The organism is Winogradskyella sp. (assembly GCF_013213835.1).
Taxonomy (GTDB): domain Bacteria; phylum Bacteroidota; class Bacteroidia; order Flavobacteriales; family Flavobacteriaceae; genus Winogradskyella.
On the sequence record NZ_JABSSU010000005.1, the window covers coordinates 1 to 115,343 of the forward strand.

Genomic DNA, 115,343 nt, shown 5'->3' on the forward strand with positions numbered 1-115,343 from the left:
ATGCCTTGATTGACACACATCTCAAATACATAAGTGAATACCTTTTCAAAGACTTCTTCTGGAAATAACTGTCTGGTTCTACTTATGGTGCTATGCCATGGTAGTTCTTCATCAATATCGTAATCTAAAAAATATAGGATATCTAATCGCATACTACAATGCGCTATCAGCTTACGATCACTGATGATGTTTTCTAAATAACCTACTAAACATAGTTTAAAAAAAACTAATGGATCTATACTCTTCTGACCGCTGTCACCATAATACAACTTTGTCTCTTTATATAAAAAATCTAAGTGTAGTACGTCCTTTAACCTTCGATAAAAATTAGTCTCTGGTACGCGGTTACTTAATTGGAAATTGCTGAATAGCTTCTCTTGATAAGTCTTCTTTCCTTGCATAACATAAGATACGTATTTTCCGTATCTTTAACAAGTAGTTGTGCAACAGGCACAATGTATAACCACAATTAAACACAAAAACCAGCTAGTTTTAGAGTGTCTTCGCGAAGCGATTTTTCTGATTTTTAATGAAAGATTTTCAAAACTATAAGTAATTTTTTTTCAACGCTAATTTTAGTTTGTTTTTATTACTCATAGTAATTTTTTCACTCTACATAAATACAATTTCTTTGGTCAACATATCAAAATATGGGTATTTACCCATAACATCTGGCGTACCGTTTTTAATTCTGTGATATCGTAATTGTAGTGTTTCAATCAACATATTTAAATCCTTAACTGTCGCTGGTTTATTTTCATTTTTAGTGAAATATGACTTTAATGTGTCAGCTATCAAACTTCCAGCGGTCGCATTTCCTATCCCAGCCAACGTCATTTTATCTTTTACATTCGTTGCATTACTCGTGGCTAGTTTATCTGTTTGAGTACTTAGTTCTGTACCGAGACTTTTGCGTGCATGATGTGCTTTAGAACGGCAAGTATTACTGCAATATTTTTGAACACGTCTTCTTTTAGGTTCAAACTCTTTATAGCAGTAAGCACAAGTATATAATTTGTTATCTTCCATTTTAGCGTCAAATAAACGTTTGTTTGACGCTAAATTACATTATTTTTCGTTGCTTTTACCTTTTAAGTCCATTTGATTAATGTTAAAAACCATTTGTAATAGGTGTAAATCTGCCTCCTCATTTGTTAGCAACACTTTTTTCTTTGGTTTCGGTTTCTCAACCTTTGAGATACCATTTTGATCTTTTTTAAGGGTATTGACTTTTAGTTTTAAGTTGCGCTCTGAGAAAACACGTTGCAGTTCAACACGCTGTTGCCAATTTCCAAAATGGTGGTAGAGTTCATTTCGATGTGCTTCGAGTACATGATGTTGTAAATCTAAGGTGCTTTGAATGGCTGGTGTATAATTTAATGTTTCTTCCTTAGCCTTATCCTTTACCATTTCGGTAATTCTTATATAGGTGTCCAATTCTGCAAAATAACTCTCTAATAGGTAGCTCATAGCTTTTTGTTGGACTGTATCTTGAATACGCATCAATTCAAATACATTCGTCTTTAATGCCTTCTCTTTATGAAGTAATTTAAATCCTTCTACAGCTCTTGTAATAAGATCTACTTCGCCGTTCTCTTTAACTAGGATAAGATGGCTTGTCATGCCGACTTTATCGAAAGCACTGAGATCCTGCCCAGATACTTCTTCCATAATACCTCTTGGTAAATAGAAAATAACTTTTCGATTGATTTTTTGTAATAGACCTTCTAAGACATTCTGCATTGCTAATCCGTCGTTAATAAATTTGAATAATCCTCTGGTAGCTCGGCATCAATATCTCTAAGATACTTTTCAAGTGTGGACATATTAGTATGACCTGTAATTTCCATTAATCTACTCTTAGCTTCATTAACAGAATGCACCGCTCTTAATTTACGATAGAGTTTGGTGATAAAAGTATGTCTAAAGCTGTATAGTGAATAGTTTTGATCAAAACCAAAATGGTCTTTAATGACCTTTTTAAATCGTTTAGAAAAATAATCTCTTCGGTTGATATCTGTTGTATCCCATTTACCGCCTATGCCATCTCTAGTAAAAAGAAAGTCATCCGGGTTCTTTGTACTTAAAGGTGGCAGTTCCTTAATAAGTATATCAGGTATTATTTTAGTCTTTAAGTTCTTAGTCTTTGATTGGAAACTTAATTTTTTCTCGGTTAGATTAATATCTTTTATTCTCAAACGACATACTTCAATTGGTCTAAGCATATTGTAAGAGATAAATTGAATATATAACAACAGTAGATGATCTTGTTTCTGTAAATACTCAAAGATGGCTTCTTCTTCAGAGCTCGAATAGGTCTTATGTCGTTTTGGTGTAGATCTAAGGGGTTTAATTGAACTCACAATATTGGTTGAAATGATTTCATTATCCTCTAAGACTTGAAAGATAGCTCGAAGTGCTGTTCTATAATTATTTCTGGTTCTTGACGAACTTGTTATCTGAATATGGTTTAAAAACTCTAAGACAATCTTTTTTGAAATGTCATTAATGTCCTGTATATCTTGGTGATGTTCTTGCAACCACTTTTTAAACTTATTGAGTTTACTTTGGTAATCTTTTATTGTAACGGTTTTAGCGACATTGGTTTTTAAAAGTAAGGCTTTATCAAACGCGGTTGCATAAAATACCACGGCTTTTGTCGCATTATCATCATAAGCATGAGTATCAGTATTCTTAGCTTCTTGGGCTGGTTGGGGTACTGGTTGCTCAGTTGGTTGAGGTGTTGGTTGCTCCTTTGCAACCTTTTGTGATGTTTGTTTGCGCCTATATAGCTCAGTGTTATCCTCAAAAGGATTATAGCCTTCTTCTAGTAATTTTAAAAGACGTCGTTTATAAATATTAAGAATAGCATAGCGTTCAGATTTGGTTTTAAAACGGTTGGTTTTTCCATAGATATTCTTAATGCGTTTCATTCTTCCCGTCTTCGGATTGCGATAGGAAAAATAGACATACCAACGCTTGGTTAAATCACCATCACCATCAAATATTTTAGGCTCAGAATAAAGGGGCTTGTGTTCCAAATCGTGTTCCAATTCGTGTTCATTTTCAAAACCGAAGGTAACTAATTTGTTAATAGATTGCATAAAAAAACGGTTTAGAGTGAACTAAACCGTTGATTTTGGTGCGACTTACGCCTTGTAGCGGGAACTGGACTCGAACCAGTGACCTTCGGGTTATGAGCCCGACGAGCTACCTACTGCTCTATCCCGCGATATTGGATGGCAAATATACAACGCTTTTTGATATTCGCAAGAATTATTACAAAAAAAAAGCGCTCTAAAAAGAACGCCTTTACAATTTGTATTGTTTTATTTAAAAAATTAATCGTCACTTTCATCATCATCGTCATCTTCCTCTTCATCTAGAGTTGCCAATTCACCTTCCATGTTATCTTTATCTAAATCAAAATCAACAAGATTTGGAAACTGCTCTTTTAAATAAGCGTAATTACCCTTAAAACTATTGTTACCAAGTAATAATGTTTTTAAGTTAGATAATTCTGCTAACTCACCAGGAATACTTCCATAGAAAGCATTATTAGATAACACCAACTCCTCTAATTCTGTAAGTTCACCTATTGCACGTGGTATTGTACCTAAGAAACTATTATCAAATAAACTTAACACTTTTAAAGACTTAAGATTAGAAATCGTTGAAGGCAATCTTCCCATCAATTGGTTACTACTTAATATTAGACTTTCTAACTTCGTTAAGTTACCAATAGATTCTGGCACTTCACCAAAGAAATCATTATTGTATAATTCAAGATGTTTTAAATTTTTAAGATTACCAATGTCTTTAGGTATTGCACCACTAAAACCATTGGAGAATAATTTTAAAACTTCAAGATTTTCTAATGAAGTAATAGACTTTGGCAGTTGTCCATTTAATTTATTAAATGACAGATTTAATTCTTTTAAAGCTGTTAATTGAGAAATTTCACTTGGAAGTGATCCTTTAAGATTATTAAAACTTAAGTTTATGGCTATTACTTTATCATTTTCTAAAGTAATACCATACCATTCTGAAACAGATTTATCTAAATCCCACGTGTTATTCCACTCTTTACCATTAGCTGTATTGTACAGGGCAATCAGTGCGTCTTTTTCGGTTTTGGATACGTCTGCAAAGGTAAAGGCAGAAAGCAAGCAACATAATAAGGTTAATTTTAGAGTTTTCATTACAATAGATTTGGGTTGTATGGTACTTCTTTACGAATTTACCACATATCGGTCAAAATACCAATTTTTTTCGATGAAATGCATAATACGTTATGAATTTCATCCTATTGTAATGCTCTATATACACTATTGCTCTATACTTATAGCCTCAAAAGTTGAAATTAGTTGATCTGCAACACAAATATTAATTTGAATAGGATTACAGCATACCTCGCAATCTTCTATATAACTTTGAGATGATTGAGACATATCTACTAGCATCGAAATCTCTTCCCAACAATATGGGCATTGAAAAAAATGTTCTTCCATTAGCTTAACTTATCAATGGTATCTTGAATGTCCTCCCAATCTAACATGAGTTGTTCTAATTGGTTCTTTTTTGCCTGATAAATATCGAAGAACTTCGGATCTGATACCGTTTCATCATAATTAGTTTCTAAGGCAATATCATCATTTTTTATGTCTTTTTCTAACTGATTAATCTTAGATTCAATATTACTCAACTTATTATTTAATGATTTAAGCTTCTTTTGTTCTTCATAGCTTTTTTTATTATTCTCTTTTGGCGTTACCTCGACAACAGTCCGCTTTTCTGCTTCTCTAAGGTTTTCGATATTTCGCTGTTCTAAATAAAAGTCAATATCACCGAAATACTCCTTTATTTTTTGATCCTTAAACTCATAAACAACATCTGTTAAACCTTGAAGAAAGTCTCTATCATGAGATACTAAAACCAAGGTACCTTCAAATTTTTTCAATGCTTCTTTAAGGACATTTTTAGACTTAATATCTAAATGGTTTGTAGGTTCATCCATAATTAAGACATTAAGCGGTTGTAATAAGAGTTTTGCTAGCGCCAATCTATTACGTTCACCACCAGAGAGCACTTTTACGTATTTTTCTACTTCTTCGCCTCTAAATAAAAATGACCCTAAAATATCTCTTACTTTGCTTCTATTGGTTTCATTAGCTGCATCTATCATTGTATCTAAAACGGTTTTATTACCATCTAAATACTCAGCTTGATTTTGAGCGAAATAACCAATCTGAACATTATGACCTATCTTTAATTGGCCTTCATGCTCTAATTCACCAACCATAATTTTTGCTAAAGTAGATTTTCCTTGTCCATTTTGACCAACAAAAGCTGTTTTAGTATCTCTAGGAATAGTGAGATCAACAGCATTGAGCACTTTTAAATTACCATAATTTTTTGATACATTGTCTAACTCCACAACTACTTTACCAGGAACAATTGAAACCGGAAAATTTAACGTCATCACACTATTATCATCTTCATCTACTTCAATGCGATCCATGCGGTCTAACTTCTTAATAAGTGATTGTGCCATAGTTGCCTTAGAAGCTTTTGCTCTAAACTTTTCAATTAACTTTTCAGTTTGTTGAATCTGCTTTTCTTGATTTTTTTGTGCTGCTAATTGCTGTGTTTTGATTTCCTTTCTTAGTTCTAAAAACTTAGAATATGGTTTGTTATAATCGTATATACGACCAAGTGAAATCTCAATAGTACGATTGGTTACATTATCTAAAAACATTTTATCATGAGATACAATAACTACAGCTCCATTATAGTTTTTTAAAAAGTTCTCTAACCATATAATAGACTCTATATCTAAATGGTTTGTAGGTTCATCTAGAAGTAATAAATCATTATTTTGAAGTAGAAGTTTAGCAAGCTCTATACGCATGCGCCAACCACCAGAAAAAGTATCTGTCAGTTTATTAAAATCTTCTCGTTTAAAACCTAAACCTTGTAATATCTTTTCAGTATCTCCTTGGTAATTGTAACCGCCTAATATTTCATATTGATGCTGAATCTCATTTAAATCTATCATTAACTGATTATAGGAATCACTCTCATAATCTGTGCGCTCAGCTAATTGCGCATTTATTTGTTCTAGCTTTGCTTCACAGTCCTTTATGTCTTTGAAAGCTTCGTAAGATTCTTCTAGCACTGTTTTACCAAAATCAAAGTCAATATCTTGTTTTAAAAATCCTATTTTCAGATTTTTATCTGCCGCCATTTGCCCTGTATCTGCTTCTTGTTCTTTAGAAAGAATTCTTAGCATAGTTGATTTACCTGCACCATTTTTACCGATAAGTCCAATGCGATCACCAACACCTAATTTGAAAGTTATGTCTTCAAAAAGATATTCTCCCTGAAATGAAATCGATAAATTATGAATATTAAGCATCAGTACTGTTAAATAATTTGTTGCAAATGTTACTTTGGTTACATTTATAGAGTCAGAAAGAATTAACTTTGTAAACCTCTAAAAAACGCAAAAGTAAAGGTTTTTAACTATGATTAGAAAAGGAATGAAACTTTATAGTATTCTTTTTGGTGCATGCCCAAAATGCCATCAGGAATCCATGTATGTTGAGAAGAATCCTTATAAACTTTCAAGTACTATAAAAATTAATGATAACTGCTCACATTGTGGCACTAAATACAGGATGGAACCGTCATTCTTTTATGGATCAATGTATGTAAGTTATGGGCTTGGTGTTGCTTTTGCGGTAACTACTTTTGTTATTTGCTATGACATATTCGAGCTATCACCAATGAGCTCATTTATTGCTATTATAATTACATTAATTGTCCTTTTTCCTGTAATGATGCGATTATCAAGAAATATCTGGATTAATCTATTTATGAAATATGATAAATCCTTAGCTCAAAAGTCTAAAGCAAAATAAAACAACCTTATTTTAATAATTGAATCGATTGACATCAATTTCTTTGTCAAGAGCTATGTTTTCTTCAATAAACTGAAATAACCTTTCAGCAACATATGGTGCAATCATAACACCACGAGTGCCTAATCCGTTTAATACAAACAGATTTTTAAATTTTGAATGAGCACCAACTAATGGTCTTCTATCCTTAACTGTAGGTCTTATTCCAGCTACATGGTCTACAACCTCATAATTACATTTTAGAAATGTGTTCAGTTTATTAAGTAGTTCTTCTCTACCAGAATTGGTAGGTGTATTGGTTTTGTCCTCCCAATTATAAGTAGCACCTACTTTATACAAGTCATTACCTATTGGTATTATAAATACAGACGATTTTACAGCATAATCTACTTTTAAAGCTGGCGCTTTAATGGTAAGCACCTCACCTTTTGTACCATTTAATGGAATATCTCTAAAGAAAGGATTCTGCTTGACACCAAAACCTTCAGCAAATACAATATAACTCGAATCAATATCTTTATAGGTTACACTATCATTTTGAGTTACTAAATCATCATATACAAAGTGTTCTTCTCTCAAAGATTCAGTAGTCTTAAGAAATTTTTTATATTCTGAAATAAGTGTTTTAGTATCCAAACGACCTGCATGCAACACTTCACCAAAACCTAACGGTGCGTCAATAAAGGTATTATCATTCTTAATGAGCTTGGTAGAAAGAAAGGGTTCTAGATTTGGTTTATCTGAAGCGCTAAACCACAAGTTTTGTTCTTCTACAGAAGTGAATCTTCGTAATAATTGAAACTTATAATCCACTTTTATATTAAGTTCTTGCTCAATAGATTGATAAAGAGGAATAGCAATATCTAATTGTTCTTTAGCTTTCCATACTTCTGAAAACCGCTTAAGTATTACAGGATTATACATGCCTCCAGCAACCAAAGACGATTGTTGAGACCTATCATCAAATACAATGAATGACTTTTTATGTTGTCGCAGTTGCTCGCAAAAGGCAATACTAGCTAATCCACAACCAACAATTATATAGTCCACTTTTTTCATGAAACGAATTTAAAAAAAGATTCTTCCTTTAGAATGGGTAATAAAAAAAACGCCCACAAAAAGTGAGCGTTTTCATTATTATACGTTAGATTGTTAGTAACTCCACATATCTTGTTCGAAGTTTCTAATCTTATCTTTTACACGATCAGATTCTAAGAGTTGCATTAAGGCATTGTCTGCTACGTACTCTTTGATCTCTCTATCACCATATACATTCTCTTCTTTATAAATTAATCCGTGAAAACGACGGCTATTTAATAAATGATCAAATGAAATTGGCGAAGAACTATTTCTGTTATTGAAAGCCTTAGCCTCGTGTAATATATCTCTTACTTCAGGATAAAAAATCCAAAACATTGGTATTGGTTCATTGTATTCAGAATTTTCATCATCAATGAAGTTCACATCTGGTGCAGCTGGTGCTATACCTAGTATACGATACTTTAATTCACCTTGACGCTTGTCAAAATACCAAAGTCCCTTGATTAAATAAGAATTAATATCAGCTGGTTCGATATCCCTTTTGATAACATACTCTTCTGGTAATTCTTCTTCACCTACAAAATTCTCATTCATGTAGTCCTTACCAGCATCAGTGATTCTAGTCATAGACAAAGATGCTTTAAGATCCTCTAGTGTACGCTCTTCAGTAAAATACGAATCAGCATAAACTGTTGGAATCATTCCGCTTTCCATGTTCTCCATTAAAACCTGATACAATGATTTTCTATCATCACCTAAGTTATTTTCAACAGGAAAATATAGAGGAAAATTAGCACGTTCATCCAAGATTACTTTTTCCCATGTCATTTTAGAAAATAAGATGTCTCTATCACCAACATAACCGTATTCTAGAGGCTTATCGTTATCTAAAAGCAATTCTGCTTCCGTTTTCATACCAATTTCTTCTGGTATTTTAGCATTTAGAATGTTAGACTGAGCAAACATACTATTCGCAGCAATTAACACTAAACCTGTATATAAAACATTTTTTAAATTCATCTTATTTTCTTTTTGTAATTCGGGGTATGAATTGATTAATTACTTGTTACTTCAATAATAACTGGTGGAACATTCTTCAAATTATATTTTGAATTGCCTTGAATCTTAGCCTTTATATCGAAGATTGTAACATTTTCGCCTCTTCTTGCTTTCTTGATAGCAGACTTAGCTTGAGCATTCATTTTTGTACCAGTTACATTAACCGTTGGTTGACCAGGCACTTTAATTTTAAATGATGTTACAACTATAGGTAAATCAAAAACAAAGTCTTGTAATTTAGCACCTACTGTACCAATTTCAATATTACGCTTTGGTAGTTTGATAATTTTATTCCCTAAGTTACCAGATATCTCTCCTGTCGGCGCAGGAATATCTTTAATTCTAAATGTTTTCTGATCAGTGACTTTTTGTCCATCATCTAATGTACCAGTAACATTAATAGTTACTTCTTTACCTTTACCAGGATTCATTATGTATTTACCACCACCTTGAGGTGCAAGTCCATTACCTGATGCTTGTACTTTATTATCAGGCACTCCAGCAAATGAAATTGTCATCGGATTAGCTACACCACGATATACAACATTCATTTTATCAGCAGATATAGTCGCTTGCTTTGGTCTAGGTACCACAACATAATTAGCAACTATAGGTATAGGTAATTCTTTACCGTTTTCAATAAATGTAAATTCACCGCTTATTTCATGCTCACCCACATTACCCACATTGAAATCAAGTGACGCCGCTCCCGAAGAATCAATTGCCTTAGATAAATCAACTTCTTGTCCTTGAACAACTAACTTTGTTGGTGGCACATTTGCATACTTTCCGATCACCACTCTCCCTTGGAATTTCTCACCAGCAAAAAATGCAGACTTATCCGCTAAAACGATTGCTTGATAATTATTAAGTGTAGTAGCCTCAGAAACGATATTACCTAAAAATAAACTTAACATATCAGATTCAGTTACCTTAACATCGTTCTGCATTGCTGTTAACTTAGTGTAAGACGCTATCGCAGGGAAACCTTGAAAATGATAATTTAACCAATCAATCTTTTTACCATCTTTATTTGAAACCTTTTCAGTGTTAAAAAGTGCATTAAAACTCTCTGATTGCCCACGGTAACTCTCATCAGTTGATAAGATGTCATTTATAGCCTTTTTATACTCATCAATTTTACTCATAACCTCTTGACCTTTCTTTGTCAAACGGTCACCAGTAAACCAGGCTTCATCCAAAATATCCGTCTTATCCATCGATTCAAACGGAAGCTTTCCTGTTTTAGGGTCAATTTTGTACTTACCTTCTCTAATTACATCAGCCTTTAAAGTTTCTAAGTAATCATAAAACTTATCTGTTGCAATCTTCACCTGCTGAGCTCTTGCAGCTGGTACTTTAAATTCAGCCGGATTTTCAGCACCTTTAGTTACTAATTCAGCTAGTAATTTTTCATTTCTATCTGTAGTAGATGCGTTAGAAGTGCCAAACTTCTCCTCCATTAATCCGAATGCGGATAATACTTCTTTTGACATATTCATCGCCATCATCGCAATGAAAACGAGATACATCAAGTTAATCATTTTCTGTCTTGCAGATACATTTCCTCCTGCCATGTTTAATTAGTTTTTAATTGTTAATAATATAATCTATAATAAAACTAATTAGCTTTTATTCATTGCAGAAAGCATTCCACCATATACACCATTTAATGATGATAAGTTAGATGCTAATGATTGCATTTGCTCTTTTAATTTAGTTGCATTTTCTACAGCCTCTTCGTTGATAGCAGCTTGACGATTTGCACTTTCCATCTGAACCTTGTAAAGGCTATTTAATGATTCCATTTGAGCAGCAGCTAAAGATAACTCTTCGCTGTATTTCTTTTGAGCAGACATTGAATCTACCGTTGGACTAATGTTTTTAGCAGCACCTTCAAAATTCTTAATGCTATCTCCTAAACTTGCCATTAATTCTCCGTCAATTTTTGCTTCTTTTAATAAATTGTCTAATTTTTTAGATAATAACCCTTCAGCATCTTTTGGCTCTTCTTTTTTCTTCTTACCTAAAGATTGCCCACCAGCTAATTCTGGATAAACTAAAGACCAATCTAAATCTGCTTGTTGTCTTTCGAATGCAGAATATGTAAATACTAATGCCTCCACTATCATACCTAAAGTTAGGATTTCAGAACCATAAGGCCAGTGCTGGATTTTGAATAATGCTCCAACAATTACAATTGCTGCTCCAAGTCCATAGACCATATTAGTGATAGTGATTTTTCCTTTTTGTGCCATAATTTTGTTTAGTTTTTAGTTTAAGTTAAAATGGATTATAACTTAAGTAGGTTGTTTGTTTATTGATTTGTTTTTTGTTATTAGATTTTAATTTGTTGCAGCGTTTTGAGTCACTTCAGTCCCCATGTAATCTTGTACAGTTCTGAAACCAATGTAACTTCTTGCAGAGTCAGCATATTCATAATCTCTTGAACTCACTTGTAAGAAATACGCAACATCTTTCCAAGATCCACCTCTTACTACTTTACGAGCATTGTCAGGATCGTTTACATTAGGGTTAATTGTTGATGCAAATTCGTAAGATGCTGCATCATAAGATCCGTTAACCCATTCAGACACATTACCTGCCATGTTATATAGGTTAAAGTCATTTGGATCATAAGCATTCGCCTCTACTGTATATAAAGCTTGGTCAGCGGCATAATCACCACGAAGTGGCTTAAAGTTTGCCATAAAACAACCTCTGTCATTTTTAGTATATGGCCCACCCCAAGGATAAGAAGCTCCTTGAAGACCGCCACGAGCAGCATATTCCCATTCTGCTTCTGACGGTAATCTATATGCATTTACTGGTTGCTTTCCTTTACTTTTTTGATATGAATTATGATGTATTGTTCTCCACTGACAAAAAGCTCTAGCTTGTTTCCATGACACTCCTACAACCGGATAATCACCGTAAGCATCATGCCAGAAATAATCATTATGCATTGGCTCATTGTATGAATATGCAAAATCTCTAATCCAAGCTGTGGTATCAGGATAAACCTCAACTTCTTCTTGTTCTATAACTTGAGAACGCTTTAAACTTCTGTCTCTAGCAGCCTTTGCGATGTCCATGTGTGTATACTGAAACTTGAATTGCTTCACATCCCAAGTTCTCTGACCATTATACGACTCCTCTAAAGGTAGATACATGCCGTCCATAACTTCAGCGTATAACTCATCTGGATATTCATCAGTATCAAAAATTAATTCTACGTCACGATTAATTTTTCTTTGTTCGTTACCATATGTATTTAACATGTAACTTTCGTAGGCATTTAATTCTTCTGGGTTCGCATCTAAATATGCAAATTCACCAATGTCACCATTTCCAGGAGTCACACCTTCTAAATCTGCCATTTCAGCTAATTTATATCGAAGTATAGAGTCTCTTACCCAGTATACGAATTGACGATACTCACTATTTGTGATTTCAGTTTCATCCATGTAGAATGCACGAACTGTCGCCGTTTTTGTTGGAGCATCTTGCACACCAGCTATATCATCATCTGATTTACCCATAATGAAAGCTCCACCAGGAACTAAAGTCATCCCATAAGGCTTCTCTGGGTGCCATTTTTTACCACTAACACCTACCAATTGTCCGCGGTCTCCAGAACTACAACTGGCCACCATAACTAATACTGTTGATAGTAAAATAAATTTCTTAATATTCATAGTAACTCTAGGTTAAATTAATCGTCGTAAAATTTAAGGTCGTAAACATATTTATATTTTTTCTAACAAACAACTTTTTTTCGATTTTTTTTGCATTTAATCTGTTAAAAATGCATTTCGTCGATGTTTTTAACAGTCATTGTCCGACAAAGTGTTCATTTTAAAAGCTGTTCTTCCTAAAGGCCTTATACCACCTTTCAGGTATATTGCCTTTTGTAGCATCAACATAATCTGCATGCATGCATGGTAATAACGTGTGCTTTTTTAATTTATTATTAACATCTGGTAAAAAAGGAATTTCTATCCACCATCGTCCTGTTTTTAAACTTTTGTAGAAAATAAGCTCATCTTCTTCTATTAATACATTGAATTTTTGGTAGTTATTTTCATTGGCAAAACTATCATCCTTAACCCTACAATTAACGCCTTCCACAAAATACCAAATCATTTGCGCCATGAGCATTGAAGTGGCCTGATCATTTTTTGATTTATGATATTCGTAAATACCAAAAGACGACACCTTATTGCTTATACCGGCATAGCGCGTAATTGCACATATTTCTTTTCCTGAAAAACCATTGGGTGAAAATTTCTGGTTATCACTTACTTCAGAAGATCTTACCGATCTCATATCTACTGACACAATATGAGCATCTCGCATCAATGGCTCTACCATATTAATATTACTCGAAACTTCACCTAATCTATAAGCTTCGAAATATAGTTTCTCCATAAGATCAATCTCCTCTTGCGAATTGAAATAAGTTTGATAACCAATAGTGGAATAATTAAACAAATTATAAGGTTCTTCTACTATTATCTTACCAACATAACTATTATTCTTAATAGGAAGATTTGCATCACCAAGGTCAAAGTTAGTGTCTAAACTAACTATATTCACCATTGGCATAAGGTTATCATATGCTCTATAATTAGAGTATGTTAAATCCTGACTACCACCAAGTATGATAGGTATAATGTTTTTCTCAACTAAAACGTTGATTGCAGTCCGTATAGCAAAGTATGTATCTTCTACTGTTTCACCAGGCTTTATATCACCAAGATCGGCTATGGTTGTGTTCCAATTTCCAGGAAATAAATTATACAGTGCCGTTCTTACATTATCGAAATTGAGTTCTGCCCCAATATAATTGATATCATTTCTATTTTCTAAAACCCCAATGATAGCAATTTTAACATCGTCTAACTCAGGAATACCATGTTGGTTAGAGTGGACTTTTATTTTTCTTCCAATAGCCTGTTGAGAAAGTAATTCTTTATGAGCTAGGACAGCATCCGAAACAGGCGTTAGGAAACCAAAATTCATATATTATTTCTTTTTTGTAGTGGTCTTCTTTCTGGTTTTCTTTTTTGGAGCATTCTTTTCTAATATAGCAATTGCCTCTTCTAGCGTCATATCTGAAACATCTACAGTTTTTGCCAATTCGACTTTCTGTTTTCCTTTAATTACATTATGTCTTCCCCAACGTGCTTTTTCAACCCTAACTCCTTCTGCTTCCCACACGTGAATAAGCTTATCTTTTTCCTTTTGAATTTTATCTTCTATTAAGGTAACAATGTCTTCTTCAGATAAATTGTCCCAATCATACTTCTTATTTACATTAATAAACAAGTTGTTCCATTTTATAAAAGGTCCAAATCTACCTTTACCTTTTGTAACCTCTAATCCTTGATACATATAAATTGGTGCATCAGCTTTCTCTTTTTCCTTGATGTAAATGATGGCCTCATCTAGCTCCACACTTAGAGGATCTACACCTTTAGGAAGTGAGACAAACTTCTTACCATATCGTACATAAGGTCCAAATCTACCGTTGTTGACCTCAACTTCATCATCCTTGTAATGCCCTAAAGCCTTAGGTAACTTAAACAAGTCCATCGCCTCTTCAAAGGTTATTGAACTAAGCTGTTGATCTGGTGATAAACTAGCAAACATTGGTTTTTCCTCTTCGTCTACCGTACCAATTTGAACCATAGGCCCAAACTTACCTAAACGCACACTCACCTGTCTACCAGTTTTTGGATCTTTACCCAAAATACGTTCTCCAGATTCTCGCTCTGCATTTTCTTGTACGTCTTCTACCTGTGGATGAAAACCTTTATAAAAATCTTTCATCATTGCTCTCCAGTCTTCTTTACCTTCAGCAATATCATCAAAACTCTCTTCTACTCTCGCTGTGAAATTGTAATCTAAAATGGTCTCGAAATGATTGACTAAGAAGTCAGTTACAATCATTCCAATATCTGTTGGTACTAATTTTCCTTTGTCTGAACCTACGCGTTCAGTTAAATCTTTCTCTGAAATGGTATTACCTTCTAATACTAACTGCGCATAGCTTCTTTCCGTGCCATCAACTGTTCCCTTTTCCACATAGTTTCTATTCTGAATTGTAGAAATTGTAGGAGCATATGTTGATGGTCTACCGATACCTAGCTCCTCAAGTTTTTTGACTAACGAAGCCTCTGTAAATCTTGCTGGAGGTCTTGTAAAACGTTGTGTCGCTGTAATGTAATTATTTGATAATGCATCGGACACTTTCAAATCTGGCAACAAACCTGATTGTTCCGCTTCCTCATCATCTGTACCTTCTAGATAGACCTTTAAAAATCCATCGAATGTAATAATTTCTCCATTAGCAACAAATTGTTCTTTAACTGCCTCTGAGGAGTTTACTTTTACTTTAACATTGGTACGTTCTAATTTTGCCTCACTCATTTGGGATGCAATAGCACGCTTCCAAATTAAATCGTAAAGTCTAGCCTGATCCCTTTCAACATTTACCGATGGATTAGCAAAATTTGTTGGTCTTATTGCTTCATGAGCTTCTTGAGCTCCTGTAGATTTTCCCTTATAATTTCTTGGTTGACTATATTCTGAACCATACGACGTGATAATGGCATCTTCAGCACCTTGCTTTGCTTCATCAGATAGATTAACACTATCTGTTCTCATGTATGTAATCAATCCTGCTTCATACAAACGTTGGGCGTTGCTCATTGTTCTTGCAACTGAAAAGCCTAATTTTCTTGAAGCCTCTTGTTGTAACGTTGATGTTGTAAATGGTGGAGCTGGTGATTTCTTTACTGGCTTCTTCTCTAAATCTGCAACATTATATGTTGCATTTAGATTTTTATTTAAAAACTCCTGTGCATCTTCCTTCGATTCAAAATTCTTAGGAAGTTTTGCTTTAAATACAGATCCATCTTTGGTGGTAAATTCAGCATCTACTCTGTAAGATGCAACAGGTTTAAAATCTTGTATTTGTCTTTCGCGCTCCACAATTAATCTAACTGAAACTGATTGTACTCTACCAGCAGACAATCCACCTTTTACCTTTCGCCAAAGTACTGGTGAAAGTTCATATCCAACTATTCTATCTAAAACACGTCTAGCCTGTTGTGCATCAACAAGATTATAATCTATACTTCTTGGATTCTCAATGGCTTTATTAATTGCCTTTTTTGTTATCTCAGAAAATACAATTCGTCTTGTTTTTTCTTTGTCTAACCCTAAAGTCTCAGCCAAGTGCCATGCAATAGCTTCTCCTTCACGATCCTCATCACTCGCCAACCATACAAGCTCCGCTTTCTTGGCTAAATCCTTAAGTTTTTTAACAACATCTTTCTTATCTTTTGAAACCCTATACTTAGGTTTAAAATCACCTTCAACATCTACACCTAACTCTTTAGAAGGTAAGTCTGCAATATGCCCGAAACTAGATTCAACTTTATAATCTTTTCCTAAAAATTTCTCAATAGTTTTAGCCTTTGCTGGTGACTCTACAATAACAAGATTCTTCGACATTATTAATTTTTTTGAGGATACAAATGTATATGAAATTTAAGATACAAACCTAATTTGGTCGCAATTACAATACATTTTAACGTACTTTTCACAAGTGAATTCTATAAAAAAACCTTACTAATTATAAGGTCTTTCAACATGTTATTTATTTGATTTAATAAGTATAATTTATTGCTTGATTAAAACCATCAAGATTTAATATAATTTCATCTTCGTTCTCAATTTGAAGGGTAGAAACATCAAAAAAAGCGGTCCTTGTAACTTGAGTTAAACAAGCTTCAATATTTACAAGGAAAATCTTTATATCTCTCTGAGGCGGATTAGATTCGTCCACCTCCGCAGAATCGACCAATTGAATATCCCACGATAGACCATCACAACCAACTGCTGTTATTACAACTGCTAAGCAGTCTTCTGTCAAATCAGCACTTATTATTGTATAAGGATTTGTGGCCGCATTTTCATAAGTAAAAGCATCAATTGAAGTTAATAAACCACAATCAGCTTGCTGTGGTGTGTCAGTCGTATCATCTGGTAAACACTGAAAATAAAGGACTGACGCAACAATTAGGGTAAAACTCTTTAAAGACTTTGACTTCATAATTTTTTATTTTAAAAATAAACAACTTAGATATTTTATAAACTAAAATCTAACTTCTTCACCAATTTTTACGATATCATCTTCCTCATCAAAGCCAACCACATCTTTATAAATAAAATATGAAGGCAACCTACCAAAGGACTGTGTCACATAGATTCCTATACCACACATCATTAAGCCAACTATTCCTGAAAGAAAACCTGATACTAATATTAATCCGAAAGTAATAAACCACTTTTTATTTCCTAGACTAAAGCTAAGATTAATGATTTCTGAAATAGGCTTGTCAGGATTAAAGGCGTAAAAAAGATACACATAGGTCAATGGAATCATTACATAAAACACTGGTAAAAAACATAACATTGTAGCTAACATAGCAATACCAACACAAACTAATCCAAGCTTTACCGTTTTTCCTAAATATTGCTTTTTGAAAAAGAAGAAATAATCATCTTTACCTAATAACTCTAAATCTCTTAATTTACATATTCTGTAAAATCCAGCCTGAAGACCAAAAGCCACAATACTTAAAGCCGCGATAGCAAATAAATATAACAGGAAAGATACCAACACTAATAATGGACTAAAATCTTGTTGATAACCTGAATCATAATAATTATAGTCCGTTGTATACATATCAAAAAAGCCCAGAAATATTAATGGAATATAAACAACCATTATTAGAGGAATGGCCAATACCAAATTTAGTAAAACTGTAACTAGACCTTGAACCCAAACTTTTTTAAACAGCTCTATTGATTGATTAAATATAGTTCCAAAGTCTATTTGCTTAGCATATTTTATACGTTGTTGAATGTCTGTAATATTCATGGTTTGTTTTGAGTTAGTACGTTCAAAGGACGTCTATTTTAAACAAAAAATCAAATAATTATTAATACTGCCACTTTGTCATAATCTCTAAAATAATTTTATCTTTGCATGCTTATTGAACATGAGAAAACATTGATTTTCAGTAAAAACTGAGATTACAGAAGATGGAGAAAATAATAGACGAAAACAAACAAGGCGAATCATTACTTCTTGAACAGAAAGAAGGCAACCAAAAGAAACTTTTTATTGAAAGTTATGGTTGCCAAATGAACTTTAGTGATAGTGAAATTGTAGCCTCAATATTATCAGAACAAGGCTATAATACCACACAAAATCTTGAAGATGCAGATTTGGTTTTAGTGAACACCTGCTCAATTAGAGATAAGGCAGAGCAGACAGTGAGAAAACGTTTAAAATATTATGACCGCATAAAGGAGAAAAATCCAACAATGAAAGTTGGGGTTCTTGGTTGTATGGCTGAGCGTTTAAAAAAGCAATTTTTAGAAGAAGAAAAAATCGTAGACCTTGTTGTGGGTCCAGATGCCTATAAAGACATTCCAAACCTTTTAGAAGAAGTTAATGAAGGCCGAGAGGCTATTAATGTTATTCTATCTAAGGAAGAAACTTATGGCGATATTTCCCCTGTACGCCTAAACTCTAATGGTGTTACGGCATTTGTTTCAATCACACGTGGGTGTGACAATATGTGTACATTTTGTGTTGTCCCATTTACGCGCGGTAGAGAGCGCAGTAGAGAACCTCAAAGTATTATTGAAGAAGTTAACGATCTTTGGAATAAAGGCTACAGAGAAGTCACGTTATTAGGACAGAATGTAGATAGTTATTTATGGTATGGTGGTGGCTTAAAAAAGGACTTTGAAAAAGCTTCTGAATTGCAGAAAGCAACCGCTGTTAATTTCGCAAAACTATTAGACATGTGCGCTAAGGCCCAGCCTAAAATGCGCTTCCGTTTTTCCACATCAAATCCACAAGACATGACACTTGATGTTATCGAAACAATGGCGAGTCATCAAAATATTTGCAATTACATTCACCTACCTGTGCAAAGCGGAAGTAATCGTATTCTTAAAGAAATGAATCGTTTACATACTAGAGAAGAGTATTTTGAATTAATTGACAACATTCGTAGAATTATTCCAGATGTAGCTATAAGCCAAGATATGATTGCTGGTTTCCCAACAGAAACTGAACAAGATCATCAAGACACTTTAACCTTAATGGATTATGTAAAATATGACTATGGTTTCATGTTTGCCTATTCAGAGAGACCAGGAACTCTTGCTGGACGTAAAATGGAAGATGATATACCTGCAGATGTTAAACAACGTCGCCTCAACGAAATACAAGCATTACAAAGAAGACACAGTTTATACAGAACACAACAACATGTTGGCAAAGTCGAAGAAATCTTAATTGAAAAATCTTCTAAAAAATCAGACCAACACTGGGCCGGAAGAAACAGTCAAAATATGGTGGCTGTTTTTCCAAAAGAAAATTATAAACCTGGTGACTTCGTAAACGTAAAAATTACAGATTGTACAAGCGCTACTCTTATAGGTGAAGCGATTGGATATTCTGAAAACAACTAATCTACAATCTATGAAAAAACTTATAGTATTACTGCTAACGTTTGGTCTAGTGACAACATCCTGTGAAAACGAACCATTAGATCCAATTCTCACAGGAGATGACGGAAGTAACAATGGCGGTGGAAACAATGATGGAGGCGGTAATAATGGAGGCGGAAACAACAATAATGATATTCTGACTTTAGCATCTTATTCATTTGACACAAATACCAATGTGCCATTTTTTGGAGAATTTATTGTTAATATTGACTATACTTTTAATTCAGACAACCTTATTGGAGGTATTATAACAAACTCACCAGTATTTGGTCAAGACATTGTTACAAACACAGAGATTACACGTAATAGTAACAACAAAATCACTGAGACAAACACCTTTTACTTAGGGCAGTTAAGTGATGTAACAACTATTACTTACAATGGATCTGGTCAAATCACTCAAATTACTTACAATGACATAGAGTCTAATGACGAAGATTATGAGTATAATTTCTCCTACAGCGGAAATGTTGTTACTAAAACTGAAGTTGGATCTGAAATTATTACTGAATACACCTATAATAATAGTGATAGACTTATCAAAAAAGAGTCGTTCATAAACGGTAATTCTATTCAACTCGAGGTCTTAGAATACGATAACAACGGTAATGTAATATCTTCAATAATGACGGGTGATATTAATACCATGTCAACCTATAATTATGATTCTTTCGAAAATCCCTTAGTCGAACCATTTCAGGCGCGTGACTATCTGAGTTCGTTAGGCGATGAATACGATGATCAAGCAGGTAATGACATAGCACAATTTGGTGGTGCTAATAACTGGATCGGTATTACAACAGATAATGAAACGTTTAATTTTAATGTTACTTACGATAATTCAAATCGAATTTTATCGAGAAATGGAAATTTTGGTGACAGTGATGTTACAATTACTCAAGAAGAAGTCTTTAACTATGTTAACTAATTAATGGAGTCAGTACAAGCCATAAAACAACGGTTCGGCATTATTGGTAATGATCCAAGACTTAACCGAGCCATAGAAAAAGCGACGCAAGTAGCGCCAACAGATATTTCTGTTTTGGTGACTGGAGAAAGTGGTGTTGGTAAAGAGAGTATTCCAAAAATTATACACCAACTTTCGCATAGAAAACACGGTAAATATATTGCCGTAAACTGTGGCGCAATACCTGAGGGTACTATTGACAGTGAGTTATTTGGACATGAAAAAGGTGCCTTTACAGGGGCTACGTCAACACGATCTGGATATTTTGAAGTTGCAGATGGTGGCACTATCTTTTTAGATGAAGTAGGTGAATTACCGCTTACAACGCAAGTACGCTTACTGCGTGTATTAGAAAATGGCGAATTCATTAAAGTAGGTTCCAGTAAGGTACAAAAGACAAATGTTAGAATTGTTGCTGCTACAAACGTTAATATGTTTGAGGCTATTAAAAAAGAGAAGTTTAGAGAAGACCTTTATTATCGTTTGAGTACTGTAGAAATTAATCTTCCTGCGCTTAGAGAACGTAAAAATGATATTCATTTATTATTTAGAAAGTTCGCAAGCGATTTTGCTATAAAATACAAAATGCCTACCGTAAAATTAACTGATGATGCAGTGGCATTACTTTTAAAATACCGATGGAATGGTAATATACGTCAACTCAGAAATGTGGCCGAGCAAGTATCTGTTTTAGAACACAATCGTACCATAAATGCGTTGTCATTACAGCATTACCTACCTAATACTGGAAGTAATTTACCAGTTGTTGTCAACAATTCTAAATCCGAAAGTGATTTTAGTAGTGAACGAGAAATACTTTACAAGGTTTTATTTGATATGAAAAGTGATCTTAATGATCTTAAGAAACTTACTATGGAACTCATGAAAAAAGGAAACGTTTCTGAGGTACAAAAAGATCATGAACACCTTATTCAAAAAATATACGGAGATAAAGAAAACGACTTTGAGGGAACAGATAATGCAGAAAATGTAGAACTACTTGCTATTCCTGAGCATTCAGAAGTTTCGGAAATAACACTCGAAGCTGAAGACAAATATCATTTCGCTGAAGAGATTCAAGAGGAAGAAACCTTATCTTTACAAGATAAAGAACTAGAACTTATAAAGAAGTCTTTAGAAAGACACAATGGAAAGCGTAAACTAGCGGCTGCAGAATTAGGTATTAGTGAACGCACGTTATACAGAAAGATTAAACAATATGACCTTTAGGAAAAGTTTATGAAACCATTTAGACGAACTCTGATGTTTTTGAGTTTTACTAAAAAATTGATTTCATAAAACAAACCACTAAAAATGAAATATATTAGATTTTTATTAATTACCGTATTAACAGTCACAATTACAAATTGCGGTATTTATTCCTTTACGGGTGCTGATACTGGTAATGCAAAAACATTTCAAGTCAACTTCTTTCCAAATAACGCTGATTTAGTAGAACCAGGATTAGATATTGATTTTACAAACGCTTTGCAAGATTTAATTCAGAATCAAACAAATCTAAACCTTGTTAATACTGGAGGTGATTTAATATTTGAAGGTGAAATTACAGATTACAGAATTGCACCTATGACAGCTACAGCTCAAAATACAGCTGCTCAAAACCGTTTAACTATTGGGGTCAACGTGAGATACATTAATACACTAGATGATGAGAAAGATTTTGAACAACGCTTTTCATTTTTCTATGATTTTGATGCAAACGCACAATTAGCTGGTAGCATTAAGGATGAGGCATTTGAAATTATTTTTGAGCGTTTAACCCAAGACATATTCAATACCTCATTGGCCAATTGGTAAAAATGGAACGACAAGAATTCACATATCTTTTACAACATCCAGAAGCAGTATCCGTTTCACAGACTGATAAACTTGCATACCTTGTAAAAGAATATCCTTATTTTCAACCAGCAAGAGCACTATTATTAAAAGGTTTAAAATTAAAAGAAAGTTATAAGTATAACAACGCCTTAAAAACTACTGCCGCGCACACTACTGATCGCAGTGTATTGTTTGATTACATCACCACAACTGATTTTAATCAGAATGAAATTTCTCTTCAAATAAAGCAGAATTTTGAGAATATTAAAAATATTGAAGTACACAATATAGATGACATTTCGGTTGATAAAAGTGTTATGATTGATGATGCTTTAAAACAGCACATTAAGGAAACAGAAGGTGTTTTAGACCCTAACCTTTTCGAAGTTAAAGCAGACGAATCAAGCAACACAACAATCGCTGAGGAAACTATTATTGATATTGACGTAGAAAATATTACTCCTGAGGAAAAGCTAAATATTGGCAAACCTCTAGAGTTTGATAAAACCGAAAGTCACTCATTTTCGGAATGGTTAAAAATTACAAGTTTCCAACCAATTAAAAGAGATGTTCTTTTAGAGGAAGAAGAAGATACCTCTGAAGAAAAAACTGCAAGTCCACTAGAAAGCAAACTTGCAATAATTGATAAGTTTATTGATGAAAATCCAAAGATTAAGCCAGTAAAAAAAGATGCACCAAAATTAAAACTCGTTAACAACGATGATGACGTGTCTGAGAGCTTAATGACCGAAACTTTAGCACGTATTTATTTAGAACAAAAAAACTATGATAAAGCAATTCAATCTTACAAAATTTTAAGTTTGAAATATCCAGAAAAAAATAGTTTCTTTGCAGACCAAATAAAATTGGTACAAGATTTAAAAGAAAATAATACAATATAAAATGTTTACAATATTTTTAGTCCTAATCGTAGTAGTCGCCTTTTTACTGGTGGTAGTAATAATGGTTCAAAACCCAAAAGGTGGAGGTTTATCATCTTCATTTGGCGGAGGTGGAACTCAGCAATTAGGTGGTGTTAAGAAAACAGGTGACTTCTTAGATAAAAGCACATGGTTTTTAGCAACTGCTCTTATTGCGCTTATTTTGTTATCAAATCTAACAATTGATTCAGGAAATGATTTAGAATCTAAAGCATTAGACACTAACGAGAATACTGAAATGCCAGCACCAGTTGCAACTGACGAAACACCAACAGAAAATACTGAAGGAGAATAAAACAACGGTTTTTAAATTAATATTAAAGGTCAACTTTATCAAGTTGACCTTTTTTTGTTCACATCATTCAGATTTCTGCAAGTTTGTCAGTCCTTAGCTCTTGGCATAATTTTCGAATAACGCTAAAGCGTTAATTAATATTAAAAACTAATAAACATATAAAGATGGCTTTAAACATTAAACCTTTAGCAGATAGAGTTCTTGTAGAACCTTCGGCAGCAGAAACTACAACGGCTGCAGGTATTATTATTCCTGATAATGCCAAAGAAAAACCACAAAAAGGAACTGTAGTTGCTGTTGGCAACGGAAAAAAAGACGAACCTTTAACTGTAAAAGTTGGTGATACTGTATTATATGGAAAATACGGTGGTACAGAATTAAAATTAGAAGGTAAAGATTACTTAATGATGCGCGAAAGTGACATTTTAGCAATCGTATAAAATAAATTCTAAAAAACTAATTGCTGAAAGCTAATAGGCTAACAGCTAAAATCTAAATAAAATGGCAAAAGATATAAAATTTGATATTGAAGCACGCGACGGATTAAAACGTGGTGTTGATGCTTTAGCAAACGCAGTAAAAGTAACTCTAGGACCAAAAGGTCGTAATGTAATTATTGGAAAATCTTTCGGTGGACCAGCTGTAACAAAAGACGGTGTTTCTGTTGCAAAAGAAATTGAGTTAGAAGATGAGTTAGAAAACATGGGAGCTCAAATGGTAAAAGAAGTAGCTTCTAAGACAAACGACCTTGCTGGTGATGGTACAACCACAGCAACTGTTTTAGCACAAGCAATTGTAAAAGAAGGCTTAAAGAATGTTGCTGCTGGTGCAAATCCTATGGATTTAAAACGCGGTATCGATAAAGCGGTTGAGGCAATTACTGCTGACTTAGAAAAACAAGCTAAAAAAGTAGGCAACTCTTCTGACAAAATTCAACAAGTAGCTTCTATTTCTGCGAATAACGACAACACTATCGGAGAATTAATAGCCGAAGCTTTTGGAAAAGTTGGTAAAGAAGGTGTTATCACTGTTGAAGAAGCAAAAGGTACTGATACCTATGTAGACGTTGTGGAAGGTATGCAATTTGACAGAGGTTATTTATCTCCTTACTTCGTAACTGACTCTGATAAAATGATTGCTGATTTAGAGAATCCTTACATCTTGTTATTCGACAAGAAGATTTCTAACTTACAAGAGATACTTCCAATCTTGGAGCCAGTTGCTCAATCTGGACGTCCACTTTTAATTATTGCTGAAGACGTTGAAGGTCAAGCACTAGCTACTTTAGTAGTCAATAAATTACGTGGTGGACTTAAAATTGCTGCTGTTAAAGCACCTGGTTTTGGTGACAGACGTAAAGCAATGCTAGAAGACATTGCTATTTTAACTGGCGGAACTGTAATTTCTGAAGAAAGAGGATTCACTCTAGAAAATGCTGATTTATCTATGTTAGGTACTGCCGAAACTGTAACTATCGACAAAGACAATACTACTATTGTTAATGGTTCTGGTAAAGCTTCAGATATCAAAGCTAGAGTAAATCAAATAAAAGCTCAGATCGAAACAACGACTTCAGATTACGATAAAGAAAAACTTCAAGAGCGTTTAGCTAAGCTTGCTGGTGGTGTTGCTGTATTATATGTTGGTGCAGCTTCTGAAGTTGAAATGAAAGAAAAGAAAGATCGCGTTGATGATGCTTTACATGCAACACGTGCTGCAGTAGAGGAAGGTATTGTTGCCGGTGGTGGAGTTGCCTTAGTTAGAGCAAAGAAAACACTTGAAAAACTAGAAACTGAAAATTTAGACGAAACTACTGGTGTACAAATCGTTAATAAAGCCATTGAAGCGCCATTAAGAACGATTGTTGAAAATGCCGGAGGTGAAGGTTCTGTTGTTATCAATAAAGTATTAGAAGGCAAAAAAGATTTTGGTTACGATGCTAAATCTGAAGCTTATGTTGACATGCTTAAAGTTGGTATTATTGACCCTAAGAAAGTGACACGTATTGCATTAGAAAATGCGGCTTCTGTTGCTGGTATGATTTTAACTACAGAGTGTGCTTTAGTAGATATAAAAGAAGACGCTCCTGCAATGCCTCCAATGGGCGGCGGCGGAATGCCAGGCATGATGTAGTAGCAAATTAAAATAAATAAAACATTAACTCAGTTTAGTGTGTATAAAAAACCCTTGAAATTATCAAGGGTTTTTTTATATCCATAATTTGACGTATTTCTTTTATTTAATGGAAGTTATTATCTTTATTGGGCTTTTCATTGACAACTGCATCAAAACACAGTAAAAAAACGTTAAGATTAACTTACGCTTCTAGCTTTTTTTATGAAGGAAGAGTTATTAAAACCTTAGTACCCTTTCCTATTTCAGAATCAATTTCTAACTTACCCTTATGCTCTTTAATAATCGCCATTGAAATTGATAAACCAAGACCTGTACCTTTCCCAGGTGGTTTAGTTGTGAAAAATGGTTCAAATAATTTATTTAGAACTTCCTTTTCAATGCCTTCACCATTATCCTTGATACTCACCGAAATACCGTTTTTATTACTATCAGTTATTATGATCAACTCACCGTGACCTGGTATGGCATCAATAGCGTTATCAAGAATATTTAAAAAGACCTGATGTAACTTTCCTGAATTTCCTTTTATTATTACCGATTGATCTGTAAAAGTAGTTTTAATATCTACTTTAAATTTTGTGACATTATTTAAAATGGTCAGGCAATTATTGATTATTTCATGTATATCACAAGTCTCATCATAATTTTCATTATTTCTACTAAATTGATTCAGGCCTTTAACAATTTTCGAAATTCTTTCAACCCCAATTTTGATTGGATGGACTAGATCATCTACTTGTTTGATTGCTTCATTAGAATCATCTTCAAAAAAATCTACCAAACTCGTATAAGCACCAGAAATATAGTTAAGTGGATTATTAATTTCATGAGCAACACCAGAAGTCAAGATCCCTAAAGTAGCCATTTTTTCAGCCTGTATGAGTTGTGTTTGCGTATTTTGAAGGGATTGTAACGCTTCTTCAAGTCTCTTATTTGAAACCATTAAATCAACATTTTTTTTAACAAGTTCTTTCGTTCTTTCTCTAACCTTATCTTCTAATTCCTCCTTACTTTTTTCTATAGCCTTGTTTAATTTAATATGCTCTAGTTCAGCACCCGCTCTGGACGCAAAAATCATTAATATAGATTCCTTAAGTTCCGTCTCATCAATTTCATCTTTAAACATAGATACAAGTATGCCTGTTGGATTTTTTTTGGAGTCATATAAAGTCACACCAACATAAGCTTCAATACCCATATCAACTAGTATCTTATCGTCTGGAAATAAAACACTCACACCTTTAGAATATGAACAGGGCTTATTTCCGAGTACAACCTCACAAGGGGTTCCTTTTAGAGTATATATAAAGTTATCTAAATATCCATTTTTGTCAACCAGACTAATTGTTTCTACATCTAATTGATTATCCGAAAGCTGACCAATAAAGGTGAAATCGGCATCTAATACCTCATTAAGTTTTATTACAATCTTATTAAAAAACTCTCCACCTAAGTTGTATATCTCACTAGTTACGACCTCATCAATCAGTTCCAATCTTCTTTTTATTTTTTTCAACTCAATACTCATAACCTATTTAATTTTCCGAATATAAGAATTTTTCAATAAAGAGGTTAAAAAATATCAATAACAAAAAAGTCAGGACAAGTATTCGAGCTTTTTAATTAATAGTTCTTAGTGTCATCTGTAAGAGTCTTCATAAAACTGATCAAATCCTTTTGTTCTTTATCAGTTAGATGCAATGAATCAGTAGGTAATGTCTGATTCTCTAGTCTAATGCCAATACCATGTCCACCACCAACATTATAAAATCTCACAACTTCTTCTAAAGTTTTGTAAACTCCATTATGCATGTACGGCGCTGTTTTTTCAATATTTCTAATGGTAGGTGTTTTAAAGGCATGCTTTCTTTCTTCTGTATTGAAATAGTAATATCGTCCTAAATCGCTATCAACTTTTGCATCATACCATTCTACTGATTTAGGCACTCCTAAAACTTCCAATTCGGTATCTTTATAGTTAGGTGGTACAGTACCGTTGAATACTGGTGCAAAATGGCAAGTGGCACAGGCAGCCTTACCCATAAAAATATTAAATCCATTTTTTTCACCTTCTGTTAATGTATGTTCTTGCCCGCGAATATTTCTATCAAATTTTGAGTTAAATGGATTTAAACTTCCGACATAGTAAGCTAAGGCTATTTTTATATGACGCTTAGAGACACTATCCTTAAAGGCCTCCTGAAAAAGTTGAATATATTCTGGATGATCTTTTACGCGTTCTAAAAATAAATTAATATCAATCCCAAACTCTTTTGGGTTGTTAATAACTTCATTTATTTGTCCTTCCAATCCACCAATTCTACTATCATGAAAAAAGCCTCTTTGTAAAGATGCATAAAACAATGTTGGTGAATTTCTTAAAAGTTCATTGCCTTCATTGTCTAAAGATTTTGGCAACCCATCAGTAAAATATAGCTCTGATTTATGGCAACTTGCACAACTTAGACTCCCTTTTTGCCCAAGTTGATTATCATTAAACAAACGCTTACCCAAACTTGTTATAGCTTCAACTTTATCTGAATCCTTAATTTTTCGTTCTATAAAACTTAATCGGTTAAAAGTATTTGCACTAAATAGGTTGACAGCATCATTATTTAAGGGTAAATAATCCGAAATATTAGCATTCCAATCTTCAACGGTTTTTACCCATAATTCCATTTGTGCATGGGTGTGATTTTTTATAAAAGCGTAACGATCAAATGCTTCAAAAGTATGTCCCTTTAAATCTTCAATAGATTTATCAAACTCCAAATGCCAAGAATTGAAAAGTCCTTCATCTTTAAAATGACCTTTAAAATAGTCTAAATATTGTTTTAAAGCTTTATAAACAGTTTCACTTTCTTCAATAGAAAATTGCGCTGGAGAATCAAAACCACCTATACCTGTTGTGCCAGTCCTTACGATTTGATTTCTTAGAATTTTTAAAAAACTTCCCTTTTTTAGAAATATAAATGACGTATTCTGCTTGATGAATTGAAAACGATTACTTAAAAACTTTGCATTCTTTTTAATTACATCGATATCTATATCATCTACAAACAAATGTTCTTCAATAACTTGAAAATTCTTAGGCTCAGTAATACGTATGTTTGTATAGTCTTCCTCTTCAATCATAGGTAGATTAGGACCACTTATAACTTTATAATTATTAACATCAATATAGGCTAATGCTGGTTCTATATGCTTAAAATGAAATCTTGCTTTTTTGTATTGCGCAATTATAGCTTGCTTATCAGTTAATACTGCCAAACTATCTAATGATTTATAGCAACCTTCTAAATGGCTCAAATACAAAGCTTCAAGCTTAGAAAATGGTTGAGCATCTTTATTATCTTCAGTTTTATCTGTTTTACAACTGACACAAGTCATTAAAAAAACTAAAACAATGTAGATATAATAACGGTTCATGGTATTAAAATTTAGAAAAGGACTAGGTCTAGCTTGTATAAACTAGACCTAGTGAACATTTAAAATATTGCAAACGCTGTTGTTATCTGTCTAATCCTCTAACGATATACATGTGAGATCCTTCGTCATCTGTTTGATCTGGTGTACCTGCATTTGGATCTAAGAATCCTGGATGCGTATCGTCTTCACCCCAACCATGATTTTGAGTAATTAAAATAAAAGTATTGTCTTCTCCGATAATATCAGAAATATCAATCATCCCTGTAAGCTCCCAAGTATCACCATTACTATAAGGAAAACCTTGTAAGTCGTTAGTAGCAGCTGCTAAATCTTGATTACACTCTAATACTGTTTTCATCTCACCAGTATTTAAATTATACTGATATAATTGCGCGTAATGTCCTTTTTCATCAGCACCAAAGTTTGGATCTTCTTGAATATAAGCATAGTTCTCTGTCACTGTTATATTATCTGGGCTTAACATTGGTGAGTTAGGATCATCACCGTCAACAGCAATAGAAAGTGTACCAGCCAATGGATTATTTGCATCCAAAACTAATTTGTAAACTCTACCATACTTTGTTCCTATACCTTCCGCAGAACCTCTACCTGTAGCTACAAAATAAACTTCTCTTGGGTTTCCTCTTCTCCAATCGATATCTTCAACTCTTTGGAATCCCATGATTCCTTTCTCAATAGATTCTGCTTGTAAGGCATCCTTAGTTTTATCACCTTCATATTCCACAAATTCTACTTGATAGTTTGTACCAACAGTCATATCTGCCTCAAAAGATGTCTGATTATCAATACCGTTTACTTTTAAGCCATATAATTTACCACTTGTCAAATCTCCAAAGTCACCAACATACATTGCTAATTGACCTTCCATTGGAGCTTGATTTGCAGAATCATCATCACCAATTAAAACTACAGTTTTGTTAGGATAAGCTTCCTTACCTAAGGCCACTGCATTTTCAGTTGTCCACTGACCCATTGCCGGAATAAGTGTTGCAAAACCAGCTTGATTAGCATCTTTATATGGATCAGTAATAAATACACCTGGGCTACTACCAGCCCATTCACCACCTGAAAGGTACCAAGGTCCAAATCCGTGCTCTTCTGGAGTTATTAAAGAACCAGAACACTGAGCAGTTTCAGTTGTTGCATCTGCATTTAAAATATACTCGCCTAAAACTGGCTTAAATGATCTATCAAACGTAATTCTAGCAATAGATCTATCAGCCTCTATGTTGTTTATTAGAGTATAAGTACCATCCATATTTTTTAAGAGACCTGCACCATCAGCCATTGACCCATAGACAAAATTTTGTAAATACGTATCTTCTGATGACAGCACACTATATATTTCCACATTAGAAAAACCGCTTTTAAGGCTTAAAAAGTTTGGTGTTATAGAGTGATTTTTAAATTCTACTTGAACAGCAGAACCATTGTTACCATTATTATTATCATCGTCATTACAAGACATAAGACTAAATAATGTTAGGCACGCTAATGCCAAAGAATGAAATTTTTTCATGATTTTAAAGTTTCTTAGTTTTTAGTATTACAAAAGAATACTACAGACATTACCATAGATTAATGTCAGTTTTAAGAAACTTTCAACAAAATGTAACCAACTTTAAGAAATTATAAATACTTAGAATAAAAATAAATTAAAGTATTTCAGAGTAATTTTCAATTATTAAGTTATTTAATCTTGATCATCAACAACTTCTTCGTCACGATACTTACAACAATGATGTATAGCGTCATAAGCTTCTTGTGGCGCCTTTATGTCTTTAGTGTCATGACCAGCATTAGCAATACTTTTGGATATTGTCATTAAATCTGTTTTGCGCTCATCGTATATTAATTTTAACTCGTGAGTTTCAATACTCCATACTGCAGACTTTACGCCTTTTGTGCGAATTGCAGCCTTTTCTATACGTTCTTTGCACATGCCGCAAACACCATCAACTTCAATAGTGGCTTTTTCATTTTTATTTTGTGCGAATGTTATTGTTGTAATTAATAATGTGATTATTAAGGTTAGTTTTTTCATTGTATTAATCTTTTTTAAAAACACTTCGACGAGCTCAGTGTGACATTAATTTTATTTTTTAAGTTGCTGAAATGAATTCAGCGTGATAAGTTTTATTTTTTTTGTCATTCCTTCAAAGGCAGGAATTGTTTTTACTTTATTTTATATCTAATACCACCGTAAAAGAGACTTCCAAAAATTGGTCCGTAAACAAAGTTACTATCAAAATTTGCACCAAAGGGATTATCTGGACTAATAATTGGATTTGATTGCCTTACATTAGTGACATTCTCACCACCTAAATATACTTCAAATTGTGGTGAAAACACTTTTGTAACTTGAAGATTTAGCGTCCCAACCGTAGGTGAATACTCGTCTAATTGAAATTCTAGCGTACTTAACGATGTATTCGGAAAACGCTGAGAATCTAACCAATTGTAGGTAGCGTCAAATTTCCATTGCTTACCATCATCGCTTAAATGAGTTTCATAAGCAACATTTGCAAACAAACGATGCTTTGGTATTAATGGTTTTTCAAGCTTACCAGACGTATAATCTGTTTTGATATCATAATACTTGTAAGCCGTTCTTAAATCAAAATGTTCAAAAACATTATAATTAAATTCAAACTGAAAGCTATTGGCGTAACTTTCACCTTCAAGATTATAAAAATTAACTTCAAACGGATTTTCCCAATCGACAACTACCTGATTTTGAAAATCGGTTCTATAAAAATCTAAAGTTACATCTGCTTTCCTACCAAAGAGATTGAATCCTTGCAAATAACTCACACCGTAATTCCATGCAATTTCTGGGTCTAAACCATAAATCTTTCCATCAGAATTTAGAATATTAATCTGTCTAGAACTTGCAAACATATTCTGGTTTTCAGCAAAAATATTAGCACTTCTTATACCTCTTCCAAAAGAAGCTCTAAGTGCAGATTTTTCCCATGGTGTATAACGCAGATGAAATCTTGGAGTAATGAAAAAACCAAATCTGTTATGTTGATCCATACGCACACCAGCAGTCATATTCAGCTTATCTAGATTATCAAAATTATATTCAAAAAAACCACCTATAGAGTTTTCGGTACGTTCGTAAGTTTCAGTATTTACCAATTCATCATAATGGTCGTAAGTAAAACTTAAACCTGTTTTTATTTTATGCCGCGAATCTGATATAATGCTATTATACACCAAATTTGAGTAGAAACTATTATGCTGAATATCATAGACATTCAACCCAAAATATGAATCTTGTTTGTGGTGACTAAATGCTGTTTGCACACCTAAGCTTTGATATGGTATTTCAGGATTTACATAACCTAATTTAGCTGTAACATCTATACGTTCAGTATCAATTTCGCTACCCCAAAAGTTAGTCGTGCCTTTATCTCTATCTGGATTGAAATCTATCTGACCAGCTTGTTTCTCGTCATTAAGATATCTCAGATTTATAAAACTCACTAACCCTTTCTCTGGGTTTGTATATTGCCAACGGTTCATCACATTTATTTGATTAAACAATGGCATATCTAAAAATCCGTCATCATTAACATCGTGGTTTTGTTGATGCGTATTGCCATGAATATAGATGCCAGTACTCCATTTATCCGTTACTTTTGTATTGAAATGTGTATTAAGTTCGATCCTTTCGCTAGTAGCACCATAAAGGTTTAAAAAGAACTTATCATCGGTTGTTGGCTTTACAAGTTCTGTATTAATCTGCCCAGCAATACTCTCAAAACCATTAACAACACTACCTGCACCTTTGGTGATTTGAATACTTTCTACCCAAGTGCCGGGTATAAAACTTAATCCATAAGCTTGAGAAGCGCCACGGATTGCAGGTATATTTTCGGTCGAGATTAAGATATAAGGCGACTTTAAACCTAGCATTTTTATCTGCTTTGTCCCAGAAACAGCATCTGCAAAATTAACATCTATTGATGGATTAGTTTCAAAGCTTTCAGACAGGTTACAACATGCTGCTTTTAGCAATTCATCGCTACTTACAGTAATAATATTGGCTGCTTTTAAAAATGATTTTGAAGTTGACTGTTTTCTGGAAATCACAGTGACCTCATCTAACTCATCAGAAGCTTGCAATACATGCTTAATGTATCTGTCTTCATTTACAGTTAATGTATCTGTTTTAAATCCAACATAACTAATAACAAGTTTGTTGAACGAAAATTTATAAGGCAAAGAAAATGTACCATCTTCGGCTGAGATCGTCCCAATAGAAGAACCTAACCAATGTATGTTAGCGCCTTGCAATGGCAATGCTTTAGCAGTGCTAGACTCTAAAACAATGCCTTGTAATTGTTCTTGTCCTGTTAACTGATAAGACAAGATTATAAATATGATTATAAAATATGATTTCATGTTTTTGATTATAGGTATAACAAATTAGACGCTATCGCATCTTTTTCTAAAGGTTATCCTAGAAATCAAATAAGGTAAGTTTCGTCGAGTATATGAATATCGTAAACCAGTAATGGTGGAGAATAATCTCTGTGAAGAATAATCTCCTTCGGAAGACTTTCAAATAGATTAACATAAGAAACTGTAAATGCTACAAGAACTTGTTTCTGAATTTCATCAAAATCATCAAAGGAATTCGTAGTGAGTTTATCATTGCCTTTAACAACCTCTATTTCGTCATTACAACACGGTTTCTTTTCTTTATCCTCTTGTTGTGTTTTGTGAGCACAGCATGTTTTTGCCTCAGAAAAAATAGCCACATCTACCAATCGATCACCACAGAAATGTTTTTCGACTGTTAGCGATAAGGTCGACATCAACACCAAAAGTGACAATGCAGTAGCTAATACTTTATATGAAATAGAATGATTCACACTGCAAAATTAAGAATAATTTAAAATCAAAAAATATAATTACAAAATCCTTAACGATTGAGTTTGTAATAGTAAAAAGCAGGTAATAACAAAATGACTAAAATTGGTTGGATTAAAAATCGTCTTACATTAAAAAACAAGTAATAATCCTCTTGCCTTGGGTTAATTACAAAGTATAAAAAAGGGATGAGCAATAACACGAATGCAACAGAGTAGATAATTGCAGAAAACTTGACAATGTTTCTATCTCTAAACGCAACATATATAATTCCTAATGATATTATTGTATTTAAAAAAAAACGTAAGGTCGTATTTAAAACCAACTTTGCTAACTCACGTCTTGGACTATCTATATATAAATAATCATTTTCAAAAAATGTGAGATATGGGTCATAGAATAAGACATTCTCAAATCCTCTAATAAGCATTAATAATATCACCAATACTCCTATTAAAATATACCTCATTATTTTATCCATTAGAGTAATTGATTTTAGAATAACGATTTACCCAAATCATCCAAAGTATAAAAACGATTCCGTATATAATCGCTGGGAAAATTACCGTATGAAAGACCTCTTTCTGATTTGGATAATGAAATAACCCGATAGCCAGAATAACAATTCTGATAAGATTAAACACATAAATAATAATGCTACCTGTTAAACAATACAAAAATGTTGGTTTAAGTTTACCTGCAAATGCAATAACAAAAGCTAAGAACAAAATAATAACGCTCAGCCCATTACAACCCTCAATAACACGCCCAACGTATTCATTATGTATAATTACCTTTATTGAAGGCTCGTTCGGGTGATTTAAAATATTTGAAGAATATCCTATTCCTTCAAGTAAGGTGTGAGATTGTCTCGCGACTAGGTTGGTTATATAATCGGGATAATATTCAGAACCATTAGAATACTTGAGATATAAAGTATAACCAATTGTTAATACACCATAGACTAACAAGAATGTTACTATAAATCGTACTACAAGCTTATATTTTTTAAATAGAGATTTCACAAGTACTAACTTAGCTGTTAAATTTATGAAAACCCTATTCTAAAATTTAAGGTTTTAAATATTTTTGCCAAAAAGTTTATTACATATGTCATTCACAGAACTTAAGTCCACAGTAAAAACAATAGTAAAAAACAATAATCTAAACGTTGATGAACGTTTATTACATATTTGTGAACTTCTTGAAGCTAATGTGGCACATTACAATTGGGTTGGTTTCTATTTTAAAAATGGTGATAAACTAGAACTAAAACTTGGACCTTACGTTGGTGAACCTACAGATCATACCATTATACCTTTCGGAAAAGGGATTTGTGGACAAGTTGCTGTGAGTAACCAAAACTTTGTGGTACCAGACGTTTCAGCACAAGACAACTATATAGCTTGTAGCATTACGGTTAAGTCTGAAATTGTAATTCCGATTTTTGTAAATGGTGAAAATATTGGTCAGATAGACATAGACTCTAACACACCAGATCCATTCACAGAAGCTGATGAACGTTTTCTAGAATTTGTCTGTAAAGAAGTCGCGACGATTTTATCCTAAATCTTAAAACACCAAATTTCAAGGACTAGATTCCAATAAATACAATTTGGGATTTAGAATTTGATTTTCGAAAAATTTAAAGAATTACATACCTGTTCTAATCGCTTCAACCGGATCTAGTCGTGAAGCTGATATTGCTGGAATCACTCCTGAGATTAAACCAATAAATGTAGATAGAGCAAAACCTAGGAACATATTTCCGAAGGAAAGCACAAACTCAAAATCGTCACCTACCACACCATTCATAATCATGGCTGTAATCCAAACTAGAGCCAAACCAACTAATCCACCTACAATAGCTAAAATGATGGCTTCAAATAAAAATTGAAACAGTATAAATTTGTTTTTTGCTCCTAAAGATTTCTGAATACCAATAAGGTTAGTACGTTCTTTCACACTAACAAACATAATATTAGCAATACCAAAGCCTCCAACTAAAAGTGAAAAGCCACTGATTACCCAACCAACACCATTTAACATCGAAATTATGGCATCAACAAACGACACTAAACCTGAGAGCTTATTAATAAAAAAGTTATCATCTTCATCAGCTTTAAGCCCACGATAATTTCTATATTTCTGTTTTAAGACATTCTCAAAAGCACCAATATCTACACCAGACTTTGGTTTTATTACAACAGCACCTGGTAAGCCATTAACACCGCCATTTCTAAAGCGTCTAACAAAATTAGCAGGCACAAACCCTTTACCATCTGGTGAATCACCAAGTGCATCACCATATTCTTTGAGCACACCGATAACGGTTAGCTTTCTTCCATAAACTCTAACGACTTTACCTATGGGATTAATATCACCCAAAAGGTTTTCTGCTAGCTCGGAACCTAATACAATTACAGGCGCACCAGTATCAGATTCTAATTCAGAATAAAATCTTCCATCTGCAATTTTAAGGTCATCAATCACGTAAATACCATGAGAAACAGGTGTAATATTTACGTTATTAATAGTTTCTGCTTGGTAACGTATGGTTTCGCTTCCGCCGAAAATAACATATGCAGAAGCCTCTACATCTGGAACGCTTCTATTTATAAACTCGTAATCATCATGCTCTACCTGTGGAAAATTGTCGCGCTTCCATCTTGGCACATCCGTTGGACCAAAAGAATACTTTGTTAGGTACATTGTATTCTTATCCAATCCGGATAAGCTATCTTTAATATTTCTATCTAAAGAGTCTACCGCAGCTAAAACTGCGATAATTGAGAAGATACCTACGGTAACCCCTAATAGGGATAAAAATGTACGTAGTTTATTATTGCGGAGAGCATTTATCGCAAAAGAAAAGCTCTCTTTAAAGACCCTTAAATAGACTAGCATGAATTGGCTGTTTTAAAACATTTTAAAGATAGGACGTTTTCAACAATTTATTGTTACAAAAAACTTAAAGAAACTAGAATTAACCGCTCAAAAATGTAACTGAAAATTCTATTTTTGCAGCATTAAAATCACAACACAACATTATGAGCAATAAAACCATTTCATCTGCTTTAATTTCTGTATTTAGTAAAGATGGATTAGAACCTATCGTAAAAAAACTAAATGACCTTAACGTAACTATTTATTCTACTGGCGGTACCGAAAAATTCATCAAAGATTTAGGTATTAATGTCATACCTGTTGAAGAGGTTACCTCTTACCCATCAATTCTTGGCGGCAGAGTAAAAACATTACACCCAAAAGTATTTGGTGGTATCCTTAATCGTCAAAATAATGAAAGTGATGTTGCCGAACTAGCAGAATTTGAAATTCCACAGATAGATTTGGTGATTGTTGACTTATATCCGTTTGAAAAAACGGTTGCTTCTGGTGCTAGTAACCAAGATATCATTGAAAAAATTGATATAGGTGGTATTTCCTTAATTAGAGCTGCTGCTAAAAATTATGCAGATGTTACCTGCGTGTCTTCAGTTGATGATTATGCTGAATTTTTAGAATTATTAGAAGCTAAAAATGGTGAAACTTCTGAAGAGGACAGAAAACGTTTTGCTGCTAAAGCTTTTAATGTGTCGTCACACTACGATACTGCTATCTTCAATTATTTTAACAAAGACCATGAAGAAGCAGTTCTTAAAATCAGTGAGACTAAAGGTAAAGTGTTACGTTATGGTGAAAACCCACATCAAAAAGGATTTTTCTTCGGTAATTTTGATGCCATGTTTACTAAACTTCATGGAAAAGAACTAAGCTACAACAACTTGCTCGATGTTGATGCTGCTGTGAATTTAATTTTAGAATTTAAAGGCGAAGACCCAACTTTCGCAATCTTAAAACATAACAACGCTTGCGGTTTTGCGCAACGTTCTACCATTCATCAAGCTTATGTAGATGCTTTGGCTGGTGATCCTGTTTCTGCGTTTGGTGGTATTTTAATTTCAAACACTGAAATTGACAAAGCTACTGCTGAAGAAATACATAAGTTATTCTGCGAAGTGGTTATCGCTCCTTCTTTTAGTGATGACGCTTTAGAAATCTTAAAAGGAAAGAAAAACAGAATTCTTTTAATTCTTAATGATGTTGAATTACCAAAAACATCAGTAAGAACATGTCTTAACGGTGCTTTAGTACAAGAACGTGACTCTAAAACAGATAGTCTTGAAGACTTAAAAACTGTTACTAACACAACACCTAAACAAGAAGAATTAGAAGATTTAATCTTCGCTTCAAAAATTTGTAAGCATACAAAATCTAATACTATTGTTTTAGCTAAAAACAAACAACTTTGTGCAAGTGGTACAGGGCAAACTAGTCGTGTTGATGCGCTTAACCAAGCCATCCATAAAGCAAAGTCCTTTGATTTTGATTTAAATGGTGCAGTAATGGCGAGTGATGCTTTCTTTCCATTTCCGGATTGTGTAGAAATTGCGGATAATGCTGGTATAACTGCTGTAATTCAACCTGGTGGATCAATAAAAGACGAGTTAAGCATCAACTATTGTAACGATAATAACGTGGCTATGGTCTTCACTGGCACGCGTCATTTTAAACACTAAAAATCTTGTAAATCTGGGTTCTACTTGTCAGCATTTTTTTAGTTTGAAAAAACTTAAAAAAAAAACCTTGAAGAAAACGTCTACGAATGTATTAATAACGTATATTTCATTACATTTACGACTAACACATCAAACCACAAGAGTAACCCTTTTATAATACAGTAATAGCGCATGGGATTTTTTGATTTCTTGACAGAAGAAATAGCAATAGATTTAGGAACAGCAAACACTTTAATTATTCATAATGACAAAGTTGTAGTTGACAGTCCTTCTATTGTAGCAAGAGACCGAATTAGCGGAAAAATAATTGCAGTTGGTAAAGAAGCCAATATGATGCAAGGAAAAACTCACGAAAACATCAAAACTATTAGACCATTGAAAGATGGTGTAATAGCAGATTTTGATGCTTCTGAGCAAATGATTAATCTCTTCATAAAAAATATTCCAGCTCTCAAAAAGAAATTCTTCAATCCCGCTTTAAGAATGGTAGTTTGTATTCCATCTGGCATTACCGAAGTAGAGATGAGAGCAGTTAAGGAATCTTGTGAGCGTGTTAATGGTAAAGAAGTATATCTTATTCACGAGCCAATGGCCGCTGCAATTGGTATTGGTGTTGATATCATGCAGCCAAAAGGAAACATGATTGTTGATATTGGTGGTGGAACCACCGAAATTGCGGTCATTGCACTTGGTGGTATCGTTTGTGATAAATCTGTAAAAGTAGCAGGTGATGTATTTACAAATGACATTATTTACTACATGCGCACACAACACAACTTATATGTTGGTGATAGAACCGCTGAAAAAATTAAAATTCAAATAGGTGCAGCTACCGAAGATTTAGAATTACCACCTGAAGATATGAGTGTTCAAGGTAGAGACTTATTAACTGGTAAGCCTAAACAAGTTCAAATATCATATAGAGAAATTGCAAAAGCTTTAGATAAATCTATTTTACGTATTGAGGATTCTGTAATGGAAACGTTATCTCAGACACCTCCAGAATTGGCCGCAGACATATATAACACTGGTATTTATCTCGCTGGTGGAGGATCAATGCTAAGAGGATTAGACAAACGTTTATCTCAAAAAACAGATTTACCAGTTTACATTGCTGAAGATCCATTAAGAGCTGTGGTTAGAGGTACAGGTATCGTACTTAAAAACTTACCAAAATACAAAAGCGTATTGATTAAATAAGGAGGTAAATAATGCAACAAATATTCAATTTTGTTATAAAGAACAAAACATTTCTGTTGTTTTTATTTCTTTTTGGTATCTCTTTAGCCTTCACAATCCAATCGCATTCTTACCACCGAAGTAAATTTATAAGTTCAGCCAATGGGATTACTGGCGGCGTTTATGGTATGGTAAATTCCGTAGACAAGTACTTCGGACTTGAAATAGAAAATTCAAAATTAGCAGAAGAAAATAAGCGTTTGAGACAGCTCTTACTCAATCTTCAAATAAATGCAGACAGCTCATTTTTACAAAATAAGGAAAATAATAATCTAAATTATGTAGTCAGAACTGCAGAGGTATTCAAAAATAGTTATGCTTCACCTAATAACTATCTTACCATAAATAAAGGAGAAAAAGACAGCATTTACGAGGATTTTGGGGTTATTACACCTAAAGGTATCGTCGGAATTATTGATAACACTTCTAACAATTATTCGAGGGTAATTTCAATACTGAATAAAAAAAGTAGAATTAATGCTAAGCTAAAAAACTCGAATCATATTGGCTCTCTTGAATGGAATGGTAAATCTCCAGAATTCTCACAACTTACAGATGTTTCAAAATTTGCAGACGTCAAAATTGGAGACACAATAGAAACAGGTGGTGAATCTGCAATTTTTCCAAAAGGTATAGGTATTGGTACAATTGAAAGTTTTCAGGTAGATATTACGGGTGACACCTACAATATTGAAATAAGGCTTTTTAATGACATGACAAACGTAGGAACTGTCTATGTCATTGAAAACAAAGACAGAAAAGAAATCTTAGAACTAGAAAATAGCGATGAATAACCCTTTTCTAATACATAGCCTTAGATTTATTTCATTATTGTTGCTTCAAGTGGTCATTTGTAATAGTATCAACTTCTTGGGATATATTAACCCATATCCATATATTATTTTTATCCTACTATTTCCCATCAGAGATAATCGATTAACCCTTCTAACCATAAGCTTTATACTTGGAATGTTGATTGATATTTTTTCAGATTCTGGTGGAGTGCACGCAGCAGCAGCAGTAAGTTTAGCCTACTCAAGACCTGTATTACTCAAAACATCTTTCGGAATGCTTTATGAACACCAAAGTATTAAGTTTAATCTAACAGAAATTGGTAGTTTAATTACCTATATCACTTTAGGAGCGTTGATACATCATCTTGTGTTATTTTCTCTGGAAGTTTTCAGTATTTCTGAGATACTATTAATCCTAAAAAAGACGTTATTCTCCTGTATCTTTACTATTGTACTTAGTATTTTAATTATAGTATTATTTAGTCGAAATCAACGATGAGGAAATTATTGCTTCTTTCTGCTGTTATTTTGGTTGGGTTGGCATTCATCTCGCGCTTATTTTACCTGCAAATTTATGAGGGTAGAAGTCAAGATATATTTGAAGACACAGCTATTAAAAAAGAATTCAACTATCCGAAACGCGGATATGTCTATGACAGAAATGGTAAACTCTTAGTTGCAAACCAACCGTCTTATGACGTAATGGTCATTCCAAGAGAAATTGAAGATATGGATTCTACTAAAATTGAAGAGTTCTGTAAGTTTCTCAAAATTTCGAAAGAAGAATATGATAAAAAGCTCAAAAGAGCAAAGAGCTATTCCTACAGATTAGCATCACCATTCGTGCAGCAACTGTCTAAAGCTGATTACGCAGTACTTCAAGAAAAGATGCGAAAGTATCAAGGCTTTTATATTCAAAGAAGATCGTTACGTTCATATCAAACGTCCATTGGTGCGAACGTACTGGGCAATATTGGTGAGGTCAATCGAAAAATAATCAAAAAGCAACCTTATTACAAGTTGGGAGATCTGATAGGTATGCAAGGCGTAGAAAAAACATATGAACAAACACTTCGCGGTACAAAAGGCATTAAGTTTATTCAAAAGGACAGATTTAATAAAAATATTGGGTCTTACAAAGACGGGAAGTTTGATACGCTGCCAAAACCTGGTAAAGACATTAAAATAACCATAGACGCTAAGTTGCAAGCTTATGGTGAATTACTCATGACGAATAAACGTGGAGGTATTGTTGCTATTGAGCCAAGTTCTGGTGAAATACTTGCTATGATATCTGGTCCATCTTATAATCCAAACTTATTAGTGGGTAGAGACCGATCTAAAAACTTCACAAAACTTTATAGAGATAGTTTAGCTCAACCACTATTTGATCGTGGACTGCAAGCCATGTATCCACCAGGATCACCTTTTAAAACACTTAATGCCCTTATTGCATTGCAAGAAGGTGTAGTGACTACAAATGACAGATTTGCATGCGCAATGGGTTATAGATATGGTAATCGAAAAATGGGATGTCATGCCCATCACAGCCCGGCAAACATGAATATTGGAATCTATGAATCTTGTAATTCTTACTTTGCTAATGTTTACAGAAGAATAATGGATAAGTATGATTCACCAGCTAAAGGAATGGATGTTTGGAGTAAACATATTAAGAGTTTTGGTTTAGGTAATTACCTGAATAATGATTTATCCGTAGGTCAACCAGGTAAAGTACCTACCTCAACTACCTACGATCGTGGTTACGGAAAAAACAGATGGTATACTACTTTTACCCTATCAAATGCTATTGGTCAAGGAGAAGTATTAGCGACACCAATACAATTAGCTAATATGGCTGCCGCTATTGGTAATCGTGGGTATTATTATACACCTCATATCATTAAGGAGATTGAAGAGGAAACTATTCCTACTCGTTTTACAACACCCAATTACACTACTATAGACAAACAACATTTTGAGCCTGTTATTGAAGGCATGTTTGACGTTTATAATAAAGGAACAGCAAAAAATTTGAAAGTAGAAGGCATTGAAATATGTGGAAAAACTGGTACAGCAGAAAATTTTGCCATTATCGATGAAAAGAAAACACAACTTACAGATCATTCAATTTTTGTAGCCTTTGCCCCAAAAGATAATCCTAAAATAGCTATTGCAGTGTTTGTTGAAAATGGGTACTTCGGAAGTAGATTTGCTGGAAGAATGGCAAGTCTTATGATAGAGTTTTATTTACGGGGTGAAATTTCCAGAACAGATCTAGAAGATTTTGTATTGCGTTATTCTTTAGAACACGAGTACGCTAAACCATATTCAGGAGAAGCATTTGGTATAAATAGACAAACCACTCTTGAAGCTATTGATGAAGAAGAATTGAAAACATTGAACGCACTAAAACTAGATATCATTAAGTCCTAATTATGCTGAGAGAAAACCAAAGACGATTTAAATTCGACTGGCTTATTATTATAATATTTCTGTTGTTAGTTGGCTTTGGTTATCTAAACATATTATCGGCTTCTCATGAAGGTGAAATTACGAGCTATTTCAATATGTCAACACTTTATGGCAAGCAATCTGTGTTTATAGGTCTTTCGTTAGTGCTAATCATTTTAATCCTCTCGCTCGAAGCTAAATTTTATGAAAGGTTTGCCAGCATCATTTATCTCGTCGCCTTGCTATCTCTTGTAGGTTTATTCATATTTGGAAAAGATGTTAATGGCGCACGTTCTTGGTATGGCATCGGCAGTATGACCATTCAACCTAGTGAATTTGCGAAGTTTGCCACATCTTTGGCTGTCGCTAAATATATTAGCGACCTTCAAACTAATATGAAAACTCTAAAAGATCAAATTAGGGTAGCAGCTATCATTTTTATACCAGCACTGTTAATCTTACTTCAAAATGATGCCGGAAGTACCATAGTGTACGCCTCTTTTTTCTTTGTATTTTACAGAGAAGGATTGCAACAAATATATCTCATCGTAGCACTTTCAGTAATTGTTCTTGCTGTTTTAGCGCTTAAATTCGGTATTGTTATTAGTGGTGTAATTTGTCTAATTGTTTTAGGTATTCGTTATTTCTTTCGGAAACGAAAAAGAGGTTCACTACTTCAATATATTGCTGTTTTTTTATTGGCAATTGGTTTTTCTTATGGTGTTAAATTGTTCTATCAGCATGGATTAAAACCACATCAACAAAATAGAATTTCTATTTTTCTTAGGCTCGAAAAAGACCCAGTGAAACTAGAGCAAATGCGAAAAAGGGAGGCCTATAACCTTATACAATCAGAAGAGGCTATCGGATCTGGAGGTTTATCTGGTAAAGGTTTTCTTCAAGGTACCAGAACTACGGGAAAATTTGTTCCTGAACAAGAAACAGATTATATTTTCAGCACCGTTGGGGAAGAATGGGGTTTTCTTGGTAGCAGTTTTGTGGTGATATTGTTCGTGCTTCTTATAGTTAGAATTTTGTATTTAGCCGAAGCACAAAAGTCACAATTTAGTAGAGTCTACGGTTATGGTGTAGCCTCTATCCTATTCATACATTTTACTATTAATATCGGAATGGTTATGGGCTTAATTCCTACCGTTGGAATTCCATTACCATTCTTTAGTTACGGAGGTTCCGGATTATGGGGTTTTACTATCTTACTATTCATTTTTGTAAAATTAGATAGTAACAAAATAAATGAGTGGTAATTTATTCAGTTTCAATAACATTAATCTTAAACGTTATTGAAATCAGATAAAAAAAGACACCAAGCACAGGTAAACACAGTAACAATACTAACCATGTTAATTTTCCTCTAAAATTCATCTGTGATCTAAGCACAACAACACACAGAATGATAACAATTAGTATATAACAACCTATGAAAAAATTTACCAAATCTGAATTTACGAGTGTCATGGTGTCATTTTATTTTAACTTACATTCCAAGTCTAACTAACAATCTAACTATTAACTAACTCTCACATAAATTTAACATTCACTTGGAATGTAAGTTTTGAAATAATCTATTGTCCTTGGCCTAGAGAATAACCTCTTACACCATCGAACGTATATAAGTTTTCAGTCTTTATGGCATCTATACCATGATCCAAAGCTGCTTGTAAGACTTCTATAATTTTTCTTTTTGACAATTCTTTCCCATCTTTTGCTGAATATCTACATCGCCAGTGATCCGTACAAAACGTTTCTTCAAAACCATTAGGCCATACTTTTATCCCACGGTTTGTTATCATAGACAACTCTAACTCATCATTATCAAGTTTTTGAAGTTTTGTTGCTAACTCATTAGCATCATAGCCATGCCAATCCACAAATAAATCAACTCCAACCACTTTTTTATCTCTAGATGGTCTTCTTTGATATCTAGGTAACACTAACGGAGTTCTATCGTCAAAGCTCACCTCTGGCAATTGTTTTGGTTTATTGCCAAGATTTGCAATTACTGCTTCTGCAAACTCTTTTGTTCCAACACGTTTAGTACTCATAACAGGATCATAAATATCATTGGTATGCACTCCATCTTCGATGGTTCTTAACCATGCATTCTGAATTTTTTCTGCGACTTCGCTTTGGCCAATATGATTCAACATCATAACAGCACCATTGATTAAACCAGAAGGGTTTGCAATATTTTTTCCTGCAATATCTGGTGCCGAACCGTGAATTGCTTCAAACATTGCACATTCTTGACCAATATTGGCAGATCCTGCAAGTCCTACTGATCCTGTGATTTGAGCTGCAATATCAGAAACCACATCTCCATAAAGGTTTGGCATTACAATAACATCAAAATCCTCTGGCGAATCAGCTAATAAAGCAGAACCAATATCTACGATCCAATGCTCATTCTCAATTTCTGGATAACGCTCTGCGACTTCATCAAAGACTTTATGAAACAAACCATCAGTTTGCTTCATGATATTATCTTTAGTAAAGCAAGTCACCTTTTTGCGTCCATATTTACGTGCGTATTCAAAGGCATAAGTCACAATTTTTTCACAACCCGGACGACTTATTAGTTTTAAACACTGAACAACCTCATCGGTTTGTTGATGCTCAATACCAGCATATAAGTCTTCTTCATTTTCTCTAATGATTACCACATCCATGTCTGGATGTTTCGTTGTTACAAATGGATGTAAGCTTCTACAAGGTCTTACATTTGAATATAAACCTAAAGTTTTACGCATGGTTACATTCAAACTTTTATAACCGCCACCTTGTGGTGTCGTAATTGGAGCTTTTAAAAGAACTTTATTTCTTCTTATTGTTTCCCAAGCTTCGCCAGAAATTCCTGTTGAATTACCAGATAAGTACACTTTTTCACCTACTTCGATCTCCTCAAAAGTTAAATCGGCTCCTGCAGCACTTAAGATATTAAGAGTTGCGTCCATAATTTCAGGACCTATGCCATCTCCTTTTGCTAATGAAACTTTAATCATGTTGTTTGTTATTAGTTTGTTTACGCTGCAAATATGGAAATAATTAATCATATACTTTTATATATGTTTATTATGTATTACATAAATATAAATTATATAAAAGCCGGTAAAACCAATAAAATCAACAAGAATTAATATTAATACCACTTTAGCTTAATAATAATTTTAAGAGTTTTTAACATTTTATAATTTCATGATAACGAATTTTTAGGATTGCATCTTTGGTTTTCTAAGAGATTAATTGGCGAATTAAACTACTGAATGTATCTACATTAAACATCGGAGAATGTATATTAGCAAACTCTCATAAAGAATGAATTTAGATGCCTCACACGTTACAAAACGATTTTTTAAAACTAAATATTGATGAACCTCTAGAAGGTTATAACTTTTCGCGTTTTGATTGGACTGGTAAAATTACCGAGGTTCATTATAAAGGTGTTCCTGTTTCAACTATTGAAAATACCTTTTCAAAAAATCAAAAAACAATAGGAAAAGGTTTTTACAACGAGTTTAGCACTACAACACCTATTGGGTTTAAAGAGACAAGAATTGGTGATTGGTTTCATAAAATAGGAATCGGTTTACTTAAAAAAGAAAAACACAGTTATCATTTTCTTGAAGATTATAAAATAAAACCTGCCCAATTCACATTCGACATTAAAAACAATAAAGCTATTATTATTTGTACATCTGAACTTGTAAATGGTTATGCCTATGTTTTAAAAAAAGAAATTACTCTAGACAGCAACAGCTTTTCAATTCATTATCATCTTGAAAACACAGGACAGAAAGACATCATCACAAACGAATACAACCATAACTTTTTAGCGATTAACAATGACCTAATTGGAACTGATTACACCTTAAACTTTCCTTTTGAAATCAATCCGCATCGCTTTCATAAAACTGTAAACCTCGAAAATAAGGTTGATATCAACACTAATTCAATAGGTTTCAACGACACACCAAATGACGATTTCTTCTTCAGTAATCTTTCTGGAAAAAGTAATATTGAAAACAAATGGGAATTATTGAATGCCAAAAACAAAATAGGTATAACTTCAACGGGTGATTTTAAAGTCAATAAAGTGAATCTTTGGGGTTGGAAACACGTGATTTGCCCTGAGATGTTTTTCAAAATTCACCTTAAAGCTGGTGAATCCACGCAATGGACTCGGACTTATAAATTCTTTGATATTATATAAGAATTTTATTTACAATTAAACTTATTAGCTCGAATTAACACATATGTCATAAAGATGTCATAAGCTTGGCGCAAGTGTCAGTGAGGTTTGTATTTAGTTTTGTCCAATCAATATCAAATACAAACATATGAACATTTTCTTTATCAGATTCGCCTTTCTATTTATTACATTTTTCAGCTTTAGTCAGAGTTATGAGACAAAAATAGACTCCATAGTTTCTTTACAATATAGTGCTAATGAACCTGGTATTACAATCTTAGTAGCTAAAAACGGTAAAGCTATTTATCAAAAAGCTATAGGAAAATCAAATTTAGAATTAAGTATACCTATAGAATTTAATAGCGTATTTCAGATTGGTTCAATCACAAAACAATTTACTGCAGTTTCAATTTTAATGCTTGCAGAGCAAGACAAGCTTAATATTGAAGATAAAATTGAAAAATACATTCCAGAATATACTGAGGTAGGCAATGATATTACTATTCATCATTTATTAAATCATACTTCGGGTATTAAAAACAAAACGCTTTTAAGTGAAAACCATAATACCTCAAGAATATATAGGTCACCTAAAGAACTCATCACCTACTTCAAAGACGAACCATTGGAATTTATACCAGGTGAAAAATTTAAATACAGTAATGCAGGTTATATTTTACTAGGACAAATTATTGAAAAGGTTTCTATGCAATCATATGGTGAGTTTATTCAAGAAAATATTTTCGATAAAATAGGAATGACATCATCATATTTAGGTGATAACAGACATAGTATTCCAAACCGCACTAAAGGCTATATAATTGAACGAAATGAATTTATAAATGCAGATTATATGAACTTATCATTAGCATATTCAGCAGGAGCGATATTATCTACTACAGAGGATCTTTTAAAATGGCAAAACGCATTACTTTCAAATACGCTTTTAAAAGAAGCTAGTATCAAGCAAGCTATGACACCAACCCTATTAAACAGTGGTAAAAGAATACCATATGGATATGGCTTTAGGTTGTCAAAATTGGGTAATTCTCCTGTAATTGCACACACAGGAAGTACAAAAGGCTTTACAAGTATCGCTTTGTTTTTACCTCAAGAAAATATGTATATAACTGCATTAACCAATTGTAATTGTAAAAATGTAAATAATATTGTTAAACAAGTTGCAGAATTATTTGTTCCTAAACCTGACTCAAATAAAGTAACAGCAGTCACTAAAACCAGTGTAAAAGAAAAAAAGGCAATTGCTGTTCCCGTAGAAATATTAAACAGATATACAGGAACTTATGAGGTTAAACCAAACGTAAATCTCACAATCGGTTTAGATAATGCGAATCAGTTATACTTATTAGCTCCGGGTCAAACCAAAAGGGTTGAACTATTTGCTGAAACTCAAAACCTTTTTTTTATAAAAATCGTGAATGCAGAAATTACGTTTAATATAAATGAAATGAATAAGGTTATTAGCTTAACGATGAATCAATCTGGTCGTAAAATTATAGCTAAAAAGAATTAGTATGAAAAACAGCAAAAAAACTATAATAAAACAAGCCACTCATTATGCTAAAGCCCCCATAATAATTGCGCTAATTCTGACACCTGTTAGATATTGCTTAGAACTATTGGGATTGCCTGAAAATGCTATTTTTATTATTGGACTACTTTGGCTTACTTTAGGATTTGCGATATATCTAGGCATAAAAATGGCTTTGCATAAACAAGCATTTAAAATTCTTTTATTAAGTCTACTTTTTTACTCACCTATTTCAAGGATTCCTGTTGCCATACTTTGGTGGGTAGATACAAAATGGGAAATAGGGACACATTATGGATTATATTTTGATAATTTTGGACAAGCGCTATTAAATCATGTTATATATGGTTCGTTAGTTCAATTGATTCCTGGGTTTTTATTAGGAATATTAACCATAGCCATAATGAGGCACAGAAAAACTTTAACTAAAAACAAACCCGCAGAAAATGGACAATAGCTATTTGGCTTTAAGAGTAAAAGAATTAAGAAATCAGAAAGGAATGTCACAAGAATTTCTAGCAGAAGAATCTGGTTTAAGTTTACGAACAATACAGCGTATTGAAAAAGGGACCTCAAACCCTACAGGTGAATCATTGAAGCGATTAGCAAATGCCTTGAACGTTACCCCAGATGATTTGATAGATTGGTCAGTAAAAGAAGATAGAAAATATTTAACGTATCTCAATCTATCTGCACTAACTTTTCTGTTTTTCCCTTTACTAGGGATTTTAATTCCATTTATACTTTGGACTTCGAAAAAAGGCAAGATTAAAGACAGTAATAAATTGGGTAAAGATCTAATCAATTTCGAAATTACTTGGACAATAGTACTATTTTTTATTCCTGTAATATTGTTTATTATATCAAAAATTGGACTCTCAGACAAAATAACTTTAAGTACATTTTTTATGGTTATTGGTTTTTTGTATTTCATCAATTTGATATCAATATTGCTAAATACATTCCGAATTAGTAATGAAAAGGATGTAATATATATTCCTAAAATTAAATTTTTAAAATAATAGGTCAGTCCATACCAATGTTAAAACTCACACTTAAATCAAAATAATTTATGCCACATTTTGTAATTGAATGTTCTGAAAATATCATAAATATAAAATCTCCAAAAGAAGTTATTCAAAAAGTATATGACACGGCAGAATCAACCGACCTTTTTGACAAAGGAGATATCAAAGTTAGAATCAACCCTTATAAATATTATAATGTTGGAAATAGTGAAAGTGATTTTATTCACATTTTTGCGAATATTATGGAAGGACGAACTGTATCTCAAAAAAAGAACCTCTCGGAAAGAGTTATTATGGAATTGAAATTAATGTTCCCCAATATCCCAGTTATTTCAATAAATATCAGGGATTTTGAAAAGGCAACTTACTGTAATAAATCAATGATCTAAAATTGAACAAGCTATAAATTGAATAGAAAGGTTGGGTAACAACTTATATGTTCCTTTTCTATTGAAGTTTAAGATCATAATTATCCTATACTGTTAGAACAATAAAGCACCTTAAAAAAAGACTGCTGTTTTAAGCAGTTTTTAAATGTTTTATCATTACGAGGAAATGAAATGACGAAGTAATCTCAGAACCAAGGATAAGATTGCTTCACCGCGTTCGCAATGATTCTTACTGTAAACTCGCCAAACTCGTTTTTAATGTTTCAATCTTAGCAAGTGCGTCAGCTTCCTTTTTCTTTTCACCAGCAACTACTTGCTCTGGTGCATTGTTTACAAAACGTTCATTAGACAACTTCTTTTGAACTGATTTTAAGAATCCTTCAGTATAGTTTAATTCTTCAGTTAATTTCTTGATTTCTGCTTCTACATCAATTGCGCCAGACATTGGAATAAAATACTCGTTAGATTTTACTCTGTACGTTAATGCACCTTCAATAGCCTCAGACACATAATTTACACCTTCAAGATTACCTAACTTCACAATTACCTCATCAAAAGTATTGGCTACATTTTCATTATTAATTACAGAAAACTCTATGGCTTCTTTAAAAGCAATATTCTTTTCTTTTCTAATGGTTCTAATTCCAGAAACTACATCTGAAGCAAAATCAAATTCAGTAATTAATCCTTCATTAACCGATTTTGTTTCTGGCCATTTTGAAATAATTAATGCTTCTTCTGATGTTCTTTCAGCAATTAATTGCCAGATTTCTTCAGTAATAAATGGCATAAATGGATGTAAGATTTTCAAGTTGTCTTCTAACAAAGTGATGACTTGATTATATGTTGTCGCATCAATTGGTTGACCATAAGCTGGTTTTACAATCTCTAACAACCATCCACAAAAATCATGATAAATCAGTTTATAAATTGCCATAATAGCATCGCTTAAACGATACTTACTAAAATGGTCTTCAATCTCTGCTAATACTTTTTGGAACTTCGCTTCAAACCACTCTAATGCAATCTTACTAGATTGTGGTTGCTCAATGTCTTTAGACACTTCCCAAAGTGTCGTTAAATAAAACGCACTCCATATTTTGTTTCCAAGTCCTTTGCCTTGTTGACAAAGTGCTTCATCAAACAACAAATCGTTTCCTGCAGCCGAACTTAATAATAAACCTACACGAACTCCACCAGCACCATAATCTTCTATCAGCTTTAATGCATCTGGCGAGTTCCCTAAAGATTTACTCATCTTACGACGTTGCTTATCGCGCACCAATCCTGTAAGATATACATTCTGAAATGGTCGTTCATCTTTATACTCGTAACCAGCAATAATCATACGTGCTACCCAAAAGAACAGAATGTCTGGACCTGTTACCAAATCGTTAGTAGGGTAATAGTATTTGATGTCTTTGTTTTCTGGGTTTCTAATGCCGTCAAAAACACTCATTGGCCATAACCATGACGAGAACCAAGTATCTAGAGCGTCAGTTTCTTGCTTTAAGTCTGAAACTTGAAGTTCCAAGTTTGAAGTTTTTTCTTGAGCTAGCTTAAGTGCATCTTCGATGTTTTCAGCAACAACAAAATCTTCTTTTCCGTCTCCATAGTAATAGGCAGGTATTTGTTGTCCCCAAAGTAACTGACGAGAAATGTTCCAATCGCGAATGTTTTCCATCCAGTGGCGATACGTATTTTCAAACTTTCTTGGGAATAACTTCACCTCTCTATCTTCACCTAAAACCGCTTCAATAGCAGGTTTTACCAATTCTTCCATCTTTAAAAACCATTGGTCTGATAATCTAGGTTCGATAATCGCCTTGGTACGTTCTGAAATTCCAACACGATTGTTGTGGTCTTCAATTTTTGAAATTAAACCAAGCTCTTCCAATTCTTCTACGATGGATTTTCTAACATCAAAACGATCTTTACCTTCGTAATGTAATCCATAGCTATTTAAAGTTGCATCTTCGTTGAATATATCAATTACTTCAAGATTATGCTTGTCACCAAGAACTTTATCATTTTCATCGTGCGCTGGTGTTACTTTTAAACATCCAGTACCAAATTCAACATCTACATACTCGTCTTCAATAATCGGAATCACACGATTACAAATAGGTACAATCGCCTTCTTTCCTTTTAGGTTAAAATGACGCTCATCATTAGGATTGATACAGATAGCAGAGTCTCCTAAAATAGTTTCAGGACGCGTTGTAGCAATAGTTAGCACCTCATCAGAACCTTCAATCTGATAATTGATGTGGTATAATTTCCCTTGCTTATCAATGTATTCTACTTCTTCATCAGATAGTGTAGTTTTTGCTTCTGGGTCCCAATTTACCATTCGGTAACCACGATAAATTAAGCCTTTGTTATACAAATCAACAAACACTTTAATTACAGCTTCAGACATATCGTCATCCATTGTAAATTTGGTTCTATCCCAATCGCAAGAACAACCTAGTTTTTTCAATTGCTCAAGAATAACTCCACCATATTCGTGCGTCCAATCCCAAGCGTGCTTTAAAAATTCATCGCGTGTTAAATCGTTTTTATCAATGCCTTGTTCCTTAAGCCTAGCAACAACCTTAGCTTCTGTAGCAATAGATGCGTGGTCTGTACCAGGAACCCAACACGCATTTTTACCTTGCAAACGCGCACGACGAATTAACACATCTTGAATGGTATTATTTAACATATGTCCCATATGTAATATTCCTGTCACATTAGGTGGTGGAATTACAATAGTGTATGGTTCTCTTTCGTCTGGTTCTGAATGAAAATAATTGTGTTTCATCCAGTAGTCATACCACTTACCTTCTACCTTACTAGCATCATATTTTGATGGAACTTGCATACTTTGGAACAGTTTTTGTCAATTGATGTGCAAAAGTACTTATATTTCTTTTTTTGAGAAATTAAAGTGTTTATAATCTTAAAAAACAATTAACTGAAACGATGTTAATATTGGTGTAATACGTCTAATATATTTTGCAATATGCCAAAAAGTAACTAGCTTTGATTTTATCAATTTAAAATTAAAATGATGAAAAATTTAATAGCATTATTATTTGTAGGTTTAATAAGTCTTGGTTCTTTCGCTCAAGAAGACAAGAAAATAGCCAAAATAGAATTTAAAACTACCGTAATTGACTACGGCACAATAGAAAAAGGTGCTGATGGTGTAAGGGTTTTTGAATTTACAAATACAGGTGATGCGCCTTTAGAGATAACTAGAGTAAAGTCTAGTTGTGGTTGTACAGTTCCTAAAAAACCAAAAGGCCCAATTATGCCTGGTGAAACTGGTGAGATTGAAGTAAAGTATGACACAAATAGAGTTAACCCTATTAGAAAAACAATTACAGTGTTTTCTAATGCTGAAACACCAACAGTGGCTTTAAAGATTAAAGGTTTGGTTGTAGACCCAAACAGAACAAGCGTACTTGAAAAGAAAGAAAAAAGTATGATTGAACAATAAATTCAATCACCACATAATAAGACTAAGCCTTCAATTTTTTGAAGGCTTAGTTATTTTAAATACGTCGTCTAACTTAAATTTAATGGTCATTGTTTTACCATAGCGTTCAATCTTAAGTCGAACCACTTTACCAGGATTACCATGAAAAAAGCTGTTTACTTCAGGTAATTTATATTCATAAACTTCATGTCCGTTTACAGCAATAATGATGTCACCAATTCTCAAACCAGATGCATATGCATTAGATGTTTCTCTTAGCTCTACAACTTCATAAATAGGTTTTAGAACCACACGGTAATCTATGGACATATTAATTCTTACAGCATTCATATCGCTCTGTGAAAAGTTATCTTTAGACGGAACTTTTACTTTTTCTCTAATGAACTGAGACCCATTACGCTCTAAAACTATGCCACTATTATTGTAGGTAAAGGATAACTTATAGTTACTATTCTTTTTTAGATAGAGCATTTCATTCTTATAGTCAAAAAACAAATTAAAACGTTTTAAAATCTCACCACCTAAACTCCCGTTACGATCCTTATATATGCGATTTTTATCAATTGAGACAGAATCTGGAAATGCGACGTTCACATTATTAAGCTCAAAATCACTCAATTTAAAAGTATTAATCTTTGACCTTTTTCCATAGACAGATCCACTAAGCCCTTTACCTAAATAATCAACAAAATTTTTATTTAGGTTAGGATAAAGTCCTTTATTTTTATTTTCGAACAACCATAGCGCATCACTACTACCTGTATCTATTAAAAGTTTAATCGGTTTTTCATCCTCACCTATTGTTGCAAATGAATTGACATAAGGTTTATTCCGATACACATCCAAAGGAATCCTTCTCCATTTTTTGGATGCTTTATTTTTAAATGATTCGTGTTTATGAAGTCTGATATACTTACCGCTGTAATTGATTTCAACAATAAAATCTTTAAATAAATCATAACCTATAATACCATGAATCCAAATGCCAAGTCGAGGAGTAAAATCTATTGATTGGTCGAAAACAACAAACAAATCTTGATTAGTCCCTAAAGCATTACCAAATTTTATGCGATTGTATTTTGATCTGATGGCTTCAATTTCACCATCGGCACCTAAACCATGAAGGCTAAATTTTTGAATACTTTGAAGATTTAGTGAGTCGTCTTCGGTAAGATTAAACAAAATAGGCTTACTAACACCTGTATCAAGCACAAAGGACAAAGGCACATCATTAACCTCTATTGGTATAATGATTAAATTACTCACCAACTCAAACTTTATTTTATCTGAAGAATTCCCTTTGAGGAAAAAATTGCCTTGAGCGCCTAAAATGCCGCAATGAAAACAAAGTAATATCAGGAAAATATGGATTGATTTAAGTTTCAAGATTGATTGATTTATAATCAATTTACAAATCTTTATTCAAGCTGACATTTTAAGCACATTTTTTTACATAAACTTTAAGAATTTTTAGAACTTTGTGTTTTAAAGATGTAACATGCCAAAGATTTCAACTAAGGGCATTCAGATGCCTGAATCACCAATTAGAAAATTGGTTCCGTTTGCTGAAAATGCAGAAAAAAAAGGTAAAAATGTATATTACCTCAATATTGGTCAACCAGATATTAAAACACCTCAAGTAGCACTAGATGCTATCAAAGGCATAACACTTGAAACCTTGGCATATTCGAGATCTGAAGGTTCTGAGAGCTACAGAACCAAGATTGCTGAGTATTACGGTCGTAATGACATCAGCGTAAATCATGATGATATTATCGTCACGACTGGTGGTAGTGAAGCCTTACTTTTTGCGTTTGGAAGTATTATGGATAAAGATGATGAAATCATTATTCCTGAGCCATTTTATGCAAATTACAACGGGTTTTCGACATCTTCAGGTGTAAAAGTTGTGCCAGTAATTTCTAAAATAGAAGATAACTTCGCACTACCTGCAATTGAAGAATTCGAAAAGTTAATAACATCTAAAACAAAAGCGATCTTAATTTGTAATCCTGGAAATCCGACAGGTTACTTATACTCAAAAGAAGAAATTCAAAAACTTGCTGAAATTGTAAAAAAGCACGATCTCTTTTTAATTGCTGATGAAGTGTACAGAGAGTTCGTTTATGATGGTATTTCTCATTTCTCAATCTTAGAAGAACCAAGTTTGTCAGAACACGCCATCGTAATAGATTCTGTATCTAAACGCTATAGTATGTGTGGTGCAAGAATTGGATATCTTGTTTCAAAAAATAGGGAAGTTATAAGCACAGCTTTAAAGTTTGCTCAAGCAAGATTAAGTCCACCAACCTTAGCACAAATTGCTAGTGAAGCAGCATTAGATACACCTCAAACATATTTTGATGAAGTGATAGACGAATATGTGTCTCGAAGAAATCTACTCATCGAAGAATTACAAAAAATTCCTGGTGTAAAAGTGGCGAAACCAAATGGAGCTTTTTATTGTATTGCCGAGTTACCAGTAAAGAATTCTGATGATTTTGCACGCTGGTTGTTAGAAGAATTTGATTTTGAAAATAACACTGTAATGGTGGCACCAGCTGCAGGTTTTTATTCTACAGAAGGTGTTGGAAAGAACCAAATTAGAATTGCTTACGTACTTAAAGAAGAAAGTTTAAGAACCGCTGTAAAGGTATTAGCTGAAGCACTCAAGGTCTATAAAGACTAATGAAAATCGAACAGAACATATCCCTAAAACCATATAACACATTTGGTATTGATACTAAAGCTAAAGCCTATTGTAGTGTCACTTCGGTTCAGAAATTAAGAGATGTACTGCAAAACAACACAAAGGATTTTTTCATTCTTGGTGGTGGAAGCAACATGCTTCTTACTCAAGATATAGAGGCCTTAGTACTTCACATTAATCTTAAGGGTTTCGAGGTTATTGAGGACAATAAAGATTCAGTTATTGTCAAAGTAATGGCTGGCGAAAACTGGCATGAATTTGTGATATGGTGTTTACATAATGATTTTGGTGGCGTGGAAAACTTATCATTAATTCCAGGTAATGTTGGTACAGCGCCTATTCAAAACATTGGTGCCTATGGTGTTGAGTTAAAGGATGTTTTTCATTCTTGTGAAGCTATGAGTATCGCTAATCAAGACTTAAAAACGTTCTCTAAGGAAGATTGTCAATTCGGCTATAGAGAATCCGTCTTTAAGCAACATCTAAAAGGTCAATACATTATAACAAGTGTTAGTTTTAAGCTCTCAAAAGGTATTCACAAGTTGCATATGAATTATGGTGCTATAACGCAACAGTTAGACGACATGAATATTTCTGAACCTACAATTCAAGATATTTCAAAAGCTGTAATTGCTATAAGACAGAGTAAACTGCCAGACCCAAAAGATATAGGCAATAGTGGTAGTTTCTTTAAAAATCCTGTAATCTCAATAGAGCATTTTAATAGTCTTAAGACTAATTTTCCAGAAATACCATCTTATAAAATATCGGAAACCGAAATTAAAGTTCCTGCGGGTTGGCTTATAGAAAAAGCTGGATTTAAAGGTAAAAGATTTGGGGATTATGGTGTACACAATAAACAAGCCCTAGTACTAGTTAATTATAGAGACGCCAAAGGAAGTGATATTTACAAATTGGCCTTACTCATTCAAAAAACAGTAAAACGTCTTTTTAATATTACCATTGAAACTGAAGTTAACGTTATTTAAAAAAATTGTAATTCTTTAGTCAGCAACTAAACAGATGAATAGCAATTAGTTAATATATTGTATTTGGTTATATTTACGACATCCCAATTAAATCATTCAAAATAAGAGAATCAGGTTTTGAGCATTACACCAATTGAGCAGCAAATAATTAAGTATTTAAAAACAGGTGATCAGCGTGCAATTAATTTGTTATGCGAAAATTATTCTAATAGTCTTTATGGTGTTATTTTAAAAATTACTATTAACGAAGAAATCGCTCAAGACGCACTCCAAGAAACTTTTGTTAAGGTTTGGAAAAACGCTTCTAAATATGACGCTAAAAAGGCGAAGTTATTTACTTGGTTATTCAGAATTGCTAGAAATACAGCGATTGATAAACTGCGTAGTTTTAATAATCGTTATCAGAAAGAAGTCCAAATTGACACTTCTAACGTATATATCCTACCAACAAGTAATCTCAACCAAGATGTTTTAGACATTAGAGAACATGTTGAAAAACTGGAAGAAAAGTATCAAATTGTTTTAAATGCCTTATTCTTTGAAGGTATGACGCAACAGGAGGCAAGCGATGAGCTTAATATCCCATTAGGTACGATAAAATCTAGATTAAAAATAGGATTAAGAGAACTTAAAAAGGTTTATAATCCATAAAACCTTAAACTATGGAAACAAAATTACACAGTTTTTTAAATTCTAACCTTCTAAACAAATACTTAGTAGGTGAGACAACTTTACAGGAGACTCAAGAAGTTGAACATTATATAAAATCTTATCCTGAAGCAGCCGAAGCTTATGAAAAGCTTCAGAATAATTTAGAAATTATTGCTAAAGCTGGTGCAGTAGACGTACCTAAGCATGTTTTAAATAACATCCTTGAAGAATTAGACAATTCTAATGACGCTAAAGTCATTCAACTTGTTCAGCATAGAAAAACACCTTGGTATAGTATTGCTGCAAGTGCAGCGGCAGTTTTATTTGCAGCATCAACCTTATTCTTATATCAAAAAAATCTGAAACTTAATGATGAAAATAACGTCGTTGTTGATGAGATTTTTGATTTAAGAAGTGATATTGAAAACAATAATGCAAAACTAGATCAATTGGCTGCTGAATTGAGCAAGCTCAATCATCCTGATGCCAGAAAATATCTTATAAACGGTAATGACAGAGCTAAAGACTTAAAAACTGTTGCTTACATTAATCCTGTTGAAAAAACATCCATGATCGATGTTATTAAATTGCCTGAATTACCAGCAGATCAACAATATGAAATTTGGGCAGAATTACAAGACAGAATGGTGCATCTTGGCATACTAGACGAATCACAACGCACCTTAAAACAAATTCCATATCTTGAAGATGCATTAGCTCTAAGTATTAAGATCGGAACCGAAGGTGACCCAGACAATAGCACTGAAGTCGCTGAGATTTCGTTAAAAGATGAATAAAGGAACCGTGGTCAATTATTAATGTTTAATACCTAATTTTTATATCAATAAACTTATAAAAGCATTATCTTTGCCTCAAATAAGTATTCAAAATGAAATTGTTACTTCTTACCTTAGGTTTATTATTATTAGCAATTGCTGGTATAGCAATAAAGTTGTGGGCAAAAAAAGATGGTGAATTTGCAGGAACTTGTGCAAGTCAAAACCCAATGCTTAATAGAGAAGGTGAAGCCTGCGGATTTTGTGGTAAAACACCAGATCAATTTAAAGACTGTAACGAAACTCATCACGCATAATCCTTAATGACTTTTTTAACAATACTGTTTATTGCTTTTACAGTAATAGTTGGTATACAGGTTGTATTCTACACAACATTCCTATTTGCTTTTTCAACAAAAAAAGACAAACTTGGTTTAGATAGGCCTATCCCAATATCAGTTATTATTTGTGCTAAAAATGAAGCAGAAAATTTAAAACAAAATCTTCCACTAATAATTAATCAAAACTATGACAATTTTGAAATTGTTTTGGTTAATGACTGTTCCTATGACAATACACTAGAAGTCATGGAACAATTTAAGGCCAAACACAACAATATTAAAATTGTAGATGTTAAGGATACGGAAGTATTTTGGGGAAATAAAAAATATGCTCTAACATTAGGTATTAAAGCTTCTTCTTTTGAAACTTTAGTATTTACCGATGCGGATTGCCATCCTAATTCAGACCAATGGCTAAAACATATGAGCAGTAAATTTTCAAAAGAAAAACATATTGTTTTAGGTTATGGTGCCTATGCTAAAAAGAAGTTTTCATTACTTAACAGTCTTTTACGTTTTGAAACCGTACTTACAGCACTTCAGTATTTCTCATATTCTAATATTGGCATGCCTTACATGGCTGTTGGAAGAAATATGGCGTATAGAAAAGAGCTCTTTTTTAATAATTCTGGTTTCAACAATCATATGTTTGTAAGGTCGGGTGATGATGATTTATTTGTAAACGAAGTAGCCGATTCAAAAAACACAGCTATTTGCTATACTAATGAGAGTTTTACCATTTCAAATCCAAAAACATCTTTTAAAGACTGGTTTACTCAAAAAAGACGACATATAAGTACATCAAAATTCTACAAACCTTTGCATAAATTTGTTTTAGGGACATTTTACAGTTCGCAATTATTATTTTGGATTTTTGCTATTGTATTACTCATCTTTCAGGTTCAATGGCAATGGGTTTTAGCATTAATTGTTATAAGGTTTATAGTACAATTGTTATCGTTTGGGTTAACGGCAAAAAAACTAAATGAAGGAAACCTCATCTACCTTTCACCACTATTAGAATTATTTTTAATTACCTTTCAATTAATTATATTTATTGCTAATAAAATTTCTACACCAAAGCATTGGAAGTAAACGAAGCCATTATTAAAGCAAAAGAAAAAGATCAAATAGCGTTCAATTTTCTTTTGGATACCTTTTGGAATGATGTCTATGCGTTTCAATTAAAGCGCACAAAAAACGAAAACGATGCTGAGGATATCACCATACAAACATTTTCTAAAGCTTTTGACAAAATAGGAACTTATGATGAGGCCTATAATTTCAAAACTTGGCTGTTTACTATTTCTAAGAATATTCATATTGATCTTATAAGGCGCCAAAAAAAAGTCATTCAAAATACCTCTAAAGATAATGATGATCATTATTTAGAAATTATTGATGACTCTCCTACACCAGAAGACCGCATTATCACAGAACAAAACTTAGCCAAGTTACTTCGAGATATCAAGAAATTGAAACCACATTACCAAGAGATTATAAATTTGAGATACTTTCAAGAATTGAGTTATAAAGAAATCTCAGAAGAACTTAATGAATCAATGAATAATGTGAAAATAAAACTCTTAAGAGCCAAAAAACTCTTAGCTGAGATTATTACCAAGTCTTAATGAAAGATATTTTCAAAAAATTAGGTCCAGGATTATTATTTGCTGGTGCTGCTATAGGTGTATCTCACTTAGTACAATCTACTAGAGCAGGTGCTGATTTTGGACTTGGGCTACTATGGGCGCTTTTATTAGTTAATCTTTTTAAATATCCATTTTTTCAGTTTGGACCTAGATATGCAACGGCAACAGGTGAGAGTTTGCTTGATGGCTATTATAAGCTTGGCAAAGGTGTTGTATTGGCCTATTTTGTGCTGAACATTGCAACCATGTTTACAATTCAAACCGCAGTAACCATAGTTACAGCAGGTTTAGCTCATTCGTTAATTGGTGATATCTCTTTTCTCAATTTTGGTTTTAGTAGTGTTAGTAGCGTTCAAATTTGGTCAATAATTATTTTAATAATCTGCCTTGTTATACTATTCTTAGGAAAGTATAAAACTTTAGATAGACTTATTAAAATCATAATTATTACCTTAACAGTGAGCACATTATTTGCGGTTGTATTTGCGCTTAAGGGATTTGATCAAACGCTATCTTTCAAACAAGTATTGCCAGAAAACACAGAACAAATTGCATTCCTAATCGCCTTTATGGGTTGGATGCCAGCGCCTCTAGATATCTCTGTTTGGCATTCAATCTGGGCCATAGAAAAAAAGAAAAGTGCTAATGGATTTTCACCAAAAACGGCCTTACTAGATTTTAATGTAGGTTACATCGGTGCAATAGTTTTAGGTATTGCATTTTTATGTTTGGGTTATTTTGTAATGTTTAATTCAGGTGAATCATTTAGCGGTAAAGCCGGTGAGTTTTCTAATCAACTCATAGACCTTTATACAAAAAGTCTTGGCAATTGGGCCTATATCATCATCGGTATTGCAGCCTTTACAACAATGTTTAGTACTACAATTACTACATTAGATGCCTCCCCAAGAGTAATGGCTAAAAGTTTAGACATCTTAACAAATAAAAACAGAAAAAACGGTTACACACACTGGATTATCGCTTTAATAATAGGTACACTTTTTATATTTTTTACGTTGGCTTCAGAAATGGGATTATTGATTAAAGTTGCGACTATCTTATCTTTTGTTACAGCACCTTTTTACGCCATCATCAATTATAAATTGATATCTAGTAAGCATACACCAAAAACATGGCAACCAAATCTTGCACTTCATATTTTATCATGGTTAGGGATAATTTTCTTACTTGGATTTAGCATTTGGTATCTTAGCATTCTTTAGGATTAAATTATAATTTACTTCGTATCTTTGTTTCTTGAAATTGAAAAATGCATGGAAACAAAAGTTGCTTCTAATATTTTACCTGAACGTAAACCAAAATGGCTTAGAGTTAAGCTACCAACAGGTAAAAAATATACTGAATTAAGAAGTCTCGTAGACAAATACAAACTAAACACTATTTGCACATCAGGAAGTTGCCCTAATATGGGAGAATGTTGGGGTGAAGGAACCGCTACATTCATGATTCTAGGCAATGTGTGTACGCGTTCTTGTGGATTCTGTGGTGTAAAAACCGGAAGACCAGAAACTGTGGATTGGGATGAACCTGAAAAAGTAGCACGCTCTATTAAAATTATGAAAATAAAGCATGCAGTACTTACCAGTGTAGATAGAGATGACTTAAAGGATATGGGAAGCATCATGTGGGCTGAAACAGTTAAAGCTGTCCGCAGAATGAATCCTGAAACAACTTTAGAAACATTGATTCCAGACTTTCAAGGTATCGAAAGACATATTGACCGTATCATAGAAGTTGCGCCAGAGGTTGTATCTCACAACATTGAAACCGTTAGACGACTAACTCGTGAGGTTCGTATTCAAGCTAAATATGATCGTAGTATGGGTGTTTTAAAATACTTAAAGCAACAAGGTCAACGAAGAACTAAATCTGGCATCATGTTAGGTTTAGGGGAAACACGAGAAGAAGTGATTCAAACATTACATGACTTACGTGAAAATGATGTTGATGTTGTAACCATTGGACAATATCTTCAACCTAGCAAAAAACACTTACCTGTGCAACGTTTTATCAATCCGGATGAATTCAAAGAGTATGAAGAAATCGGATTAGATTTAGGTTTCAGACACGTAGAGAGTAGTGCTTTAGTTCGTTCTTCTTACAAGGCACAAAAACACATTAATTAATGATAAGAGTCGCTATCAATGGTTTTGGTAGAATTGGACGTCGTGTTTTCAGACTTGCACTAGAAAATCCGAACATAGAGATTGTTGCCATAAATGATTTAGCGGACTCAAAAACACTTAGCCATTTATTAAAATACGACAGTATTCATGGACTACTTAAGGAAGAAATCTCATGTGATGATACCAATATCATAGTTAGTGGTATTAAAATTCCGCTTTACAATGAAGCTCATCCCAAAAGTCTTGATTGGTTAAAAGTTCAGCCAGATTTTGTTATTGAATCAACAGGAAAGTTTAAAACGAAAACTGAATTAAAACACCACATAACAAATGGGGCTAAACAAGTAATATTATCCGTTCCACCTTTAGAAGACGATATTAAAACTATAGTCTTAGGTATTAACGATCATCATTTAGATGGTGACGAGTGTATTATTTCTAATGCGTCATGTACGACAAATAATGCTGCACCAATGATTGCCTTAATAAAGGAGCATTTTGGGATTAAACAGGCATATATTACAACGGTACACTCTTATACAACAGACCAAAGTTTACATGATCAACCACATAGAGATTTACGACGCTCTAGAGCTGCTGGTCAGTCAATAGTACCTACAACTACTGGTGCCGCCAAAGCATTAACAAAAATATTTCCAGACCTATCTGATGTTATAGGTGGATGTGGGATACGTGTTCCTGTCGCAAACGGTTCGTTAACAGACATGACTATAAATGTCAATAAGCATACTTCAATAAAAGAAGTGAATGCAATATTTAAAAATGCCTCGGAAGATCAATTAAAGGGCATCTTAGAATACACAGCAGATCCGATAGTATCCATAGATATTGTTGGTAATAAACATTCGTGTATATTCGACTCACAGATGACTTCCGTAATTGGTGATATGGTTAAAATTGTCGGTTGGTATGACAATGAAACAGGCTACAGCTCTAGAATCCTAGACTTAATTTGCAATTTATCGGCAAAAAATATACTTTTATCGGATAAATAATTATATTTGTTTCTATATAAGACTATAACAATGTCCCATATCAAATATTATATAGTAGTATTTTTAATTTGTCTTTGTAGTCCGAACTTCGCCCAACAAGAAGGTGCTAATGACTCGGATAAATTAGAATTGACCCTACAAAATCTAATACAAAGGGCAAAACTTGAAAATGATAGAGGTGATTATCTTAATGCAAAAGACGATCTCGAAGAAGCCTTGTCAATAGCAGAATTACTTGATGATAAAATTAATCAAGGAATTATACACACTAAAATTGCAAGAGTCCAATACCTAGTCGGCGAAACAAATAGAGCCAATGTTTCACTCAATACAGCTGCTTCCATTCAACGTGGAATTAACGATTACCCAAACTTAGCAATTACATATAATATTAAAGGTGTTATTCATCACACAAATCAAGAGTATGAGGATGCATTGGGCTATTATAAATCTGCTAAAAACCTATTTGAGCAAGAAGAACTTGAAGAGTATGTTTCTGAAGTTACGCTTAACCAAGCTAAAACTTACATAGCAGTCAAAAACTTTGAAACTGCCAAAACTATTTTAGAAAGCACCATAATCATTGCAAAAAAATACGAGCAAAATAAAAGACTAAGTAGCGCTTTAATAGAAATGGGTAAAGTTTCTAATGCCTTAGGTAATAGTGAACTCGCTTTAAGCCAAATCAATGAAGGATTATCTATAGCTAAACAAGGTAATATTATTGAAAATATTAATGAAGCCTTCTTAACACTTAGTGAGGTTTATGAAAAAATTGGTGACTACAAAAACGCTCTAATTAACACCAATAGTCACATAAAATTATCTGACTCTATTCTTAATGTAAAACGTCAAAATTTAGCTTCTGGTGTTGCTTCAATACATGTAAGTAAATATAAAGACGAAAAAAACAAACAACTGCAAGAACAGTTTGACGAAGTTAGTAAGGAAAGTAATTTTACTAGAATTACCACCACGCTCAGTATCGCACTGATAACAATACTTTCACTTTTAACGCTTTCCTTATATAAAAACAACAATATAAGGTTAAAGACGAATAATATGCTACATAAAAAAAATGACGAATTAATTGTAGCAAAAGAAAAAGCAGAATTGGCCTCTAAAACAAAGGCTAACTTTTTATCAACCGTCACTCATGAGTTACGTACACCTTTATATGCGGTAACCGGATTGACCAATATGCTTTTAGAAGAAGATCCAAAACCTCATCAGCTAGCACATTTAAAGTCACTAAAATTTTCGGGTGATTATCTGTTGACTTTTATTAATGATATTCTACAAATCAATAAAATTGAAGCTAACAAAGTTGAGTTAGACCCAGAAGTATTTAATCTTAAAAACAAAATTGATAATGTTATTTCTGCTTTAGCAAATTCTGCCAAAGACAACGGTACTAAGCTTCATTATTACTACGAAAAAGACCTTCCTGAAACGTTCAATGGAGATCAATTAAAATTATCTCAAATCCTAATTAATCTCTTAGGTAATGCCATTAAGTTTACCAAAGACGGAGATATCTGGGTAAGAGTTCACAAGATTGAAGCAAAAAACAAAAATTATAGATTACGTTTTGAAATTGAAGATAATGGTATTGGAATCACTAAAGAAAAACAAGACCAATTGTTTGATAGTTTCGCACAAGGTTCTGTTCAGATAAATAGAAAATATGGTGGTACAGGACTAGGACTTTCAATTGTTAAAGGACTTATCAAAATACTAAAAGGTAAAATATATCTTAAGAGTGAACTTGGAAAAGGTACAACATTCTTCTTTGAAATTCCATTAGAAGAAGTTAAGGATGTAGAAAAAACAAAATCTGAAGAAAGAGAAAAAGCAAACAAAGTTGAAGAACTTGATTTAGAAGATGTTAAAATTTTAATTGTTGAAGACAACAAAATCAATCAAATGATTACACGTAAAATCCTAACAAAAATGGGACTAAAATGTGACTTGGTTGATAATGGTGAAGCTGCTGTTGAAAAGGTAAGATCAAACACTTACAACATTGTTTTAATGGATATTCACATGCCAGGAATTAGTGGTCTTGAAGCAACAAAAATCATACGATCTTTTGATAAAGACACAACAATTTTTGCATTAACCGCGGTTACACTAGAAGATAAAATGCATGAGTTTGGTGAAGCCGGATTTAACGATATTATCTCTAAACCTTTCAAACAAGAAGACTTTGAGAAAAAGCTTTATGATGTACTATCAGGTAAAGAGATTGTCTCTAGTTTCTTCTAACTTACAAATGATTTTACAGCGTTTTCAAAACTATCAGAATCAGAGATTTTCACTGTAATAGGTAAATAATACAATTTATCCTGCAGTAATTCGTAATCACACAACCTTACATAATCTTTTTCAGTAGTGATTATTAATTCTAACTTAGAGAGCTTTTCGATGTCATTTTGTCTAAAGCTATAGTGGTCTGGATACTCGAGATGTTCAAACTCTAACCCTTTTTCATTTAAAAAATTCACTAGTGGCTTTGCATAGGCAATTCCAGTTACTAAAGTAAACTTAGGTAAAGAAGACACAGACATTTCGTTAGTTTTAGAAACAACCACATCAGAATAATCTATATGACTAAAGTAAACAGCTTGATGAGCTTTAACTTTAATACTCGATTCTATAGTTTTCTTTTCTTCTTCAGAAATACGTTTAGGACACTTGGTAACGACAATTATGTTAGCTCGCTTAGAACCAGACCTTGGTTCTCTCAAATTTCCAGTTGGTAAGACAATATCCTTATAAAAAAGGTTATGATAAGACGTCAACATAATATTAAAGCCAGCTTTTACTTTTCTATGCTGATAGGCATCATCCAATAAAATAACCTCAGGTTCGTCTACTAGTTTCAATAATTCTTCTATTCCGTTTTGTCTATTACTATCAACTGCAACCTTTATATCCTTAAACTTTCTAAAAAACTGAAACGGTTCATCGCCAATAGTATCTGCAGTAGCATCATCATCAGCAAGCACAAATCCTTCAGTTATGCGCTTGTAACCTCTACTTAGGGTTGCAACAGATTTATCATCCTTTAACAAACGAATTAAATACTCAATCATTGGTGTTTTCCCTGTTCCGCCTGTACTTAGATTACCCACACAAATAACTGGTAAGTCATAAGACTTATGCTTTTTTATGTTTTTGTCGTATAACCAATTTCGTAACCATGTCACCAAAAAATAAATGGGCACTACAGGAAATAATATGATTCGTAGAAACTTCATGAGCACTAAAATATGTTATTTTTGAAACAAATATATACTTATGACAGTTCAAGATGTAATAAACCAACTTCATGATCTCGCACCATTATCGTACGCAGAAGATTTTGATAATGTTGGACTTTTAGTCGGTAATAAATCGCAAGAAGTTTCAGGTATACTTGTAACACTAGATACGCTTGAAGCTGTTGTTGATGAAGCTATTGAAAACGATTGCAATCTTATTGTTAGTTTTCACCCTATCATCTTTAAAGGTTTAAAAAAAATTACTGGTAAAAGTTATGTAGAACGTGTGGTGATAAAAGCAATTCAAAACAATATTGCTATTTTCTCAATTCATACAGCTTTAGATAATGCGATTGAAGGTGTTAACTCTATTATTTGTAATCAACTTGGACTTACAAATAAGCAAATCTTAATTCCACAATCTGGCACCATAAAAAAACTTCAAACCAATGTTCCAAAAGTAAAGGCTGAAGCATTGAGAACTGCGCTATTCAATGCTGGCGCTGGTAGTTTAGGTAATTACGATTCTTGTAGTTTTAATATTGAAGGAAAAGGCACTTACATGGGTAATGAAGCTTCAAACCCAACTATTGGCGAAAAAGGAAAATTACATACAGAAGACGAAACCCTAATTTCAGTAACCTTTAAAAAACACTTAGAATCTCAAGTTTTAAAAGCATTATTCAACACACATCCGTATGAAGAAGTTGCCTATGAGGTTACTACTTTAGACAATACCAATCAACAAATTGGTATGGGAATGATAGGCGAACTAGAAACACCAATGGATGAAAAGGATTGCTTAGTTTACATTAAAGACAAAATGAATGCTTCTGTGGTACGCCATAGCCAATTCTTAGATAAACCTGTAAAAAAGATTGCTGTTTTAGGCGGTTCTGGTAGTTTTGCCATTAGTGCGGCAAAAGCAAAAGGTGCTGATATTTTAGTCACTGCAGACTTAAAATATCATGACTTTTTCTCTGCCGAAAATTCTATTCTATTAGCAGATATTGGTCACTATGAAAGCGAACAGTTCACAAAATCGTTTTTAGTAGACTATCTCTCAAAAAAAATTACTAGTTTTGCACCTGCTCTACAGGCAAGTAGAGTGATTTTATCAAAGACAAATACAAATCCGGTAAAGTATTTATAACTATGGCAAAAAAAGCTGAAGCTTCTGTAGAAGATAGATTAAGAGCGCTATACGATTTACAGTTAATAGATTCAAGAGTAGACGAAATCAGAAATATAAGAGGTGAGCTTCCTTTAGAAGTAAGAGATTTAGAAGATGAGGTTGAAGGATTAAACAAAAGATTAGAAAAATTAGATGACAGTTTAGCTGTTATTGATGAAGAGATTAAAGCAAAAAAGAACCTAATCGAAGAGTCAAAATCTCTTATCAAAAAATACACGGAACAGCAAAATAATGTTAGAAATAACAGAGAATACAACTCTTTAACTAAAGAGATAGAGTTTCAAGAATTAGAAATTCAACTTGCTGAAAAGCACATTAAAGAATTTAAAGCTCAAATAGAGCAAAAGAAAGAAGTTATATCTTCTACTAAAGATAAATTAAAGGACAGACAAGCGCACTTAAAGCACAAAAAAGGTGAGCTAGATGAAATCCTTAAAGAAACTGAAAAAGAAGAAGAAGCACTTTTAGGAAAGTCTAAAGACTACGAAAAGAAAATTGATGACCGTTTAGTAAAAGCGTATCACAGAATTAGAAACAATGTTAAAAATGGTTTAGCCGTTGTTGCTATTGAGCGTGGTGCTTCTGGAGGTTCTTTCTTTACAATTCCACCACAGGTACAAGTGGAAATTGCATCTCGTAAAAAAGTAATTACAGATGAGCATAGTGGCCGTATCTTAGTTGATGCGGTATTAGCTGAAGAAGAAAAAGTAAAAATGCAAAAGTTATTTGCTAAACTAAGCAAATAAAATTTTCAACTTTATCATATTATGAGCCTTCACAAATTGTGAAGGCTTTTTTATTTTTTATGACTTAGGTTCTCGATGTCACCATAATCTATTATGGTCTTAATCTTTTTAATAAAACTTTAAAACATTACAGTGTTAAGGAATTGTATTTTTACACGTCTATTGAAAAAAGAAAAATACACCAAACATGAAAAAGTTACTTTACGTTTTTACCTTAAGTCTATTATTTAGCTGTCATAATCAAGCACAAAACAATCCAGAACAGCAAAAAGTCATCAATGCAGAACCTGTTGAAGTACCATTAGAAAACGGAAAAGCAAAAGCTTATTTTGCGAGCGGATGCTTTTGGTGCGTAGAAGCCATTTACGAAAGCGTAAATGGTGTTGATGAAGTGATTAGCGGATTTTCTGGCGGACATACAGATGACATTACTTATGAGAAAAGCCACTCAGGAAGAACAGGTCACTCAGAAACCGTTGAAGTTATATACGACCCAGAAGTTGTAAGTTTTGCGACATTGGTTGATGTTTATTTTGGATCACAGAATCCGACGCAAGTTAATGGACAAGGACCAGATAAAGGCTCTCAATATCGTTCAATTATTTTTTACCAAAATGATGAACAAAAGAAAATCATAGAAGAGAAGAAAACGGCTTTAGCTAAAGAATTAGACGCTACTATTGCAGCAGAAATATACCCGTTTCAAAAATTTTATCCAGTACCAGCATACCATCAAGATTTTGAAAAGCGTAATCCAAATCATAGCTATGTTAGAGCTGTTTCTATCCCAAGATTAAATAGATTTAAAGCAAAATTTCCTCATTTGCTAAAAGAGGAAGCCAAAGAAAAACATTAAACGTCAGATCGAGTGATTCAAACTACCTTTTAGGAAGTTTGAATTGTATCGAGCACTATATTTTCGTCGCCATTATCTCAAACAACATCGGGAACAGTTGATTTTTCATGGCGTACATGCCATTGTCTTGTTTTATTAAATCAGGAAATACATCATACGGACTTTCATCATATTCATTGAGATAATCAATTTCTAATCCAGCTTCAATAAGTGCATTTACAACTTCACTTAAACCGTGATTCCAACCATATTCTTTGCTTACAATCTTAGAACTTTGGTCAGCATAAGTACCTTCATATTCCTCATAAATAACCTCATCTTGCATATAACCATATTTCATCACTGGTTTCCCTTCTAAATAATCAAACATCCAAAGAATAGGATGAAACTCTACGATATAAAATGTTCCACCAACTTTAAGTCTTTCGGCAATCATTTTTGCCCATGGTTTTAAATCTGGCAACCAACCTATAACACCATAACTTGTATAAACGATATCAAAAGTTTCTTTCACAAATTCTGACGTATCTAGAACATTACAGCACACGAACTGAGCATCTAGATTAAGCTCATTATTAAGTTGAGAGGCAAGTTTAATGGCTTCATCGCTTATATCTATACCAACACATCTTGCTCCTGCTCTACTCCAACTTAAAGTGTCTTGCCCAAAGTGACATTGCAAATGCAATAAAGACTTTCCTTTAACATCTCCAAGTGCTTTTATTTCATAAGGCATTAATGACGATTTACCAGACTTAAAACCTTCAATATCATACATTTCGCTTTTAGCATGTATAGCTACTTTCTTATTCCAGGTGTCCTTGTTAACGTTAAAGTATTTGGAATTAGTTGTCATGACTATTTAATTTTGCATGTAATTTAAAACATCTTTCTTACATGAAAACATTCATTTTTAGTCTTTCATTATTTCTAATATTAACAAGTTGTAATACAGCAGAAAAGAAAAGCACAAAAGAAGAAACTATAGCACCTTTAACAGTAGCTGAAAAAATCGCAAATGCTCATGGTTTTGAAAACTGGAAAAATGTTAAACGCATAGATTTCACTTTCAATGTTGAAGTTAATAATCAAAAAGGAAAAGGCAGACACTGGACATGGCATCCAAAAACAAATGATGTTACAATGATTTCAAATGATACCATTACATATAACAGAAGAAAGATAGATAATACAGCAATGGGTGCTGATAGAGGTTTTGTTAACGACAAATTTTGGCTACTCATTCCGTTTCAGTTGGTTTGGGATTCATCTGCTACAATAACCGAACCTAAAAAGGCAGAATCACCTATTCACAAAGAAACATTAGACATGATTACGATTACATATTCAAATAAAGGCGGATATACGCCTGGTGATGCCTACGATATTTACTATGATCAGAATTATATGATTAAGGAATGGTCATTTAGACAAGGAAATTCTGCTGAACCTTCGTTAAGTAACACCTTTGAGAATTATCAAGATTTTAACGGAATTAAAATTGCTTTAGACCATAAAAAAGATAACGGTAATTGGAATTTATTTTTCTCTGATGTAGAAGTCACCTTAAAGTAAGCGTGAATAAATTTTTGGCATTACTTTTGTGATCAATAATGTAAGTTTCACGATGCGGTCTCGACCAAAAACGTATAGCTTACATTTTCCGCCTTATGGCGTCTATATATATCCTAAAGCGCTTTGTCCTCAAGGCGCTTTTTTCATGTACATATCCAAAATTTCAACGCACTATTACCTCTAAAAAGAAGCTTTAATTCTATCCATTAAATCCTTATTTTTGTTACAAATCGAAAATCATCAAACTTGTCCAACTATAAAACAGGTTTCGATTTTGCTAAACAGCAAGACGAAATAGACAAACTAAAATCTTTTAGAGAGCAATTCCATATGCCTATAGACAAAAATGGAAATGAGCTTATTTACATGACAGGGAATTCTCTAGGATTACAACCTAAGTCTACCAAAGATTATATTAATCAGGAATTAAATGATTGGGCAAATTTAGGTGTCGAAGGTCATACAGAAGGTAAAAATCCATGGTTACATTACCATGAATATCTTACTGAGACAATGGCAGATATTGTAGGTGCAAAACCACTAGAAGTGGTTGTAATGAATTCGCTTACTGCTAACCTACATTTTATGATGGTATCGTTCTACAAGCCAACAGAAAAACGCTATAAAATAGTAATTGAAAGTGATGCTTTTCCGAGCGATAAGTATGCGGTTGAATCTCAATTAAGACATCATGGTTTTGATGATAAAGAAGGCTTAATTCTATGGAAACCGCGAGAAAATGAAGAGTTATTGCGTTATGAAGACTTAGAGGAAATTCTTAAAACCCAAGGCGATGAAATAGCACTGATTATGATTGGTGGTGTTAACTATTACACTGGGCAATTTTTTGACTTAAAACGTATTACAGAACTTGGTCATTCTTACGGCTGCAAAGTTGGTTTTGATTGTGCTCATGGTGCCGGTAATGTGAAATTAGATTTGCATAACTCAGGTGCTGATTTTGCTGTTTGGTGTACCTATAAATATTTAAACTCAGGTCCTGGAAGTTTATCAGGAGCCTTTGTACATCAAAGACATGCTCACGATAAAACTTTAAATAGATTTACTGGTTGGTGGTCTCATAACAAAGAAACACGTTTTAAAATGCGTGACGAATTTGACCAACTTCCTGGCGCCGAAGGTTGGCAATTAAGTAATCCACCTATTTTATCTATGGCAGCAATAAAAGCATCGTTAGATGTTTTTAAGGCAGCTAATTTTGAAGAACTATGTAAAAAATCGAAGCAATTAACTGGTTATTTTGAATTTCTTTTGAATCAATTAGGTGATGATTCAATAAGAATAATTACACCTTCAAATCCAGACGAAAGAGGTTGTCAATTATCTATACAAGTTAAAAACGCTGATAAAAGTTTGCATCACAAACTTACAGAAGCAGGAATTATTACAGATTGGAGAGAACCAGACGTTATAAGATGTGCGCCTGTACCATTGTATAATTCTTATAAAGATGTATTTGGGTTTGTAGAGCGATTGAAAACTATATTAAACTAAGCTGTCATTCCTGTGAAAACAGGAATCTCAGAATTTAAAAAAGATTCCTGCCTTCGCAGGAATGATAAACAAATGAACAAAAAAGACAACATAATTATTATTGGTGCAGGACTCTGCGGAAGCCTTCTAGCACTGAGACTGGCGCAACGTGGCTTTAATGTTAATGTTTATGAAGGCAGACCAGATTTAAGAACTACAGATATCTCTGCTGGTAGGTCAATCAATCTAGCATTATCCGATAGAGGATTTAGAGCGCTTAGACTTGCAGGAGTTGAAGAAAAGGCAAGAGAAATATGTATTCCTATGGTTGGTCGACTAATGCACGATATTGAAGGCAATACATTTACTTCTAATTATTCTGGCCGTAACGGTGAATATATTAACTCTATTTCACGTGGAGACCTCAACGGTATGTTACTTACTGAAGCTGATAAGTTTGATAATCTCACAATTCATTTTAATACAAGATGCACAAGTGTTGATTTAGATACAAATACAATCACATTTAAAAGAACAACTACAGATGAAAGCTTTGATGTAACTGCAGATGTAATTTTTGGTGCAGATGGTGCTGGCTCAGAGTTACGCAAAAGCTATTATTTAGAACGTAAGTTTTTATTTAGTTATTCTCAGAACTTCTTGAGCCATGGATATAAAGAATTAGAAATTCCAGCCACATCAAATGGTGAACATCAGATTAGCCAAGATTATTTACACATTTGGCCGAGAGGAGAATACATGCTTATTGCATTACCAAATCTCGATGGTAGTTTTACAGTCACTTTATTTTTAGGGCTAGAAGAAGGTAAATACAATTTTAAAGACTTAGATTCTGAAGAAAAAATTAAAGCATTTTTCCAAGAACAATTTGCTGATGCGCTGGCATTAATTCCAAATATTGCTGAGGAATTTGCCAACAATCCAACAGGTCCTTTAGGTACAATTAAGTGTTCTCCATGGTATTATAAAGGTCAGACATTGATTTTAGGTGATGCTGCTCATGCAGTTGTACCATTCTATGGACAAGGTATGAATGCTTCTTTTGAAGACGTTGCTGTTTTAGATAGTATTATTCAAAAACATGAAGGAGATTGGGAAACCATTTTTAAAACCTATCAAAAAGAAAGAAAGACAGATGCAGATGCGATAGGTATACTTGCCGAAGAGAACTATTATGAAATGCGAGACCATGTTGCAAACCCAATTTTTCAACAAAAACGAAAAATAGAAATGGCTTTAGAATCACAATTCCCTGAAGACTATTTCTCAAAATACTCAATGGTAACGTTCAATGAACATATTGGTTACCATGAAGCTATGACACGTGGAAGAGCACAAGACAAAGCTATCTTGAATATGTTGCATGATGGTATCATTTCAGTAGAAGATGATATAAAAGACATTTTTGATAAAGTAAAAACAGAAACAGAAGCAATTCTTCAAGACGATAGAGTTGCCGGATTATAGTAGTTAATACTACAAATTAAAAATATAGTTCCGACAAAGTCGGAATCATCAAAATTCAGAAATAATGAACGAAGGAATGTAGATGCGAAGCGTAGCTTCAAGCACGAAATTCCGAAAGAGAATGTTGCATTAGCAATTTCCTAATTTTGACTGTGATTTTTGGTTCGTTTGCATCAAGGCAAATGAAGGTATACAAAACAATAAATTATTATGAGTAACACAAAAGATAAGATTTCCGCAGGAACTTCGGTAACACCAAGAGGAGCATATCCGCATGTAAAACAAGTTGGAGATTTCATATTTGTTTCCGGTACAAGTTCTCGTAGACCAGACAATAGTATTACAGGAGTAGACATCATTGATGAAATGGGCACCAAACATCTAAATATTGAAACCCAAACCAGAGAAGTCTTAAAAAATATTGACAAAAACCTTCAAACGGTTGGCGCTTCACTTAAAGATGTAGTAGATGTAACGTCGTTTTTAGTAAATATGAATGACTTTGCTGGTTACAATAAAGCATATGCTGAATTCTTTGATAAAGAAACCGGACCAACCAGAACTACAGTTGCTGTACATCAGTTACCGCACCCAGACTTGGTTGTAGAGATTAAAGTAATGGCTTATAAGCCAATAGCCAATAGCCAATAGCCAATAGCCAATATGCTAAACATTCAAAACTACATAAACGGAACATTTCAAGACCCAATAAAAGACAATTGGATTGACAATTACAATCCATCAAATGGTGAAGTTTATGGGCAAATTCCTAATTCTCATATAGAAGACGTAGAACAAGCATATCAAGGTGCCAAATCAGCTTTTAAGCTCTGGTCAAAAACTACATTAGAAGAGCGCAGTCGTATCCTCATTAAAATATCAGAATTATTAGAAGAGAATCTTCAGCGTTTTGCAGAAGCAGAAAGCAAAGACAATGGCAAACCCGTATCATTAGCAAAAAGTATTGATATACCAAGAGCTGCGAGTAATTTTAGATTCTTCGGAAATGCCATTACCCAATTTGCTAGTGAAAGCCACGAGAGTGTTGGTCAAAGTGCAATAAACTACACTTTACGTCAGCCTATTGGAGTTGTAGGTTGCATCAGCCCATGGAATTTACCTTTATATCTATTCACTTGGAAAATCGCACCTGCTTTAGCAGCCGGAAACTGTGTTGTCGCAAAACCAAGCGAAGTGACACCTATGACTGCATTCTTGCTAGGCGAAATTTGTAACGAAGCTGGTTTGCCAAAAGGTGTTTTAAATATTGTTCATGGCCTTGGAACATCAACTGGTCAAGCTATTGTTGAACATCCAGATATCAAAGCTATTTCTTTTACAGGAGGCACAGCAACAGGTGCTCATATTGCAAAAGTTGCTGCACCAATGTTTAAAAAATTGTCTTTAGAACTTGGCGGAAAAAATCCTAATATCATTTTTGCCGATTGCGATTATGACGATATGCTTAACACAACAGTACGCTCATCATTTGCTAATCAAGGTCAAATTTGTTTGTGTGGAAGTCGAATTTTTGTAGAGAAATCAATTTATGATAAATTCAAAACTGACTTTGTCAATAAAATTAAAGCGCTTAATGTTGGTCATCCTTCTAACGCAGACACAAATATTGGTGCTTTGGTCTCAAAACCGCATTTAGAAAAGGTAAAAGCATACATTAATATCGCTCAAGGAGAAAACGGAACTATACTTTGTGGTGGAAATGAAGTTACAGTTCATGGTTATGAAAATGGGTACTATTTAGAACCAACAGTTATTGAAGTTCCAACGGATGAATGCCGCGTAAATCAAGAAGAAATATTTGGACCTGTTGTAACCATTATGCCTTTTGAAAGTGAAGAAGACGTTCTTAAAATGGCCAACAAAGTAAAATATGGATTATCAGCAACATTATGGACAAACAATTTAAATCGCACCATGAGAATGAGCAACCAATTACAAGCAGGAATTGTTTGGGTTAATACTTGGATGATGCGCGATTTAAGAACACCTTTTGGAGGTGTAAAAGCTTCTGGTGTTGGACGCGAAGGTGGTTTTGAAGCATTACGTTTTTTCACCGAACCTAAGAATGTTTGCATAAAGTATTGACAGTTAACTGACATGCTGAATTTATTTTAACATCTCAAATAAGTATTAATAACTAAAAAGATCCTGAAACAAGTTCAGGATGATAATATATATGAATCTAGACTTAAATAACAAATACGCAATAGTTTGTGGAAGCTCAGCAGGCATAGGAAAAGCTACAGCGCTCTCACTCGCAGCCGAAGGCGCAATAGTAACTTTAGTTGCAAGAAATGAAGAGAAACTCAAAGCAGTTCTTTCAGAGTTACCTCAACACAGAAATCACGATTACATCGTTGCTGATTTTTCAAATCCTTCGGAATTAAAAGAAAAAGTAGAAAGCTACATAGAAAAAAATCACGGATTTCATGTATTAGTTAACAATACAGGTGGACCAGCAGGTGGACCAGTGTTTTCCGCTAAGGTTGAAGAATTCGAAAATGCTTTTACACAGCATTTAAAATGTAATCATGTTCTAGCACAGGCAACTGTTCCATTTATGAAATCTGAAGGTTATGGTCGTATCATTAATGTAATTTCAACGTCTGTAAAACAACCTTTAGATGGTTTAGGTGTTAGTAATACAATTAGAGGTGCTGTGGCAAATTGGAGTAAAACTTTAGCTAATGAACTTGGGCAATTTGGTATTACAGTCAATAACGTACTTCCTGGTGCTACAGGTACTGAACGTCTTACTGAAATCATTAAAAACAAATCTGCAAAAACTGGTAAAACTGAAGAAGAATCTGCAGATGCAATGAGAAATGCTGTACCTGCAAAACGTTTTGCTCAACCAGAAGAACTCGCTTACGCCATTACATTTCTAGCAAGTGATTGCGCAAGTTATATAAACGGAATTAATCTTCCAGTTGATGGAGGAAGAACAAAAAGTTTGTAAATTTATAAAGAGAATAATAGAAGTCATTACGAGAAACGAAGTGACGCGGTAATCTCTTCTTTTTAAAAGATTGCCACAGCAAATAAATTTGCTTCGCAATGACATAAAACTAATAATTATGAGCAAAGTATATCCGCCAATTAATTTCAAAGCTTGGATTGAAGAAAACAGACATCTTCTGAAACCGCCAGTTGGAAATAAAGTCGTCTGGAAAGATGGTGATTTTATAGTGATGGTTGTTGGAGGACCAAATGATCGTAAAGACTATCACTATAATGAAACACCTGAATTTTTCTATCAAGTTGAAGGTGATATTGTATTAAAAATTATTGAAGATGGTCTACCAAAAGACATTCATATTAAAGAAGGTGAAATCTTTTTGTTGCCTCCAAAAATTCCACATTCACCACAAAGAGGAGCAAACACAGTTGGATTAGTGATAGAGTACCCGAGAGATGAAGGTGTAAAAGACAAATTACAATGGTATTCTGACGAAGATGCTAGTCTATTATATGAAGAGGAATTTACCTTAGAGAATATTGAAACCGATATGCCAGCTATTTTTGACAGATATGAAAAACGTATCGCGAAGAGCAAAACACCAAATTAATCAGAGCAATTACTAAATGCGTAATCAACTAGACTCATAAGAGTTACTGTAAAACAGTTTCCTACCAAAGCAGGAAGAACGTACATGGAAAAACAACGCAAACTAAGAATAAACGGTCACTCTCACCTTCTTCCCTATCCTGAAGAAATACCGGATTTTATGAGGGATAAAGGAATTTTCTGGGTAGACAAAGACAGAAAATTTATGCTTCAAAAAGATTGGAGTAGACCTGTAACAGACTCAAGTTTTTTCTTAAATGAAAAATTAGCTTGGATGGAACATTTTAACATTGACCATGCAGTTGTTTTAAATTTATCTCAGTTATATGGTAACGGATTGCGTTTGGAAGAAATGAAACAAGCTTTACGCTTCCAAAACGATTTCAATGCGCGGATACAAAACGAAAACCCTAGTAAATTCACCTGTGGATTTGTAGTACATCCTGGTTTTGTTAGAGGTGCATGCTGGGAAATAGAACGTTGTGTTGAGGAACTTGGATTACAGCTGCTCTGCTTACCAACACATTACATGGATACAATAGGTACCTGGCGCTGTATTTTTGATGAAGAAAATGAACCAATCTTTGAACTTGCTGACAAGTATAATCTTGCTGTAGAAGTTCATCCTTATGACGGTGAAAAATTTATTAAGTTAGAAAACACCTCTTGGCGTTTCCATTTAATATGGATGCTCGCTCAATGTGCTGATGCATATCACTTCTTAACCCTCAATGGCTATTACGAAAAATATAAAAATATGCGTGTATGCTTTGCGCATGGCGGCCAATTAGCTCAAATAAATCTAGGCAGACGTATCCAAGGCTTTGACGGACGACCTGACTTGTTTGAAGACATGGAACATCCAAGAAAAGCTGTTGGACATAAAAATATCTTTTTTGACACCTTAGTACATGACACTGGTGGTTTAGAATTACTCATAAAAAATCAAGGATCTAAACAAGTTTTAATGGGCTTAGATGATCCGTATCCTCTAGGTGAAATGGAAAGTGAAAAACAAAGCTCTTACCCAGGTAAAATACTAGATCTTGCTATAGATCGAAAGATAATCACAGAACAAGAAAAGGACGAAATGTGGGAAGATAATGTGATACAATGGTTATGTGGTGATAATCAAGAAGCCAAAGACAAACTAGTAAGTAGAATTCTTTCATAGATTTTCTCACTAAAAATTTATTTCTATATTTAGAAACTAAATCATCAACTATAAAAATTATGAAGAAATTAGAAGGTTACATGATCTTTTTCGGTCTTTTTGCTATTGTGTTAAACTTTATAGACAGAGTCCCAACCATTTTGATTTGGATCTATGAATGGGGTGAAGGCGTTGCTTGGGCGATCAAATTAGGACTTATTGTTGTAGGAGCAATTTTGTTTTTTACCGGAAAAAGTCCAGAACCAGAACCTATCCCTGAAGCAGAAGCACCTGCCGAAGAACCGGCTGGTGAATAAAAACCCAAAGCACAGTAAATTCTAATATGTTTTTTCTTCCTGAAAAATTAGATAGTTATGTTGTTGCACATTCAGAGCAAGAACCAGAATTGTTACAACAATTAACTAGAGAAACCTATCAAAAGGTTTTGCAACCCATTATGCTTAGTGGACCGTATCAAGGTAGAGTTCTAAGTATGATTTCAAAATTGGTAAGACCAAAAACCATATTAGAATTAGGAACATTTACAGGTTATGCAACCCTTTGCCTTGCAGAGGGTTTGCAAACCAATGGCGAAATACACACCATAGACATTAATGAAGAATTAGAAGACTTTCAACGCTTGTATTTTGACAAGTCTGGGTTTGGTGATAATATCACTCAACATATTGGGAATGCTATTGATATTATTCCAACCATCAATAAAACATACGACTTGGTGTTTATAGATGCAGATAAACCAAACTACTGCAACTACTTTCAACTTATTGTTGATAGACTTAATCCTGGTGGTATTATATTATCTGACAACGTCTTATGGCATGGTAAAGTCGTTGAACCTTTACAAAACAAGGATAATTCAACAAAGGCTATCTTAGAGTACAATAGGCTATTAAAGGAAGATCCACGTGTCGAAACTGTTGTATTGCCAATAAGAGATGGTCTAACTATAAGTCGTAAAATTTAACGATACTCGAGGTATTTATCTTTGACTTTTCCATATTTAATCATAAACACATCTTTGATATAATGCTGATAAATCTTCCAAGGTAATTTATTTCCTTGCTTAGGCAGTTGATCTTTTGCTCTTAAAATATATCCGGCATCAAAATCTAATAAGCGTTCTGTCTTAAAAATATCAGTATCAAATCTTGGTGTACACGCTTTGTAATTATTTTTTTTCATATGATTTAGTAACCTTGTTGTAAACTGAGCTACTAAATCTACCTTTAAGGTCCATGAGGCGTTTGTATAACCAACAGCAAACACCAAATTAGGCACTTCACTAGCCATACAACCTCTATAGGTATGTATTTGAGAAGTATCAATAAGTTTCCCATCAACCGTACCTTTAATACCTCCAAAAACTTTAATATTTAAACCTGTAGCAGTTACAATGATATCTGCATTTAATTCTTTACCAGAATCTAATAGAATTCCAGATTTTGTGAAGGATTTTATTGTATCGGTTACCATGACACCTTTACCACTTTTAATGGTCTTAAACATGTCGGCATCAGGCACCAAACATAAACGCTGATCCCATGGATTATTTTTAGGATTAAAGTGTTTATCTTCATATTTATCCTCTAAGATTTTAGCTATATTTTTCTTGAAGAATTTACGCATGGTATTTGGCCATTTTCTGCAAGCTTTATATAACCAAATACTCGTCATAATATTTTTCCATCTCGCTGCATTATGAGCCATTTTAGATGGCATTATCTTCTTAAAAAAGTTTGCAATTTTATCATTTTTAGGGAATGCTAAAATATAAGTTGGAGACCTTTGGAGCAGTGTAACTTTCTTTGCTTTTTTTGCCAATTCTGGCATAAGAGTAACTGCTGTTGCACCACTACCAATAATAATGATCTCTTTATTGCTATAGTCTAAGGTTGTATCCCATTTTTGAGGATGAATTATTGGACCCTCAAAATCATCTTGGTTAGGAAAAACTGGTTGATATCCTTTTTCATAGTCATAATAGCCAGTACCCATGTATATGAAATTACATTTAATAGTTTTTACCTCACCTTGTTCTACTTTTAATGTCCAACAAGCTTCCTGACTTGACCAATCTGCAGCAAGAACTTTAGTGTTAAATTGAATATGTTTCCTGATGTCGAATTTATCGACCGTATCATTGAGATATTCTAGAATAGAACCTGCATCTGAAATCGCTTGATCATTTGTCCAAGGACTAAAAGGAAAACCAAACGTATACATATCAGAATCCGAGCGTATTCCAGGATATTTAAACAAATCCCAAGTTCCTCCAAGATTTTCTCTTCCTTCTAAAATCGTAAAGGAATGTGACGGACAATTCGTCTGAATACGATAGGCCGCATCAATGCCTGAAATTCCAGCACCGATAACGACAACGTCATACTTATTCATAAGGAATTAAAGCGGTTAAAATTCCCTTCAAAATATAAAAAAAACGCGGAAGTACAGCTATTACATCTTACGCTTAATAGAGCCTGTAAAATCACCGAGATCATCCTTTACTTTATTGATCTCTTCTTGAATCTCTTTTGCTGCATCGGTGTCTATGATATTATTCTCCTTAGCACTTTTGGTAACTTCATGCTTAATATCATTTGTAGCGTCCTTAAGTGTACGCATTCCTTTGCCTAATCCTCTCGCTATTTCAGGTAATTTATCTGCTCCAAATACCAATACTACAATGAAGAGTATAAAGATAATCTCAGTGCTTCCAATAAATAGCAATGTTGGTTGATGCATCATGCTGCAAATATAGTTAGTTTTTAATTTTTCGTTGAAATATCAGTTATAATATTATAATAAAAAAGCCGGCATAACAGCCGGCTTTAAATCCAAGGATAATAGATTTATCCTTTAATTTTTTTATTCTTGAATTTTTCAAAATCGCTTTCCTTAACTTCTTTAGGCCAAGCGTTATTAGACGTATCAACATCTGCAGTTTCTAAATCTGGATCTACAGTGATTGAAATAATTTCTTTATCACTAGCTATTGCTCTTGTTACTTCCTTGTCATTCAGCCTCCAAATCTGAGCTGGAAAAGTTACTTTTTCCTTAGTACCATCGGCATACTCATATTCTACAATTAAAGGCATAACTAAACCACCAGGTTTATTGTAAGTCACTTGATAAAAATACTTAGGTGATGCTTTTAAGTTCTTTCTTTCTTCAGGTGTGAAGTTATCCATCAGGTATTCTTTTACTGTAGACACTTCTTCAATTGCAGTTTTTGATTTCATTGCTTCATCATAACCTTCTTCTCCTTCAGGAATAAAATATACTAACGCATCAGGATCTAAATTATAACGTTCTGCTATTTTCTTACCATTTTCATTAGGAACATCTGTTACAACGAACTTTTTTACTTCTTTAACACCTATATCTGTGTAGTCTGTTGTATAGAACCAACCTCTCCAAAACCAATCTAAATCAAAAGCAGAAGCATCTTCCATTGTACGGAAAAAGTCCTCAGGTGTTGGGTGTTTAAACATCCAACGATTCGCATATTCTTTAAATGCATAATCAAACAACTCTCGTCCCATTATGGTTTCTCTTAAGATATTTAAACCTGTTGCAGGTTTACCATAAGCATTATTGCCAAATTGATAGGTATTTAATCCTTTACTCATAATTGGTGCAATATAATCTTGGTCACCTCCCATGTATCTTACAATTTTTCTTGCTGGCCCACGTCTAGACGGATACGTCTCATCATTTGGAGATAAAGCATCTGGGTACCATTTACCAAAATCTTGCTCCGCTATATACTGTAAAAATGTATCTAAACCTTCATCCATCCATGTCCACTGACGTTCATCACTGTTAACGATCATTGGAAAGAAGTTATGACCAACTTCGTGTATGATAACACTCATCATACCGTATTTTGTTCTGTCAGAATAGTTCCCATCCTTATCAGGTCTACCATAATTCCAGCAAATCATAGGATATTCCATTCCTTGGCTTTTAGCATGTACGGAAATTGCTTTGTGATAAGGGTAATCAAATGTCATACGAGAATAAGACTTTAATGTACTTGCAACAGCCTTAGTTGACCATTCTTCCCATAAAGGATTTCCTTCTTTTGGATATAAAGACACCGCCATTACATCTCTTTCTCCAAGCTTTACAGCCATCATATCCCAGATAAATTTTCTTGAAGATGTAAAACCAAAGTCTCTAACCATTTTAGCAGATAACCTCCAAGTTTTTGTCTTTTTACTTCTTGATTTTTCAGCTTTTTCTGCTTCTTCTTGTGTTACTATGACTACTGGCTCATCGTAAGACTTTAAGGCCTTTTTGTAGCGCTTCATCATCTGCTTTGAGAACACTTCTTCTCTATTTGTTAAAACACCAGTACCATCTAAGATGTGATCTGCAGGTACTGTAATATTAACATCAAAATTTCCGAATGGAAGGGCAAACTCGTCTCTTCCCCAGAATTGAGAATTTTGCCAACCTTCAACATCGTTATATACAGCCATACGTGGGTAGAACTGCGCTATAACATATGCTCTATTGTCGTCTTCAGGAAAATATTCATATCCCGATCTTCCACCTTGATTAACGTGATCATTAATATTATACCACCATTTAATTTGAAAAGAAAACTGATCACCAGTTTTCATAGCTTCAGGCAATTCTATTCGCATCATTGTGCGATTTACCATGAATTTTAAATCTTTACCATTACCATCCTTTACATGTTCTATATTAAAACCACCATCAAAACGTGGTTTTAAATATGTATTTGTTACTGTTGAAGGAAATGCAGCAGGTCCAACACCCGAGCCATTTATTAATGGTGACTTAGAATCTTTGGCACGTACATTCTGATCTAGCTGTACCCACAGATATGTTAAAACATCTGGTGAATTATTGGTATATGTGATTGTTTCATCACCATAAAGCCTTGCCTTTTCATCATCAAGCACGATATCCATTTTATAATCTGCTTGTTGCTGATAATATGCCGGACCTGGAGCCCCAGAACCCGTTCTAAACATATTTGGCGTCGCAAATTCGTCGTATAACTGCTTGAATTTGTTTTCATTGGTATGACCTGGTTTACGTTCTTCCTTCGTATCTTCTTGAGCGTAAGCACCCAAAGAAACCAGCATCAATACGAATAAAAAATTCTTTAAAATTTTCATAATTGAATTTGTGTTAAAAAAAATGATGTCGAAAATAGAAAAATTACTGTTCTAAAAAAGTGTTTTTAATCAAAGTTTAACACGCAGTTATCTTTTCCAGGTAATAAAATGAAGCTCTTATTTTTTCCTTTAAGCTTAAATCTAACAATATTTTGTTGCTCTGGAATTACATCAAACAGAATCTTATTAGTGATGTCTAATGATTTTATATCGCTAATACCCGCAATTTCTAAATAACAATACGCGATATCATCAATATACTCTTTCCCTATGTAATTAAACTGTTTTTCGTTTCCGTTTACATTGACTATTAACTTTTTAGACAAATACCTTTGAACATAGTCATCGACCATCATAGGCTCATCGTTACCTTCTAAAGTCACAGTTTCATCATATCGAGTTCTTATTAACTCTTCCAAATCATCGATAAATATTTGACTAATAATTTGAAGCGATTTTTCCTTTTCAGAATATTCAACTACAGTAACACTGACAAAATAGTCATGTAAACCTGCAGAGGCCACAAGAATTGGAAAAATTACTAATGATACTAGAAATAAACGGAATCTCATTTTTAGTTTTTTAATGGTTAGTTCCAAAAAGTATTCCAAAATTAATCTTTTTCAACAGACTTCCTATTTTCTCTATATGCTACTAACTTTTGCTGGAGAAATTCTAACAACTCTATTTGATTATTTGTAGTACAAAGTGCTAGAAATTTAGAATCCTCTTGGCAGAACATAAAATATTCATTGCGAAGATTTAATGCCAACGAATCTTTTTCAAAAAGAATTGACTCATAATTCTCTCTTAGATTAGTGATACACTCATCCTTTTTATCAAGGTTAACAACTGCTCTAAGTTTCTTTGTTCTACCACTAATTCTATTTAACAGCTTGTGAAGATTAACCCCACCACCAAACCCTATAAAACCCCAAGAACCTGCATCTGCATCATGTAGCTTTCTTTCATTTTGAGTAAGCGGTAAATTGGTGTTACCTGGTATGCCGAGATCATAAAAATTCACTTCGGTTTCTGCATCAGAATTTTGTAAGTCAGATTCTAAACTCCCTGTTAAAAATAGCCCTACCATCACAGTATCTAAAGCTGTAATGCGCTCTTCGAGATAGATTGATAGCACTCCTAAGTCTTCTTGTTGCTTGGTAATTACAACCTCTTTATTTTGATACTTTAAACCAGAAACAACAAGTGTATCATAAGACTTTGCAATAATGGTAAAACTTCCATCAATATCCGAAATGGCATATTTTGAAGCGGTGGCATTAAGTATATGAATGCCCTCTACTTCATCTTTTGCTATGAGTTTTCCTTTAAGCTCTTTTCTTTGAGCTTCTGCAGATAAAACAAAAAACGAAATTGAAACAAATAGAAGCCCTTTAATCTTCTTCACTCTTTTTATTTAGGTAAGTTTTACTGAGTTGAGTAATACGCTCTAACAGCTGCATTTCTTTATCCTTGTCTAATAAGGCCTCTTCTACTCCTTCTTTCTCTATATATTCTATAAAGGCTTCAACTTCATTTAGTGGTATATCAAAATTGACATGGATGTAATTGTAACTATATTTATCTAAGGCTTCCTTAAAAGGTGTTTTCTTTATCTTTTCAGTCGCCTCGCTATCATCACTATGATCGATATCCACTACTTGATTCACTATAAAACCTGCTAAGTTCACTACATTAAGCATATTATCTACTCGTCTATTATTGTCATTAAAGGCAATATTCTCATTAACACGAGTATTAAAATCTGCCGAAAAATCAAAATCTTCAAGATGATCTAAGCCATAATAAACATCATCTAAACTCACATTATAAGTTCTTACATTTTGTAGATCTGCATTGATATTTCCTGTAAGCCCAAAAGGCAAAAGAACAACCTCATCTAATTTATTAACTTCTTCAACCAATATTACTGTAAGCTGTTTAGACTTTAATACATCTTCTGTAATAGTTACTTTAAAGTCTTGAAACTGCAATGAACTAAATTCTATAATATCATTTTTAATAACCTCTATTTTAAATTCACCATTTTCATCAGTAACAGTGCCTTTATTTGATGAAGTGTTATATACAGCAACACCTTCTTTTTCATTGTTTGAAACAGAAATACGACCATTAACAGTAATACGATCAACTTCTTGCGCGAAAATGGTTACTGTAAAAAGACAATAAAAAAAGAGTAATGTATGTTTCATACTTAGTTTTTAGTTTTATAAAGTTCGCCTATAATCTTCAATTCTCATAAAATTATCCTAATAAATGTTTGTTAAATTCGTTCAACAAAACAAATTGATAGGCTTTTACTATTTTTAATCACTGAAACAAACATTATAGCTTTGAGATCTTTAATTATAGCAAGTACTTCTACGATACACGGGAGTGATTATTTAGAATATTTATTAGATGAATTATCTATACACTTTAAATCATGTGAAGAGATTTTATTTATTCCATATGCTAGACCCGGAGGAATTACACACAATGAGTATACCGAAAAAGCCTCAGAAGCTTTTAAGAAAATAGGAAAATCACTTAAAGGCATTCATGAATTTGAAGACCCTAAAAAAGCAATCTATGACGCCAAGGGAATTTTTGTTGGAGGTGGCAATACCTTTGTATTAGTCAATCAATTGTACAAAAACGATATCCTAACAGCAATCAAATCGGTTGTAGAAAATGGAACCCCTTATTTGGGAACAAGTGCTGGCAGTAATATTTGTGGACTTACAATGAATACAACTAATGATATGCCAATTGTATATCCGCCGAGTTTTAAGACTATCGGCTTTGTGCCTTTTAATATAAACCCGCATTATTTAGATCCAAACCCTGACAGTACGCATATGGGTGAAACACGAGAAACTAGAATTAAAGAATTCCATGCTTATAATACGCCACCAGTAATTGGATTGAGAGAAGGTAGTTGGATTTCTGTTGAAAACAACAACATATCCTTAAAAGGCATTTATAAGGCAAGAATATTTGAACATAATAAAGACCCATACGAAATATCTACAGAAGCTGATTTAAGTTTTTTAACCTAAAATCACAGTGTTTTAAAAAAATGGTAACCCTTCAAAATAAAACCTTCGTTATAATAAAACTTATGTGACGGATAGTTTTGCACATAAGTATTTAATTCTATTGATTCGCATCCCTTGCTTTTACAATAATTATAAATCCATTCCATAAAAGCTTTTCCTAATCCTTGACCTCTATGCTCAGGTTTTATAAACACATGATCTAATTCAACAGATTTACCTGAGTAATGTCTAGTACAAAACCATAAGCCGCTAACACCTACTATCGCTTCATCCTTTTTAATAACAACACATTCGTAATTCTGATTTTTCATTTCAGCAAAACGACTTCTTAAGATTGGTTTACTAATGTTACCTTCATTAAGTTCATAGACTAAAGGAAGAATCAAATCTAATTGATTATTAGATAATATTTGAAATTGGCAATTCATGTCATAAAAGTAAATAATTACATTCTTTAGCGCATCTTTTCCACTTACAATCTCAAGTCAAATTATTTATTAGAAATGACTTTTCTTCATTTATTGTGTCAAACTTTTGTAACTTAAACACACTAACACATTCAATATGAGAAGAGGAAGGAGAGGAAATTTTAAAACCCGACTATTCATTGGCGCAGCAATAGTGATATTTGCTTTAGTCCGTAATTGGAGTCAAAGGGAAGAAAACCCATATACAGGAAGAGTTCAAGCCATTTCATTATCGCCGGATCAGGAAATTGCTATTGGTCTTCAAAGCGCACCTCAAATGGCTCAACAACATGGCGGATTGCATCCACGTAATGACTATCAAGCCTTAATTGATAATGTTGGCAACAAATTGGTACAAAGCAGTATTGCGAAAAATACTCCATACAAATACGAATTTCATCTTTTAGCAGATGACAGAACAATCAATGCTTTTGCGTTACCTGGCGGACAAATATTTATTACATATGCACTCTTCTCTAAACTTGAAAACGAAGATCAATTAGCAGGAGTCCTAGGTCACGAAATTGGTCATGTACTCGGTAAACATTCTAATGAACGTATCACAGATTCTCAAAAATGGAAGACGATTGTTATGGGAGCTGGAGCCATAGATATGGGACAGGTTGCCCAGCAATATGGTCATGGTCAATTATTACAAAACGGTAGAGATGATGAACTTGAGAGTGATGAGTTAGGTGTACATTTTTTGATAGAAGCCGGTTACAACCCTGAAGAAATGATAGGAGTAATGAAAATTTTAAAAGAGGCTGCTGGTCCAAACCGAATTTCAGAGTTTTAAAGCACACATCCCGATCCTGAAAATCGTATTGAAAAAATTAGAGAAGCTATTCGTAAATACAAAAAAGCGTCTTAATTATTAAGACGCTTTTTAACTAACTAACTCAAATAATTGTCTAAATTCTAGACTATTTCTTTTTAAAACGTTTCAAAAACTGTGCCGCTTCTGTTGCCTTTGTTTTTTCTGCATGAATTAATGCGGTGTAACCTAAATCACATGGTGTATGAATCTCCGAACCTGCAGTAATTAAAACTTTAATTAATTCTACGCGATTGTACTTCGCCGCATAATGAATTGGCAGCATGCCATTAGATTTTTTGTTAATATCGACTCCTTGTCTAATGTAAGTTTTAACCAGTTCAATATCGCCAGTTGCAACTGCTTTGCATAATGGGCTAATTTTTACAACCTTATTCGATACCTCAAAAGTGTTTGATGGCATAATTTCATTAGAAGCATTTACGTTGGGAATTGATAACCCTAATGCTAAGGCGACGATTAATGATGTTTTTTTCATGATGAAAGATTTTAAATTAATTGATTGTTTTTCGATTATGCTTAATAGACGATATTAAACAGTAATTGTTACACCATATAAATTCTAATAACACTTATTTAACATTTTGAAAACAAATCTGTTAAGGTTTTCTAAATTTTAATAGTACAAGGAATACAGCACTTAAAGTAATTGACGAAAATGATAACTCTTTAAATTTTTCAATCTTAGAATTATGTTATCATTTAGTATATACTATATTTGAATATCAAATAATTTAGGACCATGAATAAGAAGGTTATTTTAATGATTTTAGACGGTTGGGGTAAATCTCCAGACCCGAAAGTTTCTGCTATTGACAATGCGCAAACACCATTTATAGATTCATTATATACAAAGTTTCCAAATGCCAGTTTAAGAACTGATGGACTTCATGTTGGTTTACCTGAAGGCCAGATGGGAAATAGTGAAGTAGGTCATATGAATCTTGGTGCTGGTAGAATAGTATATCAAGACTTAGTTAAGATTAACCTTGCTGTAGAAAATAAGACACTTCAAGAGGAACAAGTCTTAATAAATGCCTTTACTTATGCAAAGGAGAATAAAAAAAATGTTCATCTTTTAGGATTAGTTAGTGATGGTGGTGTACATTCTCACATTAATCACCTTTTTGGACTCATTGATGCTGCAAAAGCATTTGGCTTAGAGGATGTGTTTGTTCATGCGTTTACAGACGGTAGAGACGTAGATCCAAAATCTGGATATGGTTTCATTTCTAGTTTAGAAGATCACCTAGAAAAATCAACTGGAAAACTCGCATCTGTTACCGGGAGATACTATGCTATGGATAGAGACAAAAGATGGGAACGTGTTAAACTTGCATATGACGCTGTTGTAAATGGTAAAGGTACAAGCACATCTAATATTCTTAAGTCAATAGAAAAAAGCTACGAAGAAAATATTACTGACGAGTTTATTAAACCTCTTGTAGTAGTAGACAAAGACAATAATCCGATAGGAAACATTGAAGCTGATGATGTTATCATTTTCTTTAACTTTAGAACAGATAGAGGTCGTCAATTAACACAAGCCCTATCTCAAGAAGATTTTCATGAACAAAATATGCATAAACTTAATTTGCATTATGTAACCATGACAAATTATGATGATAGTTTTTCTGGCATAAATGTTATTTTCAATAAAGAAAACCTCACTCAAACGCTAGGTGAAGTATTAGCTAAGAATAACAAAAAGCAAATCAGAATTGCAGAAACTGAAAAATATCCGCATGTTACATTCTTCTTTTCTGGTGGACAAGAGGAACCTTTTGAAGGTGAGACTCGGATCCTAAGAAACTCACCAAAAGTCGCAACATATGACCTAAAACCAGAAATGAGTGCTTATGAATTGCGAGATGCATTGGTCCCAGAATTACAAAAAGAAGACGTTGACTTTGTTTGTCTAAATTTTGCTAATGGTGATATGGTTGGACATACAGGTGTAATGGAAGCAGCTATAAAGGCATGTGAAGCTGTTGACAAATGTGTTGAAGATGTTGTATCTACTGCATTAGAACATAATTATACTACCATTCTTATTGCTGATCATGGCAATTGTGAAACCATGGTTAATCCAGATGGAACACCACATACTGCTCATACTACAAATCCTGTGCCTATTATTTTGATTGATAAGGATTTAAAAGAAATTAATGATGGTATATTGGGAGATATTGCGCCTACAGTAATAAACTTATTAGGAGTAGAACAACCAGAAGCCATGACACGCAGTTCTCTTATTTAAAGATGAATTAACAATTAATTAATTATAGCATAAGTCATAATTAATTAATTTGATTACCTTTAGTATAATTAGCTATTATACTACGTGGGATTTCCCTCTTTAATTCGTTTGTCTGAAAATAGTCTTTCAAAAAGGTATTTTCTTATGCCAGCTATGCTATTTGTTTTTTTCTTAGCATTCAATTGGCTATACCGAGATATTAAAAATAACTCATTCAGTGATTATAGTAGTGAACAATTACTTTTAGCTCAAACGGCTTCACTTGGTGTATCCTCTTTCATTGACAATTATATATCTAATTTAAGTTTTGTAGTTAAAGATGAGGATATAGTTTCTTTCTCTGACAAGGGTAAATTATCAATGCAACAGTTTTATGAGACTCATAAAAACGACCTTAATGCCATAACACGAGTTGACGCCAACGGAACAATTCTGTATACTTATCCTTATGTTAAGTCTGCAATAGGTAGTGATATCTCGCAACAAGAACATGTTAAAAAAATTCATGCGACCAAAAAACCTGTAATCAGTAATATTTTTAAAAGTGTTCAAGGATATTATGCGATAGGTATTCATGTGCCTATATTCAAGCAAGAAGAATTTGTCGGAAGTATGGCCATTCTTATACCTGTTGATAAAATTGGTGAAATTTTTCTAGGTCAAATCAAGCAAAACAAAAGAATTAATGCCTCACTTATAACTGATAATTATACTGTCATATACTGTACAGACAAATCACATATAGGAAAAACTTACCTCGTAACGTCAGAATTTGATGACAAAGCTGTTGAATTATTAAATTTTATTGAAGCCAATAATAGCGGAATAGAACAAGCAGTTGACAATCATTATAATAATATAGAAACAGACGTTGATGATACTTTTGTTGCTTTTGATCCTGTGCCTATTCAATCCTCAAAATGGACGGTTTTAATTACATTTCAAAAGAGCAATGTCTCAGCGTTACTTTTAAAGTATAGAAATAGACTGTTAGTTATTTTTACTCTTTTATTCATTGGTCTTATATTTTATCTAAGATCTTTTACAAAAGCTCAAAATATTTTAAAAGAAGAAGTTAAACGGAAAAGAGCTGAAACACTTCTTAAAGAGAGCAATGATAGATTCAATAGCTTCATGGATAACACACCTATGTATGCTTATATTAAGGATAGTAAACTTAATCATATCTATGAAAACAAGAAAGTCTTAGAATTAAGATCTCAACATAATGCGGATAATCCAGATGGACAGAAGCTCTTTGCAGATGAGGTTTACACTAGACTGCACGCCGCTAATGAACAAATCCTTAAAGGAAAAAAAGACTACATTGAGTTAGAATTTAAAACAAAAATCAATGGTGAAACCTTATGGTTAAGAGACCTAAAATTCAAAATCAATCTTGCTGAAGACAAAATTGGAGTTGCCGGCGCTACTTTCGACGTAACTAGAATTAAAAATTATGAGTCGGAACTGGAAGAGCATAAGTTTAACCTTGAAAAATTAGTTAAGAACAGAACTAAAGATTTAGAATCAGCAAATAAAAAGTTAGAAAATCTAAATCAAGAACTTGTAGACCAAAAAGAAGAATTAGAAACGACTTTAGAATCTCTAAAAGAAGCCCAAACCAGACTGGTTCAATCCGAGAAAATGGCCTCATTAGGTATACTTACTGCTGGTATTTCTCATGAAATCAACAACCCACTACACTACCTGTCTGGTGCACATTTTGGCTTACAAAGTTACCTCGAAAAGTATGGCAGTCAGGATAAAGAAAAAACAGACTTGCTTTTATCAAGTATACAAATAACTATAGATAGAATTTCTTCAATTGTTAAGGGCCTTAATGAATTTAGTAAGGAGTCTACTGATTTTAATGAAGATTGCAATATTCATTCGATTATAGATAATTGTTTAACTGTGATGCACAATGAGCATTTATTCAAAATAGATATTACAAGAGAATATTCAAAGGACATAATATCAATTAATGGTAATAAAAGTAAATTGCACCAAGCTTTTTTTAATGTCCTTCTGAACGCATTACAATCCATTAATGATAAAGGACGTATTACAATTAATACAAGTCTTGAAAAATCTTATGCAATTATAGAAGTAACTGACAATGGTACCGGCATAAGTGAGAGTGATTTACCAAAAGTCACAGATCCTTTTTTTACCACCAAACATCCTGGACAAGGAACAGGCTTGGGTTTATCAATTACTTATTCAATCATAAAAGACCACAAAGGAGACTTAATATTTGAATCTAAAATTGGTATTGGGACGAAAGTAACTATTAAATTACCATTAGGAAATTAATTATGAGTGATAAGCCAAAAATATTATATGTTGATGATGAAAAAATCAACCTAATGCTCTTCAAGTATAACTTTAAAAACAATTATACAGTACTAACCGCATTAAACGGAAAAATAGGACTTGAGGTGCTTGAGTCAAATCCAGATATAATGGTCATAATTTGTGATATGAAAATGCCTGTGATGAACGGTTATGATTTTATTACAAAGGCCAAAACAGTGTACCCTGATAAAAAATTCTTTATGTTATCTGGTTATAATATTACAGATGAGATTGAAAAAGCAGTGGATGAAGGTATTATTCTAAAATATTTCACAAAGCCATTTGATATTCAATCCATGCATGATGCTATTGAAAAAGTAATCGACATTCCTTGATAAACGACTTAAAAGTTAGCATGCACATAGAAATCCATAAACAGTTTACATTATTTTTTATTGTAAGTTTGCCTTCTAAAATAAACCTATGAATTTTTTAGATAAACTTGTTATTGCCGTTGATTTTGACGGTACAATTGTAGAAGATGCTTATCCAAAAATTGGCAAAACGAGAATATTTGCCTTCGAAACGTTAAAACGTCTGCAAGATGATGGACATAGACTTATTTTATGGACGTATAGAAATGGCGTAAAACTTCAAGAAGCTGTAGATTTTTGCAAGGATAATGGTATAGAATTCTACGCTGTAAATTGCAGTTTCCCTGAAGAAAAATTTGATTACAGTAGAAGTCGTAAAATACATGCTGATATTTTTATTGATGATCGTAATATAGGTGGTATTCTTGGATGGGGAGAAATCTACCAAATGATTACAAACGAGATACCGGATATTAAAAAACCTAAAAAAAAATGGTGGCAATTTTAAATACCACCATTACGTCTAGAGTAAGTTAAAATAGGACCTATCTATTTCTTCCCTATGATCAGGATGAGCAATATCAACTAATGCTTTAACACGATCCTTTATTGTTTTCCCAAACAAATTAGCTATTCCATATTCGGTAACTACATAATGCACGTGTGCTCTAGTTGTTACAACCCCTGCACCAGGTTTTAATGCTGGGACTATTCTACTAACACCTTTTCTAGTGGCAGAAGGTAATGCAATAATGGCTCTACCGTCTTCACTTAACGAAGCACCACGAATAAAATCCATCTGACCACCAACTCCAGAGTACATACTAGAACCTATAGAATCGGCACAAACTTGACCCGTTACATCTACTTCAATGGCAGAGTTGATTGCTACCATTCTTGGATTTTGTTTAATATATGCAACGTTATTAGTATAATGAGATGCCCGCATCTCTACAAATGGGTTATCATCCACATAGTCATACAGTCTCTTAGAACCAATTAAAAAGGTTGTTAACGCTCTACCTCTATTAATGGTCTTAAAGTTACCATTAATCACGTCGCTTAATATTAAATCAATAACGCCATCGGAAAACATTTCGGTATGTAAACCAAGATCTTTATGATTTGTTAACCGCGATAATACTGCGTTAGGAATATTACCAATACCCATTTGCAAGGTACTTCTATCCTCGATTAAACTTGCCACATAATCCCCTATTTTACTTTCAATTTCTGATGGTTCAGATGAAAGGAGCTTTGGTAACTCATCATCACATTCAACAAAATAATCTATTTCAGTAATATGAATAATACCAGCACCATGAGTACGAGGCATGTTTTTGTTGACCTGAGCGATGACTGTTTTAGCATTGTCAATAGCCGCTAAAGTAGCTTCAACAGAAACACCTAGAGAACAATATCCATGTCTATCTGGCACAGAAACATGAATTAAAACAATATCTAATTCTATGATATTCTTCTGAAAAAGTGTAGGTAACTCACTTAAAAAAACTGGAGTGTACGAGCCATTTCCAGCTTTTAAAGTGTGCCTTACATTTCTACCAATAAAAAACGAATTGACATGAAAACTCTCTTTGAGTTCCGGATTCGCATAAGGTGCATCACCTTCAACATGCAAATGACAAATCTCAACATTTCTTAATTCTTCATGCCTTGCTGTCATTGCCTCTATTAATTTTTGAGGTGCAGCAGCAGCAGCTTGTATATAAACGCGATCATTTGATTTTATAACCTTTACCGCTTCTTCTGCACTTACTATTTTATACATCATTGTCTAAAATTTATAATACAAACTTACCTCACTTACAGCAAAAAAAAACTGTCATTTATCATAAACCCGAAAAAAATTAATCCTAATAATTAGCTATCTTTGCGCTTCAATAATGATCACATGATTATAGCCAAAACGAAAGAAGAAATTGAATTAATGCGCCAAAGCGCGCTGATCGTATCTAAAACCTTAGGCATGCTGGCCAAAGAGGTTAAAGAAGGTGTTACAACCAATCATTTAGACACCATTGCAGAAGAATTTATTAGAGATCATGGCGCATTACCTGGTTTTAAAGGATTATACGATTGCCCTTCTACGTTATTGTGCAGTGTAAACGAGGCCGTTGTTCATGGTTTGCCGACTAACAAACCTTTAGAAGATGGTGATATTGTATCTATTGATTGTGGTGCATTAATGAATGATTTCTATGGTGATCATGCTTATACTTTTGAAATCGGAAATGTGGATGAGGCTACTAAAAAACTCATTCGAGTGACTAAAGAATCACTATATGTAGGGATAAATCAACTACGTATCGGTAATAGAGTTGGTGATGTTGGTTATGCCATTCAACAATATTGTGAGGCAGAAGGTTATGGTGTGGTTAGAGAATTGGTTGGGCATGGATTAGGCAGAAAAATGCACGAAGATCCTGAGATGCCAAACTATGGAAGACGAGGCAGAGGAAAGAAGTTTATTGAAGGTATGGTGGTAGCCATTGAGCCAATGATAAATATGGGGACACATCGCGTCAAACAATTAAAAGACGGCTGGACCATAGTGACACAAGATGGTAAACCTAGTGTTCATTTTGAACACGATATTGCTATAGTTGATGGTAAACCAGAAATTCTTTCAACCTTTGGATATGTCCATGAAGCTCTTGGCATTGAGAGTAATGAAGAAGACTCGTTCAGACAAAAAGCACTAGTATTATAATGGATTTAAATCTATTTAATGATATTGAATCTAAGGAAATCATTAAAGGTTTTCATGGTCGCTTTGTTCATATGGAAGGTTTTACCTTCGCTTATTGGGAAGTTGATGCTGGATCTGAAATTCCAGTTCACCACCACATACACGAACAGCTGATGCAAGTTCTGGAAGGAGAATTTGAATTTAATGTTAATGGCTATAATAAAGTATATACCAAAGGTATGATTGTTAAAATACCTTCTAATATACCTCATGGTGGAAAAGCGCTGACTGCTTGTAAGTTGACTGATATTTTTTGTCCGGCACGAGAAGAATACAAATAACAACTCATTGAAAGCACTTTTCAAATTTTTCCTCAATCTTATTCCAAGACCTTTATTGATTAGGTTAAGTTATGTAGTTCGTCCAATCTTAGCTTTATTCTTAAAAGGATCAAAATACATTGATCCCATAGACGGAAAAGGGTTTAGAACATTTTTACCTTATGGCTATGTGAAACAGCGTCCTAATATTTTATCACCTTCAACCCTATCACTTGAGCGTCACCGTTTGTTATGGTTATACCTAAAATATGAAACCAACTTCTTTGAAGAACAATTAGAAGTATTGCATTTTGCTCCAGAGCAATGTTTTTTAAAACGGTTTAGAAGCTTAAAAAACATAACACTTACTACCACAGATTTAGAATCACCTATAGCAGATGTAAAAGCAGATATTTGCAACTTACCGTTTGAGGATAACAGTTATGACGTTATTCTCTGTAATCATGTTCTTGAACATATCTCTGATGACACAAAGGCCATGCAAGAATTATATCGCGTTATGAAACCGAATGGATGGGGGATTTTTCAAATTCCTCAAGATTTAAATAGAATAACAACCTTTGAGGATGATACCATAACAGATAAAAATGAGCGCGCTAAAATCTTTGGCCAGTATGATCATGTGAGAATATATGGTCGGGATTATTTTGAAAAACTAAGAAGTATAGGGTTTAAAGTTGAAGAAATAGATTACACTGCCATGCTTTCTGAAACAGATATTGATAAATACAGATTGGCTAAAGGTGAAATTATTCCTTTGGTAAGGAAATAATTAACCCGATATTGATAGAATAAACGCTTTAATTTTATCCTGAGACATTGCTTTTACCTTAGTTTTGTTTTTACTGTAAAAGTTTGAAAAATAAAAGTCAGTCCATTCGACATCATCAGTAACATTAAGCATTATCATAACAAAACTCTCATCATCATATTGAAACACATATAATCCGGTAGAATTGTAAAACACTGCTCTATCTAATTCTTCACTAGCCTCTTTTTGATAGGTATATGTCCCTGGCATACATTGTTTACAAGATGCAATGAGCAATAATTTGGCGTCATTATACTGACCGTATTCAAATATTTTTGCCTGCACACCGCGCTCTGCTTCCATTAAAAAATAGATACCATTAATTTCCTGGCTTGGTGTAGCACTTTGTGCATAAAAAGCAAGAGAGGAAAGACATAAGCTTAAATTTATAATAAGGTTTTTCATAGTTGAGTTTTTTTAAATATTAATAAAGTAAGAATCGCATAAAAAGAAGCAATGGACTCTTCTAGTCTATATTTTTTAATGTACTTCATTGGCACAAAACAATCAGGCCAATAAGACAATGGCTTAATCGTGAGTTAAAATTAATCTTTAATAATTCTTTTGATTATTACCTCATTATTAGAACCAACAATTTTAACAAGGTACATACCAGAATTTAAGCTTGAAACATTAAGATGGGTAGTTGCTTCAGCCGTTAGTACTTTTTTCCCTAATAAGGTATAGATTTCAATAGCTTCATATGTATTATTAGATTCTATATTGAGAAAAGTATGTACAGGATTTGGATAAATATTGATGTCATCAGATATATTAATATCACTTATAGACAAACTGCAATTAACACTATAATTTGCACTTACATCCTTAAACCAATCCGCTGTAGGTGGTGTAAAACTAGCGTCTATTTGTATGCAAGACAAAGAGGGATTTGATGTAAAATCAGCATAAAGAATACCCGCATTGTTTCCATTGGCCATATTTACACTAGATAATGCGCTATTTGAGAATAGATCTACTTCTTCTAATGCTGCATTGTTGCTCAAATCTATTGCTGTGAGTTGTGTATCATTAATGTCGAGAATTTTTAGGTTTGAATTATTGCTTAAATCTATTGGATCAGAAAAATTAGTGTTTCCATAAATAACTAATTGTTCTAATAGCGAATTCTGCGAAAGATTTATACCTGTAAAATTATTACCTCCAATATATAGTTCTTTGAGATTAAGGTTTTGTGATACTGATAATGTTGAAAGATTATTATTGTTAACATTAAGTATAGATAATCCTGTATTTTGTGATATATCTAAAGTACTCAAACTATTATTTGAAGCATAAATGTTTTGTAATACTGTATTTTGAGAGACATCTAAAGTACCGATATTGTTACTTGTAACATTAAGTTCAATTAAGGCAGTGTTTTGAGATATGTCAATGGTGGTTAGGCTATTGCCCAGAAGGTTAACTTCTGTTAAGTTTGAATTTTGAGTAAGATTTAAATTTGAGAGTTGATTTACTCTTAAAGTTAATTCCTCTAACTGAGAGAGACCTGTTAAATCAATAGTTGATAATTGATTATTGTCTAGCTTTAGAATTCTTAAACTTGAATTATTAGCAAATGTTACTGAATTTAAAGAACCAGAGGCAATGTTTACTGTTTCGAGATTAGATAAACCGGAAAAGTCTATACTAGATGCTAGCATAAAATCTGCTTTAAACGCAACTAAACCAGCCAATGCCGAAATGTCAACGCTTGTGAATAGATTGTTTGATATATCTAAATCTACTATACTCGTAAAGGTTTCTAAACCTGTTAAATCGTTAATTGACTGAAGATTTAAATCTAACTTACCAGAGTAAGCGTTGGCCTCTGAACATTGTATTTCACCATCTCCATTAGTATCAATAACACCAATATTTGTACCTGTGATAGTTGTACCATGATTTAACAAGGCTGTTTTCAGGTTTGCATCAGGGATATTTACCGTACATGATGGTGTGTAAGACCAGATAGTGTTGTTATTTCTGTCTGAAACATAAAATGTAACGCCCACTTTCTCTACATCGGTTGTTAAATTGAAGCCTGTAGCGATAGTTTGTGGAGTATCGTTAACAATAGATTTTGATACAGATCTCAACTCACCAAAAAAGCTATCGGTATAATATATCAAATCATTTTCAATTTCTAAACCAAACACCTCGTTACCAAGATTATTTATTGTAGTGACAGAAAAATTAAAATTTGACACATCAACGCGCAATAACTCGCCTGTTCTTTTTAAAATATAGATATCAGTGCCATCAGCCTTTATCCCAGTTATGTCACCATTTCCTAAACCATTTGCAATAAAAAAACTATCTGATGCGTTGTCATAAACCAACAATACTTGCAGACCTGGAACACCATTAAGCACATCTGCCGTAACATAAATTGTTCCGTTAACAATAGTAATGTGATCTGGATTAACACCATCAAAGAAATTATTACCTAAAAACGTCTGGGTAGAGGTGCTTAAATCCCATCTAACAACGAGATCTAAATTATCATCTGGATAGTATAAAACATTATTTTCAATTACGAAACCATCAGAAAAACCAGGACTACTGCTAACAACTGTGTTGTCGGTGTTTTGAGGTAGATTGTCCCAAACTCTAATTTCGACATTTTCTCTTACATAAAGTGAGCCATTACTTTCGTAAAGTGATCTAGGTGCCGTAGACAAATTGTCAAAAACTGTCACCTGTGCAGTAACACAGAAACTGAATAAACATAAAATGTATAGTAGATTTATTTTCATAATGAATTGAGTTTAAAATTGAAACAAAAATGCCTCTGTATTGAGGCATTGAAATGTGTTTCTTTCTGAAAGTGATTTATTTTTTTCTGAATCGTTACTGTTTTATGAAACGTTTTGTGAAACTGCCATTATCAGAGCTTACCTTAATAAAATATGCACCCGATTTTAATTTAGCCACATCAACAGTCTGAGTGTTCTTTACTGAAATCATCTCTTTTCCTAAAACAGAGTAAATCTCAATGCTATTAGGTGCATAATTTGAATCTATATTTAGAATATCATGTACTGGATTTGGGAAAATTTTAGCTTCAATTCTATTAAACTGGTCAATGGATAAATTACAATTAGAATTAAAACTTGCTGTTGCATCAGCCAGCCAAACTCCACTGCTCGAGACAAAAGGTGTAAAGCCATTATCAACTTGAATGCAAGCTAAATTCGGATTAAAAAAGAAATTAGCTAATGAAATATTCGCATTATTACCATTAGCCACATTACAACTAGATAGATTGTTCGAATCTAACCTAATGGTAAACAAATTTGAATTAGTCGATAAATCAATATTAGTGAGTTGATTATTTTGTAAATAAACCTCAAATAGCTGAGGTAGGCTTGAAGTATCTATCGATGTTAATTGATTACCTCCAAGTTCTAATTGTGTTAATAAAGGATTATTAAGACTAATACTACTAAGTTGTCCGTTATTAAATAAAATAGTTTCTAAATTAGGGTTGTTAGTTAAATCTAAAGACGTAATAGGGTTATTTGATAATTGAAGAAATATGAGATTAGGTAAATTAGAAACATCAATACTGGTGAGTTGATTATCGGATAATCTAACTTCAACTAAGCTTGTATTTTGACTTAAATCTACCGATGTAAGCGCATTGCTTGCTGCAGAAAAAGCACCTAAACTCGTAAATGCCTCTATACCTGTTAAATCAGTTATACCAAGACCAATTGCATTAAAACTTCCACTAAAAGATGTTGCCTCACTTATTTGTATTTCTGTATCACCATTTGTATTAATTGAAGAGTTTCCTAATAAATAGGATTTAAAATTTACATCCGGAATGTTGACATTCTGTGCAATTAAAAACATGTTTGTAAGTAAGAAAAAGTTAAAAAGTAATTTTGTTTTCATTGTTGTTAAAATTTATATTTCGAAAACAAAAATGCCTCTGAAACGAGGCATTTTATAAGGTTTCTTTCCGAAAAGAATCTATTTTTTTCTAAACAGAAAAAATCTCAGTTCATCCATTTAAAGCTTTGTAATTATCTTTAGAGGTTATGTCAATGTAAGGACTTTATGTAATTTACTAATTCCTCGTACCGTCCTTTTTCTGTTTCAGATTTCAATACAATATCGGGTATCGTTTTTACTTCCTCATTTGAACTGCCATCTGGGTTTAAACCCATTTCACTGATGTAACGAACCACAATACCACTATTTGGAAGCGTTAGCAATAAAGGGTCTGTGCCTACTCCATCTCCACCTGTAATCTTTCCTACAACCTTACCAAATTTTGTAGCTTTAAAAAAATAAGCTAAGGACTCCGAACTTGAATAAACAACCTCATCGACCAATAGATAGATTTTCCCATTATATTGTTTTGCAGTTTTTTCTGGTGATATTTCTACAAAATCTTTCTTCATAAAGTAGTTATCATGCTTTAATTCTTGCGGTAAGTTAGGAAGCGAAAACTGATCTATTGAAATGGTGTTTTCAAAATAGCTGGGTTTAAACGATTTTAATCTTTTAGAATTTTTAAATCCATAAATGATAGAATAATTGATGGTGTCTTTGATTAAATAAGGAATCATATGATCTGACCAATAGCGAGTATCGCCTCCTGTATTTCCTTGTATATCTATGATTAAATTCTTGTAATTGTGTGCTTTACTAAAACAGCTTTTCAAATTATCCATATCATTTTCTATTAAATCATAACTAAATGATCTCACCTTAATAAAGGCAATAGACAATGAATCATTATATGAATAACTCAAGTTTTCGTCGGATACTAAAGAATGTGATTCATTTGATTCTGCATTAGATGATTCGCTTTTGGCAGATTCTAATAATTGAGTCCAATACTCTACTTGATCAAAAGTTGTCTTCTCTAATTCAGTGACATATGCTTTTAATTGTGGTCGATGTACCAACATATTTTTATAGCCATCATAAAAATACTTGTAGTATGTTGTTGGGAGTAAATCCGTATGACCATTATTTAACTGATTAAGAATATCTTCAAGAACTCTTATAAATTCTTCATCGTTTTTAGTTTGTTTAATCTTATCTAAAAATTCACTTCGTTTAGCCAACCAATCTATTCCATGATTTCTTTTGTTAACCCCAAAGTATGGATAGGTATTTCCCAATTCTGTAAACAAATAATTAAAGTCTGCTATCTTTTCATTTATAGATAATTCTTGGATTTGCGAATAACCAGTTACTTTTATTAAGAGTGTTATTATTATTGATATAATGGTGTTTTTTGATGGTGTCATTATTTAAAGTTTTGTTTAAAATAAAAATGTCTCGATATCGAGACATTTTTGATAATTAATTTCTAAATGTTTTATATTCTACTTTTAAAATCTTTTTAAGATGTTAAGCTTTATTTGATTGTGATGAGATATTCAATAACTCTGAATACTACAAAGAGTCCAAAAGCTATAACTATCTTTATTGGTTTCTTTATTTTGGATTGTTTATTGGTTGTTGATAATACCAATATTTTAATACTCTTTATTAATATGTCTTTGTTGAACCATAATATAAGAACTATTAAAACTTGATATAATATGGCAGCTTTTAGTACACCTGCATGAACGCCAAAGTATATATCTTGAAAGATTACATTTATAAGAATAGCTGTCGTAAAAAAGCAACCTATAAGACGTGTAGGCTTAAAAAGTATCAAGAGTCCACCAATTATTTCAAATATGCCCAAAGTAATTGCAAAAGGTTTAGAATAGCCATAAAAAGCCCACATCAACTCCATTCCAGTCATGTCTTTGACCATTTTCTCTGTTTCTGCAGCACCTTGAAACTGAAATAGTTTCGCAAAACCATAAATAAACATCGCCATAACAACAAGCCAACTAAAAGCCATTTCTATAATCTCTATGTGATCTTTTCTTTTCAAACTCAAATTTTAATTATTATCTACAGTTAATTTATTGTTGCTGAAGAACCGCATGCACTATTTGCTGTGTAGAACTTATAACCTTTAGATCCTTTTGTATCACTGTAGTAATAGTACAAATCTGAAGTGCACGTCTGTGTAGAGCTACCTCCGACCTCAATCTTGCTTGTTATAAAAGCACTTGACGAAGAGCCTACCCAAACTGTACGGTCAGATTTATTATATACAGTTACATTAATGTTATTATCTATCCATTTCTGATAAGCCAACATGCGTTGGTACTCTGGACTATTAAAAATATCATCATTGTATTGTTTGATAGCTTTAGTCATCAAGGCTCGTTTATCATCGAGATATTTTTTTGTTTTCTTATTTTCTGATTTCTTAATCCAGGTTTGATAGAAGTCTTGTTGCTTTTTTGTGGCCTTATCTAAATAAGGTTGTAATACCTCAGCTTTCATTTTTTCAATTGAAACACTTCCAGCACCAGATTTTGCTTTTTTGACCTTATCTTTTAGGGATTTAAAGAAACCTTTTTTCTTTTTTTTAGGTTTTACATTCTCTTCTGTGTTGTCCCCATTTTCAGCCTTTGGCGCCTTTAAGATCCATCTAATCTCATAGTCATCCTTGCTTTTCCAATTTTGAAGCATAAATAGATAATTATCTATAAATACAATTCTATCGTCGCCTACACTCCTGCCTTCTCTTACCACATAACCAACCTTCTCTTGAAGTTTTTTATTGCCCTCATAAGCGCTAGAAATATAGGTTACCGGAAACGCAATATGATCAGGAAAATACTGATGAATAGCATTACGGTCTGATTCTCTTGCATGGTTTGGATATTTTTTAATAGTCACCTCAAAATGCATGTTAGGCTGGTTCTTATCAAACTTTATATCAGATATATTTGCAACACCACGATGGCTATTGTACAAATCTGCTACAATCTTATAGTCTCCTTTAGAAACATTGTTTCTAATTATTTCACTTTGGTTTTTGACATCTTGTGCATTACTATTAAACGATAGTAGTATAAATGCGATTAATAATGGTCTAATCATTTTCATTGTAATTAATTTAAAAATCAAAAATCCCTCTTATTAGAGGCATATACTTTGTTTTGTTTCTGAAAACAATCTATTTTTTTCTAAGTAGAACGAATCATATAATTTATTGGACAAAAATTAATTTTCACTTCTTAGCTCATTCATCAATTTAAAACATAATAAATCTATATCATCTTCTTTTTCATGGTAGGCAGAAACATTAGAAAGTATTATTACACCATTCTGATTCTCTACATCTAAGGCCATTGACGATCTGTAACCATTAGTTCCTCCATTGTGCCATATTAATTCACTTTGATCTTTTGTTTTTAAAATAAACCAACCGAGTCCAATACTCATGGTTTCACTGATGCTAAAAGTTGGTTTATGAGTTAATGATAACTCGGCGTTCTTACATTCAAATTGAGCTAAAGCAAACTTAGATAAGTCTTCTGCTGTAGATAAAACACCACCACAACCTACTAAAACATCAAAATCCCAATTATTCGTTACTATGCCATTTGAATCTAAACCCTTCACAATTTTGTTTTTGAGAAATGCTTTTTTAGTTGTTGTATTTGCCATATTGTACTTATTGAAGATTTCCTTTTTAACCAAATCTTCATAAGACATTTTAGATAAATCTGCCATCAAAAAACCCAACAAACCTGATCCAAGATTTGAATACTCATGTTTATTTATAGACTCTTTATTTAATACAACTTTAGATTTTAAAAATGCAAACAGCAAATCTTTACTGTAATGTATGTAAGGATTATTATAATCTGTGAAATCAAAATTAGAAGGCAGTACTGGCAAACCAGAAGTATGATTTGCTAACGACTTAAAGCTAATTTTGTCTTCTACATTAATCTTAAAATTGATATAATCTTGAATATTATCATCTAAGTCAATGGTTTGATCAATTGCTAAATTTGAGAGTAATGTAGCTGTGAACACTTTTGTTAAAGAGCCTATTTCAAAAACACTTTTATAATTTTGAATTCTTATAATCGTATCTTTTGTTCGCTTAACACCAATAAAATCTACATTTTTGTTCTTTATTAAAGCTATTGAAAGCTGTGTGTCTTGAGGAAATGACTTTGTATAATTATAGATCAATTGAGTTAAGTCATTGGAAATTTTAGGTGAACTGTTTAATAACTCAGACTTCTTGTTAATTTTATTTTGCGTATGAGCAATAAGGGAAAGATTTATTAGAATTAATAAGATTTTAAAATTCTTCATTAACACATTGATTTATTTAAAAATCAAAAATGCCTCTTAATAGAGGCATTTACTTTGTTTTATTTCTGAAAACAATCTATTTCTTTCTAAATTTCTTAAATATTAAATACCTCATTAATCACAGTCATAAACTCGTCTCTTTTGTCTTTAGCAATAGGAATAGTCTTGTTATTACTCATTATAAGATAATGTCCATCCCTTTTAGATAATTCTTTTATTTGTTTTAAATTAATTAGAAAAGAACGATGGGGCTTATAGAAAATTGATAAGTTTTCTAGCTGCTCCACAAAATGTTTTAATGGCTTACAAATAAGCTCTGTATTGCCATTGTTCAAATAAACATTTGTATACATCCCATCAGCTTCAAAAAGTATAATATCGTCATGAGATACAAAAATAATGCCCTTAGGTACATCTAATGCTATTTTATTAACTGCTAGTTGATTAAAAGCATTTCGTAAATCTTGCAACTGCTTATTTATAGAGTTTTCATTTAATACTTCTACTGCTTTTTTTGTTGCTACTTTTAACTCATTTACATCAATTGGTTTTAACAAATAATCGATAGCAGATAACTTAAAAGCTTCCACAGCGTATTGATTGTAAGCCGTTATAAAAATAATTTGAAAATCTATGACAGTATCTTCTAATAAGTCTAATATCTGAAGGCCTGAATACTTTGGCATTTCAATATCTAAATAAACAATATTCGGTTTCTCATTCTTTATAATTTCAATACCTTCTTCTAAATTAGATGCCTCTAAAATATGATGAATCTCACCACAAGTTCCATCGATCAGTTTAGAGAGCAGTCTTCTCGCTTTATTTTCATCATCTATTATTAATGCTTTCATTATTTAAGGGGATATTGATTAATACTTTTGTTCCATTAGAGCTTTCCGTCTTTAAACTAATTACTGATACCGAAATTTTTTGCTTTCTATCTGTATTGAGTAATACAACCCGCCTTTCATTAGCGCTGGTTGCAAAAGATTTATGAGAAGGATAGCGCTTGCTGTTGATTTCTTTAGATGCCTCAACACCAATACCATTGTCAGTAACAATACAGGTTAGCACTTGATTATGCATATTAATACCAAATTCAATAGTTAATCTTCTGTCATTCTCTTTATGAAGTAAACCATGTTTAATTGCATTTTCAACATAAGGTTGAATAAACAATGATGGTATTTTAATATCTGTAGCAATAATTTGGTCCGAAACTTTGATTTCATATTGCAATACTTCTTCGAATCTAATTTTCTCTAATTCTAAATAAATTTCGAGCGCCTTTATCTCTTGAGACAGTAAAATCTCATCCTCTCGACTATGGTCCAAGTAAATCCTAATCAATCTAGAGAATTTTACTAAATACGAACTTGCTAAATCTTTTTCATTCATCACGATGTATTCTTGGATAGAATTCAAAGCATTAAAAATAAAATGAGGATTCATTTGAGATCTTAGATTCTCTAATTGAGAAAGTATCAATTTTTTATTTGTTAATTCTTTTTGAAGTTCATTGGCTTGTCTAATTTTTAACTTTTTGATTGTATCTCTAAAAATGATATAAATAAGGATAAGAACAATTAAAACGAGACCTGTATAAAACCACCAAGTCTTCCAAAATGGTCTTGCAATTGAAAATTGAACTGAGTCAATAGCAGCGCCATTGTCTTTAGATGCTAATACAGACTTAACCTGAAAGGTATAATCGCCACTAGGCAAATTATAATAATTTACAGAATTCGCTTTGGACTCATCGGTCTGCCATGTATTGTCATAGCCTAAAAGTCTAAACTGATACTTATTATTAATAAAACTTTGAAAACCATTGGCATTAAACAAAAACTTTATTGAATTCTCATGATGTTTAAGCTGATAATAGTCTGTTAGAGCAACTGTTTTTAGTCCAATATCAACTTGTGAAACGTAAACTTCTGGGATTTTTTCATTCTTAAACCCTTTATGTCTATCAACACTAAATAAGCCATTATTAGTGGCAAAATATATTTGATCATTAATTATCTCTATATCACTTACCCTATATGATGGCACTCCGTTTTGTTTAGTTAGGTTTTTAAATACATTAAATTCTGTTTCTAGACATTGAATACCTTCATCAGTTACTATCCATAAATCATCATTAATACTTTTAATCATATTGATCTGGTCAGACAATAATCCGTTCGATGTATTATAATTGCAATAAACTGTATCATTCTTAATTGCATAGAGTCCGTTATTAGATGATGCTACCCAAATGACACCATTTGTAGTTTCTGCAATATGCTTAGGAATGATAGATTGATCTTCGAACCTTATTTCTGTTTTCTTTAACTCATGATCAAATACAAAAAGACCATCGATAGCACCGAGATAAATACTATTCTCTGACTTGGAATAATAATTAATATACGATCTTTTATTATGAAGAACATACTTCCGCTTAAACTCTTTATTTAATAATTCGGCGTTCTTATACGAAGAAAAGACATATGCTGTATCGTTTACTTTTGAAATACTTTTTGCCCCAGCCAGTTTTGGTGTGCTCAATATATTATAACTAAAAGATGAATTATTTACTCTTAACACCTTATCCTCTTTTACCACTAATGACTCATTTCCTTGATTAAAGCTCTTTAACTCAGAAACTCTATATATTGATGATGTATCAATACTTTCCAAGGCAAAATTAGAAGGGTTAAAAACACCAACTCTACCCTTGGTCGTACCATATATAAACTTCTCTCCTTGAATCTTTTCTAATTCGCTAATATTAAGAAGGTCTTTGTGTTGATATTGGAATATATTTACGTTAGGAATAACCAAAATACCATCACCTTTTGTTGACAACCAATAATTATTCTGATGATCCTTAAGGATTTTTGTTATAAAAATCTTAGAATAATAGCGGTTCCTAAGTATTAGCTTTTCATCTAAAAATTCGCAAATATAAAGTCCATTATCAGTGGATACCCAAAGATTATTTCCATAAAAAAAAGTATGATTAATTGTTCTATTTAATAATACTTTAGGGATATTAACTTCAATATATTTCTGCTTCTCTATATCAAAACTGTAATAAATGTTTTCCCCGTTTTTAACAAAATGGCATAAATTAATTTCACCATTTGAAGAAATTCCAACACGCCGAGATATTCCAGAGCTTAATGAATAATTATCAAATACATCTATCTTAAGACTATCTATAGTAATTAAATTAGTATCTGCCTTAATTATAAAATTACCTTTAGTAAAAAGATAACCGTTTCTCGCATCCTCTATAGCTCCAAAAAAGACATTTTCACTCGGTTTGTTAATAACCTGTCTAGACGTCAAGTCTACTCTTATATTTGATTTCCCAGGGAATATAATAAGTTCATTTTCTGTCACTATAAACTCAGAAAGTTCACCATTCAATGTTTTACCTAAATCTATAAATAAGTTGAGTTTGTTGTCTTCTACATAAAAAAACTGACCAGAAATATTATTACACCATACCCTATTTAAATGGTCTTGTTTAATACCAAAAACTGCATTTCCTTTTTGATCTACATGTTTGAAATGTTTAAAAGACCGACCATTATACCGGTGTAAACCCTTATTAGATGCCAACCATATATAGTGCTTATAGTCTTCTAAAAGAGAATAAAATTCAACATCAGGAAGTCCATCTCTTTCAGTTAATTGAATAGTTGCAGGTTGCTGTCCGAAACTGATATAGCATAAAACAAAGAAAAAAAATTGGAATATTTGCCTAAGCATCCTTACATGATGTTAAATACCAAAGATAAACGTGAATTCTTCTATATCATTAGAAAATTTCTGAAAAACCTTGTTTCTTTTCTAAAATGGAAAATAAAAAAAGGCTTAGATTAATTTTGAAATGTTATTGGGTGAAATTTTTCAAACTTATAATCTCTTATGCTACTCAGGAAAACCATTTAAAGACAACGTTTCGAGTTCCTTATCTATATTTTCAAAGATTAAAAATACTTTAAGTTCAGGATGTGATTCTAAAAACGTTTTTGTCTTTTCAATGCCCATTGTCTTAAAGGCAGTAGCATAAGCATCTGCAGTCATACAATCTGGTGCAATCACAGAAATACTTAAGAGATTGGTTTTACTAGGATAACCAGTTTTAGTATCTATAATATGAGAATAGCGATTACCATTTTCATCAATTTTAAACTTCCTGTAGGTGCCAGAAGTAGCCATAGCTTCATCTGATAACGGTACAGCCTTTACATAATCTGTTGCATCATTTATACCATCAAATCGTGGTCTTGTCACACCAACAGTCCAAGGTTTCTCTTTTTTAATATTAAGACCTTTAGCTCTTATTTCGCCACCTATCTCTACCAAATAATGGTCTATATGTTTCGCTTCTAAAAAATCTGCAATAACATCTACGCCATAGCCTTTAGCAATGGCATTAAAATCTATTCTAGTCGCTTCAGACTTCTTGATCTTCCCATTAACAATACCTAGCTTATTTAAGCCAACAGCAGTCATCAGACTTTTTATCTTTAAACTATCTAGGTTTTCTATATCACCTTCCGGACCAAAATCCCAAGCATTAACAACTGCGCCAATTGTAGGGTCAAAAGCACCTTCAGTACGTCTATAAATCGTTTTAGACGCAGCTAACACCTTTTCAAAATGTTCATCAATTACAACATCTTTATTTTTATTGACTCTAGAAATATCTGAATCTGGTATATACGTAGACATGGAATTATTAATCACTGTAAAAAGGCTATCAAATTGTGCAGTGTAATCTTCATTTGAGTTATAAATCGCCTTATAACCAGTACCAAATACCGGTCCTGATAAAGTCGTCATTTCTTGCTTTTTATCTTCCTGACAAGACATAAAAAGCATTATTATAATAACTAGGATTGTAGCGTTCTTCATAAAACATTTGGTATCTGAGGCTCTCGAAGACACAAAAAATCATTGATAAACATTCACTTCGAGAGCCTTAGCGAACATTTCTTCTAATTCAAATTCATTTCTATGACTTGAATACCATTATACTCAATAAGATAATCTTCATCGAGATAGATCGGTAAATCTTCTCCATTAGGATTTCCTAGTCCGACACCTGCATATAATACTTTTGCATTTTTTTCAAAGGCATGCTTTTTGAAAGTTTCCATCCAGACTACATCATAGTTATTAGGATTTTCGGGCAGTAAAACAGCACGAACAACCACAAAAAAGTACTGATTTTTTTTATCAATACAAACAAACTGTGGATGACGTTTTAATTTACTGTTGATGGCCACAAATTCAAAACCACGAGATTCTAAATCCTTCCCAACATGATTCATTGCAAGATTGTGTAGCTCTTGAGGTGTCAATGGTTTATTCATAGAGCAAAGATACGAAGAAGCTATTATTTAAACCGCACATATTTTGTACTTCCAAAAGTATAATTTGAGACTCCTAATACAATATCATCTTCTAATTTATACCATGGGTTGTGTGCATCATCTTCTAAGTTTTTGACCAAGTGCACACTTTGTGCAGGTGTATTTCCTTGAAACAATAAAAAGAGTTTTTCACCCTTATCATTAACAACTTCATCACAAAGCATTACAATGTGTCCAGGTGTTCCACCTTTTATGAGCATATCACCAATTTTTAAGTCTTTCGCCTTTACTGATTTAAGCTCATTATATAGTGACAAAGTACCTGAATACGTGTAGATGAGATTTAAGTATTTATAAAAGTTATCTTTAGAATAATTGGCCGCGGCAGTTTTATGAAAACTCACTTTGCTTCCGTTTATTTTTGGACGGTAACCTTCTGCATACTTTTTCCAAGAACAATAATGGCCAGATGTAAAATTAAAACCAATCTCGTTCTTCCTATTTTTGTCCCATAAATATTCGCTTCGAATTCGAATTAGTGCATCCGCACACTGTTGCAATCCATTTTTAGGTACAGGAACTTCTAAGATTCCTATATGTCCACCTTGCCAAAAATATTCGGTATTATCATAGTTTATGATTTTAGTTCCGTAAGGCTTCAACTTGTAATTTCTGAGATATTCTTCAAAACTCCCTTTAGGATATCTAACACGTTTATAACCATCTGGAATATTTACTCTAGATTTAATACTTAAACTGTCCTTATTAATAAGACTTGGTTCGCTTGTATAAGCAATCACCTTATCAACGGTTTGTTCAACAGGTTTGAATTGATAAATCACTAAAAGGATTATTACAATTGAAATGATAGTCAGTATTTTCTTCATAATGGTATAACGTCAACTGAGTTGAATTCGTATTAAATTTCTATTTTTACTAGACATGAAACATCATCCATTATCTAAACGTTTAGGACTATTTTTAGGCCCCATTCTATTTTCACTGCTTTCATTATTACCTGTAGAGTTCATTTCTGAAAAAGCTGATACTGTTATTGCTACAGCAGTATGGATGATCATTTGGTGGATCACAGAAGCTGTTTCAATCTCTGTAACAGCATTGTTACCTTTATTGCTTTTTCCATTATTCAAAGTGATGCCTCTAGGTGATGTTGGTTCTAATTACGGCAGTCCAATAGTCTTTCTGTTTTTTGGTGGATTTGTGTTAGCCTTAGCTTTAGAAAAAGTGAATCTTCATAAACGCATAGCTCTCAATATCATTAAATTTACTGGTACAACACCCAACAAGGTTATTCTTGGCTTTATGATCGCAACAGCGTTTATGAGTATGTGGATAAGTAATACGGCAAGTACTGTAGTGATGTTGCCTATAGCATTATCGGTGATACATTTACTTATTAATGATGCTGACGGATATACGAAACAAGATCAAAATTTTGCCTTGAGTGTGATGCTAGGTATTGCTTTTTCTGCAAATGCAGGCGGCATAGCTACCATAATAGGAACACCACCAAACTCTGTGCTTATAGGACTTCTTGAAAATGAATATCACATTGAGATTTCATTCCTAAACTGGATGCTTTTTGGCTTACCTTTTTCAACCGTTTTAATCTTGATTATTTATGTGGTACTAATAGGATTATTCCCAAATCGTGGTATTGTATTTACCGCTTCTAAATCTGTAATTAAAACGGAAATAAAAGAACTAGGAAAAATTTCAGCTAAGGAAAAACAAGTCCTTATTACGTTTTCTATAATGGTACTTCTTTGGATTTTTAGAGGTTTAATCAACTCATTAATTCCTAATTTAGGGTTGAGCGATACTATGATAAGTATATTTGGTGCAATAGCACTTTTCGCAATTCCTCATAGACTTAATAAAGGTGACTTTATTTTAGAATGGAACGATACTAAAAACTTAGCATGGGGCATTTTAATTCTTTTTGGAGGTGGATTGGCATTAGCAAAAGGAATGAGCTCCACAGGTATTGTTGATTTAGTAGCCAATGCTATTTCTAACAGTAATATCAGTATATTAGTTACGGCCGCATTACTTATTATCTTAATGGTGTTTATGACAGAACTTATGAGCAACGTAGCATTGACTGCTGTTTTAGCACCTGTAATTGCAGGTATAGCGATTGGTTTAGAAATACCTATGATTCACTTGTTAATCCCAGTAACTCTAGCAAGTAGTTGCGCTTTTATGTTACCTATGGCGACACCACCAAATGCCATTGTATTTGCTAGTGGTTTTATTAAAGTGCATCAAATGGCCAAGGTTGGTGTTTTACTTAATCTAATTTCCATCGTTTTATTAATTCTTTTGTTTCAATTTGTAATACCACTTATTTTCTAAACCTATGAAAAGTCATATAGCTTTCTTTTTATTTGTTCTGTTCGCTTTTTTCACTAATTGTAATGAGCAACAAGTGTTACCAGATCCATTAGAAGCTGGATGGCATGGACAATCTGTTTGTGAAGTTGTGGAGGAAAATGAAAACATACGTGTGCTTAAATGTACCTTTGAACCTGGAGTTGGTCATGAAGAGCACTATCATAATCCACACGTCGGTTATACACTTGCTGGTGGCACTTTTAGAATTACTGACAAAGAAGGTACTAGAGAAGTTGATGTACCAACTGGTTATAGCTTTAGCAATGACGAAATCACATCTCATGAAGTGTTAAATGTAGGTGAAACTACTGCTGTGTTCCTTATTATTGAATATAAATAGTCATTTTTTTCTTATCTTCAAGGTGGAAAAAGAAAAGACTATGACAACTTCAAATCGTTTTAATGCAGCAATTAATAAGCTCTATACTGCATTTCACAACAACACATTAAATCCTGAAGACTGCAAACAATGCGCCGTAGGAAATATTTTAGATAATAATGATAGTTGGAGACATATGACCAATATACATGGTTCAATAACTTTGAATTATGTTGGACTTGTACATCAAAATCTTGGTCGGAAGTTTAATGGTTATACACCTCTAGAATTACTTAAAATTGAAGCTTCATTTTTGGAAGGCTGCGGTTACAGAGTGGGACCTACTTATTGTCATAAACCAGATTATTATAAAGATAAAGCCATTTTATTTAATGGACTTTCTGAGGTAGTTGTTAAACTATGCGAATTAGATAAGATAGATAATGTGATGGACTGTTCGCAAATCTTTCAATTTTCAGCTTCAGTAAACAATTCTATTTCCCAAACGGTTTAAAAGAAAAACCAGCACTCAAAAAGTACTGGTTTATTTATTCTTTAGTTTCCTGCAAACGCGGGAATAACAATTAGTGACTATCCACCGAAATCATCGAATCTAATATGTTCGTCTGGGATACCAAAATCCTCACCCATTTTCTGAACAGCTTGGTTCATTAATGGTGGACCACAGAAATATAATTCGATGTCTTCTGGTGCTTCATGATGCTTTAAATAATTGTCGATTACACAATTATGAATAAACCCTACAAAACCATCACCTTCTTCGTCGTTTATATCTTTTTTAACTTTCCAGTTATCCGTTTCTAATGGCTCAGATAATGCCATGTAAAATTTAAAGTTTGGAAAATCTCTTTCTAAATCTCTAAAATAATGGATGTAAAACAATTCAGCTCTTGAACGTCCACCATACCAATACGTTACTTTACGTCCAGTTTTTATAGTTTTAAACAACTCGTATAAATGTGATCGCATTGGTGCCATACCTGCTCCACCACCAACGTATAACATCTCGCTTTCTGACTCGTTGATAAAGAATTCACCGTATGGTCCAGAAATAATAACTTTATCTCCTGGCTTTTGAGCAAATATATAAGATGACGCTACACCAGGATTTACTTGCATCCATTGGTTTTTAGATCTA

Annotated in this window: 110 protein-coding genes, 1 tRNA gene and 1 pseudogene (1 of these 112 running past the window's edge); 58 read left to right on the forward strand and 54 right to left on the reverse strand. The window is 33.1% G+C overall.

The window, feature by feature from the left end:
- The 8 genes from HRU50_RS08470 to HRU50_RS08505 form a co-directional block, all read right to left on the reverse strand.
- Positions 1-401, reverse strand: a 401-nt coding sequence (locus HRU50_RS08470) for a transposase (protein ID WP_296350186.1), incomplete at its 3' end; no start/stop codon positions are given.
- A 211-nt stretch (positions 402-612) separates the two neighbouring features.
- Complete coding sequence (locus tag HRU50_RS08475; RefSeq protein ID WP_296350188.1) at positions 613-1,029, reverse strand: hypothetical protein; 417 nt, start codon at positions 1,027-1,029, stop codon at positions 613-615.
- A 39-nt stretch (positions 1,030-1,068) separates the two neighbouring features.
- Complete coding sequence (locus tag HRU50_RS08480; RefSeq protein WP_296350190.1) at positions 1,069-1,743, reverse strand: hypothetical protein; 675 nt, start codon at positions 1,741-1,743, stop codon at positions 1,069-1,071.
- Positions 1,744-1,745: 2 nt separating this feature from the next.
- Positions 1,746-3,104 carry a tyrosine-type recombinase/integrase gene (locus HRU50_RS08485; protein WP_296350192.1) on the reverse strand — a complete coding sequence of 453 codons (1,359 nt, stop codon included), beginning with the start codon at positions 3,102-3,104 and terminating at the stop codon, positions 1,746-1,748.
- Positions 3,105-3,159: 55 nt separating this feature from the next.
- A tRNA-Met gene (locus tag HRU50_RS08490) sits at positions 3,160-3,232 on the reverse strand.
- Positions 3,233-3,341: 109 nt separating this feature from the next.
- Positions 3,342-4,202 carry a Two component regulator three Y domain protein gene (locus HRU50_RS08495; protein ID WP_296350196.1) on the reverse strand — a complete coding sequence of 287 codons (861 nt, stop codon included), beginning with the start codon at positions 4,200-4,202 and terminating at the stop codon, positions 3,342-3,344.
- 126 nt (positions 4,203-4,328) lie between these two features.
- On the reverse strand, positions 4,329-4,511 hold the full coding sequence (locus HRU50_RS08500) for a CPXCG motif-containing cysteine-rich protein (protein WP_296350198.1): 183 nt from the start codon (positions 4,509-4,511) through the stop codon (positions 4,329-4,331).
- Positions 4,511-6,418, reverse strand: coding sequence for an ABC-F family ATP-binding cassette domain-containing protein (locus tag HRU50_RS08505; protein WP_296350200.1), 1,908 nt, complete (start codon positions 6,416-6,418; stop codon positions 4,511-4,513). The genes HRU50_RS08500 and HRU50_RS08505 overlap by 1 nt, the downstream gene beginning before the upstream one ends.
- Positions 6,419-6,527: 109 nt before the next feature.
- On the opposite strand from HRU50_RS08505, the gene HRU50_RS08510 reads away from it, so the two are divergent.
- Complete coding sequence (locus HRU50_RS08510) at positions 6,528-6,923, forward strand: DUF983 domain-containing protein (RefSeq protein WP_296350202.1); 396 nt, start codon at positions 6,528-6,530, stop codon at positions 6,921-6,923.
- 12 nt (positions 6,924-6,935) lie between these two features.
- On the opposite strand, the gene HRU50_RS08515 is transcribed toward HRU50_RS08510, so the two are convergent.
- The 9 genes from HRU50_RS08515 to HRU50_RS08555 form a co-directional block, all read right to left on the reverse strand.
- Positions 6,936-7,982, reverse strand: coding sequence for an FAD-binding oxidoreductase (locus tag HRU50_RS08515; RefSeq protein ID WP_296350204.1), 1,047 nt, complete (start codon positions 7,980-7,982; stop codon positions 6,936-6,938).
- A 93-nt stretch (positions 7,983-8,075) separates the two neighbouring features.
- A complete protein-coding gene (gldN, locus tag HRU50_RS08520) occupies positions 8,076-8,984 on the reverse strand; it encodes a gliding motility protein GldN (protein ID WP_296350205.1) in 909 nt (302 codons plus the stop codon).
- 35 nt (positions 8,985-9,019) lie between these two features.
- Entirely contained in the window at positions 9,020-10,600 is a 1,581-nt protein-coding gene (gldM, locus tag HRU50_RS08525; RefSeq protein ID WP_296350207.1) for a gliding motility protein GldM, read from the reverse strand.
- Positions 10,601-10,648: 48 nt separating this feature from the next.
- Positions 10,649-11,281, reverse strand: a complete 633-nt coding sequence (gene gldL, locus HRU50_RS08530) for a gliding motility protein GldL (RefSeq protein ID WP_296350208.1) — start codon at positions 11,279-11,281, stop codon at positions 10,649-10,651.
- 87 nt (positions 11,282-11,368) lie between these two features.
- Entirely contained in the window at positions 11,369-12,721 is a 1,353-nt protein-coding gene (gldK, locus tag HRU50_RS08535) for a gliding motility lipoprotein GldK (RefSeq protein WP_296350211.1), read from the reverse strand.
- Positions 12,722-12,881: 160 nt separating this feature from the next.
- On the reverse strand, positions 12,882-14,048 hold the full coding sequence (locus HRU50_RS08540; RefSeq protein WP_296350213.1) for a formimidoylglutamase: 1,167 nt from the start codon (positions 14,046-14,048) through the stop codon (positions 12,882-12,884).
- Between the two features lie 3 nt (positions 14,049-14,051).
- Entirely contained in the window at positions 14,052-16,547 is a 2,496-nt protein-coding gene (topA, locus tag HRU50_RS08545) for a type I DNA topoisomerase (protein WP_296350215.1), read from the reverse strand.
- A 154-nt stretch (positions 16,548-16,701) separates the two neighbouring features.
- The gene (locus HRU50_RS08550) at positions 16,702-17,148 is read right to left on the reverse strand and encodes a hypothetical protein (protein ID WP_296350216.1); all 447 of its coding nucleotides are present in this window, start codon (positions 17,146-17,148) and stop codon (positions 16,702-16,704) included.
- A 42-nt stretch (positions 17,149-17,190) separates the two neighbouring features.
- Positions 17,191-17,979 (reverse strand): hypothetical protein, encoded by a 789-nt coding sequence (locus HRU50_RS08555; RefSeq protein ID WP_296350217.1) that lies wholly within the window; start codon positions 17,977-17,979, stop codon positions 17,191-17,193.
- A 164-nt stretch (positions 17,980-18,143) separates the two neighbouring features.
- Between HRU50_RS08555 and miaB the strand changes: the two genes are divergently transcribed.
- The 8 genes from miaB (at position 18,144) to groL (ending at position 25,803) form a co-directional block, all read left to right on the forward strand.
- Positions 18,144-19,589, forward strand: a complete 1,446-nt coding sequence (gene miaB / locus HRU50_RS08560) for a tRNA (N6-isopentenyl adenosine(37)-C2)-methylthiotransferase MiaB (RefSeq protein ID WP_296350219.1) — start codon at positions 18,144-18,146, stop codon at positions 19,587-19,589.
- A gap of 10 nt (positions 19,590-19,599) precedes the next feature.
- Positions 19,600-20,556 carry a hypothetical protein gene (locus HRU50_RS08565; protein ID WP_296350221.1) on the forward strand — a complete coding sequence of 319 codons (957 nt, stop codon included), beginning with the start codon at positions 19,600-19,602 and terminating at the stop codon, positions 20,554-20,556.
- A gap of 3 nt (positions 20,557-20,559) precedes the next feature.
- Positions 20,560-21,825 (forward strand): sigma-54 dependent transcriptional regulator, encoded by a 1,266-nt coding sequence (locus tag HRU50_RS08570; protein ID WP_296350223.1) that lies wholly within the window; start codon positions 20,560-20,562, stop codon positions 21,823-21,825.
- 84 nt (positions 21,826-21,909) lie between these two features.
- Positions 21,910-22,413 carry an LptE family protein gene (locus HRU50_RS08575; protein WP_296350225.1) on the forward strand — a complete coding sequence of 168 codons (504 nt, stop codon included), beginning with the start codon at positions 21,910-21,912 and terminating at the stop codon, positions 22,411-22,413.
- A gap of 2 nt (positions 22,414-22,415) precedes the next feature.
- On the forward strand, positions 22,416-23,336 hold the full coding sequence (locus HRU50_RS08580) for a hypothetical protein (RefSeq protein ID WP_296350227.1): 921 nt from the start codon (positions 22,416-22,418) through the stop codon (positions 23,334-23,336).
- Position 23,337: 1 nt separating this feature from the next.
- Entirely contained in the window at positions 23,338-23,670 is a 333-nt protein-coding gene (secG, locus tag HRU50_RS08585; protein ID WP_296350229.1) for a preprotein translocase subunit SecG, read from the forward strand.
- 164 nt (positions 23,671-23,834) lie between these two features.
- Positions 23,835-24,110 carry a co-chaperone GroES gene (locus HRU50_RS08590; protein WP_296350231.1) on the forward strand — a complete coding sequence of 92 codons (276 nt, stop codon included), beginning with the start codon at positions 23,835-23,837 and terminating at the stop codon, positions 24,108-24,110.
- Positions 24,111-24,171: 61 nt separating this feature from the next.
- Positions 24,172-25,803: a chaperonin GroEL gene (gene groL / locus HRU50_RS08595; protein ID WP_296350233.1), complete on the forward strand. Its 1,632-nt coding sequence runs from the start codon at positions 24,172-24,174 to the stop codon at positions 25,801-25,803.
- Positions 25,804-26,005: 202 nt separating this feature from the next.
- Here groL and HRU50_RS08600 read toward each other — a convergent pair whose 3' ends face one another.
- The 8 genes from HRU50_RS08600 to xrtF form a co-directional block, all read right to left on the reverse strand.
- A complete protein-coding gene (locus tag HRU50_RS08600; RefSeq protein WP_296350235.1) occupies positions 26,006-27,334 on the reverse strand; it encodes an ATP-binding protein in 1,329 nt (442 codons plus the stop codon).
- 95 nt (positions 27,335-27,429) lie between these two features.
- A complete protein-coding gene (locus tag HRU50_RS08605) occupies positions 27,430-29,235 on the reverse strand; it encodes a cytochrome c peroxidase (protein WP_296350237.1) in 1,806 nt (601 codons plus the stop codon).
- Between the two features lie 82 nt (positions 29,236-29,317).
- On the reverse strand, positions 29,318-30,775 hold the full coding sequence (locus HRU50_RS08610; protein ID WP_296350238.1) for a phosphatase: 1,458 nt from the start codon (positions 30,773-30,775) through the stop codon (positions 29,318-29,320).
- Between the two features lie 174 nt (positions 30,776-30,949).
- Entirely contained in the window at positions 30,950-31,300 is a 351-nt protein-coding gene (locus tag HRU50_RS08615; RefSeq protein WP_296350241.1) for a heavy-metal-associated domain-containing protein, read from the reverse strand.
- A gap of 131 nt (positions 31,301-31,431) precedes the next feature.
- Positions 31,432-33,669: a TonB-dependent receptor gene (locus HRU50_RS08620; RefSeq protein WP_296350242.1), complete on the reverse strand. Its 2,238-nt coding sequence runs from the start codon at positions 33,667-33,669 to the stop codon at positions 31,432-31,434.
- A gap of 65 nt (positions 33,670-33,734) precedes the next feature.
- The gene (locus HRU50_RS08625) at positions 33,735-34,142 is read right to left on the reverse strand and encodes a hypothetical protein (protein ID WP_296350243.1); all 408 of its coding nucleotides are present in this window, start codon (positions 34,140-34,142) and stop codon (positions 33,735-33,737) included.
- Positions 34,143-34,192: 50 nt separating this feature from the next.
- Complete coding sequence (locus HRU50_RS08630; RefSeq protein WP_296350245.1) at positions 34,193-34,609, reverse strand: exosortase F system-associated protein; 417 nt, start codon at positions 34,607-34,609, stop codon at positions 34,193-34,195.
- Between the two features lie 4 nt (positions 34,610-34,613).
- Positions 34,614-35,165, reverse strand: coding sequence for an exosortase family protein XrtF (xrtF, locus tag HRU50_RS08635; RefSeq protein ID WP_296350247.1), 552 nt, complete (start codon positions 35,163-35,165; stop codon positions 34,614-34,616).
- A gap of 85 nt (positions 35,166-35,250) precedes the next feature.
- Here xrtF and HRU50_RS08640 point away from each other — a divergent pair, with 85 nt between their 5' ends.
- Entirely contained in the window at positions 35,251-35,709 is a 459-nt protein-coding gene (locus HRU50_RS08640) for a GAF domain-containing protein (RefSeq protein WP_296350249.1), read from the forward strand.
- An 84-nt stretch (positions 35,710-35,793) separates the two neighbouring features.
- Here HRU50_RS08640 and HRU50_RS08645 read toward each other — a convergent pair whose 3' ends face one another.
- Positions 35,794-37,047 (reverse strand): ABC transporter permease, encoded by a 1,254-nt coding sequence (locus tag HRU50_RS08645; protein WP_296350251.1) that lies wholly within the window; start codon positions 37,045-37,047, stop codon positions 35,794-35,796.
- Positions 37,048-37,190: 143 nt separating this feature from the next.
- On the opposite strand from HRU50_RS08645, the gene purH reads away from it, so the two are divergent.
- The 6 genes from purH (at position 37,191) to rodA (ending at position 44,472) form a co-directional block, all read left to right on the forward strand.
- Positions 37,191-38,720 carry a bifunctional phosphoribosylaminoimidazolecarboxamide formyltransferase/IMP cyclohydrolase gene (purH, locus tag HRU50_RS08650; protein WP_296350252.1) on the forward strand — a complete coding sequence of 510 codons (1,530 nt, stop codon included), beginning with the start codon at positions 37,191-37,193 and terminating at the stop codon, positions 38,718-38,720.
- Positions 38,721-38,891: 171 nt separating this feature from the next.
- Positions 38,892-39,920 carry a rod shape-determining protein gene (locus HRU50_RS08655; RefSeq protein WP_296350255.1) on the forward strand — a complete coding sequence of 343 codons (1,029 nt, stop codon included), beginning with the start codon at positions 38,892-38,894 and terminating at the stop codon, positions 39,918-39,920.
- Positions 39,921-39,931: 11 nt separating this feature from the next.
- On the forward strand, positions 39,932-40,753 hold the full coding sequence (gene mreC, locus HRU50_RS08660; RefSeq protein WP_296350257.1) for a rod shape-determining protein MreC: 822 nt from the start codon (positions 39,932-39,934) through the stop codon (positions 40,751-40,753).
- Positions 40,746-41,252 carry a rod shape-determining protein MreD gene (gene mreD, locus HRU50_RS08665; protein ID WP_296350259.1) on the forward strand — a complete coding sequence of 169 codons (507 nt, stop codon included), beginning with the start codon at positions 40,746-40,748 and terminating at the stop codon, positions 41,250-41,252. The genes mreC and mreD overlap by 8 nt, the downstream gene beginning before the upstream one ends.
- Positions 41,249-43,189, forward strand: a complete 1,941-nt coding sequence (gene mrdA, locus HRU50_RS08670) for a penicillin-binding protein 2 (protein WP_296350261.1) — start codon at positions 41,249-41,251, stop codon at positions 43,187-43,189. The genes mreD and mrdA overlap by 4 nt, the downstream gene beginning before the upstream one ends.
- A gap of 2 nt (positions 43,190-43,191) precedes the next feature.
- Positions 43,192-44,472: a rod shape-determining protein RodA gene (gene rodA, locus HRU50_RS08675; protein WP_296350263.1), complete on the forward strand. Its 1,281-nt coding sequence runs from the start codon at positions 43,192-43,194 to the stop codon at positions 44,470-44,472.
- Between the two features lies 1 nt (position 44,473).
- On the opposite strand, the gene HRU50_RS16040 is transcribed toward rodA, so the two are convergent.
- Together HRU50_RS16040 and HRU50_RS08680 are read right to left on the reverse strand one after the other, a co-directional pair.
- Positions 44,474-44,683 (reverse strand): PLDc N-terminal domain-containing protein, encoded by a 210-nt coding sequence (locus HRU50_RS16040; protein ID WP_366927370.1) that lies wholly within the window; start codon positions 44,681-44,683, stop codon positions 44,474-44,476.
- A gap of 107 nt (positions 44,684-44,790) precedes the next feature.
- Positions 44,791-46,227: an NADP-dependent isocitrate dehydrogenase gene (locus tag HRU50_RS08680; protein WP_296350266.1), complete on the reverse strand. Its 1,437-nt coding sequence runs from the start codon at positions 46,225-46,227 to the stop codon at positions 44,791-44,793.
- A gap of 323 nt (positions 46,228-46,550) precedes the next feature.
- On the opposite strand from HRU50_RS08680, the gene HRU50_RS08685 reads away from it, so the two are divergent.
- From HRU50_RS08685 to HRU50_RS08705, 5 genes are all read left to right on the forward strand, one after another.
- Positions 46,551-47,435, forward strand: coding sequence for a hypothetical protein (locus tag HRU50_RS08685; protein ID WP_296350267.1), 885 nt, complete (start codon positions 46,551-46,553; stop codon positions 47,433-47,435).
- 127 nt (positions 47,436-47,562) lie between these two features.
- Positions 47,563-48,948 (forward strand): serine hydrolase, encoded by a 1,386-nt coding sequence (locus tag HRU50_RS08690; RefSeq protein ID WP_296350269.1) that lies wholly within the window; start codon positions 47,563-47,565, stop codon positions 48,946-48,948.
- A 1-nt stretch (position 48,949) separates the two neighbouring features.
- Entirely contained in the window at positions 48,950-49,423 is a 474-nt protein-coding gene (locus HRU50_RS08695) for a hypothetical protein (protein WP_296350271.1), read from the forward strand.
- Complete coding sequence (locus tag HRU50_RS08700) at positions 49,413-49,988, forward strand: helix-turn-helix domain-containing protein (protein WP_296350273.1); 576 nt, start codon at positions 49,413-49,415, stop codon at positions 49,986-49,988. Before HRU50_RS08695 ends, HRU50_RS08700 begins: the two co-directional genes overlap by 11 nt.
- A gap of 50 nt (positions 49,989-50,038) precedes the next feature.
- On the forward strand, positions 50,039-50,383 hold the full coding sequence (locus HRU50_RS08705; RefSeq protein WP_296350275.1) for a 5-carboxymethyl-2-hydroxymuconate Delta-isomerase: 345 nt from the start codon (positions 50,039-50,041) through the stop codon (positions 50,381-50,383).
- 229 nt (positions 50,384-50,612) lie between these two features.
- Here HRU50_RS08705 and HRU50_RS08710 read toward each other — a convergent pair whose 3' ends face one another.
- Positions 50,613-53,249 carry a valine--tRNA ligase gene (locus HRU50_RS08710; RefSeq protein WP_296350277.1) on the reverse strand — a complete coding sequence of 879 codons (2,637 nt, stop codon included), beginning with the start codon at positions 53,247-53,249 and terminating at the stop codon, positions 50,613-50,615.
- 189 nt (positions 53,250-53,438) lie between these two features.
- Here HRU50_RS08710 and HRU50_RS08715 point away from each other — a divergent pair, with 189 nt between their 5' ends.
- Positions 53,439-53,870, forward strand: a complete 432-nt coding sequence (locus HRU50_RS08715) for a DUF1573 domain-containing protein (RefSeq protein WP_296350280.1) — start codon at positions 53,439-53,441, stop codon at positions 53,868-53,870.
- 30 nt (positions 53,871-53,900) lie between these two features.
- On the opposite strand, the gene HRU50_RS08720 is transcribed toward HRU50_RS08715, so the two are convergent.
- Positions 53,901-55,256: an aspartyl protease family protein gene (locus HRU50_RS08720; RefSeq protein WP_296350282.1), complete on the reverse strand. Its 1,356-nt coding sequence runs from the start codon at positions 55,254-55,256 to the stop codon at positions 53,901-53,903.
- 112 nt (positions 55,257-55,368) lie between these two features.
- Here HRU50_RS08720 and HRU50_RS08725 point away from each other — a divergent pair, with 112 nt between their 5' ends.
- The 11 genes from HRU50_RS08725 to HRU50_RS08775 all read left to right on the forward strand — a co-directional run bounded on the left by HRU50_RS08725 (position 55,369) and on the right by HRU50_RS08775 (position 66,420).
- Positions 55,369-56,559 carry a pyridoxal phosphate-dependent aminotransferase gene (locus HRU50_RS08725; protein ID WP_296350284.1) on the forward strand — a complete coding sequence of 397 codons (1,191 nt, stop codon included), beginning with the start codon at positions 55,369-55,371 and terminating at the stop codon, positions 56,557-56,559.
- A complete protein-coding gene (gene murB / locus HRU50_RS08730) occupies positions 56,559-57,569 on the forward strand; it encodes a UDP-N-acetylmuramate dehydrogenase (protein WP_296350286.1) in 1,011 nt (336 codons plus the stop codon). The genes HRU50_RS08725 and murB overlap by 1 nt, the downstream gene beginning before the upstream one ends.
- A 117-nt stretch (positions 57,570-57,686) precedes the next feature.
- On the forward strand, positions 57,687-58,220 hold the full coding sequence (locus tag HRU50_RS08735; RefSeq protein WP_296350288.1) for a sigma-70 family RNA polymerase sigma factor: 534 nt from the start codon (positions 57,687-57,689) through the stop codon (positions 58,218-58,220).
- A gap of 11 nt (positions 58,221-58,231) precedes the next feature.
- The gene (locus HRU50_RS08740) at positions 58,232-59,017 is read left to right on the forward strand and encodes an anti-sigma factor (RefSeq protein ID WP_296350290.1); all 786 of its coding nucleotides are present in this window, start codon (positions 58,232-58,234) and stop codon (positions 59,015-59,017) included.
- Between the two features lie 92 nt (positions 59,018-59,109).
- Complete coding sequence (locus tag HRU50_RS08745; RefSeq protein WP_296350292.1) at positions 59,110-59,313, forward strand: membrane or secreted protein; 204 nt, start codon at positions 59,110-59,112, stop codon at positions 59,311-59,313.
- 6 nt (positions 59,314-59,319) lie between these two features.
- A complete protein-coding gene (locus HRU50_RS08750) occupies positions 59,320-60,432 on the forward strand; it encodes a glycosyltransferase (RefSeq protein ID WP_296350294.1) in 1,113 nt (370 codons plus the stop codon).
- Complete coding sequence (locus HRU50_RS08755) at positions 60,423-60,968, forward strand: sigma-70 family RNA polymerase sigma factor (RefSeq protein ID WP_296350296.1); 546 nt, start codon at positions 60,423-60,425, stop codon at positions 60,966-60,968. Before HRU50_RS08750 ends, HRU50_RS08755 begins: the two co-directional genes overlap by 10 nt.
- Positions 60,968-62,212, forward strand: a complete 1,245-nt coding sequence (locus tag HRU50_RS08760) for an Nramp family divalent metal transporter (protein ID WP_296350298.1) — start codon at positions 60,968-60,970, stop codon at positions 62,210-62,212. Before HRU50_RS08755 ends, HRU50_RS08760 begins: the two co-directional genes overlap by 1 nt.
- Positions 62,213-62,263: 51 nt before the next feature.
- Positions 62,264-63,136, forward strand: coding sequence for a lipoyl synthase (gene lipA / locus HRU50_RS08765; RefSeq protein ID WP_296350301.1), 873 nt, complete (start codon positions 62,264-62,266; stop codon positions 63,134-63,136).
- The gene (gene gap, locus HRU50_RS08770; RefSeq protein ID WP_296350303.1) at positions 63,136-64,152 is read left to right on the forward strand and encodes a type I glyceraldehyde-3-phosphate dehydrogenase; all 1,017 of its coding nucleotides are present in this window, start codon (positions 63,136-63,138) and stop codon (positions 64,150-64,152) included. The genes lipA and gap overlap by 1 nt, the downstream gene beginning before the upstream one ends.
- A 30-nt stretch (positions 64,153-64,182) precedes the next feature.
- Positions 64,183-66,420, forward strand: a complete 2,238-nt coding sequence (locus tag HRU50_RS08775) for an ATP-binding protein (protein ID WP_296350306.1) — start codon at positions 64,183-64,185, stop codon at positions 66,418-66,420.
- Here HRU50_RS08775 and lpxK read toward each other — a convergent pair.
- On the reverse strand, positions 66,417-67,415 hold the full coding sequence (lpxK, locus tag HRU50_RS08780) for a tetraacyldisaccharide 4'-kinase (RefSeq protein ID WP_296350308.1): 999 nt from the start codon (positions 67,413-67,415) through the stop codon (positions 66,417-66,419). The two genes, HRU50_RS08775 and lpxK, sit on opposite strands and share 4 nt — an antisense overlap.
- 40 nt (positions 67,416-67,455) lie before the next feature.
- Between lpxK and HRU50_RS08785 the strand changes: the two genes are divergently transcribed.
- From HRU50_RS08785 to msrA, 3 genes are all read left to right on the forward strand, one after another.
- Positions 67,456-68,571 carry a Nif3-like dinuclear metal center hexameric protein gene (locus HRU50_RS08785; protein WP_296350310.1) on the forward strand — a complete coding sequence of 372 codons (1,116 nt, stop codon included), beginning with the start codon at positions 67,456-67,458 and terminating at the stop codon, positions 68,569-68,571.
- 2 nt (positions 68,572-68,573) lie between these two features.
- Positions 68,574-69,359 carry a C4-type zinc ribbon domain-containing protein gene (locus tag HRU50_RS08790; RefSeq protein ID WP_296350312.1) on the forward strand — a complete coding sequence of 262 codons (786 nt, stop codon included), beginning with the start codon at positions 68,574-68,576 and terminating at the stop codon, positions 69,357-69,359.
- 187 nt (positions 69,360-69,546) lie between these two features.
- Positions 69,547-70,215, forward strand: a complete 669-nt coding sequence (gene msrA / locus HRU50_RS08795; RefSeq protein WP_296350315.1) for a peptide-methionine (S)-S-oxide reductase MsrA — start codon at positions 69,547-69,549, stop codon at positions 70,213-70,215.
- Between the two features lie 55 nt (positions 70,216-70,270).
- Here msrA and HRU50_RS08800 read toward each other — a convergent pair whose 3' ends face one another.
- The gene (locus HRU50_RS08800) at positions 70,271-71,071 is read right to left on the reverse strand and encodes a class I SAM-dependent methyltransferase (protein ID WP_296350317.1); all 801 of its coding nucleotides are present in this window, start codon (positions 71,069-71,071) and stop codon (positions 70,271-70,273) included.
- A 41-nt stretch (positions 71,072-71,112) separates the two neighbouring features.
- Here HRU50_RS08800 and HRU50_RS08805 point away from each other — a divergent pair, with 41 nt between their 5' ends.
- The 10 genes from HRU50_RS08805 to HRU50_RS08850 all read left to right on the forward strand — a co-directional run bounded on the left by HRU50_RS08805 (position 71,113) and on the right by HRU50_RS08850 (position 80,499).
- Positions 71,113-71,790, forward strand: a complete 678-nt coding sequence (locus tag HRU50_RS08805) for a hypothetical protein (RefSeq protein WP_296350319.1) — start codon at positions 71,113-71,115, stop codon at positions 71,788-71,790.
- Positions 71,791-72,036: 246 nt separating this feature from the next.
- Entirely contained in the window at positions 72,037-73,305 is a 1,269-nt protein-coding gene (kynU, locus tag HRU50_RS08810; RefSeq protein WP_296350320.1) for a kynureninase, read from the forward strand.
- A gap of 72 nt (positions 73,306-73,377) precedes the next feature.
- The gene (locus HRU50_RS08815; RefSeq protein WP_296350321.1) at positions 73,378-74,772 is read left to right on the forward strand and encodes an NAD(P)/FAD-dependent oxidoreductase; all 1,395 of its coding nucleotides are present in this window, start codon (positions 73,378-73,380) and stop codon (positions 74,770-74,772) included.
- A gap of 210 nt (positions 74,773-74,982) precedes the next feature.
- Positions 74,983-75,423 carry a RidA family protein gene (locus tag HRU50_RS08820; protein WP_296350322.1) on the forward strand — a complete coding sequence of 147 codons (441 nt, stop codon included), beginning with the start codon at positions 74,983-74,985 and terminating at the stop codon, positions 75,421-75,423.
- A gap of 12 nt (positions 75,424-75,435) precedes the next feature.
- Positions 75,436-76,878, forward strand: coding sequence for an aldehyde dehydrogenase (locus tag HRU50_RS08825; RefSeq protein WP_296350323.1), 1,443 nt, complete (start codon positions 75,436-75,438; stop codon positions 76,876-76,878).
- Between the two features lie 91 nt (positions 76,879-76,969).
- The gene (locus HRU50_RS08830) at positions 76,970-77,752 is read left to right on the forward strand and encodes an SDR family oxidoreductase (protein WP_296350324.1); all 783 of its coding nucleotides are present in this window, start codon (positions 76,970-76,972) and stop codon (positions 77,750-77,752) included.
- 118 nt (positions 77,753-77,870) lie between these two features.
- Positions 77,871-78,362 (forward strand): 3-hydroxyanthranilate 3,4-dioxygenase, encoded by a 492-nt coding sequence (locus tag HRU50_RS08835; RefSeq protein WP_296350325.1) that lies wholly within the window; start codon positions 77,871-77,873, stop codon positions 78,360-78,362.
- Between the two features lie 84 nt (positions 78,363-78,446).
- Entirely contained in the window at positions 78,447-79,535 is a 1,089-nt protein-coding gene (locus HRU50_RS08840) for an amidohydrolase family protein (RefSeq protein WP_296350326.1), read from the forward strand.
- Positions 79,536-79,594: 59 nt separating this feature from the next.
- Positions 79,595-79,831 carry a hypothetical protein gene (locus HRU50_RS08845; RefSeq protein ID WP_296350328.1) on the forward strand — a complete coding sequence of 79 codons (237 nt, stop codon included), beginning with the start codon at positions 79,595-79,597 and terminating at the stop codon, positions 79,829-79,831.
- Between the two features lie 26 nt (positions 79,832-79,857).
- Positions 79,858-80,499, forward strand: a complete 642-nt coding sequence (locus HRU50_RS08850; RefSeq protein WP_296350330.1) for an O-methyltransferase — start codon at positions 79,858-79,860, stop codon at positions 80,497-80,499.
- Here the strand turns inward: HRU50_RS08850 and HRU50_RS08855 are convergent.
- The 6 genes from HRU50_RS08855 to HRU50_RS08880 all read right to left on the reverse strand — a co-directional run bounded on the left by HRU50_RS08855 (position 80,496) and on the right by HRU50_RS08880 (position 86,904).
- Positions 80,496-81,929 carry an NAD(P)/FAD-dependent oxidoreductase gene (locus HRU50_RS08855; RefSeq protein WP_296350332.1) on the reverse strand — a complete coding sequence of 478 codons (1,434 nt, stop codon included), beginning with the start codon at positions 81,927-81,929 and terminating at the stop codon, positions 80,496-80,498. The genes HRU50_RS08850 and HRU50_RS08855 overlap by 4 nt on opposite strands.
- Positions 81,930-81,989: 60 nt before the next feature.
- The gene (locus HRU50_RS08860; protein WP_296350334.1) at positions 81,990-82,280 is read right to left on the reverse strand and encodes a twin-arginine translocase TatA/TatE family subunit; all 291 of its coding nucleotides are present in this window, start codon (positions 82,278-82,280) and stop codon (positions 81,990-81,992) included.
- Positions 82,281-82,384: 104 nt separating this feature from the next.
- Positions 82,385-84,688: a M1 family aminopeptidase gene (locus HRU50_RS08865; protein WP_296350336.1), complete on the reverse strand. Its 2,304-nt coding sequence runs from the start codon at positions 84,686-84,688 to the stop codon at positions 82,385-82,387.
- Positions 84,689-84,753: 65 nt separating this feature from the next.
- Positions 84,754-85,260 (reverse strand): DUF6702 family protein, encoded by a 507-nt coding sequence (locus tag HRU50_RS08870; protein ID WP_296350339.1) that lies wholly within the window; start codon positions 85,258-85,260, stop codon positions 84,754-84,756.
- Positions 85,261-85,301: 41 nt separating this feature from the next.
- Positions 85,302-86,099: a hypothetical protein gene (locus tag HRU50_RS08875; protein WP_296350340.1), complete on the reverse strand. Its 798-nt coding sequence runs from the start codon at positions 86,097-86,099 to the stop codon at positions 85,302-85,304.
- Positions 86,086-86,904 carry a carboxypeptidase-like regulatory domain-containing protein gene (locus tag HRU50_RS08880; RefSeq protein WP_296350342.1) on the reverse strand — a complete coding sequence of 273 codons (819 nt, stop codon included), beginning with the start codon at positions 86,902-86,904 and terminating at the stop codon, positions 86,086-86,088. The genes HRU50_RS08875 and HRU50_RS08880 overlap by 14 nt, the downstream gene beginning before the upstream one ends.
- Positions 86,905-87,045: 141 nt before the next feature.
- Here HRU50_RS08880 and pepE point away from each other — a divergent pair, with 141 nt between their 5' ends.
- The gene (gene pepE, locus HRU50_RS08885) at positions 87,046-87,753 is read left to right on the forward strand and encodes a dipeptidase PepE (protein WP_296350344.1); all 708 of its coding nucleotides are present in this window, start codon (positions 87,046-87,048) and stop codon (positions 87,751-87,753) included.
- 2 nt (positions 87,754-87,755) lie between these two features.
- Here the strand turns inward: pepE and HRU50_RS08890 are convergent, their stop codons facing one another.
- On the reverse strand, positions 87,756-88,181 hold the full coding sequence (locus HRU50_RS08890) for a GNAT family N-acetyltransferase (protein ID WP_296350346.1): 426 nt from the start codon (positions 88,179-88,181) through the stop codon (positions 87,756-87,758).
- 136 nt (positions 88,182-88,317) lie between these two features.
- On the opposite strand from HRU50_RS08890, the pseudogene HRU50_RS08895 reads away from it, so the two are divergent.
- Positions 88,318-89,094, forward strand: a pseudogene (locus HRU50_RS08895) (M48 family metalloprotease).
- A gap of 52 nt (positions 89,095-89,146) precedes the next feature.
- Here the strand turns inward: HRU50_RS08895 and HRU50_RS08900 are convergent.
- The gene (locus HRU50_RS08900; RefSeq protein WP_296350348.1) at positions 89,147-89,536 is read right to left on the reverse strand and encodes an ankyrin repeat domain-containing protein; all 390 of its coding nucleotides are present in this window, start codon (positions 89,534-89,536) and stop codon (positions 89,147-89,149) included.
- Between the two features lie 264 nt (positions 89,537-89,800).
- Between HRU50_RS08900 and gpmI the strand changes: the two genes are divergently transcribed.
- From gpmI to HRU50_RS08920, 4 genes are all read left to right on the forward strand, one after another.
- Positions 89,801-91,318: a 2,3-bisphosphoglycerate-independent phosphoglycerate mutase gene (gene gpmI / locus HRU50_RS08905; protein WP_296350349.1), complete on the forward strand. Its 1,518-nt coding sequence runs from the start codon at positions 89,801-89,803 to the stop codon at positions 91,316-91,318.
- Between the two features lie 144 nt (positions 91,319-91,462).
- Positions 91,463-93,637, forward strand: coding sequence for an ATP-binding protein (locus tag HRU50_RS08910; protein WP_296350351.1), 2,175 nt, complete (start codon positions 91,463-91,465; stop codon positions 93,635-93,637).
- A 2-nt stretch (positions 93,638-93,639) separates the two neighbouring features.
- A complete protein-coding gene (locus tag HRU50_RS08915) occupies positions 93,640-94,014 on the forward strand; it encodes a response regulator (protein ID WP_296350353.1) in 375 nt (124 codons plus the stop codon).
- A gap of 88 nt (positions 94,015-94,102) precedes the next feature.
- Positions 94,103-94,501 carry a BT0820 family HAD-type phosphatase gene (locus tag HRU50_RS08920; RefSeq protein WP_296350355.1) on the forward strand — a complete coding sequence of 133 codons (399 nt, stop codon included), beginning with the start codon at positions 94,103-94,105 and terminating at the stop codon, positions 94,499-94,501.
- 15 nt (positions 94,502-94,516) lie between these two features.
- Here the strand turns inward: HRU50_RS08920 and HRU50_RS08925 are convergent, their stop codons facing one another.
- Positions 94,517-95,782, reverse strand: a complete 1,266-nt coding sequence (locus HRU50_RS08925) for an acetyl-CoA hydrolase/transferase C-terminal domain-containing protein (RefSeq protein WP_296350874.1) — start codon at positions 95,780-95,782, stop codon at positions 94,517-94,519.
- 123 nt (positions 95,783-95,905) lie between these two features.
- Between HRU50_RS08925 and map the strand changes: the two genes are divergently transcribed.
- The 3 genes from map to HRU50_RS08940 are packed head-to-tail and all read left to right on the forward strand — an operon-like array spanning position 95,906 to position 97,816.
- Positions 95,906-96,724 (forward strand): type I methionyl aminopeptidase, encoded by an 819-nt coding sequence (gene map, locus HRU50_RS08930; RefSeq protein WP_296350358.1) that lies wholly within the window; start codon positions 95,906-95,908, stop codon positions 96,722-96,724.
- Positions 96,724-97,044 carry a cupin domain-containing protein gene (locus tag HRU50_RS08935; protein WP_296350360.1) on the forward strand — a complete coding sequence of 107 codons (321 nt, stop codon included), beginning with the start codon at positions 96,724-96,726 and terminating at the stop codon, positions 97,042-97,044. The genes map and HRU50_RS08935 overlap by 1 nt, the downstream gene beginning before the upstream one ends.
- Positions 97,045-97,051: 7 nt before the next feature.
- A complete protein-coding gene (locus HRU50_RS08940; protein ID WP_296350362.1) occupies positions 97,052-97,816 on the forward strand; it encodes a class I SAM-dependent methyltransferase in 765 nt (254 codons plus the stop codon).
- Here the strand turns inward: HRU50_RS08940 and HRU50_RS08945 are convergent, their stop codons facing one another.
- The 12 genes from HRU50_RS08945 to HRU50_RS09000 form a co-directional block, all read right to left on the reverse strand.
- A complete protein-coding gene (locus tag HRU50_RS08945) occupies positions 97,817-98,260 on the reverse strand; it encodes a hypothetical protein (RefSeq protein ID WP_296350363.1) in 444 nt (147 codons plus the stop codon).
- A gap of 140 nt (positions 98,261-98,400) precedes the next feature.
- Positions 98,401-100,614, reverse strand: a complete 2,214-nt coding sequence (locus HRU50_RS08950; RefSeq protein ID WP_296350366.1) for a leucine-rich repeat domain-containing protein — start codon at positions 100,612-100,614, stop codon at positions 98,401-98,403.
- Between the two features lie 94 nt (positions 100,615-100,708).
- Positions 100,709-101,758: a T9SS type A sorting domain-containing protein gene (locus HRU50_RS08955; RefSeq protein ID WP_296350368.1), complete on the reverse strand. Its 1,050-nt coding sequence runs from the start codon at positions 101,756-101,758 to the stop codon at positions 100,709-100,711.
- A 149-nt stretch (positions 101,759-101,907) separates the two neighbouring features.
- The gene (locus HRU50_RS08960; protein ID WP_296350370.1) at positions 101,908-103,128 is read right to left on the reverse strand and encodes a S41 family peptidase; all 1,221 of its coding nucleotides are present in this window, start codon (positions 103,126-103,128) and stop codon (positions 101,908-101,910) included.
- Positions 103,129-103,238: 110 nt separating this feature from the next.
- Positions 103,239-103,769 (reverse strand): MauE/DoxX family redox-associated membrane protein, encoded by a 531-nt coding sequence (locus HRU50_RS08965; RefSeq protein WP_296350371.1) that lies wholly within the window; start codon positions 103,767-103,769, stop codon positions 103,239-103,241.
- A 26-nt stretch (positions 103,770-103,795) separates the two neighbouring features.
- The gene (locus HRU50_RS08970; RefSeq protein ID WP_296350373.1) at positions 103,796-104,833 is read right to left on the reverse strand and encodes a hypothetical protein; all 1,038 of its coding nucleotides are present in this window, start codon (positions 104,831-104,833) and stop codon (positions 103,796-103,798) included.
- 123 nt (positions 104,834-104,956) lie between these two features.
- Positions 104,957-106,066, reverse strand: coding sequence for a serine hydrolase (locus tag HRU50_RS08975; protein WP_296350376.1), 1,110 nt, complete (start codon positions 106,064-106,066; stop codon positions 104,957-104,959).
- A 95-nt stretch (positions 106,067-106,161) separates the two neighbouring features.
- Positions 106,162-106,920 carry a LytTR family DNA-binding domain-containing protein gene (locus HRU50_RS08980; protein WP_296350378.1) on the reverse strand — a complete coding sequence of 253 codons (759 nt, stop codon included), beginning with the start codon at positions 106,918-106,920 and terminating at the stop codon, positions 106,162-106,164.
- The gene (locus HRU50_RS08985) at positions 106,898-109,834 is read right to left on the reverse strand and encodes a sensor histidine kinase (protein ID WP_296350381.1); all 2,937 of its coding nucleotides are present in this window, start codon (positions 109,832-109,834) and stop codon (positions 106,898-106,900) included. Before HRU50_RS08985 ends, HRU50_RS08980 begins: the two co-directional genes overlap by 23 nt.
- 162 nt (positions 109,835-109,996) lie before the next feature.
- Positions 109,997-110,986, reverse strand: a complete 990-nt coding sequence (locus HRU50_RS08990) for an FAD:protein FMN transferase (RefSeq protein WP_296350383.1) — start codon at positions 110,984-110,986, stop codon at positions 109,997-109,999.
- Positions 110,987-111,069: 83 nt separating this feature from the next.
- Positions 111,070-111,447, reverse strand: a complete 378-nt coding sequence (locus tag HRU50_RS08995; RefSeq protein WP_296350385.1) for a Na(+)-translocating NADH-quinone reductase subunit F — start codon at positions 111,445-111,447, stop codon at positions 111,070-111,072.
- 23 nt (positions 111,448-111,470) lie between these two features.
- Positions 111,471-112,334, reverse strand: a complete 864-nt coding sequence (locus HRU50_RS09000) for a DUF4846 domain-containing protein (RefSeq protein ID WP_296350388.1) — start codon at positions 112,332-112,334, stop codon at positions 111,471-111,473.
- A 55-nt stretch (positions 112,335-112,389) separates the two neighbouring features.
- Between HRU50_RS09000 and HRU50_RS09005 the strand changes: the two genes are divergently transcribed.
- Genes HRU50_RS09005 through HRU50_RS09015 form a run of 3 tightly spaced genes read left to right on the forward strand, consistent with a single transcriptional unit; the run spans position 112,390 to position 114,698 of the window.
- Positions 112,390-113,826 carry a DASS family sodium-coupled anion symporter gene (locus tag HRU50_RS09005; RefSeq protein ID WP_296350390.1) on the forward strand — a complete coding sequence of 479 codons (1,437 nt, stop codon included), beginning with the start codon at positions 112,390-112,392 and terminating at the stop codon, positions 113,824-113,826.
- 4 nt (positions 113,827-113,830) lie between these two features.
- On the forward strand, positions 113,831-114,205 hold the full coding sequence (locus tag HRU50_RS09010) for a cupin domain-containing protein (RefSeq protein ID WP_296350392.1): 375 nt from the start codon (positions 113,831-113,833) through the stop codon (positions 114,203-114,205).
- Between the two features lie 40 nt (positions 114,206-114,245).
- Positions 114,246-114,698: a Na(+)-translocating NADH-quinone reductase subunit F gene (locus HRU50_RS09015; protein ID WP_296350394.1), complete on the forward strand. Its 453-nt coding sequence runs from the start codon at positions 114,246-114,248 to the stop codon at positions 114,696-114,698.
- A 77-nt stretch (positions 114,699-114,775) separates the two neighbouring features.
- Here the strand turns inward: HRU50_RS09015 and nqrF are convergent, their stop codons facing one another.
- Positions 114,776-115,343, reverse strand: the final stretch of a protein-coding gene (nqrF, locus tag HRU50_RS09020; protein ID WP_296350396.1) for an NADH:ubiquinone reductase (Na(+)-transporting) subunit F. 743 nt of this gene lie beyond the right edge of the window; the window shows 568 of its 1,311 coding nt (coding positions 744-1,311); its start codon lies beyond the right edge, outside the window — the gene reads right to left on this strand; it ends in the stop codon at positions 114,776-114,778.

Excerpts from the sequence above, each read along its gene's own strand:
- HRU50_RS08475 (WP_296350188.1), bottom strand. The coding sequence starts at position 1,029 with ATGGAAGATAACAAATTATATACTTGTGCTTACTGCTATAAAGAGTTT.
- HRU50_RS08480 (WP_296350190.1), bottom strand. The coding sequence starts at position 1,743 with ATGCAGAATGTCTTAGAAGGTCTATTACAAAAAATCAATCGAAAAGTT.
- HRU50_RS08485 (WP_296350192.1), bottom strand. The coding sequence starts at position 3,104 with ATGCAATCTATTAACAAATTAGTTACCTTCGGTTTTGAAAATGAACAC.
- HRU50_RS08495 (WP_296350196.1), bottom strand. The coding sequence starts at position 4,202 with ATGAAAACTCTAAAATTAACCTTATTATGTTGCTTGCTTTCTGCCTTT.
- HRU50_RS08500 (WP_296350198.1), bottom strand. The coding sequence starts at position 4,511 with ATGGAAGAACATTTTTTTCAATGCCCATATTGTTGGGAAGAGATTTCG.
- HRU50_RS08505 (WP_296350200.1), bottom strand. The coding sequence starts at position 6,418 with ATGCTTAATATTCATAATTTATCGATTTCATTTCAGGGAGAATATCTT.
- HRU50_RS08510 (WP_296350202.1), top strand. The coding sequence starts at position 6,528 with ATGATTAGAAAAGGAATGAAACTTTATAGTATTCTTTTTGGTGCATGC.
- HRU50_RS08515 (WP_296350204.1), bottom strand. The coding sequence starts at position 7,982 with ATGAAAAAAGTGGACTATATAATTGTTGGTTGTGGATTAGCTAGTATT.
- gldN (WP_296350205.1), bottom strand. The coding sequence starts at position 8,984 with ATGAATTTAAAAAATGTTTTATATACAGGTTTAGTGTTAATTGCTGCG.
- gldM (WP_296350207.1), bottom strand. The coding sequence starts at position 10,600 with ATGGCAGGAGGAAATGTATCTGCAAGACAGAAAATGATTAACTTGATG.
- gldL (WP_296350208.1), bottom strand. The coding sequence starts at position 11,281 with ATGGCACAAAAAGGAAAAATCACTATCACTAATATGGTCTATGGACTT.
- gldK (WP_296350211.1), bottom strand. The coding sequence starts at position 12,721 with ATGAATATTAAGAAATTTATTTTACTATCAACAGTATTAGTTATGGTG.
- HRU50_RS08540 (WP_296350213.1), bottom strand. The coding sequence starts at position 14,048 with ATGAATTTTGGTTTCCTAACGCCTGTTTCGGATGCTGTCCTAGCTCAT.
- topA (WP_296350215.1), bottom strand. The coding sequence starts at position 16,547 with ATGTCGAAGAATCTTGTTATTGTAGAGTCACCAGCAAAGGCTAAAACT.
- HRU50_RS08550 (WP_296350216.1), bottom strand. The coding sequence starts at position 17,148 with ATGAAGTCAAAGTCTTTAAAGAGTTTTACCCTAATTGTTGCGTCAGTC.
- HRU50_RS08555 (WP_296350217.1), bottom strand. The coding sequence starts at position 17,979 with ATGAATATTACAGACATTCAACAACGTATAAAATATGCTAAGCAAATA.
- miaB (WP_296350219.1), top strand. The coding sequence starts at position 18,144 with ATGGAGAAAATAATAGACGAAAACAAACAAGGCGAATCATTACTTCTT.
- HRU50_RS08565 (WP_296350221.1), top strand. The coding sequence starts at position 19,600 with ATGAAAAAACTTATAGTATTACTGCTAACGTTTGGTCTAGTGACAACA.
- HRU50_RS08570 (WP_296350223.1), top strand. The coding sequence starts at position 20,560 with ATGGAGTCAGTACAAGCCATAAAACAACGGTTCGGCATTATTGGTAAT.
- HRU50_RS08575 (WP_296350225.1), top strand. The coding sequence starts at position 21,910 with ATGAAATATATTAGATTTTTATTAATTACCGTATTAACAGTCACAATT.
- HRU50_RS08580 (WP_296350227.1), top strand. The coding sequence starts at position 22,416 with ATGGAACGACAAGAATTCACATATCTTTTACAACATCCAGAAGCAGTA.
- secG (WP_296350229.1), top strand. The coding sequence starts at position 23,338 with ATGTTTACAATATTTTTAGTCCTAATCGTAGTAGTCGCCTTTTTACTG.
- HRU50_RS08590 (WP_296350231.1), top strand. The coding sequence starts at position 23,835 with ATGGCTTTAAACATTAAACCTTTAGCAGATAGAGTTCTTGTAGAACCT.
- groL (WP_296350233.1), top strand. The coding sequence starts at position 24,172 with ATGGCAAAAGATATAAAATTTGATATTGAAGCACGCGACGGATTAAAA.
- HRU50_RS08600 (WP_296350235.1), bottom strand. The coding sequence starts at position 27,334 with ATGAGTATTGAGTTGAAAAAAATAAAAAGAAGATTGGAACTGATTGAT.
- HRU50_RS08605 (WP_296350237.1), bottom strand. The coding sequence starts at position 29,235 with ATGAACCGTTATTATATCTACATTGTTTTAGTTTTTTTAATGACTTGT.
- HRU50_RS08610 (WP_296350238.1), bottom strand. The coding sequence starts at position 30,775 with ATGAAAAAATTTCATTCTTTGGCATTAGCGTGCCTAACATTATTTAGT.
- HRU50_RS08615 (WP_296350241.1), bottom strand. The coding sequence starts at position 31,300 with ATGAAAAAACTAACCTTAATAATCACATTATTAATTACAACAATAACA.
- HRU50_RS08620 (WP_296350242.1), bottom strand. The coding sequence starts at position 33,669 with ATGAAATCATATTTTATAATCATATTTATAATCTTGTCTTATCAGTTA.
- HRU50_RS08630 (WP_296350245.1), bottom strand. The coding sequence starts at position 34,609 with ATGAGGTATATTTTAATAGGAGTATTGGTGATATTATTAATGCTTATT.
- HRU50_RS08640 (WP_296350249.1), top strand. The coding sequence starts at position 35,251 with ATGTCATTCACAGAACTTAAGTCCACAGTAAAAACAATAGTAAAAAAC.
- HRU50_RS08645 (WP_296350251.1), bottom strand. The coding sequence starts at position 37,047 with ATGCTAGTCTATTTAAGGGTCTTTAAAGAGAGCTTTTCTTTTGCGATA.
- purH (WP_296350252.1), top strand. The coding sequence starts at position 37,191 with ATGAGCAATAAAACCATTTCATCTGCTTTAATTTCTGTATTTAGTAAA.
- HRU50_RS08655 (WP_296350255.1), top strand. The coding sequence starts at position 38,892 with ATGGGATTTTTTGATTTCTTGACAGAAGAAATAGCAATAGATTTAGGA.
- mreC (WP_296350257.1), top strand. The coding sequence starts at position 39,932 with ATGCAACAAATATTCAATTTTGTTATAAAGAACAAAACATTTCTGTTG.
- mreD (WP_296350259.1), top strand. The coding sequence starts at position 40,746 with ATGAATAACCCTTTTCTAATACATAGCCTTAGATTTATTTCATTATTG.
- mrdA (WP_296350261.1), top strand. The coding sequence starts at position 41,249 with ATGAGGAAATTATTGCTTCTTTCTGCTGTTATTTTGGTTGGGTTGGCA.
- rodA (WP_296350263.1), top strand. The coding sequence starts at position 43,192 with ATGCTGAGAGAAAACCAAAGACGATTTAAATTCGACTGGCTTATTATT.
- HRU50_RS16040 (WP_366927370.1), bottom strand. The coding sequence starts at position 44,683 with ATGACACTCGTAAATTCAGATTTGGTAAATTTTTTCATAGGTTGTTAT.
- HRU50_RS08680 (WP_296350266.1), bottom strand. The coding sequence starts at position 46,227 with ATGATTAAAGTTTCATTAGCAAAAGGAGATGGCATAGGTCCTGAAATT.
- HRU50_RS08685 (WP_296350267.1), top strand. The coding sequence starts at position 46,551 with ATGCCTCACACGTTACAAAACGATTTTTTAAAACTAAATATTGATGAA.
- HRU50_RS08690 (WP_296350269.1), top strand. The coding sequence starts at position 47,563 with ATGAACATTTTCTTTATCAGATTCGCCTTTCTATTTATTACATTTTTC.
- HRU50_RS08695 (WP_296350271.1), top strand. The coding sequence starts at position 48,950 with ATGAAAAACAGCAAAAAAACTATAATAAAACAAGCCACTCATTATGCT.
- HRU50_RS08700 (WP_296350273.1), top strand. The coding sequence starts at position 49,413 with ATGGACAATAGCTATTTGGCTTTAAGAGTAAAAGAATTAAGAAATCAG.
- HRU50_RS08705 (WP_296350275.1), top strand. The coding sequence starts at position 50,039 with ATGCCACATTTTGTAATTGAATGTTCTGAAAATATCATAAATATAAAA.
- HRU50_RS08710 (WP_296350277.1), bottom strand. The coding sequence starts at position 53,249 with ATGCAAGTTCCATCAAAATATGATGCTAGTAAGGTAGAAGGTAAGTGG.
- HRU50_RS08715 (WP_296350280.1), top strand. The coding sequence starts at position 53,439 with ATGAAAAATTTAATAGCATTATTATTTGTAGGTTTAATAAGTCTTGGT.
- HRU50_RS08725 (WP_296350284.1), top strand. The coding sequence starts at position 55,369 with ATGCCAAAGATTTCAACTAAGGGCATTCAGATGCCTGAATCACCAATT.
- murB (WP_296350286.1), top strand. The coding sequence starts at position 56,559 with ATGAAAATCGAACAGAACATATCCCTAAAACCATATAACACATTTGGT.
- HRU50_RS08740 (WP_296350290.1), top strand. The coding sequence starts at position 58,232 with ATGGAAACAAAATTACACAGTTTTTTAAATTCTAACCTTCTAAACAAA.
- HRU50_RS08745 (WP_296350292.1), top strand. The coding sequence starts at position 59,110 with ATGAAATTGTTACTTCTTACCTTAGGTTTATTATTATTAGCAATTGCT.
- HRU50_RS08750 (WP_296350294.1), top strand. The coding sequence starts at position 59,320 with ATGACTTTTTTAACAATACTGTTTATTGCTTTTACAGTAATAGTTGGT.
- HRU50_RS08760 (WP_296350298.1), top strand. The coding sequence starts at position 60,968 with ATGAAAGATATTTTCAAAAAATTAGGTCCAGGATTATTATTTGCTGGT.
- lipA (WP_296350301.1), top strand. The coding sequence starts at position 62,264 with ATGGAAACAAAAGTTGCTTCTAATATTTTACCTGAACGTAAACCAAAA.
- gap (WP_296350303.1), top strand. The coding sequence starts at position 63,136 with ATGATAAGAGTCGCTATCAATGGTTTTGGTAGAATTGGACGTCGTGTT.
- HRU50_RS08775 (WP_296350306.1), top strand. The coding sequence starts at position 64,183 with ATGTCCCATATCAAATATTATATAGTAGTATTTTTAATTTGTCTTTGT.
- lpxK (WP_296350308.1), bottom strand. The coding sequence starts at position 67,415 with ATGAAGTTTCTACGAATCATATTATTTCCTGTAGTGCCCATTTATTTT.
- HRU50_RS08785 (WP_296350310.1), top strand. The coding sequence starts at position 67,456 with ATGACAGTTCAAGATGTAATAAACCAACTTCATGATCTCGCACCATTA.
- HRU50_RS08790 (WP_296350312.1), top strand. The coding sequence starts at position 68,574 with ATGGCAAAAAAAGCTGAAGCTTCTGTAGAAGATAGATTAAGAGCGCTA.
- msrA (WP_296350315.1), top strand. The coding sequence starts at position 69,547 with ATGAAAAAGTTACTTTACGTTTTTACCTTAAGTCTATTATTTAGCTGT.
- HRU50_RS08800 (WP_296350317.1), bottom strand. The coding sequence starts at position 71,071 with ATGACAACTAATTCCAAATACTTTAACGTTAACAAGGACACCTGGAAT.
- HRU50_RS08805 (WP_296350319.1), top strand. The coding sequence starts at position 71,113 with ATGAAAACATTCATTTTTAGTCTTTCATTATTTCTAATATTAACAAGT.
- HRU50_RS08815 (WP_296350321.1), top strand. The coding sequence starts at position 73,378 with ATGAACAAAAAAGACAACATAATTATTATTGGTGCAGGACTCTGCGGA.
- HRU50_RS08820 (WP_296350322.1), top strand. The coding sequence starts at position 74,983 with ATGAGTAACACAAAAGATAAGATTTCCGCAGGAACTTCGGTAACACCA.
- HRU50_RS08825 (WP_296350323.1), top strand. The coding sequence starts at position 75,436 with ATGCTAAACATTCAAAACTACATAAACGGAACATTTCAAGACCCAATA.
- HRU50_RS08830 (WP_296350324.1), top strand. The coding sequence starts at position 76,970 with ATGAATCTAGACTTAAATAACAAATACGCAATAGTTTGTGGAAGCTCA.
- HRU50_RS08835 (WP_296350325.1), top strand. The coding sequence starts at position 77,871 with ATGAGCAAAGTATATCCGCCAATTAATTTCAAAGCTTGGATTGAAGAA.
- HRU50_RS08840 (WP_296350326.1), top strand. The coding sequence starts at position 78,447 with ATGGAAAAACAACGCAAACTAAGAATAAACGGTCACTCTCACCTTCTT.
- HRU50_RS08845 (WP_296350328.1), top strand. The coding sequence starts at position 79,595 with ATGAAGAAATTAGAAGGTTACATGATCTTTTTCGGTCTTTTTGCTATT.
- HRU50_RS08850 (WP_296350330.1), top strand. The coding sequence starts at position 79,858 with ATGTTTTTTCTTCCTGAAAAATTAGATAGTTATGTTGTTGCACATTCA.
- HRU50_RS08855 (WP_296350332.1), bottom strand. The coding sequence starts at position 81,929 with ATGAATAAGTATGACGTTGTCGTTATCGGTGCTGGAATTTCAGGCATT.
- HRU50_RS08860 (WP_296350334.1), bottom strand. The coding sequence starts at position 82,280 with ATGATGCATCAACCAACATTGCTATTTATTGGAAGCACTGAGATTATC.
- HRU50_RS08865 (WP_296350336.1), bottom strand. The coding sequence starts at position 84,688 with ATGAAAATTTTAAAGAATTTTTTATTCGTATTGATGCTGGTTTCTTTG.
- HRU50_RS08870 (WP_296350339.1), bottom strand. The coding sequence starts at position 85,260 with ATGAGATTCCGTTTATTTCTAGTATCATTAGTAATTTTTCCAATTCTT.
- HRU50_RS08880 (WP_296350342.1), bottom strand. The coding sequence starts at position 86,904 with ATGAAACATACATTACTCTTTTTTTATTGTCTTTTTACAGTAACCATT.
- HRU50_RS08890 (WP_296350346.1), bottom strand. The coding sequence starts at position 88,181 with ATGAATTGCCAATTTCAAATATTATCTAATAATCAATTAGATTTGATT.
- HRU50_RS08900 (WP_296350348.1), bottom strand. The coding sequence starts at position 89,536 with ATGAAAAAAACATCATTAATCGTCGCCTTAGCATTAGGGTTATCAATT.
- gpmI (WP_296350349.1), top strand. The coding sequence starts at position 89,801 with ATGAATAAGAAGGTTATTTTAATGATTTTAGACGGTTGGGGTAAATCT.
- HRU50_RS08910 (WP_296350351.1), top strand. The coding sequence starts at position 91,463 with ATGCCAGCTATGCTATTTGTTTTTTTCTTAGCATTCAATTGGCTATAC.
- HRU50_RS08915 (WP_296350353.1), top strand. The coding sequence starts at position 93,640 with ATGAGTGATAAGCCAAAAATATTATATGTTGATGATGAAAAAATCAAC.
- HRU50_RS08920 (WP_296350355.1), top strand. The coding sequence starts at position 94,103 with ATGAATTTTTTAGATAAACTTGTTATTGCCGTTGATTTTGACGGTACA.
- HRU50_RS08925 (WP_296350874.1), bottom strand. The coding sequence starts at position 95,782 with ATGTATAAAATAGTAAGTGCAGAAGAAGCGGTAAAGGTTATAAAATCA.
- map (WP_296350358.1), top strand. The coding sequence starts at position 95,906 with ATGATTATAGCCAAAACGAAAGAAGAAATTGAATTAATGCGCCAAAGC.
- HRU50_RS08935 (WP_296350360.1), top strand. The coding sequence starts at position 96,724 with ATGGATTTAAATCTATTTAATGATATTGAATCTAAGGAAATCATTAAA.
- HRU50_RS08945 (WP_296350363.1), bottom strand. The coding sequence starts at position 98,260 with ATGAAAAACCTTATTATAAATTTAAGCTTATGTCTTTCCTCTCTTGCT.
- HRU50_RS08950 (WP_296350366.1), bottom strand. The coding sequence starts at position 100,614 with ATGAAAATAAATCTACTATACATTTTATGTTTATTCAGTTTCTGTGTT.
- HRU50_RS08955 (WP_296350368.1), bottom strand. The coding sequence starts at position 101,758 with ATGAAAACAAAATTACTTTTTAACTTTTTCTTACTTACAAACATGTTT.
- HRU50_RS08960 (WP_296350370.1), bottom strand. The coding sequence starts at position 103,128 with ATGACACCATCAAAAAACACCATTATATCAATAATAATAACACTCTTA.
- HRU50_RS08970 (WP_296350373.1), bottom strand. The coding sequence starts at position 104,833 with ATGATTAGACCATTATTAATCGCATTTATACTACTATCGTTTAATAGT.
- HRU50_RS08975 (WP_296350376.1), bottom strand. The coding sequence starts at position 106,066 with ATGAAGAATTTTAAAATCTTATTAATTCTAATAAATCTTTCCCTTATT.
- HRU50_RS08980 (WP_296350378.1), bottom strand. The coding sequence starts at position 106,920 with ATGAAAGCATTAATAATAGATGATGAAAATAAAGCGAGAAGACTGCTC.
- HRU50_RS08985 (WP_296350381.1), bottom strand. The coding sequence starts at position 109,834 with ATGCTTAGGCAAATATTCCAATTTTTTTTCTTTGTTTTATGCTATATC.
- HRU50_RS08990 (WP_296350383.1), bottom strand. The coding sequence starts at position 110,986 with ATGAAGAACGCTACAATCCTAGTTATTATAATAATGCTTTTTATGTCT.
- HRU50_RS08995 (WP_296350385.1), bottom strand. The coding sequence starts at position 111,447 with ATGAATAAACCATTGACACCTCAAGAGCTACACAATCTTGCAATGAAT.
- HRU50_RS09000 (WP_296350388.1), bottom strand. The coding sequence starts at position 112,334 with ATGAAGAAAATACTGACTATCATTTCAATTGTAATAATCCTTTTAGTG.
- HRU50_RS09005 (WP_296350390.1), top strand. The coding sequence starts at position 112,390 with ATGAAACATCATCCATTATCTAAACGTTTAGGACTATTTTTAGGCCCC.
- HRU50_RS09010 (WP_296350392.1), top strand. The coding sequence starts at position 113,831 with ATGAAAAGTCATATAGCTTTCTTTTTATTTGTTCTGTTCGCTTTTTTC.
- HRU50_RS09015 (WP_296350394.1), top strand. The coding sequence starts at position 114,246 with ATGACAACTTCAAATCGTTTTAATGCAGCAATTAATAAGCTCTATACT.